Source organism: Herbaspirillum rubrisubalbicans, assembly GCF_003719195.1.
Lineage (GTDB): Bacteria > Pseudomonadota > Gammaproteobacteria > Burkholderiales > Burkholderiaceae_D > Herbaspirillum > Herbaspirillum rubrisubalbicans.
Genome location: NZ_CP024996.1, coordinates 4,658,882 through 4,774,224, shown reverse-complemented (window position 1 = coordinate 4,774,224; position 115,343 = coordinate 4,658,882). Strand labels below are relative to the sequence as shown.

Here is a 115,343-nt window from a genome sequence, read left to right as displayed (position 1 = left end):
GGCCTTATAGATCTCTCCATCCTGGAAGATGGCCGACAGCTCCAGGATACGCAGCGTATTGTTGTTCAGTGCATCGCGATCGACCTGCAGCGAAGACACGCCCCAGCAATAGGGATTGAGGGCCAGAGCGGTCTGGTGCAGGCGTGTTTCGTGATAGTGATCCTGGCGTTGGAAGTGCTGCGGCCGGAGGAAGAGGCCTTCGCCCCAGAGGACTTTATTGGAATGATTCACTTGATTGCCCCGTTAGATGTTGCTGCTCATGTCGCGATACGTTGCGAGTTGTTGTTTGATTTTCAATTACACTGAACCGGTGCCAGCATGAGGTTCTTTTCCTGTGGCTTGCCCTGGCTGTCGATGGCCAGAGCTCCGGCGCCCACGGTCAGGGAGCAGGATTGCAAGCCTACGGTGATCCCGTTCTTCTCCGATTCATCGGCCTTGAACGCCACCCGCCAGCGCTGTGGCGCGGGGTTGACGAACAAGGCGACTACGCCGATGTAGCCGGCTTCATAACTGACCTTTTCGGAAATCTCATAGCGTTGGCCTGGTACCAGCGTCACTTCCTTGACCTCCAACAGGTCGGCCCCCAAGGCTTCCTTTTCTTTTTGCGCACTCAGGAACGTGTCATATGACGCTTGCTGGAAACTAATGTTCTGCTTGAGCTTATAAATTTTTACGACCAGTGCCAGCGGTCGTTGCTGGGAGTCCAGGTTGAGCGCCTTGGAGGCGTGCAGCTTGACGGCGACCGTGCGCGGCTGCTTCATCGCGTCGGGGACTTCAGGGGTATCCGGTTTCTTCAGGCCAAGAGCCTCCAGCGTGGATTTTGCGGCCTGGGCGACGGAGGTGGCCGCACCTACAGCGGCACAGCCGGATATGGAGAAAATGACAACAGCCATTGCCAGGAGATCGATCAGTCGGTTCTTCAACTCTGCCCCGTGCGGTTTGTTTGATTTCTGATGCGCGAGATTCTCGCGTGCCGAAAATTTTTTAGGAAGTGCTTACGGATTACGGAACTGCGTTTTCTCGTCAAGGTCTATGCGATACATTTGGACGAGCTTAAGTTCAAATTACTTAAAACTATTAAGTCGGGCAACAACCTGATAGTCGTAATTAGAACGTGGGGTAGTTAAAAAGTGCGGTATTCAAAAGCATCAATTTCGCCAGAAAACTGCCGTCGCATCTCATTCGAAGCTTAAAAATCAGGAATTCCGGAGTTTTTTCCGGTCTCGGCTGATTTGCTTGCGCGAGGACCGTGCAAGATTTTTTTCAATGTTAAAAATATAAGGAGTGGTTTCCAATGCGTGCGAGCAAATTCAAAGTGGGTCTGATTGTTCCAGCCTTGCTGGTACTGATGTTGGCGGGGTGTGCCAATACCCAATCCAAGCCCAGCCCGGAGGAAGAGGCCAAGAACACGCTGGAAAACGGTGTGGCCCAGGCCAATACCGCACAGGCTGAAGGCAAGACCGACGAAGCAGTCTCGGTGTTGAAGGTGGTAGCAAGCCGCTTCCCTGCAGACAAGACGCCGTGGCTGCGTATCGCACAGATCCGCTTTGATGCTGGTGACTACAGCGATGCCATCGTCAATGCCCAGGAGGCCCTCAAGCGCGATCCCTCCGACAAGGTGGCCAACAGCATCGTCACGGTGTCCGGGCTGCGCCTGGCGACCAAGTCGCTGGGTGACTTGCGGGCGCAGAATGCGCTCAATGGCTCGGTCAAGACCGAGGCGCAAGACCTGACCAAGATTCTGCGCGAGAGCCTCGGCGAAAACACCCTGGTGCCAGCTCCGGCCAAGCCCGCCGCGACCACCCGTGCGCGTGGCAAGGTGGCCCGCAAGGCCGCTCCTGCTGCGGCGGATACTACCGACAGCGGCAACAGCGGTGGCGGCAGCGGTCCGAATCCGTTCGGCAATCTGAAGTAAGGCAGGCCAGGCGGGAGCTGGCAACGGCTCCTCCAGTTCAAGCAGCCTCAGGCGATGGGGCAATCACCCAAATATAGCAGCGGAGCAAACATGGCCAAAAGAGAAAGCATCCAGAAGAAACTGCAGAAAGTGCGTCCCCCGCGCGTGCAGATGACTTATGACGTCGAGATCGGCGACGCCATCGAGAAGAAGGAGCTGGCATTCGTCACCGGGGTGGTCGGCGATTTCGGTGGCAACTCCGAAGTGCCGCAGCTGCGGCTGAAGGAACGCAAGTTCATCAACATCGACCCCGACAATTTCGACGAAGTGATGAAAGGTATCGAGCCACGTGCTGTCTATCGCGTGCCCAACGAGCTCTCCGACAAGGGCGGCGAATTTGCAGTCGAACTGAAATTCCGTTCGATGGAGGATTTTCGCCCCGAGTCCGTGGTGCAGCAGGTCGAGCCGCTGCGCAAGCTGCTGGAGGCGCGCACCAAGCTGGCTGATCTGCGCAACAAGATCGCCGGCAACGACAAGCTGGAAGATATCCTCACCGACGTGCTCAACAGCACCGAGAAGCTGGCCGAACTCAGCAAGCAAACCACCAAATAAAACGAGATCACCATGTCCGCTCAAGCCAATACCGAAGTCGCCGCCAGCGCAGCTCCCGCTGCGGCCGGCAGCTCGCTCCTGGATGACATCGTCGAACAGAGCAAGGTCGCCAAATCTTCTTCCGAGCACGATCGCGCCAAGGATCTGATCGCCGAACTGGTCAACCAAGTGATGGAAGGCACGGTTGTCGTGTCCGAGAATCTGTCCGCGACCCTCGATGCCCGCATCGCGGAACTGGACAGTCTGATTTCCAGTCAGGTCAGCGCCATCATGCACGCTCCCGAATTCCAGAAGTTGGAGGGCAGCTGGACCGGGTTGAACTACCTGGTTCGCAATACCACCGTGGGCGAGAACCAGAAGATCAAGATCCTCAACGCGACCAAGAAGGAACTGGTCAAGGACTTCAATTCCGCGCTGGAATTCGACCAGAGCGCCATGTTCAAGAAGGTCTATGAAGAGGAGTTCGGTACCTTCGGTGGTGCGCCTTTTGGTGCCCTGCTGGGAGATTTCGAGATCACTCGCCAGCCGGAAGACATGTACTTCATCGAACAGATGTCGCGCATCGCCGCAGCATCCCATGCGCCCTTCATTACCGCTGCCTCGCCTGAACTGTTCGGCCTGGAGACCTATGCCGATCTGGGTAAGCCGCGTGACTTGTCCAAGGTCTTCGACACCGTCGAATACGCGAAGTGGAAATCCTTCCGCGAGTCCGAAGACTCGCGCTATGTCGGCCTGACGCTGCCGCGCTTCCTCGGTCGTCTGCCCTTCAATCCCAAGGATGGCACCACGGTCGAAGGCTTTAACTTCGTGGAGGATGTTGATGGCACCGATCACGCCAAGTACCTGTGGTGTAACGCTGCCTACGCGTTCGGCAGCAAGTTGACCAAGGCCTTCGAGGACTTCGGCTGGTGCGCGGCGATTCGTGGCGTGGAGGGTGGCGGCTTGGTGGAGGATCTGCCCACGCACACCTTCAAGACCGATGAGGGCGAAGTGGCCTTGAAGTGCCCCACCGAAATCGCCATTACCGACCGCCGCGAAAAAGAGCTTTCCGATCTCGGCTTCATCTCTCTGGTTCACTGCAAGAACACCGATTACGCCGCCTTCTTCGGTGCCCAGTCGGCGCAAAAGCCCAAGAAATACAACACGGACGCCGCCAATGCGAATGCGGTCTTGTCCTCGCAGTTGCAATACATCTTTGCTGTCTCGCGCATCGCTCACTACATGAAGTCGATGATGCGGGACAAGATAGGCAGCTTTGCTGCCGCTTCGAACGTCGAAGACTTCCTCAATCGCTGGATCGCGCAATACGTGCTGTTGGATGACAACGCCACGCAAGAAGCCAAAGCGCAATTCCCGCTACGTGAAGCTTCGGTACAGGTGTCGGAAGTGCCGGGACGGCCAGGCGTTTATCGCGCCGTGTCGTTCTTGCGTCCGCATTTTCAGTTGGATGAACTGTCTGTGTCGCTTCGGCTGGTTGCGGAGTTGCCGCAGGCAGGGAAATCTTAACTATTTTTCCTCCCTCTTGTTTACAGGATAAGTTATGGCAATTGACGTCTATCTGCAAATCGACGGCATCAAGGGTGAATCCACTGATGACCTGCACAAGGACTGGATCGAGTGCAAGACCGTGGACTGGCAAGTCTTGCAGCCGAAGTCTGCGACCGCATCGACCGGTGGTGGCCACACCGCCGAACGTTGCGAGCACAAGGACATCGTCTTCACCAAGGTGGCCGATCTGGCATCTCCTCTGCTGCTGCAAAACTCTTCATCGGGCAAGACCATCCCGAAGGCCAAGTTCGAATTCATGCGTGCCGATGGCAAGGGCGAGCGCGTGCGCTACTTCGAAATCGAACTGACCAACGTGATGATCAGCAGCGTCGCCCCCACCATCGAGTCGGGCGAGATTCTGAATGAAGTTGTTGGTCTGAAGTACTCCACCGTCAAGTGGAAGTACACCCAACAGAAGAAGGATGGTGGTACCGCCGGCAATACCTCCGGTGGCTGGGATCTTTCGACCAACAAGGTCATCTGAGTCTGAGTTGCCGTAACGGATGAACTGTCGCTAGAAGACTAGAAGAACAGTCCTCCAAAAGGGAAAAGGGATAAGACGTCCGCCGGTTCTCCGGCGGACTTCCGTTTTGATGATGCGTTCTAGTCGTTCCAAGATTCAATAAACCAGTCCGGGGGAAAACAAATGAAAGGTTTTGCGCCCAGCCTGTTTGACAAGCTGATGAACGAGGGGGCGAAATCTTCTTTCAGCCCTATCGTCAGTCGTCTGTCGATAGAAGAACTCAAGGATGCGGTGGCACGTGATCTCGAGGCCATGCTCAATACGCGCTCCGTCATTTCCGACGAGTTGCTGCAGCAATATCCCGAGTGCAGCGAGTCCATCATTGCCTATGGCCTCAACGATTTCGCCGGCATGAGCCTGGCCAGCCTGGATGACCGCATGGCCATCTGTAGCGCGCTGGAACAAGCCATTACCCGCCACGAGCCACGCCTGCGCAATGTGAAGGCGACGCTGGAGATCCAGGAAGGCTCGATCAATCGCCTCAATTTTGCCATCACAGCCTTGCTGGTGGTCAATGCCGCCCGGGAGACGGTCAATTTCGATGCCGTGCTGCAGCCATCAACCTTGCAATACTCGATCAGCAAGTCGAGAACGACCCGCATAGGAGTTTAAGTGCAAGAGCTGCTACCTTATTACGAACGGGAACTGAGCTTCCTGCGGCGTTACTCCCGCGAGTTCTCCGAGCGCTATCCCAAGATTGCGGGCAGCCTGCTGATGGCAGGCGAGATATGTGAAGATCCGCATATCGAACGCATGATCCAGTCCTATGCACTGCTCAATGCACGTGTGTCCAAGCGACTGGACGATGATTATCCTGAATTCACCGAGGCCTTGTTCGAGGTCCTCTACCCGCATTACCTGCGACCCTTTCCCTCGTGCTCGATTGCACGCATGGATTCGGCTGCGTCGGCTGCACAACTGACCGGTGCCACCAGAATTTCCCGCGGCACGGCGCTGTCGACCCGCCCGGTCAAGGGCGTGGTCTGCCGCTTTCAGACGGTCTATGACGTCCCGGTTGCACCGATCCGGCTCTCGCAGGCCATCTTTGCTCCCATCATCGAAGCGCCCGAGGCGGTGGTGCTGGCTCCCACGATCACATCGTCGCTGTCCATCACCATTGAAACCACGTCCGATCAGATCAACCTGGCCAAGCTGGGACTCGCCTCGTTGCGCGTCTTCATCGATGGCGAGGCATCCTTCTGCGCGGCGTTGCGCGACACGCTCTTCATGCGCAGTGTGTCGGCCTGGGCCGAGCTCCCTCACAGCGGACGTTGGGTCGCGCTGCGCAAGCTCCCCCTGGCAGAGGTCGGATTCGCCGAGGAAGATGCGCTGATCGACTTCCCCGCCCAATCACATCCAGCCTACCGATTGCTCACCGAGTACTTCGCCTTCCCGGAGAAATTCAATTTCTTTGATATCGACCTGGCCTCCATCCTGTCGGCACTGCCTGTCGGTACCAAGAGCTTCACCTTGCACCTGGGACTGGCCGGGCTGCGTGCCGATTCACACATCGCCCGCCAACTGGGCGGCCTGGGTGCCGCCAACCTGCTCCTGGGATGCACTCCGGTCATCAACCTGTTCCAGCAGCGGGGCGATCCGATCAGGCTGACCCACGCCGGCGCCTATTATCCGGTCTTACCCGATGCCCGGCGTGCATACGGCTACGAGGTCTATTCGATCGATTCGGTACAACTGGTGCGGCAGACGCCGTCAGGTGAGTCGATCACGCGTTTTCGCCCCTTCTATTCCCTGCATCACGGTCAGTCACCCGAGCAGGATGGTCATTACTGGGCCATGCGTCGCGACGAATTGGTGGCCTTGAAGAGTCCTGGTTATGAAACCGAGATATGTATCGTTGACATCGACTTCGATCCGGCCAAGGTCGAGACCGATACGCTGAGCATCGAACTCACCTGCACCAATCGCGACCTGCCGGCCTTGCTGACCTACGGCTTGCCCGGTGGCGACCTGAGCATGGAAGGTGGCGGTGTCGTGCGTACCGCCGCCTTGCTGCGCAAGCCGACCCTGCCATCGCGCTTCGAGCGCGGCCGCGGGACGCAATGGCGACTGATTTCTCATCTCTCGCTCAATCACCTGTCGTTGATGCGCGGCGGACTGGAGGCTTTCCAGGAGATGCTGACGCTCTACGACCAGTCCAATTCGCCCATTTCACAACGTCAGATCAGCGCCATCGCAGCCGTTGATCACAAGGCCACGACCGCGTGGCTGCCCGGCAACCCCTTCGCCAGTCTGGTGCGGGGTATCGAGGTCAAGCTGACGGTGGATGAAGAGGGTTTCGTCGGTAGTGGATTACACGCCTTCGCGGGCGTGATCGATCGCTTCATCAGCTTGTACGTCCATGCCAACAGCTTCTCGCAGTTGAGCGTGATATCCAAAAGAACAGGGGAGGAACTGTTGAAATGCAGGCCACGCAGCGGAGATTTGAGCCTAGCGTGATCGAGCGGATCTTTGCCGCTCCCCATCGCTTCCAGTTTTTCCAGGCCGTGCGCATGATCGAACTCTGGTTCAAGCGCAATGGCGTACCGCATGAACGCGCGGTGTGCGACTTCCTGCGCTTTGCCAACCGTACCGTGCTCGGTTTCCCCGCCAGCGAGATCGAGCGTATCGAAACCTATCCGCCACGCAGCGAAGAGGCGCTCTCGGTGAGCGACATGGAACAGGCGCTGCGTAGCGGGCAGATGAAGTACGTGCGCCTGACGCCGACCTTCATGGGCTTTCTGGGCGGCAGTGGCACCTTGCCCGCACACTATACCGAGCGCATCGCCCGTCACCAGATCGAGCAGCGTGATGATGGCCCGCGCGCTTTCCTGGACGCGTTCTCGACCCGTTCCCTGGCCTTGTTCTACCAGGCCTGGAGCAAATACCGACTGGCCTTCCAGTACGAAGCCGGACGCCGCGACAAATTCCTGCCCTTGCTGCTTTCGCTGTCAGGTCTGGGCTTCCGTTCACTACGCGAGCGCCTGCGCACCGTCGACGGCAGCGGGGTGCGTGATGAGTCGTTGGCGCACTTTGCCGGGGCTTTCCGCCATCGCCCGGCTTCTGCGCCGTATATGCAGAAGGTGTTGGGTGAATATTTCTCGGTGCCCTTGCAGATCGAACAGTTCGTCGGCCATTGGTATGACGTGCCGCGCGAGCACCAGACCATGCTGGGCTCGACCAATTCGGCGCTGGGCACGGCCATGGCCGGTGAGCGCGTCTGGCAGCGTGACTTGCGGATGCGTCTGCGCATCGGACCGCTGGCCATGCACGACTTCGAGCAGTTCCTGCCGGGTGCACGGGCCTCGTTGGCACTGGCCCGCATGTTAGGAATGTTCACTGGATCGAGCTTGGAATATGAAGTGCAGTTGGTATTGCGCGCCCCGGATGTGCATGGCATGGCCCTGGACGCCAAGCGCCAAGGCGGTCGCCTGGGATGGGATACCTTCATCTCGACGGAGCCGGAAACCCGGGACCGCGCCGATATCCGCTATGAAATTGCCGTGCAGTGACACACAACGGACCGTATCCATCACTAAACGCGATCGAACACGGTCGCGATCACCAGAGCAGGAAGGAAGAGCAGAATGGGCATCAACCTGAAGTCACTGATCAGCAAACTCAACGACACCGCCCGGATAGCCACTGAACGCGCCGCGACGCTGTGCATGTCCCGTGGCCAATATGAGGTGGACCTGGAACACCTGTTCCTGGCCCTGCTCGACCAGCCACAATCGGATTTCAGTCTCATCGCGCGCCGCAGTGGCATCAGCATCGACAGTCTGCAAGCCGACCTCGAACGTGAAATCGCCACCTTCAAGAATGGCAATACCCGCACTCCGGTCCTGTCGCCCCATCTGCAGACCTTGTTCGAACACGCCTGGTTGATCGCCTCGCTGGACGGTGGCAATCCGGTCATCCGTAGCAGTCACCTGCTGCTGGCACTGCTGACCCAGAGCGAGTTGTCGCAATTGGCCTATCGGGGTTCCAAGCTGTTTGCCAAGTTCAAGGTCGCTGAGCTCAAGCATGATCTGTACAAACTGACCGAAGGTTCCGTCGAAGCCCTTGCAGAAAGCGTTTCCGGGCAAGGCCCCGCGGGCGATATGAACGAAAGCGCTGATCCGGTCGGGGAGATGAATGCGCGCCCTTCCGGCAAGACCCCGGCGCTCGACCAGTACACCACCCAGCTCACGCAACGCGCCCGCGACGGCAAGATCGACCCGGTGATCGGGCGCGATGGTGAGATCCGTCAGGCGGTTGACATCCTGCTGCGCCGTCGCCAGAACAATCCCATCCTCACTGGCGAAGCCGGCGTGGGCAAGACCGCCGTGGTCGAAGGCCTGGCCCTGCGCATTGCCGCCGGTGACGTACCGCAGGCCTTGCAGGGGGTGGAAATTCATACGCTGGACATGGGACTGCTGCAGGCGGGGGCGAGCGTGAAGGGCGAGTTCGAGAACCGCCTGAAAAACGTGATCGATGAGGTCAAGAAGAGCCCGCATCCGATCATCCTGTTCATCGACGAGGCCCACACCATGATCGGTGCCGGTGGCCAAGCCGGACAGAATGACGCGGCCAACCTGCTCAAGCCAGCGCTGGCACGCGGGGAGTTGCGCACCATTGCCGCTACTACCTGGAGTGAATACAAGAAGTATTTCGAAAAGGATGCCGCACTGGCCCGGCGCTTCCAGGTCATCAAGGTGGAAGAACCGACCGAAGAGGTGGCCTGCGCCATGTTGCGGGCGATGGCGCCCTTGATGGAAAAGCATTTCGGCGTGCGCGTCTATGACGAAGCGATCAGCGAAGCGGTCCGTCTGTCGCATCGCTACATCAGTGGTCGGCAGTTACCGGACAAGGCCATCAGCGTGCTCGATACCGCCTGCGCCAAGGTCGCGCTCGGGCAGAATGCCACGCCGGCACTGTTGGAAGGGGTAAGCCGCCGGCTGGAGCGCATCGCTGCCGAGATGGCGGCCCTGGAGCGTGAAGCGGCCAGCGGATCGCTGCATGAAGCGCGCTTGACTGAGCTGCGTTCCCAGCATGAAGCAGCGTTGGCGGAACAAACGGATCTCAAGGCGCGGTGGGTGCAGGAACGCGGACTCAACGAGCGTATCCAGCAAGCCCGCGCCGCATTGGAAGACGCCAACCGCAACGGTCAAACCGGCCAGGATGCCGATGCAGCGCGGGCCGAAATCAAGCAACTGCTGGACGAATTGAAGCAGCATCAGGGCGAGACGCCGATGGTGCCGGTCCAGGTCGATGGTCATGTCGTGGCCGAGATCGTCGCCGGCTGGACGGGTATCCCGTTGGGCAAGATGGTCAAGGATGAGATCAAGACCGTGCTCGGCCTGGATGCCTTGCTGCGCGAGCGTGTATTGGGCCAACCCCAGGCCACCTCGGCGGTGGCCCAGCGCGTGCGCACCTCGCGCGCCAACCTGGACGACCCGGGCAAGCCCAAGGGCGTGTTCCTCTTCGTTGGACCGTCCGGCGTGGGCAAGACCGAGACGGCCCTGGCCCTGGCCGATGTGCTCTATGGCGGCGAGCGCAAGCTCATCACCATCAACATGAGTGAATACCAGGAGGCCCATACGGTGTCCGGCTTGAAGGGTTCACCGCCTGGTTATGTCGGTTATGGCGAGGGTGGCGTGCTCACCGAAGCGGTGCGGCGTAACCCGTATAGCGTCGTGCTGCTCGATGAAGTGGAAAAGGCCCACCCGGATGTCCTGGAACTGTTCTTCCAGGTCTTCGACAAGGGCGTGATGGATGATGGCGAAGGTCGCGAGATCGACTTCAAGAACACCATCATCATCCTCACCAGCAATGTGGCGTCGGCCCAGATGATGCAAGCCTGTCTGAACAAGACGGCGCAGGAGCTGCCCACCCCGGATGAGCTGGACGCCCTGATTCGCCCGCAACTGGTGAAGGCGTTCAAGCCCGCCTTCCTCGGGCGACTGAAGGTGATCCCTTACTACCCGATTGCCGACGAAGTGCTGGTGGAAATCATCAAGCTCAAGCTCGGACGCATCGCCAAGCGCATTGCCGAGAACCACAAGGCCGAGTTCAGCTACGACAAGGCGCTGGTCGAGGCTGTGTTGGCGCGTTGTACCGAGGTTGATTCGGGCGCGCGCAATGTGGACAACATTCTCAATGGCAGCCTGTTGCCGGAAATCGCCGAGAGCGTACTGGCGCGCATGGCTGAAGGGCAGAGCATCAGCCGTATCAAGGTGTCGGCCAGCAAGAAGGGCGATTTCAAGTACACCATCCAATAAATTCAGATCAGCAACGTGTCGACCATGAAACTACCTACCTTGAAATCCCTGCTGGGGAGCAAGCCTCTCGCCTCCGCCATCGATCCGCTGCTCAAGCCCATCAATGACAACCACCCAGGTGGCGAGGACCTGTCCTTCACGGCCGACCTGGATGCCATCGCCGAGGCACGCCGTTTCGATGATCCGACCCTGGACCAGGGGGAATGGGTCACCGACATCAAGGAAGCTGACTGGACCTTCGTCGAACAGCGCTGCGCCCAATTGATCGAAACCCGCAGCAAGGACTTGCGTCTGGCGGTCTGGTATAGCGAAGCGGCTTGCAAGACACGCGGCCTGCGCGGCCTGGGCGACGGCTTCCTGCTGGTGGCAGGCTTGTTCGATCATTTCTGGGATCACCTTTATCCGCCTTCCGAAGATGGCGACCACGATCGCCGCGTGGGCAACCTGACCTGGCTGTTGTCGCGGGCGGCGCAGATGTCGCGTGAAATTGCCTTGACCGAAGGGCGGGGCACGGCCTTTTCGCTGCTCGATTTTGATGCCGCCCGCACCCGGGCCGCCAATGCCGAACGTATCGCCAATGAGGGTGGTCAGCCGGAAGAAGGCGTGAAACTGGCCGTCATGGAATCGGCCCGCAAGCGCAGCTCGCACGCCTTCTACGAAACCATGCTGGCCGATACCCAGTATGGCCTGCAATGCCTGCAACAACTTGAAAAGTCGGTGGATGCGCGCCTGGGCGTCGATGGTCCGGGATTTTCCGCCGCCCGCGAGGCCCTTACGCTGGTGCATGACACCGTGGTACGTTTCGCCGCCGATACCGGGCTGCGTTCGGCCTCGCCTGTAGAAGTCGAGACCGTCCAGGAGGATACGCCGGCAGCAGCAGAGCAAACGGTCGATGGCGGGGCGGCGCCCAACAGGTCGGCGCAGCACAACGGCCCCATCCGCACACGGGCAGAAGCCATTGCGCAACTGCGGGCGGTCGCCGAATTCTTCCGCCGCACCGAGCCGCACAGTCCGGTTGCGCACCTGGCGGACAAGGCCGCGCAGTGGGGCGAGATGCCCTTACATGCCTGGCTCAAGACCGTCATCAAGGACAATGCTGCGCTGTCCCATGTGGAAGAATTGCTGGGTCTGCAGCCGCCGCCACAGGACTGATCCAGCTACGAATGCGGCGCAATGAAAAACGGAACCCGTGCCACTAGTGCGCCGGTTCCATTTTTTTGTCAGCCCGCCATTGCGCACTACTTGGCGATGCGGAACTCGATGCGTCGATTCTTGGCGCGGCCTTCGGCGGTGGCGTTGGAGGCGATCGGACGGTCCGGCCCCTGGCCCGAGGTCGTCAACAGGCTTTCATCGACCCCCTTGGCGCTCAGGTAGGCCTTGACCGCATCGGCACGGGCCAGCGACAGCGAGATGTTGCTGGCGCGCAGACCCTCGTTGTCGGTATTGCCGATGATTTCCACATGCCGCCCCTTGAGCTTGAGCATGGTGGCTGCGATTTCATCGAGGATACGCTTGCCTTCCGGGGTCAGCGTGGCCTGTCCACTCTCGAAGGAGACCACGCGATTGGCCAGGGCATTATCCAGCAGTCCCTGTTCCGAGGTTGATACACGCAGACCATTGTTGACCGTATAGGAAGAGTTGAGGCTGGCGGCCATGTCGCTGGCGATCTGCTGGCGCTGTGCTTCATTGGCGACCTCGCCGGTGATGCTCACGCTGGTGCCATCAATCTTCAACTGGCCTCGGCTGACCGCTTTCAGGTTGGGAGAGATCAGCTTTTGCACATGGTTGTTCCAGTTGGCCGGCAAGACGACCTGACCGACGGCGATCTGGTCCACCACGCGGTCGGTACCGTAGATTTCGCGCAGACGCGCCAAGGCTGCCGCTTTGCTGGCCTCATCGGGGACCGTGCCAGTGACCAGTACCTGGCCGGGGGCCGGCGTGGCGACGGGGGGCGCGACGTTTTGTGCCTGGCTGACGGTGCAGGCCAGCAAGGCCGCTGCCAGCAGGGTCAGGCGGCTGGGGGAGGAAAGAATATTCATATTCAAGATTCAGGCTCCGATGAAAGCTTCGCGGAACGAGCCCATGGCTGATTGCAGCGACAGGTCGGGATGGGCCAGGTAGCTGGAGAGTTTCTGGATGCCGTAGTCGCTGCCGACGTGTTCTTCGACCCAGTCGGCCTCGTCGAAGGCGATGTTGTGCTCGGCACCGGCCTGGGTATCCATGATCGAATGCAGGGTGCGCGGCGAGGCACCGGAAAATCCGAGGAACATGCAGGGTTGCTCCTCCAGTCGGGTCAGGAACAGTGCCAGTTCGAAATCGGCCCGCGACAGGAAGGGGGTGATCAAGTGCATCCAGAAGCTGGCCACCAGGCCACGGTACATCGGATCACGTGGCAGCGGCAGGATCAGGTTCTTGTCCAGACGGCTGGAGGTGCTGGCCATCACTGGCTGCAACAGCAGACCCAGCGCCAGCAACAGTTGACGCAGATTGCCGCTGAAGCCGGCCTGTTCCAGCATCTGCTGCAGCGATCCAGTGGTCTGCAGTTCTAGGAAATCGGTAAAGGCGGCGCTGTAGCCGGCGCTGTTGATGTCCAGTTCCAGCGTGGTCGAGGCCAGCGTCTGCAGGGCCTGGCCGGGATCGGGGGCGTTCAGTACAGCGTTGGTCAAGGATTCCAGGCGCGACCACAGGCGCGACAGGATCAGCGCACTGTTGCTCACGAAGGCCACCGGGTCTTCGACGTCGAAAGCGCTCATCGAGATGAAGGGGAAGCGGCGTTGTGACTGGTCGCCGCTGGCCCGCAAGTGGCCGGCCACGGCGCGTCGGCTGCGTGGGCCCATGACCACGAAGTGTAAGGGCTTGACGCTGTCATAGATGATTTTCCAGCGCGCATCACGCGCGATCATTTCCATGGTCTGCGCCAGCCAGTTGTCCAGCAGCGTGATCAGGGCGGCGTTGTCGGTCGCCTTGATGAAGTCGCCGCGGGCTGGAATCTTGCCGAAATAGCCGATCTTGATGGGGGTGCCGGTTGCACTCATTGCGTAGCCCCTGTGGTGATTTGTTGTTGAGTTTGCGTCTGGGCTGTCGGTGCCACTGCGGCCGGGGTGTTGGGCGGGCTTGCCGCTGGTTCGCCGCCGGCGATGGTTTCCGGCAGCTTCAGACCACGCAGGCCGGCGGTGCCACGGGCGGTGCCATTGGCGTTGCCCGAGACTTCGGCACTGCTGATGATCTTCAGGTTCACCACCACCGTCACGCCGTCATTGGTCCAGGACAATTCAAACACGCCATTGTCCTTGCGCTTGCGCTGGGCCGTGTTGATCAGGCGCTCCAGGCCGAAGCGGCCCGGCTGGTTGGCCACCTCCACGGTACGGCCGTCATAGGTGACCGCCGTCACGCGCGCACCCGGCGCACCCTGCGGATTGGGCCAGACGAAGTTGGTCCACTGGGCCTGGGTATTGCGATAGCGCAGTTGCTGGCCATCAATCTCGACGGTGTACTCCAGCGCACCGGGTGCCGGCTGCGGCTGGATCTGGAACACCGTCTGGGCGTCGGCTGCCGCGCTACCACCATTGCCACCGGCACCGGCCGGGGTACTGATCCACTCGGCGAAGTTGGTAGTGATGGCCGGCGACAAGGTGATGCCCATGTCGGCCCACTTGCGCGGCGACAGCGTATCTCCACGCCGCACCACCAGCGGCCCCATGGCCGTGGTCACGAACTTGGAGATGGCGCCATTCTCGCCGAAGACAGTGCCGATTTCACCGCTGTTGGCCTCGATCTTGGAATTGGGCGAGAACGGATACTTGGCCGCCAGGTTGTTCTGGAACGGTTCGTACACCTGGGCGCGCCAGATCTTGTTGACTTCGCCTTCGGTCGGGCGCACCAGGGCATTGAAGCCCTGTACCAGCGGACGTACCAGCAACGGGCGCAGTGTGGTCTTCTGCTGGTCGTTCAGGCCAGGCAGCATTTCTTCATCGACGAATTTGAGCGAATCCGACAGTTCCGAGCCACTGCCTTCCAGCGTCTGCTGCATCAGTTGCTTGGCGCCCGGCCCGGTATCGCCCTGGTTCTTGATGGTGTTCAAGCGGGTGCGCAGCTTGGACAGGTTCTCCATGTAGCCGCGCATGAGCGAGGCTCCCTTGTCCTTGCTGACCACCAGCCTGGCCACGCCGGCAAACTCGCGGCCCACCGGGCCCATCGGAATAGCGGTGCTGCCATCGGTATTGAGCTGGGTCGGGACCGGTGCCGGCGAGCGGCGCAGGATGGTTTCCTTGAACCAGCCCATGAAGCCCTTGCTGGCATTGGCCAGTCCGGCATCGACCAGCGAGGGATTATCCCAGGAGGTTTCGTCGTAGACCGTATTGATCACCTTGTTCAAGGGCGAAGTGATCGGATCTCCCAGACGGTTCATGGCATTGGTGGCGTCATCCAGGTTGTGCAATTCGACGATGCTCACGCCCTGCAGGAATTTCTGCCATTCGCGCGCATATTCAGTCTTGTATTGTGACACCAGAGCTTTCTGGATCTGCTCGGGGCTACCTTCCAGCGTCAGGTCATCCTTGGTGGAGGTCTTTAGCACCCAGTCGGCGCTTTGCAGTTCCTTGTTGGCAGCTTCCTTGAAGGCATCCTGGACGAATTTTTCCCAGGCGTCGCGGGTGAAGGTGCCGGGGATGGCGTAGCTGCCCATCACCAATTCCTTGTCCTTGTCACCCACGATGCGCGCCACCGTCATGGAGGCGAAGCGGGTCGCCGCACGCGCCTTGACGTCGGCATACACGCGCTCGCGCGCCGGCATTCCGCGCACCACGCGACGCAGATTCTCACGGGTCTGGTCAACCAGGGTCAGCTTGTTTTCGATGGTGGGCCAGGAAGGATCGTTGATCTGCTCCAGCGAGAAACTGATCAGGCGCTCGGCGCTGCGAATCATCTGTTCGCGCGGCATGGTGCCGCGATTGGTTTCCAGCCAGCCGCGCCAGAAGCGGGTGATCTGGTCGCTCAGGTGGCTCGATTCGGCACGCGACTTGTCGGCCAGCATCAGGTAGGTCTTCAGCGCGTTATAGGCATCTTCCACGCTGGTGGCCGAGCTGTCCTTGTAGGTACGCAGGGTATTGCCCGGCTGCACGCCATTGTCGGCCACCGGTGTAATGCCACCGGCTTGGGGCGGACGCGACATCGGCTCCAGCTTGCCGGAATTGGCGTTGACTTCCATGAGGTAGCTCTCGATGTTGGAGGCCACCGGTTTCAACATGATTTCCTTGATGCCGGCGAAGTATTCTTCCCGCAGCTTGCGCTCCAGCAGATCACCCTGGTACAGCCCGAGGCCGACCGAGAGCGGGCGGCTGGCGCGATAGCGGTCCAGTTGCTCGATGCGGTCCTGCAGGATTTCCAGGGCCTCGAAGCGCGATTGCAGGTCCAGGCGTTTTTCCTGCAGCTTGACGGCCTTGTCCATGTCGGCCTGCACGTTGGCGACCAACTGGCGATTGCCCATATAGGACCAGCTCCAGCCGCCCAGCAAGCCACCCAGCACGGTCACGGCCGCGAAGAAGGTGATGTAGCGCATCCGGATCTTGTTGCGGCTGGTGTACTGCGCCACCAGTTGCTTGTCTGCGAAGATCACCTGCTTGAACAGGTTGTGCAGGAAGAAGCCGTGCTTGGAAGAGATTTCGCGCTGGGGCTTGTGTTCCAGCGTCAGTCCGAAACGGTCGGCAATGCGTTGCGAGGAAGCGCTCACGGTGGCGCCTTCCTGCAAGGCGCTGGTGAAGTAGAAACCACGGAAGACCGGCTTGAACTGGAACGGGTTTTCTTCGAACAACGTGGTCACGAAGGAACGCAACGCGCCCTTGATGGCGGAAAACTCCAGCGGGAAGGTCAGCACGCCCGGTGCCAGGTTCTCGCCGCGCTTGACCGACATGTTGGCCAGGCTCATTTCCTTGAGGCCAGCATACAGCTCGTCGAAACGTTCATCGAAGAACAGGCTCACTTCCTGGCCACTGCGCTTGCGGTCATAGGCCAGCGTGGCGCCCCACACCCGGTCGCGTTCGCTGCGTTCGGTATCGAGGAAGAACTCGTTGAAACCGGTGATCAGGTCGGCCTTGGTGAAGACCACGTAGACCGGGGCGAACACTTCCAGCTTCTCGGTCAGCTCCTGCACGCGCTGGCGCAGGTTCTTGGCCAGGTTGATGGCGAATTCGGGACGGTTGCCGGTCAGCTCGGCCACGCTTACCGCAATGATGATGCCGTTGATCGGCGCCTGCTTGCGATAGCGCTTGAGCAGACCGAGGAAGCTGAACCATTCATTTCGGTCTTCTTCGTACACCGAATAGCGCCCGGCGGTATCGAGCAGGATGCCGTCGGTGGTGAAGAACCAGTCACAATTGCGTGTACCCCCCACGCCATGGACGATCTTGCCGCTCTCATCGGCAAACGGGAATTGCAGACCCGAGTTGGCGATGGCGGTACTCTTGCCGGCGGCCGGGTTGCCGATCACCATGTACCACGGCAATTCATAGAGCGCTGCCGCGCCCGACTTCTGGCCCAGCTTGGAGGTCTTGATGGTGTTGATGGCTTCCAGCATCCGCGTGCGCAGCGCGGCCACGTCGTCGCGCTGGACGCCCTCGCTGCTGGCCGGTGCCGGCTGGCTGGCCTGTTTTTCCAGCACATCGCCCAGCTGGTTGGCGGCACGGCGGGCCTTCCAGCGCTTGTAGAGCCAGACGGCCAGCCAGGCCAGTAGCAGCAGGCCGAGGATGACGGCGGCCCAGGTCAGGGCCACCTCCAACTGGTCGGCGCCGATGAAGAGGAAGGCGGCCAGTGCCACGAAGCCGATGATGATGAGGGTGCGCGTGTCGCTGAGGATGTGCCAGAGTCGTTGCATGATATAGGCGCTTTGGAGTGGGAGTTATTGTTATGCGGTGGCGCTGCCGAGGGCGGCTGTTGTCCCCGGCGCAGTGGTGGATGCAGCAGGAGCGCTGATGACGGGCGCACGGCTGAGGGCGATGACGGCCCGCTCATGCGCATCTTCGTTGCTCACGCACAGGCTGGGTTCGCCGCTCTGCTCGGTGGCGGCATGGGCCAGCACCAGGGCCGACAGCACCGTGCCGAGACCAGCCGAGCCGCAAGTGGCGCCGACCTTGATGCAGTGTTTGCCCAGGTCGATGTCCGGTAGCACGGCCTCGCCCAGCTTCATGATTTCATCGGTACGGCTGGCACGCTGGTCGCCATCGGTGACTAGCAGCGAGATGGCTTCGGCCGTTATCTCTGCATCGCGCAGTACCGCCTGTGCCAGCTGTGTCAGCAATTGACCATCGATACGGCGCGCCTGGTCGATTGACTGTTCATGACGGCCCAGGCTGCTCCGGTGCAGCAGCACCGGATCGGCGGTGCCCATGGCCAGCGCTTGCGTGGTGTCGGCCAGGATCAGGCCTGCAGCGGCTTCGCCAGGGGCTTTTCCGTTGCTGGCGGGGCCGTGCAGCAATTGCTTGTCTTGCAGCCATGCCTGCACGGTGTCCTGACCCAGATTGGATTGCGCCGCAATGACCACGGCCAGGTAGGACGATGCCAGATAAGGGGAGGGCTGCTGGCTGCGTGCATCGCGGCTGGTGGCGACCAGGCGATCCAGGTGCAGCAGTGGGTGGGCGGTGTCAGCGGCTGCTGCCGGCAGCACCGTCATCTTCTCGCTCGGCCAGCCTTGCTGCGCTACCAGCTCGCCCAGCCATTGGGCGGCTTGCAGCCGTTGCGCGCTCGGCCAACTGGGCGGCAGCAGGGCCAGCAGGTGCAATTGCGGCAAGCCCACGCTCTCCTGCTGGTGACGGGGCGCCTGGCGGTACTCTTCCAGCAGCGGATGCCATTGCAACCGGTCGCCCAGTTCGCGGGCGATATCGGCCGCCAGCGCCAGGCTGCGCCAAGCTTCATCGGCGTCTTCGGTGAGGGTAGGCTGGTTGGGGATGCGCTGGTGTTGCCAGGCCAGGAAGGTTTCGCGCGTGGCTTCCGCATCGAGCTCGGCGATGCGCCCGGCGAGGATGGGGAAGTCCTCCGCATCGGTCAGTTCGCCATCCAGTGGCAAGCGCAGTGCCTGTGCCTGCATCTGTGCCACAACGCTGGCCGCATCGGTACCGAAAGGAGTGCGCAGAGCGGTGGCGACAATGGCCAGGGTCCAGCGGCGTTCGGGATGCTGCGTCGGTTCAGCCGAAGCAGTGTCGGCTTGCGGCGCGGCTGGAGCTTCGGCTGCCTTGGTCGCTGCAGTGGCTGCCAAGCCCGTCCTGGCCTTGCTCACGCCCCATATCAGCAAGAGGAAGCCGGCCGGCAGCACCAGCAGGGAAAGGATCACGTCACCGCCATCGGGCATGTGGTTGGCACCGGACCAATAGGTGATGAACATCACCCAGGTGACCAAGAAAATTGCGCAGACCAGCAGGCCACGCTTCATCCATGTGCTCATCAGCATTCGCCTTCTTGTTTTTTCTTGTTGTGGTGAACCCTGCCCCTGTTCTTGTCGGTGGGTGGCTCAGAGAGTGGTACTTGCCTGGCTCGCAATCAATACGGCGCCACAGGCTGTCTTGTCACCATCGCGCGCCACCGGGGAGCCATCGACCACCATCGTCGCATCGCCGCTGACGATACGGGTGGTGCCGTGGCGCGGGCAACTGACCTGGTCACCGATACGCGCCACCAGCTTGTTGCCCACCAGGGTCTGGTCGGAACCTTCGATGACGCTGCCACCGTGTGAAGTCTTGTCGCCAATGACGATGATCGGTCTGCTCATGGTGTATCCCCTTTTATTCTTACAGTCTGTCTTTCATCCGGTCGCAATGGCCGCTGCGAGGCCATGCCTTACCTCTTCGCCTTACCTCTTCATGACGCCCGGCATACGGTATTCGGTATGGCCGAAGTCCATCAGCTTCCAGCGGCCACCCCAGGTCAGTCCTACCGACTCGGCGACCTCGCCATAGAGGCGATAGCCTTCCATGGCCCATGGATCCTTTTCGCTGATCACCAGCTTGCCATTCCTGACAAAGGCGCAGTCGCCGGCCAGTCCGTACTGGTGATAACTCTGGAAGGCGGCTGCGTTGGTGACATTGCCGCCCATGCCAGCCAGCATGTTCTGGCGTTCTGGACTGCGATAACCCTCGATGAGCGCCATGTCGTAGCCATGCTTTTCCTTCATGATCTTGAAGACCAGGAGCAGGCGTTGGGCGTATTCAGGATTGAGCAGTTGCCAGTTGCGGCTGGCATTGACCAGCATCGGACGGACCTGGACCACTTCTGCGGTGGTAAACATTTCCGGCGGCAAGGGCGGCGGTGGTACGAGTTGCTCGCCCTTTAAAAGTTCCGCGATTTGAGAATTGGTTACGTGATCGGTATCCTCGAATCCATGCAACATGGATTTCCCGCTCAATAGATAGGCAATGATTGCCGGGCCGACCAACAAGACAACGATAGTGGATGTGATTACGTAATTGTTGCGCACGTAGTTCACTCCCGCTGTCAGGGAACTCCTGAGATTGGATGTTGTCCCTGCAATCACCTCATCGCTTGTTCTGTTCCATCGCTCCCAGCGGTTGCGCAGGCCGGAAAGACGGGCATTGAGGAACCGTAGGGTCCGTACCCTCCCAGATGGAAAAAGCAACAACCACATCGCGAAGCCGGTGGCCAGCAGGTAGGCAGCAATGAGAAGGAACAGCACGACGAATCCCCTTTTTATTCTGGCCGGCGCATCGTGAACCTGGGAGGACGAACGCCGCACGTTTCTGGAGTTGGGCCGGCCGGTTGTGCCGGACGGGCAGGAAACGGTAAATCAATAAAAATCAAACAACTTTTTGCAAGTTGAATAACACAGGAGTACGGCCTTGCAGCCTCCGAACCAAGAAAAACCTGCGTCCAGAAGACCGAGCTTGATGCCTGCATCCGACACTTCTTCTACGGATGAAGTTCGCATCCTCAATTCGATTTCGGATGGAAAGAACGCGACCCGCAGCACCACTGGCAGCAAGGCCGGCAAGCCACGCCGTCTGTTGGTCATCGTGCTGGTATTGCTGCTGGTGGCAGGGCTGGCCACGCTGGCCGCATTGCGCATGAACCGTCCCGACAGCGCGCCTGTGCAAGCAACTGGGGCCAATGCACCAGTGCCGCCAGTGGCCTCGGTCACGTCGGCCTCAACACCAGCGGCCGAGGCCATCACAACACCCGCAGCACCCGTAGCACAGGAGTCGTCCGGTGTCGGCGATACTGCGGTGATCAATGACACTGCCTCCCATGCGACCGATGATGCAGCATCAACCGCATCGCGCGGCCCGGACCAGTTGACCAGTGCCCTGGAAGAGGGCGTCAAGCCACCTCCTGCAACCTTGAAGAATGCGCTCGAAGCCAAGCCGGAAAAGCCGGCCAAGCAGGCCGCACCGCATGAAGACAAAAAGAAGAAGGCGGCCAAGACCGACAAGCGCGATGACAGCGACGTCGATCTGATCAAGGCCCTGGTCGAGCGCTCGGGCGAAGTCGAGAGAAAGCGCGCCGCGCGCGACACCGCCAGCAATGGCAATGGCCAGAAGTCGGCCCAGAACCAAGCCACTTCACCCCGGCAGAACGAAGCCCGCAATGTCGACGTGGTCGAGCGCAAGAACGGCGAAAGCACCGCGTCCCTGCTCAAGCGTTGTCATGCGCTCGGTTTCGTGGAAGGTGAGTTCTGTCGCTGGCGCATCTGTTCGGGCCGATGGGATAGCGACCCGGCCTGCAAGGTCAATGATGCCAATTGAGTCAAGCCCCGTTCGCACGCCGCTAACAGCGTGCAGCGGTATCTGATACGTAGATCCTGCCGAACCTGTGACCGATGTCTGAGCTCCTCAACCAGCTGGTGCAATTCACCAGCACCACCCGCCTCTACAGCCTCTCGCTGGGAGGGGAGGCTGCTTCTGCAGACCTGTTGGTGGAAGCTTTTGCCGCCACCGAAGGTTTGCATGGCGTGGGCCTGCGCGAGGTCATCGCGCTGAGTCTGGATGCCGGCCTGCCGCTGACATCCTTGATCGGGCGTCAAGCCAGCCTGCAGGTCCGATTGTCCGATGGCAGCACCAGCCGCTTTTCAGGATTGATCAACGAAGCCGCCAAGCTGGGCAGCGAAGGCGGCTTCGCCCGTTACCGCTTGCGCCTGGTGCCTTGGATCTGGCTGCTTGGTCAATCCCGCAACAGCCGCGTGTGGCAGGACAAGACGGTCATCGAGATCGTCGAGGACGTCTTCGCTGAGTATGCCCCGCACGCCGCCTGGACCTGGTCCGACGAAGTGGCCTCCTTCATGCAGGACGTGCCGCCGCGCAGCTATGTCATCCAGTACCGCGAGAGCAACCTGGAATTCGTCAGCCGCCTGCTGGCGGCAGAAGGCCTGTCCTGGCGTGTCGAAGAATCTGCCGATGCGGCCGCAGGTCATCGTCTGGCGCTGTTTGCCGATTCTTCCGTCAAGGGCGCCTTCCCCGAGGATGCCAGCAGTGCTGCTGCGCTGGGTGGCACGGGTATCCGCTTCCACGGCGCCAGCGCTCGTGAGCAACAGGACAGCATCCAGGCCCTGGCTGCGCGCCGCACGCTGCAATCGGCCACCTTCACCTTGCTCTCCTACGATGACAGGAACAAGCAAGCCATCGCCACCAGCCTGCCCACCAATCACGAGTTCGGTCACAAGGATGCACCGCGCCTGGAAAGTTACGACAGCCCCGGCCTGTCTGCCTACCGCGATACGGCCCAGGCCGACCGTTATGCGCAGTTGCACCTGCAAGCCAGTGAGGCCCGCAACAAGCTGTGGCAGGGCCGCAGCACGGTGCGCACCCTGCGCCCCGGCACCCGCTTCAGCCTCGCCCAGGGACCGCTGGGCCTGACTGCCGCAGCCGCCGGCCAGCCGGTCGAGTACGCGCTCCTTTCGGTGTTCAGCATAGGGGTGAACAATCTGCCCAAGGATGCCGAGGAAGGCTTGGCCGAATTGTTCGGCCCCTTGCCGCCGCTGCTGGAAGAGTGCGTGGCCGCCTGCCAGGCCCAACAGCAGAGCTTGTACGGCGCGCTGTCGCCGGACTCCCCGCCGTTGGCCAGCCAGCTCGAGCTGGATGGTGTCATCGCCCAGGCCCGCAAGCTGGGTTACGCCAATGCCTTCGAAGCCATCCGCGCCGATGTGGTGTGGCGCCCGGTACTGGCCGATGGCACCGGCTTACGTCTGCATCCGCGCGCCACCGCCAGGGGCAGCCAGAGCGCCATCGTGGTCGGTCCCGATGGCAACACCAGGGCCAACGGCGCCGATGAAATCTATTGCGACCGCCTGGGCCGGGTACGTATCCGTTTCCACTGGCAAGGCCGCAACAACGATGCCGGCGCCACCTGCTGGGTACGCGTAGCCCAGCGCGCCGCGGCAGGCGGTCACGGGATGCAGTTCCTGCCGCGTATCGGCCAGGAAGTGCTGGTGCAGTTCCTGGAGGATGACATCGACCGCCCGATCATCCTCGGCGCGCTCTACAACGGCCAGGGCGAAGGTGCCCAGGCCCCCACTCCGGGTGGCGAGGCGCGCAGCGACGCCCAGGATGGCAGCAAGGTCTTTGCCAGTGCCAGTGACGTCGCGCCCAGTGGCCAGGGCAACGTGGCTGGTGGCAATGCGCCCACCTGGCACGGTGGCAGCCAGGATGGCGACGGTCACCGCAACGCCGCCGCCCAGTGGGGCATCCGTTCCAAGGAGTTCGGCGGCGCTGGCTACAACCAGTTGCTCTTCGACGATACCGACGCCCAGGGTCGCGTCCAGCTCAAGACTTCACAGGCCGCTACCGAACTCAATCTCGGCCATCTCATTCATGCCGCCGACAATTATCGCGGCAGTTTCCGCGGCACTGGCGCCGAGCTGCGCACCGATGCCTATGGCGCCATTCGTGCCGCCAGCGGCATTTTGTTCTCCAGCTATCGGATCGTGCAGAACGCTGGCAGTCGCGACCCGGCAGGTGACAACGCAGGCGGCATGGCCTTGCTGAAACAGGCGGCGCTACTGGGCAAGACGTTCAATGAAGCGACGGTCACCCACAAGACGGTCGCCCTGGCCAGCCATGTCGGCCCCACGCAAACCAATGCCAGCATCATCAACGACAACGCTGCACCGCTGGAGGCCATCCGCACCGCTGCTGCCGGCATGGTCGACGGTGCCCCCGATAAAAGCGGCGAGGATGTCGCTGCGGCCAATACCCAGCCGTCCGATGGCAAGCTGCCGCAGAGTACCTCGGCCCTGATTGGCATCGCTGCACGGGAGGGCCTGGGCGCAGTCGCTGGCCAGCATCTGCAACTGGCCAATGGCGAGACCGTCAGTTTCCTCTCTGGTCAGGATAGCCAGCACGTGAGCGGCAACCAGTTGCGCCTGCGCAGCGGCCAGGCTTTAGGCGTGCTGGCCGGAGCCATCGCGGCAGGCGAGGGCGGGCAGGGTTTGCAGATGATCGCCGCGCAACAGAATATCGACGTTCAGGCGCAAGCCGAGACTTTGGCAGTGCAGTCCAGGGCGCAACTGAGCGTGGTCAGTGCCAATGCCAGCGTGGATTGGTCCGCTGCCAAGAAGATCACACTATCGACCGCGGGCGGGGCCAACATCACCATCGAGGGCGGCAATATCACGGTGCAGTGTCCGGGCAAGTTGACCATTCATGCGGCGCAGAAGGTGTTTGAGGGGCCGGTACGCAATGACGCCCAACTGCCGCTTCTGCCAGGGAGCATTTGCGTCGAGTGCTTGCTAAAGGCCAGAGCGGCAGGTTCACCGTTTGCGATGAAATGATATGAACGTCCAGGGACCCTCCGCGCGCGACATCGATATTTCCAGCATCTTCCATCGTGTTGAGGATAGCGAACCGGCAGCATTTCACTATGTGCTGCTCGACCCTTCAGGCTTGCCTGAGTTGCCCGCTCGCTTGAGGCGTCATCCGCGCCCTGCCAGCAATCTGTTCAGACTGGAGGGCCAGTTGTCGGCCCAGGCAGTGTCGCCTTTGCTCCTGCCTTGGCAACCCTCGGCTGAATCCGGGACATGGCGCGACTTGGAACATTGGATCGTCGATGTTGCAAGCACCAGTGCCAGCGTGCTCTGGATATCCTCCCCCCTGTCCCGGGAAGTCTTGGCAAAACGGCTGGCGCAACGTGTCAATGCCTTGCTGCCCGATAGTCTGGAGGTGGTGCTACGGTTTTTTGATACACGGGTCTTTGAAGCGCTGGTGCAGCTGTTGGCACCGCCTATCCGTGCTCATTTCCTCAGTCCCGCGACGCAATGGGCCTTTGTTGGACGCCGGGGGGAGATGATCCGGATTGCCTCAGAATTTGCCATCAATGAACCCTTGGAGCAGCCCTTGCTTCTTGATGCGGCAACGGAGTCGGCGTTGATCGATGCCAGCGAACCAGACCAGATCGCTGACATGTTAGGCAAGACCGTGCCGGACGCTTATCTTGGCTTGCCGTTCGAAGAACGCTACGATTTCATCCTTCGTCACCGACAGCACGCGCGGACACTGGGTATCGAGTCGAGTTTCGATCTGAGTCTCTATTGCGCCCTGGCCTTGCAACATGGCGAAGATTTTGCCCGACGTGAGCCATGGAAAGGCCGATTGGCGCAGTGTGTCAGCGGACAATCCAGCCTGTCGGAGGTGATCGTTTCTGTAGAAGACGCTGTATCAGCCGATGTCTCAAGCAATCCATGAGGGAAGAAAAAGAATGAAAGTCCTATCGATGTTGCACGCTCTCCTGGTGCTTGTGACCAGCCTTCTGCTGGCTTCCTCGTCGGCCAGAGCGGGCGAGCCCGTGATGCTGGGTATTGTCGGCTATAACTACACCAACCATTACATTGATCAGTTCTACGTCGACGGTACTGGTGGCGGCAATATTTACGTCAGTACGCCAACCTCTGGCGGGGGCGGCACGACCTGTTGCGTTCGCTATTATCCAGGATCGTCATTGCCATTGAAGATTCATGTCAAATGGACAGATAGCGCTTGTATGTTCCCGGAGCTCCAACCCGGCGTTGGAAGTTACATCAAGCCCAAGACGATTGAGCGTATCAAGCACTTCTTCAAAGAAGCGGACGTACTGATCAATGGTCCGATCCCAGCCGTCCCGCAGAACATGGAAATCCATTTCTATCCTGACGGTCGGGTCGAGGCGGCGATCACCGCCGAGTATTCCCCACCACGCTTGCGGCTGGAGGCGAGTCGCGAGGTAGAAGGCTATCCGGCCTGTACAGCAGAACAGATGGCAACCCAAGGCCAGCCCTGAGCGTGGTGCGATATGAAGCATTCGTCCGAGGCAGTGGCAAGGACGGCCGGTATTGGTTTGGATGAGAGGCAACATGAATTCTTCTTCGAATAGCGCGAAAAAGGGCGACCGGGTCGCCCCTCCATTGCTCCAGTCTTCCCAGATGCTGTGCAAGGCGGCCGAACTTGCCGACCGCAACACGGCAGCTTTGGACACACCGAGTAAGTCGGTCGCCGGGCCGGGCGCCAACCTGGTCAATAGCATGAAGGCTGTAGCTGGTGGCAGCGCGCCTGCCAGTTGTCGTCAAAAGCTGTGGGTATCCATCTTCTTTGACGGGACGGGCAACAATATGGATGCCGATGTCCCGACCAACGAACATAGCAATGTCGTGCGGCTCTATCGTGCTGCATGGGAAGATGACCCCGCCGTGGGGCGCTATCGCATCTACGTTCCCGGTATCGGAACCTACTTCAAGGAAATCGGTGACAACGGCGGTAGCATGACCGGCTTGGGGATGGGAGCGATGGGGCAAGCACGTCTGGACTGGGCTGCTAAAACCCTGGAGGACAGAATTGCGCCGCATCTTGCGCGGGCTGCCAATCCAAGCAATGCCATCGATGAGATCAACGTTGCGGTGTTTGGCTTCAGTCGGGGAGCCACGGAGGCGCGTGCGTTCATCCGCGATTTCATCAAGCAAAAGTGCAGTCAGAGCGGCAACTCGCTCAAGCTCAAGAACGGTGGCTGGCCAGTGCGTATCCGTTTCATGGGGCTGTTCGATACCGTGGCTTCGGTGGGCTTGCCGATGAGTGCCAACAATGCGGCTTTCGTGCGTAACGACCGTCTTACGGTGGGTAATGTCTTGCGGCGTTCCATGCAAGCGATACCAGCGACTCTGCGTGCGGTGGATCTGGCCTTTGGCGAACCCGGGGCAGACCCATCACCGGGCACGGCAGATGGTCACTCTGCCTGGGCCGACGATCTGCGCATTCCGGCGGCCGTCGAATTGTGCGTACACTTCATCGCCGCACACGAGATCCGCAATTCCTTCCCAGTCGACAGTGTTTTCTACAAGGGGCAACGTCCGGCGAATTGCCGAGAAATGATCTACCCCGGTGTCCATTCGGATGTCGGAGGAGGATATCGGCCGGGAGAAGAAGGTAAAAGCGGTCTGGCCAAGTCGCGCAAGAGTGGGCCGAGCCAGAGTTCACTCATGATCAGTCAGTTTCCCTTGCGAGGCATGTACGACCAGGCGCTGGCAGCGGGTGTTCCGCTGCGCCCGCAGTCGGCCTGGAAGCCTGAAACGAAAGAGGATTTCGACCTGGATCCCGATTTGATGCAGTTGCTCAAGCATTATCTGGATACGGCAGGCTGGGGCGGGATACCGATGGGCTTGCTGATCAACAAGCACATGAGCCTGTATTTTGCCTGGCGCTTCGCAAAGATCCGCCGCCAGCGTGGGGGCGACAAGAGCGAGCTGCAGCGTATTTCCGGTAACGAGTCCGTGTTTGAGCAAGAGTCGCAGGGACTCTCCTCGGAAGTGGAGCGATTGCGCGATCAGTACTACGAAGCCAACGGCAACGTATCCCGGGCGCAGCAGAACTACCAGAATTCCTTGATGAGCGGATATGGCAGCCGAACCCCTGACCCGCAAAGTAAACAGTATCTGGATCAACTCAATGCTGCCCAGAAGGTGCGCGACGCAGCCAAGGATGCCTATCTGTCAAAGAAGGCTCAGCTCGACACCATGCCTTCGATCGGAAAGCTATCCAAAAATATGGCGGAACTGGATGCGCAGTTGGTCTCCGATGCCGAAGATATCCGCAAGGCCTGCGTCGATGATCCTGCCAAACGTGCGAAGCTTCGTCCCCATTACAAGGTGCTGCTGGAAGCTTATGAAAATGAATTCATTCGAAAGCAGGGACTGCGCGATGAGCTCATCTTTGATTTCTTCGAGCATCATGTCCACGAATCTTTGGCTGACTTCTACCAGGATATGACTTTGCCTTCCGATCCACGCGTCATTTATTTCGGTGGCGACGAGAAATATAAGTACGCCGTCAATCTGCCTCGGCCTGATGAGAATGCCGCCCAGGCGGCTTGAGCCGCGCAGGGCATAACGGGAAAAGAAGAAATTGGTGAGCATGTTCGCAGTGACCCTGATGCTTCGGACGGGGCACTCGATCTCATACTCTTCCTGCTATCGACGGCGCTTCACGCCATCCTGCCCACCCCCAACCGAAACACACTCACCGACTCCGCCAACCTGCGCGCCTGCTCCTTGAGCGCCTCGGTAGCCGCCGCCGCTTCTTCCACCAGCGCCGCATTCTGCTGGGTCACCGTATCCATCTGCACAATGGCCTGGTTGACCTGTTCGATTCCGGCTTCCTGTTCGCCACTGGCGGCCGAGATCTCGCTCATGATCTGGGTCACGTTGCGCACGTTCATCACCAATTCCTCGATGGTCGCACCAGCATCCTTGACCAGCTTGCTGCCGGTCTCTACCTTTTCTACCGAGTTGCCGATCAAGTCCTTGATTTCCTTGGCGGCGGTGGCCGAGCGTTGGGCCAGGTTGCGTACTTCCGAGGCCACCACTGCGAAGCCGCGTCCCTGCTCGCCGGCACGCGCTGCTTCCACGGCAGCATTCAAGGCCAGGATGTTGGTCTGGAAGGCGATACCATCAATCACCGAAATGATCTCGGCAATCTCCCGTGCCGAGGCCTGGATCTCATCCATCGTGCTGACCACGTCAGAGACCACCAGTCCGCTGCGCGAGGCCACTTCCGAGACCGACCCCGCCATAGCGTTGGCCTGGCGTGCGTGATCGGCATTGCGCCGCACGGTGGAGGTGATCTGCTCCATCGCAGCGGCCGTCTCTTCCAGTGAACTGGCCTGCTGTTCGGTACGGGCCGAGAGATCGAGGTTGCCGCCGGCGATCTGGGTGGAGGCGGTGACGATGGTATCGCTGCCGGTACGCACGCCGCCCACCACGCGTTGCAGGCTGCTGTTCATGTCCTTGAGCGCCTGCAGCAGTTCGCCGGTCTCATCCTTGCGCGTGACCTCGATGCGGCTGCCGAGGTCGCCAGCGGCGACCGTCTTGGCGATCTGCACCGCTTCGCGCACGGGGCGGGTGATGGAGCGCGTGGCCAGGGTCGCCAGTGCCGCCGCCAGCACCACCACCAGCACGCCGACGCCCAGCTCTATCGACTTGCCCGCGCTGATGGCGGCCGATATTTTCTGGCCTGTGCCGTTGGTGTTCTCGTGGGCGATGGCCAGCAGGCCGGCAAAGCCTGCACCCAGAATCTTGTCGGCGCCGCTGATGGAGGCATCGATGTCGGTGATCGAGGTACCTGCGGCCTTCAGCGATTGCACCTTGGCCAGCGCCTGGCGATAGTTGCGTTCGCCGCTGCTGATCTTTTGCAGCAGGGCTTCTTCCTTGGGATCGTCCACGCCCAGCTTGCGGTATTGCGCCACCAGGTTGGCAATGGCATCCATGTCGGCCAGGAACTGCTGGTCATAGTCCTTGCCGCGCAGGATATAGTTCTTGAAGTTGTGCACGCTCTCGCCCAGCTTGATATAGCCCTGGGTGGCGTAATCCTGCTTGTTCAGTACCGTGCCGGAAAAATTGTCCCAATGTTGCCCTATTCGCGTCAGGGTCAGGATGGAGGCGATGATGAGTACACATGCGAGCAACGTGAGCAGCATGAAAGAACCGCCCAGCCGGATACCGATTTTCATACTTTTCCCTGAATATTATTTATAAGATTTATAGATTCTGACTCGGACTGACCAGGCGGTATGGGAAAGGAAGGCGGCAAAAAACAGTTCACCTCATCATTTGTCATACCAGAAGTTGCAATGAAGAACGATTTGGCCGAATCAAGCAACATTGAGGCGCGGATTCTTTCGGATGCTGCAATACAGCATTGTCGGATCCCTGGTTTTTCCCACGGCCCTGGATCGATAAAATTTATGCATGGGAATGAAGCATTGATAAGGGATACGCATAGGGCTGGATCCGCTTGCATTCACCAGGGAGCCGATCATGAAGACCCAATTTGCACGCCAACTCGCCGTCACCGCCGCCTTGTCGCTGGCGACACTCACCGCACAGTTTGCCTACGCCGCCGATACAGCGCCGACCTCGGCCCCGGCCAAGAGCGAAGCCGTCACTACCGTTGCCACCACCGCCACCGGCAAGACCGGCCTGACCCGTGCCCAGGTGCTGGAAGACCTCAAGCAATACCAGCGCGAACACGCCAACCCCAGCTATGCCGAGCTGGTGTTTCTGCGCTGATCGCTTCTAAGGTAGGGAACGTGTTCACGCCGCTCATTGCGGCATGAACATCTTCTGCAGCAAGCCGATCAACTGCGCCCGTTCGCTATCGGAGAGCATCTCGGTGGCCTTCAGTTCCAGTTCGATGGCGGTCTGTTCGGCCTTGGTACACATGCGCATTCCAGCCGTGGTCAGGGCCAGTACCTGCGAGCGGCGATCTTGCGGATTGCGCTGGCGCAGCAGCAGGCCGCGTTGTTCCAGCTTGTCCAGCAGCGTCGCCAGGTTGGGCGGGGACACATTGATCGCCTTGGACAGGCGTTTCTGGTTGATGTTGGGGTTGGCCTTCAAGAGGCTCAATACCGTGAAATCCACCGGCCGCAACTCGAACTTGGCCATGCGCTTTTCGAACAGCGGCATGATGGTGATGTAGGCACGGCGGCAGTTGTAGCCGACCAGGCTCAACAGCAGTTGCTGGTCCAGCGCCGCGCTTGTGGCGGCAGCATCATCGTCGGAATCGAAATCAGCCGGCTTCTTGGGCAGCATGGTGGTCCAGGTCGGTAGGAAGGGGGGGCAGCCCGGTCGCCAGGCAGCCTTCGATCACGCTGGACAACTGGTGGACTTCCGCAAATATAAAGGCGAAATGATAGCACGCGGTATCCCGCTTGCTGCCGTAGTAGCGCGGGTCGGCAGCCAGTGCTGATAGCGCCCGGCGCCCCGCGCGCAGCCACATCCAGCCCAGCGCCACATGCCCGGTCAGGCGCAGCATTTCATCGGCCAGGAAGTAGGGCAGGGTCGGTTCCTGTGCCGCTTGCTGGGCGATGCGTTGCGCGTAGTCTTTTAATTTATCCACAGCGTTTTTCAGCAAGCGGGCCTGATCTCCCAGCACCGATACATCTTCTGCGTCGGCGCTCACCAGCGCCAGGAAGTCATGCAGGCGTCGCCGGTCGTCGGCCAGCGCCTTGCGCAGCAGGAAGTCGATGGCCTGGATCTCGTTGCTGCCTTCATAGATCATCGTAATGCGGGCATCGCGCATGAATTGTTCGATGCCGGTCTCGACCACGTAACCGTGTCCGCCAAAGACCTGCAATGCGCGGCTGGCGCACTGGAATCCCTGGTCGGTGAGGAAGGCCTTGATGACAGGTGTGATCAATTCCAACCGTTCATGATGCACCCGGCGCATGGCCGCATCCGTATCGTGTTCGGCCAGGTCCAGCAGCAGACCGGCCCAGCAGGTCAACATGCGCGCTCCCTCGATGCGGCAGCGCTGCTCCATCAAGAGCTTTTGCACGGCCGGATGACGCACGATCAGGTCGGTTCCGGTACCGCCCGGCGCCCGCGATTGCCGGCGCTCGCGGGCGTAGGCCGAGGCGCGTTGCCAGGCCGCTTCTGCCAGTCCCAATCCCTGCGCACCCACGTGCAGGCGCGCCGCATTCATCATCACGAACATGGCCGCCAGGCCGCGCCCCGGTTCGCCCACCAGCCAAGCCTGCGCCTGCTCGAAATGCAGACTGCAGGTGGCGCTGCCGTGAATGCCCATCTTGTGTTCGATGCCGGTGCAATGTATGCCGTTACGGCTGCCGTCGGGCAGTACGCGCGGTGCCAGCAACAGCGACAGGCCCTTACTGCCCGGCAGCGCATCGGGCAGGCGCGCCAGTACCAGGTGCACGATGTTGTCGGTCAGGTCGTGCTCGCCCCCGGAGATGAAGATCTTGTCGCCAGTGATGCGATAGCTGCCATCCTCCTGCGGCACGGCACGCGTGCGCAATTGGCCCAGATCGCTGCCGGCCTGGGCTTCGGTCAGGCACATGGTGGCCAGCCATTGGCCACTGGCGATCTGCTCCAGGTAGCGCGCCTGCAGTTGCGGCGAGCCATGCGTGGCCAAGCAGGCATAGGCGCCATGCAAGAGGCCCGGATACATGGTCCAGCCGTGGTTGGCGGCACTGAGCATTTCATAGAGCGCGCAATCGAGCACGTGCGGCAAGCCTTGTCCGCCATGCTCGGGCGCGCAGGCCAGGGCCGGCCAGCCGCCTTCGCAAAATTGCGCATAGGCGCGGACGAAGCCGGGCGGGGTGCTTACTGCGCCATGCTCCAGACGGCAGCCTTCGCGGTCGCCAATGGCGTTCAACGGCGCCACTACGTTGGCGGCGAAGCGGCCGGCTTCTTCCAGTACCTGCATCATCAGCTCGCCATCGAGCTCGGCGTGCGCCGGCAGGGCGCGCAAGACTTGCGGTGCCTGCAGCACTTCATCGAGCACGAAGGCAAATTCGCGCAGGGGAGGGGTATAGCTCATCGTCATTCCTTTCGCTGCACTTTCTTATGTTGTTTTTGCATATCGTGGTGCAGAAAGCGTCACCGTTCAGGAAGCGACCGCCGCCTCCACTTCGGCCTTCTTGCCAAAGCCCAGGTAGGCCTGGATCACTTGCGCATCACCGGCCAGTCTGGTCGACTCGCCCTGCATGGTGACCTTTCCCAGTTCCAGCACGTAACCATAGTCGGCGGTCTGCAAGGCCGCACGCGCATTCTGTTCCACCAGCAACACCGAGATGCCGGCCGTGCGCAGTTCGGAAACGATTTGCAGGATTTCCTTGACGATGCGCGGCGCCAGGCCCAGGCTGGGTTCGTCCAGCATCAGCAGTTCCGGCTTGGCCATCATGGCGCGGCCGATGGCCAGCATCTGGCGCTCGCCGCCGGAGAGTGTGCCGGCCTGCTGGCTACGCCGTTCCTTCAGGCGCGGGAAAAGTTCGAAGACGGTCGCTAGCTGGTCCAGCGGTTGTGCCTGGCGCAGCCGCAGGCGACGGAATCCCCCCAGCAGGAGGTTGTCTTCCACGCTCATGCTGGAAAACAGTTCGCGCCGTTCCGGCACCAGTGCGATGCCGGCCATCACGCGCTGTTCCAGGCTCCAGCGTTCCACAGCCTGCCCTTGGTAACGCACCGAACCCTGCGCCGGCAGCACCCCCATGATGGCGTTGAGCAGAGTCGATTTGCCGGCACCGTTGGGCCCGATCACGGTAGCGATACTGCCGCGTTCGAGCTTGAGGTCGATGTCGTGCAGCGCCTGCACCTTTCCATAGCTGGCGCGCAGTTGCGCCACTTCCAGTACCAGTTCGCTCATTCGATTCCACCCAGGTAGGCTTCGATCACGGCAGGATGCCGCTGGATCTCTTGCGGTGTGCCTTCGGCGATCTTGGCGCCGAATTCCATCACCACGATGTGGTCGGTCAGTTCCATGACGAATTCCATGTCATGCTCCACCAGCAGGATGCTCATGCCATCGGCGCGCAGCTCCTGCAATACATTGGAGAGCGCCTGCTTCTCCAGATGCCGCAGGCCCGCCGCCGGTTCGTCCAGCAGCAGCAACAGCGGATCGCAGCACAGGGCGCGCGCGATTTCCAGAATACGTTGCTGGCCCAGCGCCAGGTTGCCGGCCTGTTCGTGCATCAGGTGTTGCAGTCCGACCCGATGCAGGGCACGTGCGGCTTCGTCCAGCAGCGCCTGCTCTTCGGCCCGTTCCAGGTGCAGCATGGCGTTGACCGTATTGCGCAGGAAACCCTGCTCGCTGCGCATGTGTGCGCCCAGCGCCACGTTTTCCAGCACCGACATGCCCGGCAGCAGTCGTACGTGCTGGAAGGTGCGGGCAATGCCCAGCCTGGCGATGGCGCGAGCCGGCAGTCCGGCGATGTCGCGCCCATTGAAGCCAACCCGTCCGCCGCTGGCGTGCAGCAGCCCGGTGACCAGGTTGAAGGTGGTGGATTTGCCGGCGCCATTGGGCCCGATCAACCCGACGATCTCACCGGCCTTGACGTTGAAGGACACATCATTGACCGCCACCAGCCCGCCAAAGCGTTTGTTGATCTGGTCTACCTGCAGCAGCGGCGCACCGCGTGCCGGCCCCTGGCGCTTGCTCATGGCCGCTCCCGTGGCCACCCGCAGCGGCGGCGCTGCCGGTGGGAACACGCGCAGCCACAACGCGAGCACCCAGGGCCACAGGCCACCGCGGGCATACTTGAGCAGCACGATCAGGATCAGGCCGAAGACGATGCTCTCGTAGCTGCCGCCATCGCCCAGCAGGGCCGGCAACAGCACCTGCAACTGGTCCGACAGCAGCTTGAGGGCAGCGGCCCCCAGCAGTGCACCCCAGATGTGGGCGATACCGCCGACTACCACGATGAACAGATACTCGATGCCCATGGCCAGGCTGAAGGGCGAAGGATTGACGGTGCGCTGCATGTGCGCAAACAGCCAACCCGACACCGCGGCCAGCAGTGCGGCCAGCACGAAGATCAGGATCTTGTAGCGCCCGGTATCGACCCCCATGGCTTCGGCCATCGAACGTCCGCCCTTGAGGGCGCGGATGGCCCGTCCGGCGCGCGAATCCAGCAGGTTCAGCGAAATCCAGGCGGCCGCCAGCACGATGGCCCAGATCAGGTAGTACAGGTGGCGCTCCTGGGCCAGGTCCACGCCCAGCACGTGCAGCGCGGGGATGCCGGAGATGCCGTCATACTTGCCCAGCCAGTCCACCTTGCCGAACAGGAAGTACAGGCTGATGCCCCAGGCGATGGTGGCCAGCGGCAGGTAGTGACCCGACATGCGCAGCGTGATGCGGCCCAGTACGTAGGCTGACACCCCGGTGATCAACAAGCCCAGCGGCAGCGTCAGCCAGGGCGAGACGCCATGCACGGTCGTCAGGTAGGAGGTGGTATAGGCGCCCATGCCGACGAAGGCTGCCTGGCCGAAGGAGGTCATGCCGCCGATGCCGGTCAGCAGCACCAGGCCGATGGCCACCAGCGCATACAGGCCGATGTAGTTGGCCTGGATCACCCAGAACTGCGGCGTAGGCAACAGCGGGAAGGCGGCCAGGACCACCAGCAGTGCATACAGAGGAAGTCGCTTGTTCATCATGTTCACTCCTCATCCTCGTCATGCGCCGGTGTGACCAGCGAGCGCCACAGCAGGATCGGCAGTAGGGCCATGAAGACGATCACTTCCTTGTAGTCGCTGGCCCAGAAGGAACTGAAGGATTCCAGTAGTCCCACCAGCAGTGCGCCCCCTGCGGCCGCCGGGAAGCTGGCCAGCGCACCGATGGTGGCGGCGACGAAACCCTTCAAGCCGATCAGGAAACCCGAGTCATAAAAAATGGTGCTCATCGGGCCGATCAAGACACCCGACAGAGCACCGATAAACGCCGCTACGGCAAAGGACAATTTGCCCGCCAGCGTCGTGGAGATTCCCATCAGGCGTGCGCCCAGGCGGTTGACCGCCGTGGCGCGCAGCGCCTTGCCATACAGCGTGCGGCCGGAGAACAGCCACAGCGCCACCAGCAGCGCGGCGGCGGCTACCACCACCACCACGGTCTGGGCACTCAAGGTGAGCGCGGCCAGGTTCCAGCGCTCATCCCAGAAGGCCGGGGTGCGGAAGCCCTCGGCACCGAAGAACACCAGCCCCAGCCCGGTCATGGCCAGGTGGATGCCGACCGAGACGATCAGCAATTGCAGCACGCTGGCGTCAGCCAGCGATTCAAACACCACCTGGTACATCAGCGGCCCCAAGGCGGTGATCAGCAGCAGGGTCAGCAGCACCTGCACCGGCAGCGGGAACTGCTGGGGCGCGGCCCACCACACCAGAGCGGCGATGGCCAGTGGCAGGGCCAGCGTTTCCAGTAGCGCGCGTGGCAGCAGGGCCGCCTGGCCGGCGCGCAGCAGGGCGCTGGTCTGCATCCCGGCCGCGCACACGGCCAGTACCAGCAGCAGCCAGAGCGGACCGGGGCGCTGGCCTTGTTGCAGCATGGCCAGGGTGAGCGCGCCATAGGCGACGAATTCGCCTTGGGGAATGAAGAGAATGCGGGTGACCGTGAAGACCAGCACCAGGGCAATGGCGATCAAGCCATAGACGATGCCGTTGGTCAGGCCATCCAGGGTGAGGATGGCAGCAATGGAAGAGTCCATGTGTGGGAAGCGAAGCAAGCAAATATCACGGAACCACGGTGGCGCAACCCGCTTTACGGGTACGCCACCGCAACGGATCACACCATGCAGCGATTACGGATTGACGGCTTTCCAGTTGCCGTTCTGGATGGTCAGCATGATGCGGGCATCGTCACCCAGGCCAAAGTGATCCTTGGCCGAATAGCGCAGCGTGCCTTGCGAGATCTGGATCGGCCCTGCAGTTTCCAGCGCTTCCTTCAAGGCGGTGCGGAAGGCCGGAGTGCCGGGTTTGGCTTTCTTCAGCGCTTCCGGCACCACCTTTTGCAGGACCAGTTGGGCGTCATAGGTATGGGCCGCGAACAGGTTGCGGCTGCCGGCGCCGAACTGCTTCTCGTAGCGCGTGACGAAGTCCAGGGCCAGCTTCTTGGACGGGTTGCTGTCGGGCAGTGCTTCCGGCACCACTGCCGGGCCGGAGATGACGTAGGAACCTTCCACGTCCTTGCCGCCCAGGCGGATCAGGTCGCGCGAGGCCGCGCTGTGGGTCTGGAAGATCTTACCCTTGTAGCCGCGTTCGATGAGCGCCTTGTGCGGCATGGCGGCGCCGCTGCCGGAGGCCACCACCAGCACCGCGTCGGGGTTGGAACTGACCACCCGCAGGGCCTGCGCAGTCACGCTGGTGTCGGCGCGCGAGAAGCGCTCCACCGTACCCATCTTCATGCCGGCAGCGGTGGCCAGGCGCTGGGTTTCCTTGAGCCAGTTTTCACCATAGGAATCGGAGTAACCGAGGAAGCCGATGGTCTTGACACCCATTTTCTTCATCTGCTCCACCACGCCACCGGCCATGACAGCAGTAGATTGCGGCAGACGGAAGGTCCAGGCGTCTTTTCCTTCAGCGGTCTCGATAGGGGAGATCGCCAGCTGCACCGTCTGCGTTTCCAGCGCCACGTCGGCGATGGCCAGAGTGGGCGGTACCGCAGCCGAGCCGATGATGAGATCGACCTTGTCTTCGGCCACCAGGCGGCGCGCATTCTTGCTGGCCTGGGTGGGATCGGTGGCGTCATCCAGGATGATGAGCTTGACCTTCTCGCCGCCGATGGTGTCGGGCCACAGCGAGAAGCCATTCTTGGCCGGAATACCCAGGCCCGAACCAGGACCGGTCAGCGACATCACCACGCCGATGGTCAGCTCGGCATGGGCCATGCCAGCGCAGGCCAGCATCGATGCAAGTACGCCTGCCTTGATTGCCAGTTTCATCTTTATCTTCATCTCCGTCTCCTTTGTATTTATGTATCGAATGCTCGATTTATGCGGGCAGGGCATGTTCACCCTGCCTCGTTGACTGCTATCTCTGCGCCGGGTGGCCTTAGCTGCACATTTCCCGGATATCCTCTGGAATGGCGATGGCCTTCATGCGGGTCGGATCGTCGGGATGGCGGATGGCGAACACCCGCACGTCGCGTCCTTCGCACAGCAGTTCGCCGTCGCGCTTGATTTCATGTTTCATCACGAAGGTCTTGTCATTCCATTCGATGATGCTGGAATGTACTTCGATCGCATCGCCATAGGTGGCCGGACGCACGAAGCGCGAACTGATGTCCACCACCGGCGTGCCGATGATGCCGCGTGTCTTTTCGGTATCGCGCCAGGGCGGCACCCCGCACTGGTGGAAGAAGTTGCGCGAGGCCGCGTCATACCAGCGGAAGAAATTGGGGAAGTAGACGATGCCGGCCGGATCGCAATCGCCGAATTCCACGCGCACCGGATAGATCATGGTTTTGCTCATTGCATTCTCCTTAGCGCGGCGCCAGGCGCAGCGCGCCATCCAGGCGGATCACCTCGCCGTTGAGCGAAAGATTGGTGGCGATGTGCAGCGCCAGTTGCGCATATTCCTCGGCCTTGCCCAGGCGCTTGGGGAAGGGGATCGAAGCCGCCAGCGATTGCTGTACTTCGTCGGGCAGCTTGTAGAGCAGGGGCGTGAGGAACAGGCCCGGTGCGATGGTCACCACGCGGATGCCATGCTGTGCCAGGTCGCGTGCCAGCGGCAGGGTCATGGCGGTGATGCCGCCCTTGGAGGCGGCATAGCCGGCCTGGCCGACCTGGCCATCGAAGGCCGCTACCGAGGCGGTAGCGACGATGACGCCTCGCTCGCCCTCGGCCAGCGGTTCGGCGGCCGCCATGCGGGCGGCCACCAGGCGGATCACGTTGAAGGTACCGATCAGGTTGACGTTGACGATGCGGCTGAAATCTTCCAGCGGCATGGCGCTGCCATCCTTGCCCACCATGCGCTTGGCGCCGCCGATGCCGGCGCAGTTGATGAGGATGCGGGGCGCGCCATTGGCCTCCTGTGCGGCATCCAGTGCGGCTTGCACCGATGCGCTATCGGTGATGTCGCAGCGCACGGCGTGGCAGCGCAATTCGTCGGCCAGGGCCTGGGCCGCTTCCATGTTCACATCCAGGATGGAAACGCGGGCGCCGGCCTGCACCAGTTGGCGCACGGTCTCGGCACCGAGGCCGGAGGCGCCGCCCGTCACCAGGGCGGCTTGTCCTTGCAGTTGCATGAAGAATGTCCTTCGCGAATAAACGGTTCAGTGGGAAGCCGAGGGATTTTCCAGTAGCAGGGCAATGCCCTGGCCACCGCCGATGCAGGCCGAAGCCACGCTATAGCGCGCTCCCCGACGGTTCATCTCGCGTGCTGCCGTGATCGACAGGCGCACCCCGGTCGCCGCCAGCGGATGGCCCAGCGCGATGGCGCCGCCGTTGACGTTGAGGCGTTCGCGGTCGAGGCCCAGCTCGCGCTCCACCGCCACGATCTGCGCGCCTTGCGCTTCATTGATCTCGAAGCAGCCGATGTCGTTGACGCTCAGGCCATTGCGTTCCAGCAGGGTGCGGATGGCCGGTACCGGACCGATACCCATGATTTCCGGTGGCACGCCGGCTACTGCGGCGGCGACCACGCGTGCCAGCGGTTGCCTGTCATTGCGGCGCAGGTAGTCGCCGGAAGCGACGATGGTGGCGGCAGCCGCATCGACCAGCGCCGAGCTGTTGCCACCGGTCTGCACGCCATCCGGGTAGAGCGTGCGCAACTTGGCCAGCACGTCCACCGGCGAAGGGCGCGGATGGGTATCGGTGGAGGCTTCGCTGATCTTGCCTTGCAGCTTGATGTGGCGATCGTGGTAGCCATCGAGCTTGAAGGTTTCGTTGACCACACTCACGATCTCGCCCGCATGGAAACCGGCCGCCTGCGCCTTCAATGCGCGCTCGAATGAATAGGCGGCATAGGCATCCACTTCGGCGCGGGTGATGCCGTATTTCCTGGCCAGGTTTTCCGCTGTCTGTGGCATGGTGATGCCGGGAGCCGGATCGACCAGGGCTTCCCACATGTAGTCCTGGAATTGCACCGGTGCGCCCAGCTTGAAGCCGGTGCGATGGTCGAAGGCGGCAATGGGATTGCGCGTCATCGATTCACTGCCCACGATCAGGGCGGTCTCGGTATAGCCGCGCTCGATCTGGTCGCCGGCCTGGCGGATCAGTTCGAAACCGGTGCCGCAGATGCGCTGGACCATGATGGCCGGGGTGGTGATGGGTACCCCGGCATACAGGCCGATGTGACGCGGCAGCATGTACTGGTAGGCGTCGCCCGGCGCCATGTTGCCGGCGATGACCGATCCGATGTCGGTGGCGGCGATGCCGGTGCGCGCCAGCACTTCGCGCGCCACCTTGATGCCCATGTCGGTGGGCGAGAGCTGGCTGAAGCTGGTGCAGTAATCCACCATGGGCGTGCGCACGCCGCCGATGAGCCAGATGTCCTTGAAGCTGGAGTAGAACGCTGCTTGTGCCATGTCTGTTGCTTCCTCAGTGAGCGGGGGTGAGCGCGGCCTGGGCCGTGAGCACGGCCGGGTCGGTGCCGGCGTAGAGCGCCTCCACCAGGGCGGCGCGATGGGTCAGTACCGAGCGCTGGTTGATGGAACCCTTGTCGGTGATTTCGCCACGGTCAAACGAGGGCGGATCGATCAGCACCAGGGCCCGGGTCACTCGGTTGGAGCTACCGGTGGCGTGGGCCTGCAGGCGATCCAACATACCCTGGAAGAAGTCCCGCACCGGCGCCGCATTGAGCACCTCGACGCGCGAGGCATCGGCCGGCAGACCTGCCAATTGGCGGCAGCGCTCGATATTGGGCACGATCAACATGCCGATCTCCTTGCGGTCCTGACCGGTGATGACGGCATCCTGCAGGTAGGGTGCGCCTTCATGCGCGATCAGCGCACGCAGCGGACCGACGCTGACCCAGGTACCGGTGTAGAGCTTGAAGTCTTCGGCCACGCGGCCATCGAACATGAAGCCGCGATCCGGGTGCTGCGGGTCCAGCCAGCGCACCGCATCGCCCGAGCGGAAGTAGCCTTCTTCATCGAAGGCTTCGGCGGTCTGCTCCGGGGCGCGCCAGTAACCGGGTGTGACATTGGGGCCGCGATAGCGGATCTCGATCTTGTCCCCATTGGGGACCAGCTTGATTTCCATGCCCGGCGTAGGGATGCCGATCTGGCCGGCCTGCACCTCGAGATCAGCCACGAACAGTGCCGAGGGCGAGGTCTCGGTCATGCCCAGTCCACAGCACATGACGATACGCTCGCCGCAGGTCGCTTCCGCAGTGGCGTGCAGCTTGTCCCACACGGGTTGCGCCAGGGCAGCGCCAGCATAGAACTGCATACGCAGGCGGCTGTAGAATTTTTCGCGCAGCGCCTGGTCTTTCTCCAGCGCGTGGGCGATGCCTTCCCAGCCCACCGGCACGTTGAAATACACGGTCGGAGAGATCTCATGCAGGTTGGCCAGGGTGGTGGCCAGCCCTTGCGGCGTGGGCTTGCCCTCGTCGATGTACATGGTGCCACCGTTGTAGATCACGATGCCCACGTTGTGGTTGGCGCCGAAGGTGTGGTTCCAGGGCAGCCAGTCGATCAGGATGGGCGGCTCTTCGCCCAGGAAGGGGAAGGTCTGCACGATCATCTGCAGATTGCTGCACATCATGCGCTGGGTGTTGATGACCGCCTTGGGCATCTTGGTCGAGCCCGAGGTGAAGAGGAACTTGACGATGGTGTCCGGGCCTGTGGCGGCATAGGCGCGCTCGACTTCATCGCCGGCGCGGGTGGCTTCCAGGTCGGCGTAGAGCGTGCATTCGCGTCCGGCCGGTGGCGCTTCGGTGACCACGAATTCGATGTCTGGCGCGACCGCATTGACGGCAGCGGCGAACTTCTCGCCATGGGCGGCGAAGATCAGCCCGGGGGTGAGCAACTGCACCGCATGGCGCAGTTTGGCGTAGTCCTTGGACAGCAGCGAATAGGCCGAAGACACCGGCGCATACGGCACGCCCGCATAGTGGCAACCCAGCACCAGCATGGCGTGCTCAAGGTCGTTCTCGGAGAGGATCAGCAACGGACGCTCGGCCGACAGCCCCCGCTGCAACAGCGCCTGGCCGATGCGGCGCGCACTTTGCAGCGCCTGGCCATAGCTGATGCGACGCCATTGTCCCTCCTTGTCACGGCGGGCCATGTAGGTGCGGTCGGGATCAACCTTGGCCCAGTGGATCAGCTTGTCGGTCAGGCGCGCCGGATAGGCGTCCAGCGGCTGGCGGGTCTTGACGAGGGAGATACCGTCGCGGCCCGGTACGACGTCAACGCCGCCGATGCCGAACCTGAAGCTGCGATAGCGAGGTGGAGTGTTCATACATGTCTCTGTTGTGTGGCCCGCCGGGTCGTGGCCGGGCGGTTGTATTGTTGTGGTGTGCGCTGTATTGCTGGCTTGCTGCGTTGTATTGCCGGGTGTAGTCGGGCTGGTCTCAGGACGGCTTCACCTTGTTCTGCTTGTGATCGAGGAAGGCTGCCAGGCGGCCCTTGGTATCGGGATCGCTACCGGCCACGGCGGCCATCAGCGACTCGGTCATCAGGCCATCCTGGATCGACTGGTCGTGGATGCGCGGCAGCACGTGCATGACGCCGTAGTTGGTCATCGGTGCATTGCGGGCGATGCGCTCGGCCAGTTCGCGCGCCTTGTCCAGTCCGGCGCCCTCGGCCACGCTGTATTGCGAGATGCCGACCTGGTGGCCTTCTTCGGCGCTCAGGACGCGACCGGTCAACATCATGTCGGCCATGCGCGCCACCCCGATCAGACGCGAGATGCGCACCGAGCCACCGCCGCCGACGAACAGGCCACGCTGGCCTTCGGGCAAGCCATAGAAGGCGCTCGGTTCGGCCACGCGGATGTGGGCTGCCGAAGCCAGTTCCAGGCCACCGCCGATCACCGCGCCATGCAGCACCGCGATGACAGGCACGCGACCGAAGGAAATCTGCTCGAAGGCGGCGTGCCACATGCGCGAGTGATGCACCGATTCGGTGGTATCGCGCTCGCGCAGTTCGGACAGGTCCAGGCCGGCGCAGAAGTGTTCGCCACGGCCGTGGATGATGGCTACCTTCACCTCCGGCGGCAGGTCTTCGAAGCAATCGCGGATGGCGCGCACCATCGGATCGTTGAGGGCATTGCGCTTGGCGCTGCGGTTGAGCGCAATCTCGGCGATGGCGCCGTGAACTTGGATGTCGAGGAGGTCGCTGTGCTGGTTCATGCTGTCTCTGTCTGGCCTGGGTCGGCGTTTAAATTGGTTATAAGTTATAACGTTTATTCAGTATAAGTAAAGTGAAGGTAAACGCAAGCCTCATCGGCATTCTTGTGTGTTCGATATTCGTAAAAGCGGGCGATAAACGAACGGAAGTGAAGGATCTTTGATGCCTGTTTAATGCTGCGCTGCGATCATCCTGATGACGATAATGTGACAGGTGCGATGCCAGTCAGCACCGGCATTGAGGGGGCAAAGAAAAACGCCGGTGTGCACTGCATCACCGGCGTTTCTCGAAGGCATGAAGATGAATTTACTTGCCCGTGTCCTTCATGTTCTCGAACTTGTCGAATTCCACGTTGTAGGCTTCTTTGCCGATCTTCTCCACCTTGCGCACATACACCGTCTGTACGATGTCGCGCGTGGCCGGGTCGATGGCAATCGGGCCGCGCGGGCTGACGAACTTCATGGTCTTGAGGATAGCCATGGTGCGCTCGCCATCGATCTTGCCATTGAGCTTCTTGCTCACTTCGTAGATGGCGTTCATGCCGTCATAGGCCGCCACTGCCATGAAGTTGGGACGACCGGCATCGGGATTGGCGGCGGCGAAGCTTTTCAGGAAAGCCTTGTTTTCCGGCGAATCGTGCGCGGCCGAATAGTGGAAGGTGGTGATCACGCCCAGGGTGGAGTCGCCCATGGCCGGCATGACGTGGTCGTCGGTCAGGTCGCCCGTGGCGATGACCTTGATACCGGCCTCGGCCAGGCCGCGCTCACGATAGCCTTTCATGAAGGCAATGCTCTGCTCGCCGGCCGGCACGAAGATGAACACGGCCTGCGGCTTGGCATCCTTGATGCGTTGGATGTAGGGCGCGAATTCAGGATTGCGCAGCGGTACCCGGATCGATTCGACCACCTCGCCGCCACCGCCCAGCAGGTTGGTCTTGAAGGCGGTCTCGGCATCGATGCCCGGCCCGTAATCGGCCACCAGCGTGACCACACGCTTGATGCCATTCTTCAGTGCCCAGGTCGCCATGGGGCCGGAGACCTGTGGCAGCGTCATCGAAAAGCGCGCGATGTAGTTGGACTTGGTGGTGATGATGGAAGAGGCCGCGTTCATGATGATCATGGGCTTCTTGGCCTGTTCGGCGATGGGCGCTACCGCCAGCGCCTCGGGCGTCAGGCCGAAACCGGCCAGGAAATCCACCTTATCGCGCACCACCAGTTCCTGCGCCAGGCGCTTGGCGATCTCGGGTGAAGGACCGGTGGTGTCCTTGATGATGACTTGCACTTTCTTGCCGGCCACCTGGTCGCCATGTTGCGCCATGTAGGCCTTGATGCCGCCTTCCATCTGCTTGCCATAGTCGGCGAAGGGGCCGGAGAAGGCGGCGATCAGGCCGACCTTGATAGTGTCCTCGGCCTGGGCCAGCGGTGCGGCCAGCGCGTTGGTCGCACTGATCAGGGCCAGTAGCGCAATCTTCTTGAAGCTCATTGTCAGTCTCCTTTGTGATAGTGATGGGGGGCAATGAGCGTGCGGTTCTGTAGCCGCCTCGATAGGCTCATTGCTGCGTCGACTGTTGCAGCCGGACGACGCATGGTTTTCCCTTCCTTGGCTCGCCTTGTTGACAAAGCTTCGGTGCCGACAATAGTATCGCACCATCTGTTCGGTAAACAAACTGATGTGCGGTAATCGAACAGCCAATAAAAATTTATAAATAATAAGTAACGAATAAGTAACGAGACGCTTCTTTCTGCGGTGGCCGTCTGGTGGCGCCGCCCAACTCGTATTTTGAACGCGGCGCTGGATGCGTCGCTGCAGCAATCATGCCGATGGTGCTGACCATGGGGCAGGGGCTCTTTTCGCCTGCGCTTCATGTCGGTGTCGCAGGGCAACGCAGAATTCGCAACAGGCAGTAGCAGCAATACCAGAGGCAACGACCCGGCCGGACTGCGGCGAATCGTCGGCGCCCGCCTTGAGGAGGGCGTGCGCCGGCAGCAGACCGGTTCAATCACATTCAATGATTTCAGGAGGAGACGTAATGAAAAGAAAATCGACCTTGCGCGCTGTGGCCCTGGCGGCGGCCGCCTGCGCCACCTATGCCGGCGGTGCCGGCGCGGCCCTGGCCCAGAGTTCGGTGACCATCTACGGCATCATCGACACCGGCGTGGTCTATACCACCAATGCCAACGCCAATGGCGATTCGGTGTTCAAGATGCCCTCGCTGACCGGTACCTTCCCGTCGCGCATCGGTTTCAAGGGAACCGAAGACCTGGGCGGCGGCTTGCAGGCATTGTTCGTGCTGGAAAACGGGTTTGCTCCCGATACCGGCGCCATGGGACAGGGCAACCGCCTCTTCGGCCGTCAATCCTATGTGGGCTTGAAGGGTAACTGGGGCCAGATCTCGCTGGGCCGCCAGGTCAACATGACCTACCTGTCGCAGTTGAAGACCGACGTGCTGGGCCCCAACATTTTCGCCATCGGCAGCATCGATAACTATCTGCCCAACGCCCGTAGCGACAACGCCATCGGCTACCTCGGCAGCTTCAGCGGCTTCACGCTCGGGGCCACCTACAGCTTCGGTCGCGATGCCGCTGGTCCGGCCGGCCCCGCCGCCACCAACTGCCCTGGAGAAGTGGCCGGCAACAGCAAGGCCTGCCGTCAGGTCACGGCCTTGCTCGGTTATGACGGCAAGGGCTGGGGCGTGACCAGTTCCTATGACATCCTCTACGGCAACACCGGGGCCTCCAACGGTTTGACCAGTAGCGACAACAAGGACCAGCGCGTGACCTTGAATGGCTACTTCATGATCGGCGACGTCAAGATCGGCGGCGGTGTGGTGGATCGGCGTACCCGTGCGGCAGCCAACACCAATACCGACTCCGACCTCTACTACCTGGGCGTAAGCTATCCGTTGAGCACCGCCCTGGTGCTGGACGCACAGGTCTCGCGCCTGGATGTGAAGAACAGCCCCAACGATGTCACCCTGTCGGTGGCGCGCCTGACCTATAGCCTGTCCAAGCGCACTGCACTCTACACCTCGCTGGGTTACATCAAGAACAGCGGCACCTCGGCCATCGCCATCGATGCCGGTGGCTCCGTGGGCGCGGGCAAGAACCAACTGGGTGTGATGACGGGGATCCGGCACACCTTCTGAGGCAAGGTCTTGAGGAGGATGGCGCACTCAGATGTCAGAGGAGTGCGCCGACATCCGCAGCATGACAAAGGCAGAGTCTGTTTTTGTCTTCGGTCCGCGTTGCTTCAGCGAGCAGGGCGGACCTGTTTTTTCAGGGCAGCAGTACTGACAATTCCTGCGCACCGCGCAGCAGCACCGGCAGGATATCTTCTTCCATCTGTGCCACCGACACGCGCGCGGCCTGGGCGCCCACGTTCAGTGCTGCCAGCACATTGCCCGAGGCCCCGCGTACCGGCACGGCAATCGAGCGCAGTCCGACTTCCAGTTCTTCATCGATGACCGCATAACCGTTCTCGCGCACGCCGGCCAGGATGTCACGCAGGCGTTTCTGCGACACCACCGTCTTGTCGGTCAGGGCGCGCAGCTTGACCTTGTCGAAGTAGGCCTTCAACTGGTCGTCCGGCAGATGGGCCAGCATGGCACGGCCCAGCGAGGTGCAATAGGCCGGTAGGCGGCTGCCGGTATTGAGCGCTACCGACATCACGCGCGAGGTGGCCGAACGCGCCACGTAGAGCACTTCGTTGTCGTCCAGCACCGCCAGCGAGCAGGACTCGCCCAGGGTGCGACTGATGTTGTTCAGATAGGGCTGTGCAGAAACGGTCAGCGGGGTGGATGACAGATAGGAGTAGCCCAGGGTGAGAATCTTGGGCCGCAGCGAGAAATTGTTGACGTCCGAATCGGCATAGCCCAGCTGCTTCAAGGTATGCAGGCAGCGTCGCACGGCCGCGCGCGGAATGCCGGTCTTCTGGCTGATCTGGGCAATGGTCAGGCTGCGGCGCGAATCGCTGAAGGCACGGATCACCGCCAGTCCGCGCGCCAGCGAGGTCATGAAGCTGGGATCGGTCAGGGCATCGATTTCTTCGGCGATGCTCAACTCGCGTTCCGGCTCGGCCGGGGCGCTGGCCGCATCCTTGGTCTTGGCCTTGCTGGGGCGGCCAGTCTTGGTCACCTTGGTGGGGGCCGCAGTAGCGGTCTTGCGGGTCTTGGCAGCGGGTGCGGTGGACATGGGCTCTGTTGGCTCTCTGGGCTGGTGTGTCAGGACAGGACGGCTCGGGTCCGAGGCGGTCATGATGCGTCAGGATTTTAACGTTTTGTGCGGCAAGCGAACACATCCTGCGGGTTTTTCTTGACGGCCGTCAAGCCGGATCGCTAAACTCTTTTTGTGCGAAAATCAAACATTAGTTCGGTGATCGAACATCGGGGTGCAAAAAACGTCAGCCCCTGGATGCGCGAAAATACCGACCGAGACAAGTCTTGAGCAAGCCCGAAACCGCCTGGCCGCACGGCAACCGCAAGAACCGCAAGTGTGGCGAGGCATCCAGCAGGCGCTGCAGGCGCCGCATCTAAAGTGAGAGCAACGTGATCAATAAAATTTCTGACTCCCTGGAGCAGGCCGTGGCCGACATCCATGATGGCGCCACCATCATGATCGGTGGCTTCGGCAATGCCGGGATGCCCTCGGCCCTGATCGATGCCCTGATCGCCCAGGGCGCGCGCGACCTGACTATCGTCAACAACAATGCCGGCAACGGTGAAACGGGGCTGGCAGCCTTGCTCAAGACCAAACGCGTCAGGAAGATCATCTGCTCCTTCCCGCGCCAGGCCGACTCCCAGGTCTTCGACGCCCTTTATCGCAGCGGCGAGATCGAACTGGAACTGACCCCGCAGGGCAACCTGGCCGAGCGCATCCGCGCCGCCGGCGCCGGCATCGGCGGCTTCTTCAGCCCCACCGGCTACGGCACCATGCTGGCCGAAGGTCGTGAAACCCGTGAGATCAACGGCCGTCATTACGTGCTGGAGTCGCCCATTCACGCCGACTTCGCGCTCATCAAGGCGCTGCGCGGCGACCGCTGGGGCAACCTGGTCTATCGCAAGACCGCCCGCAACTTCGGTCCCATCATGGCCATGGCGGCCAAATGCACCATCGCCCAGGTGAACGACGTGGTAGAGCTGGGCCAGCTCGATCCAGAAAACATCATCACGCCCGGCATCTTCGTGCAGCGGATCGTGCAAACCAAGGAGGCACAGCAATGAATCGCTTTACCCGTGAACAGATCGCCGCACGCGTGGCTCAGGACATTCCCGAAGGCGCCTACGTGAACCTGGGCATTGGCCTGCCCACCAAGGTGGCCAACTACCTGCCGGCCGACAAGGAAATCTTCCTGCACAGCGAAAATGGCGTGCTCGGCATGGGCCCGGCCCCGGCCCCCGGCGAGGAAGACGAAGACCTCATCAACGCTGGCAAGCAGCCGGTCACGCTGCTGACGGGCGGCTCCTATTTCCACCATGCCGATTCCTTCGCCATGATGCGTGGCGGCCACCTGGACATCTGCGTGCTGGGTGCTTTCCAGGTCTCGGCCAAGGGCGACCTGGCCAACTGGCATACCGGCGCACCGGACGCCATTCCCGCCGTGGGCGGCGCGATGGACCTGGCCATCGGCGCCAAGCAGGTGTTCGTGATGATGGATCACCAGACCAAGACCGGCGAGAGCAAGCTGGTGGAGGCCTGCAGCTATCCGCTCACCGGCATCGCTTGCGTCAACCGCATCTATACCGACCTGGCCGTTATTGACGTGACCCCGCAAGGCCTGCAGGTGCGCGAGATCGTCGAAGGCCTGTCCTTCGAGGAATTGCAGAAGCTGACCGGCGCACCGCTGCGCCCGGCTGCCTGAACCGTCACTCTTATCGCTGAGAGGAATGCATGAAAGACGTATTTATCTGTGACGCCATCCGTACCCCCATCGGCCGCTATGGCGGCGCGCTCAAGGACGTGCGGGCCGATGACCTGGGCGCCGTGCCGCTGCGCGCGCTCATGGAGCGCAACCCGCAGGTGGACTGGAAGGCGGTCGATGATGTGATCTTCGGCTGCGCCAACCAGGCCGGTGAAGATAACCGCAACGTGGCGCGCATGTCGCTCTTGCTGGCAGGCCTGCCGCAGGAAGTGCCGGGCAGCACCATCAACCGCCTGTGCGGTTCCGGCATGGATGCGCTGGGCACCGCCGCGCGCGCCATCAAGTCCGGCGAAACCCAGTTGATGATCGCCGGTGGCGTGGAATCGATGACCCGCGCCCCCTTCGTCATGGGCAAGGCCGACAGCGCCTTTTCGCGCCAGGCCGCGATCCAGGACACCACCATCGGCTGGCGCTTCGTCAATGCGCTGATGAAGCAGAAGTACGGGGTGGATGCTATGCCCGAGACCGCCGAAAACGTCGCCGTCGATTTCAAGGTCAGTCGCCAAGACCAGGACCAGTTCGCCGTGCGCAGCCAGGCCAAGGCCGCAGCGGCGCAAGCCAATGGCACTCTGGCCCAGGAAATCGTGCCGGTGGTGATCCCGCAGAAGAAGGGCGACCCCATCACCGTGACCCAGGATGAACATCCGCGAGCCACCAGCATGGAAGCCCTGGCCCGCCTGAAGGGCGTGGTCAAGCCGGATGGTAGCGTCACGGCAGGCAATGCCTCGGGCGTCAACGATGGCGCCTGTGCGCTGCTGCTGGCCAGTGTCGAAGCGGTGGAAAAATACCAGCTCAAGCCGCGCGCCCGCATCCTGGGCATGGCCACCGCTGGTGTGGCGCCCCGCATCATGGGCATGGGGCCGGCCCCGGCCAGCAAGAAGGTGCTGGCGCAACTGGGCATGAGCATTGATCAGATGGACGTGATCGAACTCAATGAAGCCTTCGCTTCGCAAGGCCTGGCCGTACTGCGTGAGCTGGGCGTGGCCGATGACGATGCGCGGGTGAACCCCAATGGCGGCGCCATCGCCCTGGGCCATCCGCTGGGCATGAGCGGCGCGCGTCTGGTCACTACCGCCACCTATCAGCTGGAGCGCACCGGTGGCCGCTACGCGCTGTGCACCATGTGCATCGGCGTGGGGCAGGGTATCGCGATGGTGATCGAACGCGTCTAAGCGTGTAAGCGCGTACAGGAAGGCGTAGCGGGGCATCACTGCTGCGCCTTCCATGAAAATGACAAACGCACGCATGAAAATGCATCAAGCAAGGACGGCAAGCAAAGCAAGACAATAAGGGAAAACAACCTGATACCAAGCGGCCACCAAAAAACAGAGCCGCAGGCCAGAAGAGGAGACACTTCGCATCATGCATCAGCATCATGACTGCGCGCCGCGTGCGGCCGCGCCCAGTAACCGTCATCGGGGAGGTGCGCCATGCTAGGCAACTTCATCGGTGTGCTCTTCGATGGCATCGCCTACGGCAGCCTCTTGTTCCTCATCAGCGTGGGCCTGTCGGTGACCATGGGTATGATGAACTTCATCAACCTGGCGCATGGTGCCTTCGCCATGCTGGGCGGCTATGTTTGCGTGACGCTGCTCAATCGCATGGGCGTTCCCTTCCTGGTCACGCTGCCGCTGGCCTTCCTGGCGGCGGCCATCGTCGGCCTGGTGCTGGAACGCTCGTTGTATCGCCGTCTCTACAAGGCCAGCCACCTGGACCAGGTGCTGTTTTCCATCGGCCTGACCTTCATGGCCGTGGCCGGCGCCACCTGGCAATGGGGCCCGACCCAGCAACCGGTGGTGCTGCCGGATTGGCTGCGCGGGCAGGTATCGCTGCTTGGTCTGGACGTGGGGGCCTATCGAGTGTTCCTGATCGGGGTGGTGGTGATCGTCACCGTGGCGTTGGGATTGCTGATCGAACGTACCCGTTTCGGCGCGCAGATTCGTGCTTCGGTGGATAACCAGGTGGCGGCAGCCGGCCTGGGCATCAACGTCAGCCGTGTATTCAGCCTGACCTTCGCGCTGGGTTCCGGGTTGGCCGGCCTGGGCGGCGGCTTGGGCATCGACGTGCTGGGGCTGGACCCGAGCTTCCCGGTCAAGTACATGGTCTACTTCCTGCTGGTGGTGGCCGTGGGCGGTGCCGGTACCATCAAGGGTCCGCTGCTGGCGGCCATCCTGCTGGGCGTGTTCGATGTGGCCGGCAAGTACTACGTGCCGGAAATCGGCGCCTTCGTCATCTATGGCCTGATGGTGGTGCTGCTGATCCTGTTCCCGGCCGGCCTGATGCGGAGGCGTGGATGAGCATCGTCAACTCGACTCCCACCCCGTTACCCGCCGCCGTGCACACCGGAAAGCCCGCCATGAAGCCTGCCCTGCATCTGCCCAACGACCGCTGGAAGCCGCTGGAAATCGTGTTCTGGCTGCTGCCGGTGGCCGCCTATTTCCTCTTCCCGGATTACCTCGTGCTGATCAGCCAGGTCATGATCATGGGCCTCTTTGCGCTCTCGCTGGACCTGATCCTGGGCTATGCCGGCATCGTCTCGCTGGGTCATGCCGCCTTCTTCGGCTTGGGGGCCTACACTGCCGGCCTGCTGGCCGCGCATGGCTGGGGCGAACCCCTCAGCGGTCTGTTGCTGGCGGCGCTGGTGGCGGCTATCGGCGGTTTTCTGGTCAGCTTCCTGGTGGTGCGCGGGGCCGACCTGACGCGCCTGATGGTCACGCTAGGCATCGGCCTGATGCTGTTCGAGGCGGCCAACAAGGCGGCCTTCATCACTGGCGGTGTCGATGGTCTGTCCGGCATGGTGATGGAAAAGATCTTCGGTGTGTTCGAATTCGACCTGACCGGGCGGGTCGCCTATGTCTACAGCCTTGCGGTGCTGTTCCTGCTGTTCGTGGTGTTGCGGCGCCTGGTCAATTCACCCTTCGGTCTGGGCCTGCGCGGCATTCGCGAAGGCGCGCGCCGGATGCCGGCCATCGGCGCCGACGTCAATCGGCGCCTGGTGGTGATCTTCACGGTGGCCGCCGCCGTGGCCGGTGTGGCCGGCGCCTTGCTGGCGCAGACCACGCAGTTCGTGGGGCTGGATGTGCTGGGCTTTCCGCGCTCGGCCGAGCTGCTCATCATCCTGGTGCTGGGTGGCACCGGTCGCCTCTATGGCGGCCTGGTGGGTGCACTGGTCTACATGCTGGCGCAGGATTATCTGTCCGGTCTTGATCCGGCCTACTGGCAATTCTGGATCGGCCTGCTGCTGATCGTCATCGTGCTGTTCGCCCGCGGCGGTCTGCTCGGTGGCCTGGTGCTGCTGCGTGACAAGTTCTTCAAGGGAGGCCGCGCATGAACCCCACTTCAAGCACCGCAGACACCACACTGCGCACCGAAAACCTCTCCAAGCGCTGGGGCAGTTTCGTGGCCAACAGCGAGGTTTCGCTCACCTTCACGCCGGGCGCGCGTCATGCGCTGATCGGTCCCAACGGGGCGGGCAAGACCACCTTCATCAACCTCTTGACCGGCGGCTTTGCCCCCAGCAGTGGCAAGGTCTGGTTCGGCGGTGAAGACATCACGGCGCTGGCGCAGCACGAACGCGTCAAGCGCGGCATGACGCGTACCTTCCAGATCAATACCTTGTTCGCCGGTCTCACTGTGTTGGAGTCGGTGGTGCTGGCCATCCAGGAGCGACGCGGGCTGCAATACAAGTGGTACCAGACCGTGGCCAGCCAGACCGAGGTGGTGGACGAAGCCATGGCCTTGCTGGCCTCGCTCAGGCTGGAGCAGGAAGCCAACAGCATCACCCGCAGCCTGGCCTATGGCAAGCAGCGTCTGGTGGAGATCGCGCTGGCCTTGGCCACCCGGCCCAAGGTCTTGCTGCTGGACGAACCGGCCGCCGGTATCCCTGCGGCCGAGAGTCGCGAACTCTTCGAGGTGATTGCGCAATTGCCGCGCGATGTCACCATCGTCTTCATCGAGCACGACATGGGGTTGGTCTTCCGTTTCGCCGAACGCATCACCGTGCTGGTGGGCGGCAAGGTGCTGGTGGAGGGCACGCCGGCCGAGATTGCGGCCGACCAGCGGGTCAAGGAAGTCTATCTCGGGGAGGCCGAACATGCCTGAGTTGCTGGCACTGGACAAGGTGACCGCCGGTTATGGCGAGTCCATCGTACTGGAAGATGTGTCCTTCGTGATGCACGAAGGCGAGAGCCTGGCCCTGCTGGGCCGCAATGGCGTGGGCAAGACCAGCCTGCTCATTACGCTCATGGGCTTGACCCGGATGCATGGCGGCAGCATCCGCTGGCGCGGCGGCGACATCGTGCGTGTGCCCACCCACAAGCGCGCCCATGCCGGCCTGGGCTGGGTGCCGCAGGAGCGTTTCATGTTTCCCTCGCTGTCGGTGGAAGAGCACCTGACGGTGGTGGAACGCGGCGGCAAGTGGGATCTGAAAAAGATCTACGAGATATTCCCGCGCCTGCACGAGCGCCGCCACAACATGGGCAACCAGCTCTCCGGTGGTGAGCAGCAGATGCTGGCCATTGCGCGCGCGCTGATGGTCAGCCCCAGCATCCTGTTGCTGGATGAACCGATGGAGGGCTTGGCGCCGATCATCGTGCAGGAATTGCTCAAGGTGATCCGCCGCCTGGTCAGTGACGAAGGTATGTCGGTGATCGTGGTGGAACAACATGCGCGCATGGCATTGTCCCTGACCCAGCGTGCCATCGTGCTCGATCGTGGACGCATCGTCCATGCTTCCGATAGCCAGAGCCTGCTGGCCGATGGCGAGAAGCTGGATCGGCTGGTGGCGGTGGCCTGAGCGAAGACAAGACGAAGACAAGACATGCGCCGGACTGGCGCATGTCGTTCCCGGCCAGGTAGCCCTGGCTCCAGGCCCTAGATATCCAGCACCAGCACGTCAGAGGTGCTGCGGGATACGCAGGGCATGAACCATTTTCCGCAAGCCTTTTCCTCAGCACTCAATACGCTATCTCTATGATCGGGCTGGCCTTGCCGGACCGCGACCTTGCAAGTCCCGCAAACACCGACCTCGCATGAACAGGCAAGGTCGATGCCTGCCTCCTGCAGACTAGCCAGCGCGCTCTGGCCAGCAGGTACCGTAATTTCCCTGCCATCGTTGATGCGGATCATGAATGGCGTATCGGTGCCTGCTGCGCTTGCGGCGGCGGGCTGGAAGGATTCCTGATGGAAGTGGTCCGCTCCATAACGCGCCGAGGCTAGTTCGCCTACCGCCACCATGAAGGCCGGCGGACCGCAGGTATAGACCTGTGCCTGGGCATGTGCTGCCATCACTTCCGCGATGCCGGTACGGGTAGCTACCTCATCCAGACCACAGAAAATCCTGGTATGGATTGCCAGCGGTCCCTCGTGAAGCTCCTTGCGCAGGGGGAGCATGGATTCGTCTCGGGAAAAACAGGTCAGCGTGAATGCACGGCCATCGGCCAGCAAGGCATAGGCCATTGCCAGCAGTGGCGTGATTCCGATGCCGCCAGCTAGCAACAGGTGAGGGCCCGGCGCATCCGTCAATCCGAAAGCACTGCGCGGAATGCCTGCCTGCAGAGGTGTGCCCGGATGCGCATGTTCATGCAGCCAGGAGGAACCGCCACGCGAATTGGTCTCGCGCTTGACGGCAATGCGATAGTTCTCGCCCGAGGGATTGCGACAACACAGCGAATACTGGCGCACCAGCCCGTTGCCGAGCGTGAGGTCGATGTGGGCTCCAGCTTTGTAGGTCGGTAGAGGACTGCCGTCGGCACTCTTGAGGAGGAAGACGCGGATGTCCGCCGTGTCCTGGGTAATGGAGTCGATGATGACGTTCATGGGAGAGGAGCGGCCGCCGTGGAGATGGGCCGCGAGGATGCGTTGGGAAGGTGGGCAGCATGGCACCTGCCCCGGCGCAATGCTGCATGTGGCACCGGACGTTCAGGCCGCTTGCCGTGGCGTGGAGATCAGTTGGTCGATGATGCGCCGCGCACGATTGGCCCCGGCATCGACGTGGATGTCCACCATGTCGCGGCCGGCAAACTGCTGCATGTTGCGGTATTGCGCTTCGATGATGATGCGGTCTTCCTCGAAGGTGGCTGCTGTTTGTTGGTAGACGTCCTCCAGGTTGTCGGGCATGTCCGGGTGGCTGGAGCAGGCCATGGTCCAGAAATAGTGGGAGCTGTGCTCGGTTTCCGGGGTGATGCCGTGGAAGCCCCGCATATGGAAGCCACCGCGCGCCGGATTGTCCACCGACTCGCTGCCGGCATCTACGGCGCCGGTGAAGATGTTGAGGTGGCTGACATGGAAGTCGATTTCCTGCCAGCGGTCAATACGTTCCCGGAAGGGCCAGGCGGCGGTATAGGTCGCTGGCGGCAGCGAATTGAGCATGTGCCGCACGACCCGCACGTGCTGGCCTTCACTGCTTACGCGCGTAGGGGCTTCCATGTGCGTCTTGGCGTTGCCGCCGATGGTCTTGCTATGCACATAGCCGACGTGGCTGAGGTCCAGCAGATTATCGTGGATTAACTGATAGGGCGCCTCATAATGGAAGACACCCCCCTTGAAGCGATAGCGCGGATCGTCATGCGCCGCAATCTCGGGCGGGGTGGCAGGCGTGGGCAGATCCTGCTGCTCGCCCATCCAGATCCAGATCACCTGATTGCGCACTGCCACCGGGAAGGATTTGACGCAGGCCTTGGCCGGCACCCTGGCTTGACCGGGGATTTCCAGGCACTGACCACCAGGGGCGAACAGCAGACCGTGGTAGCCGCAGCGCAATCCCTGCTCTTCGACGGTGCCGCACGAGAGCGGCAGACTACGGTGACAGCAGCGGTCTTCCAGCGCCGCTACCTCACCCGTGCCGGTGCGAAACAGCACCACTGGCTGGCTGAGTAGCGTGCGGGCCAGCGGGCGCTCCTGCAACTCCCAGGAAAAACCAGCCACATACCATTGATTCAATACAAACATGATGGACTCCTGTTCAGGGGAAATGGACTGCAATTCATGGCTTGCCGGCCGCGACGGTGAGCTTGGCCGGATCCTTCACGGCTTCGTAGCGATCGATTTCGGTGGCGACGTACTTGCCCTCCTTCTTGTCGATGCGGCGGATGTAGATGTTCTGCACGATGTCACGCGTAGCCGGGTCGATGCTGATGGTGCCGCGCGGGCTGGCGGCGCTGTAGGAGCTGGCCGCGCTGATGAAACGGCCTGCGTCTGCGCTGCCGCCGGTCTTGCCGAGCGAGGCCGCAATCAGGTTCATCGCGTCATAGGCTGACACCGCCAGGAAATTGGGTTGGAAGCGTCCGCCCACGGTCTGCGAGAAAGCCTGCAGGAAGCGTGCATTGTCGGCACCGGGGCGCGAATAGTCGTAGAAGCCGGCGGTGTAGATGCCCAGCATGGCGTCGCCCCCCATTGCCAGCACATCTTCATCGGCCCACCCCTCGCCGCCGAGGAAGCGGATGCCTGCCTTGTCCAGCCCCTTCTCCTTGAAACCCTTGATGAAGGCCACCATCGGCTGGCCGTTGGGCAGGAAAACATGAATGGCGTCCGGCTTCTCATCCTTGATGCGTTGCAGGTAGGCGCTATAGTCCACCGTATTGAGCGGCACACGCACGCTGGCCACCACATTGCCCCCCAGGGTTGTGAAGCTCTTGTTGAACCAGGCTTCGGCATCCAGTCCCGGTGCATAGTCGGAGACGATAGAAAACACCCGGCGCGAGCCGGTCTTGTAGGCCCACTCGGCCAGTGGCTTGACCGACTGTGCGATGGTGTAGGAGGTACGCGTGATGTAACGTGATTTCTCGGTCACGCCCGAGGCGGCCGCATTCATCACGACCATCGGTTTGCTGGCCTTGTCGGCAACAGCGGCCGCAGCGATGGCGTTGGGCGTGAAGATGAAGCCGGCCAGGATGTCCACATTCTCGCGCACCAGCAGTTCGGTGGCCAGGCGTTTTGCCACCTCGGCCTGCGGGCCGGTATCGTCCTTGTAGATCACTTCCAGTTTCTTGCCGGCCACCGTGCCGCCGTTCTGGCGCAGCCAGGTCTCGATGCCTGCTTTCATCTGCTCTCCGCTCTGGGCGGCTGGCCCGGTGAGGGAGGTGATCACGCCGATACGGATGCGATCATTCGGGCCACTGGCGCCGCTGGGCGCGACGATACACGCCAGGCCCAGCGCGAGCGCGGCCCCGGCAAGCTTCTTGAGTTGCATGTTGTCTCCTCTGTTGGATAGGCCGAACCCAGTCCGGCACTGCTGCCTTGTGGTTGATATGGGATGGCAGTCAGTTGGAGGAAATCATACCGAGGACAAATTATTTGAAAATAGAATTTTCTGCATAATGTTTATGCGATTTTCGAATTATGTCGATGCCGCGGCAGTGCGTGCCTGTGTCATGCTGGTCATCCAACTTCACGGAGCAACCATGAGTTCGTTCGACTTGAATCTTTTGCCCATTGCCCTGACGGTCTTTGATGAGCGTAGTGTCAGTGGCGCAGCGCGCCGGTTGGGGATGAGTCAGCCGGCGGTCAGCGTGGCACTCAACAAGCTGCGGTACGCCCTGGGCGATCCCTTGTTCGTGCGCACGGCACGCGGTATGGAGCCCACGCCGCGCGCTCTGGCGCTGATCTCGCCCACGCGTGACATCCTGCAGCGTGTCCATACGGATGTACTTGCCAGCGAGAGCTTCAATCCCGGCACGACCGAACGCCGTTTCACGCTGGCTCTGTCCGATATCGGCGAGATGACCTTCCTACCCAAGCTGCTCGACCATCTGCGGCAGGCCGCACCGCGCGCTTCGCTACTCTCGGTGACCATGCCGCCGCCGGAACTGGCGGCGGCACTCGAAAGCGGGGAGGTGGACTTGGCGGTCGGCTTCTTCCCGGATCTGAAGAACCGCAACTTCTTCCAGCAGCGCTTGTTCTCGCATGATTTCATCTGCCTGCTCAGCGCCAGCCATCCGCATCGTTCCAGACGCATCAGCATCGATAAATTCCTGAGCATGGGCCACGCAGTGATCAAGGCCGAGGGACGCAGCCAGGAAGTATTTGAGCAGTTCTTGCTACGCCGCAAGATCGAGCGGCGCATCGTCATCTCGACACCGCACTTCATGTCGATTCCCTTTCTCATTGCCTCTTCCGACCTCATTGCTACGGTACCGCGTGCGGTGGGCGAATCATTTGCCCAGTTTGCCGACATCAAGCTGGTGGAGCCGCCATTCGAGATTCCTTCCTTTGACCTTAAGCAGCACTGGCATCGCAAATATCATAAAGATGGCGGCAACGTCTGGTTGCGATCAGTACTGGCGCGGATGTTTTCCGGCTGAGGCAGGTGTTCCGATTCAGCCGATGGCGTCGGTATCGGGAGTCGGCCGGGTCAAGGGCGCGCGGCTGTGTGGGTTGTTTTCATGCACCAGCTTGTCCAGCAGCAGCATGAACTGTTGCTGCTCGGCTTCCTCCAGCGGCGCCAGGATGCGCTTGCGCAGGCGTTGCAGGCCGGGGATCAGTTCCTGCAGCAAGCGCTCGCCCTCCGGCGTGATGCGTAGCGCCCGTTGGCGACGGTTGTGCGGGATCACTTCGCGCACCAGCAAGCCCTTTTCCTCCAGTCGCGCGCAGACCGTGGCGCCGGTGGAGGTATCGATGGCCACCAGGCCGGCCAGCCGCACCTGGTCGATGCCCGGGTGATTGGAGAGCATCCGCAAGATGGCGTATTGCACCGGGGTAATGACACCACCGATTTCGTCATGGAAGATCGACACTGAAATCTGCTGGGCCCGTCGCAACAGGTGGCCGGGGTGTTCGTAGAGGTCGATCAACTGGCTTTCGTCGGTGCTGTGCGGGGTGGTGGACATGGTCGATACGGTTGGGCGGCAAACCGGCAGTGTAAGGTCCGTCAGGTTTTGCCTCAATGAATTGATGCAACGCGCAATGAAAAAACTCCGCCAGCGCGTTTACTTGCGCGGCAGATTGACGGATACTTTTCCATACATTCAGTGTACTGAATATTAAAACAAAAAAATGTGAGACCCGGCAGGATCTGGATCAACAGAACTGCGGAAACCAACAAGCTGGAGCAAGCCCATCAATTGGATGGCACAGACCGCGCAGGGCCTGTGCCGATTGAGGAATTCACCCAAGAGGAGACCGTCATGTTCCCCAAGAATGCCTGGTACGTCGCCTGCACTCCCGACGAAATCGAAAGCAAGCCCCTCGGTCGCCAGATCTGCGGCGAGAAGATCGTGTTCTATCGTGGTGCCGAAGGCAAAGTGGCCGCCGTCGAGGATTTCTGCCCGCATCGCGGCGCGCCCCTGTCGCTGGGCTTCGTGCGTGAAGGCCAGTTGGTATGTGGCTACCACGGCCTGGAGATGGGGTGCGACGGCCACACCCGCAACATGCCCGGCCAACGCGTGCGCGGTTTTCCCTGCATCCGCAGCTTCCCGGTGGTGGAGCGCTACGGCTTCATCTGGGTCTGGCCGGGTGAGAAGGAACAGGCCGACCCGGCCCGGATCCATCACCTGGAATGGGCCGACAACCCGGAGTGGGCCTATGGTGGCGGCCTCTATCACATCAATTGCGATTACCGCCTGATGATCGACAACCTGATGGACCTGACCCACGAAACCTACGTCCATGCCTCCAGCATCGGCCAGAAGGAAATCGACGAAGCCCCAGTCAACACCCGCGTGGAGGGTGAGCAGGTCATCACCAGCCGCTTCATGGAGAACATCATGCCGCCGCCGTTCTGGCGCATGGCCTTGCGCGGCAATGGCCTGGCCGATGAGGTGCCGGTGGACCGCTGGCAGATCTGCCGCTTCTCGCCGCCCAGCCATGTGATGATCGAGGTCGGTGTCGCCCATGCCGGCAAGGGCGGCTACGAGGCGCCCCCCGAATACAAGGCCTCCAGCATCGTGGTCGATTTCATCACCCCCGAAACCGAGACTTCGCACTGGTACTTCTGGGGCATGGCGCGTCATTTCCGTCCCGACGACAAGGAGCTCACCGCCACCATCCGCGAAGGCCAGGGCAAGATCTTCGGCGAAGACCGCGAGATGCTGGAGTTGCAGCAGGCCAATCTGCTGAAGTATCCCGAGCGTCGCCTGTTGGCCCTGAACATCGATGCCGGTGGCGTGCAGTCGCGCAAGGTGCTGGACAAGTGGCTGGCCCGCGAAGCCGAGGCCGGCAAGGCTGCGGCAGCCTGAGGAGCGAGCATGACGACATTGCAGGTCAAGGTCGCGGCACGCCGCGAAGAAGCGCAAGACATCGTTGCACTGGAACTGGTCGCGGCCGATGGCCAGCCCTTGCCGCCCTTCACCGCCGGTGCCCATATCGACGTGCATCTGCCGGGCGGCCTGGTGCGCCAGTATTCGCTGTGCAATGCCCCGCATGAACAGCATCGCTACCAGATCGGCGTGCTGCGCGATGCCAATTCGCGCGGCGGTTCGGTGGCCGTGCATGAGGCACTGCAGGTGGGCGAGCTCATCACCATCAGCGCCCCGCGCAACCAGTTCGCCTTGCACAGCGCCCGTCACAGCCTGTTGCTGGCCGGCGGCATCGGCATCACGCCCATCCTGTGCATGGCCGAGGCACTGGCCGCAGAAGGTGCTTCCTTCGAGATGCATTACTGCGCCCGTTCGCCGGCGCGCCAAGCTTTCCGCGAGCGCATCGCCGCCTCCGGTTTTGCCGATCACGTGGTGCATCACTATGACGATGGCGCGGCGGCGCAGAAGCTCGACCTGGCTGCACTGCTGGCCAGGGTCGATCCCGCCACCCATCTCTACGTCTGCGGCCCCACCGGCTTCATTGCCCATGTGGTGGACACCGCGCGTGCGCGTGGCTGGCCGGATTCACAGGTGCATTACGAGTACTTCGGCGCGGCTCCGGTCAATGTCGATGGCAATGGCGCCTTCGAGGTCAAGCTGGCCAGCAGTGGCCAGGTCTACACCATCCCGCCCGAGCGCACCGTGATCCAGGTGCTGGTCGAGCATGGGGTGGATGTGCCGGTGTCCTGCGAGCAGGGCATCTGCGGCACTTGTCTCACGCGGGTGCTGGAGGGCGAGCCCGATCATCGCGATCAATACCTGACCGATGAGGAAAGAGCCGCCAATGACCAGTTCACGCCCTGCTGTTCGCGCGCCAGGAGTCCCATGCTGGTGCTGGACCTGTAATGCTGTTTGTCGTTCGCGGTAAATCATTTACATAAAACAGAACGAGAGGAGACATGATGAGCGAGATGATCAATACGCACCGCCGCCACCTGATGCTGGCCGGCAGCGCCCTGGCCGCGGGCGCGCTGCCGCTACTGGCCCGCGCTGCCGATGCCGTGAAGGTGGGGCTGATCGTGCCGATGTCGGGGCCGTTTGCCTCCACCGGCCGGCAGATCGAAGCGGCGGTGAAGCTGTACCAGCAAAAGTATGGTGAGAGCGTGGCCGGGCGCAAGGTGGAAATCCTTCTGAAGGATGATGGCGGCGTCTCCCCGGACGTGACCAAGCGTCTGGCGCAGGAACTGGTGGCGCGCGACAAGGCGCAGGTGTTGATGGGCTTTGGCCTGACGCCCCTGGCGCTGGCCGCAGCGCCCATTGCCACGCAAGCCAAGGTGCCGATGATCGTCACGGCGGCGGCGACCTCGATCATCCCGCAGCGTTCACCCTTCATCGTGCGGACCGGTTTTACGCTGGCGCAGGTGACGGCGCCGCTGGCATCCTGGGCCGCCAAGAACGGAATCAAGAGTGTAGTGACGTTTGTTTCCGATTATGGGCCTGGGCTGGATGCTGAGAAGGTGTTCGTGAAGAATTTTTCCGAGGCCGGCGGCAAGGTGATGGAGAGTGTGCGGGTGCCTTTGCGCAATCCCGACTATGCGCCGTTCCTGCAGCGGGTCAAGGATGCCAAGCCGGAGGCGCTGTTCGTCTTCGTGCCATCGGGCGAGGGGGCGGCGGTGTTGAAGCAGTTCACCGAGCGTGGCCTGGGGGCGGCGGGGATTCGCCTGATCTGTACCGGGGATGTGTTGGATGATGATCTGATGGCCGGCATTGGTGCGGCGGCCAAGGATGTGGTGAGCAGTCATCATTATTCGGCGGCGCATCCTTCTGCAGCCAACAAGGAGTATGTGGAGAGCATTGCCAAGGCCAATAAGGGGATGCGGGCCAATTTCCATTCGGTCGGGGCGTATGACGGGATGCATCTGCTGTATGAGTCGTTGAAGAAGACCGGCGGGGATGCGGATGGGGGCAAGCTGCTGGCGGTGATGAAGGGGATGAGCTGGGAGAGTGTGCGGGGGCCGGTGACTATCGACGCGGCCACGCGCGATATCGTGCAGACGGTCTATATGCGCAAGGCGGAGTTGCGGGGCACTGAGTTCTATAACGTGGAGTTTGATCAGGTGGTCAATGTGCGGGATCCTGGGGTTTGATGTTTTTGGTTTGGGTAGTTTGCACGGAATTTTTTTCTGCGCTCTAGCTTAATGGTGTCCTCTCTTCGGTCGGGAGGACCCGCTGGGGGTGCAGTAGCGGACAGCCTTGGCGGCTCGCCTTCGGCCTAGCGCTGTCTCCTACTCGCCTTCGGCGTCGGTGCCAATGCTCATACAGAACTGGCGATGTGCTCCCGCAGCCACTGATGCGCCGGGTCGCGATGAACCCGTTCATGCCAGAGCATGAACATCTCGAAGCCGGGGACTTCGATAGGTGCTTCCACTACTTTCAGTACGGCATTACCGCGCACCAGCCGCGACGGCAGCATCGCCACCAGGTCGGTGTTGGCTAGCACTGCGGTGAGAAACAGGAAGTGCGGCACCGATAGGGCGACCTTGCGCGTCATGCCCATTTCCGCCAGCACGGTATCGGTCACGCCGTGAAATCCTCCGCCATCCGTGGAGACGATGACATGCTCCAGCTTGCAGAACTGCGCCAGCGTCGGGCGTCGCTTCAACTGCGGATGCCCGGCACGTCCGGCAAGTACGTAGCGTTCCGTGAACAGTGGCAGGCGGCGTAGTTCCGGTGGCGCTTCGGTGGCGGTGAGAAAGGCCAAGTCGATTTCTCCCTGTTCCGCCTTTCTCGCCACCAGAGAGGGCGTAGTCTGGATCACGGCGAGGCGGGTCGCGGGCGCGGCCTTGCGCAGCGTGTCCAGGGCCGGCATCAGGATCGTGTACTCGCTGTAGTCGAATGCCGCAGCGCGCCAGGTCTGTTGAGATTGGGCGGGGTCGAAGGCAGTCGAGGGTGTCACGGCTTGTGCCAGAGCGGCCAAGGCTTGTTGCAGCGGTTCGCGCAGTTCTTCGGCGCGGGCCGTGGTGCGCATACCGCGTGGACCGGGCAGCAACAAGGGGTCACCGAAGAAGTCCCGCAACCGGGCCAGTTGCAGGCTGACGGTCGGTTGCGCCAGGTGCAGGCGCTCGGCGGCGCGGGTCACGTTGTGTTCGATCAGCAAGGCATCGAGTGTCACCAGAAGATTGAGGTCAAGTCGCCGCAGTGGATTGTCCATGGAAATACCTGGAATTGTGGAAATCAATTTCCAATATATCTCAGACAGGCCTATCGTGTGCTCACTGATTGACTGACTTACTGATGGAGCACCAGTTCATGAACGTTCTTCTTGTCTATGCCCACCCCGAACCGCGCTCGCTCAATGGTTCGCTCAAGGATTTCACTGTCCAGCGCTTGCAGCGGGCAGGCCATGTCGTCCAGGTATCCGATCTTTATGCCATGCAGTGGAAGGCTGCGCTGGATGCGGGAGATAACACCGCATCGCAGCCGGGCGCACGCCTGGATGTCTCCCGCAACTCCAGGCAGGCGTTCGAGAACGGCACTCAAAGCGCCGACATTGCACGCGAGCAGGAAAAGCTGCGCTGGGCCGACACGGTCATCCTGCAATTTCCACTGTGGTGGTTCTCGTTGCCGGCCATCCTCAAGGGATGGGTTGAGCGGGTGTATGCCTATGGTCTCGCCTACGGCGTTGGCGAGCATTCCGATACGCACTGGGGGGATCGTTATGGAGAAGGCAGGTTTGCCGGAAAGCGGGCGATGCTGGTGGTCACCACCGGCGGCTGGGAATCGCATTACGCGCCGCGCGGTATCAATGGCCCGATCGATGACATCCTGTTCCCGATCCAGCATGGCATCCTGTTCTATCCAGGATTTGAGGTACTGCCGCCGCATGTGATCTACCGCACCAGCAAGATCGATGAGGCCGGATTCGTAAAGGTCTGCGAGGCGCTGGGGCAGCGGCTGGACGCGCTCGCCACGACCGCGCCGATCCCTTTCCGCAAGCAGAACGCAGGCGACTATGAAATACCCGCGCTGACCTTGCGCCCGGAGATCGAACCAGGCCGAGAGGGCTTGGGTATTCATCTCCTGCGCGGCTAGGGCCCAAAGGATGTCAGCGCATGGCAAGTCGGCTCGGCACTGGAGAAATCACTCTCCTTGCAAGGCCTGTTCGATATTCTCGCGCGCCGCTTGTTCGTAACGTTGAAAGAACCTGTCCGTATTGAAAATCCTTGGGCGATGCAGGAAAGCTTGCAGTATCTTTTTACGTTCCTGCTTAAAGAGCGGCAGCGGGACGTATTGATATTCGGCGCGAATCTGCCGCTCGTATTCCTGAAAGCGCGCCGCCGGCGCTGCGAGGATGGAAAGATCTACATCCACCAGGATGGTGGCATCCACGTCCGCCTTTGCATCGTGCTGCCGCGTGGCCATGATCAGCGCATGTACGCGTCGCGCCGTTTCTTCCGTTGCGCCCGCTTCTTGCAGGCAGGTGGTTGCCTGCGCTGCACTGCGTTCTTCATTGTCATGGCGCCGGACATCGTAGATGAGGTCATGAAACCACAGCGCTAATTCAACTTCTCCGGGATGGTGTGATTCCGCACGCAGCTCTTCCCATTTCCCGAAGCATTCTTCGAGATGCTGAAGTGTGTGGTAGTGGCGATGGGGTTGGCTGTAATGCTCGATGATCGCATCAAACCATTGCGCATCCGGGCAGGGAAGGCCCAGCGTGCGCCAGGTCGATTGCCATTGTTCGTGTGTCAGGGGCATGGTGGCTTACTCATCCGGTCGAATAAAAGGTCAGCCTTGCGCAAACCGACCGATTGCGATACATTGTATCTCAATCAGTCTCAAAGGGAGTTCGTCATGGCTGCTAACACCACTATGATTCACGTTCGTGTGGACGAGAACGTCAAGGCACAGGCTGCGGAAACGCTGGCCGCTATGGGCCTGACCGTCTCCGATGCGATCCGGGTGTTTCTGACCCGTGTCGTCGCTGACAAGGAACTGCCGTTCGCGCTTAAAGCACCGAACGCCAGTAGCCGCGTCGCCATCGCCGAGGCCAACGAGATGATCAAGAATCGTCGCGCCCGCTTCGCAACCACTGACGCTCTGCTCGATGACCTCGAAGAAGCCAGCCGCAAGTAAGCGGGCGAACCTACCCCGCGCGTCGGATTACACCAAGGTTTTCCTCAAAGACTGGCAGCGCCTGTCTCACTCCGGTCGCTACGACATGAACCGGCTGAAAGAGGCCATGACGTTGCTGATCGCCAACGACGGGCCGCTGCCGCCTGAATGGCTCGATCACTCGCTTACGGGTGATTGGGCAGGGCATCGTGAGTGCCACATCGGCGGCGATTTTCTGCTGATCTACACGCTGGAAGACTCGGGCAAGAGTGGCCTGGTCGTTTTCGTGCGCAGTGGGACTCACTCCGAGCTATTCTCGTGAGTCCGCATCCGCGCTTCGGCCTTCAACTGAACGGCAACGCCGGTATGTCTTCAAAGCCCCTCAATAAACCCGCAAACCAACTCAGCAAACGCCCCCGGCTGCTCCACCGCACTGATATGCGAAGCTCCGGCAATCACCTCCAGCCGTGCCCCGGCGATCCCCTCTACCAACACCTGCGCCATGGAAACCGGCGTGCCCTGATCCAGCTCCCCCGCAATCACCAGCGCCGGCAGCTTGATCTCCCCCAGTCGTGCAGCCGTATCCACGGTGCCCACCGCATGACAGCAACCCACATACCCCACCGCATCGGTAGCGACCAGACGATGACGATAACGCGCCACCGTCGCCGCTTGCGCCGCTCGGAAGTCCTCATGGAAATAGCGCCCCATCACCGCATCGGCAATCGCCTCGATACCTTCGGCGCGCACCGTCGCGATGCGCTGCTGCCAGGCTTCACGCGCTGCCTGTGGATAGCCTGAAGTGGTATTGGCCAACACCAGCGCGCGCACCAGCGCCGGATGCCGCAACGCCAGCTCCTGCCCCACCATGCCGCCCATCGACAAGCCCACCCACACCACCGGCCCGCTATCGAGCTCACGCAACAGGCGCGCTGCATCGTCGGCCAGATCGGCCATGCTGTAGAGACCATCGACTTTCTCAGAACTGCCATGCCCGCGATGGTCATAGGTGATCACCCGGCAATCGGCCGCCAGCAGGTTGGCCAGGCCATCCCACATCATCAGGTCCGTGCCCAGGGCGTGCGACAGCACCACCGTATGACGCGGCGCCTTGCCATTGCGCGGCTCGCGCAGCGTGTAATGCAGCGCCGGTGAAGACGCGGTACGCCCTTCCCGCCCCACGCCGGGATGCACGCTGTCGGTGGGTGCCTGGGGCGCCACCACGTAACCGATCTGCTCGCCTACTTCGCGCAGGATCTTCTGGGCATGGGTGAAGGCCGTATTGCCGGCCGGTACGCCGGCATAGACGGCGGCCTGGATCATCACTTCCTTCAGTTCATCCGGCGTCAACCGGGTGGCGGCGTCCCCGGTCAAGGCGGCGCGCACATGCAGTTCGAATTCTTCCCAGCGCCCCAGGGCGATGGTGATGGCCAGCACGATGATGCGGCGGGTCTTGTGTTCCAGGCCGGGGCGACCCCAGATCTCGTGCCAGGCGAAACGGGTGATCAGGTTCTGGAAGTCGGCGTTGAAGTTGGTGGCATTGGCCACCGACCGGTCCACCCATTGGTCGCCCAGCACACTGCGGCGGTTGCGCATTCCACGTTCGAAATCATGGTCCAGCGGATCGTAGCTCATGGGGTTCTCTCTCTGTTCGTTGATGTAGTTGTGGTTTATCCAGGGCAATCTACTGTGCCAGCACCGAACGCCAGGTGTCGAGCTGGCGTTCGGCAATGCGCCGCGCCGGCAGGGTTGCCTCGACCGGATCGAACAAGGCGCGCAGCATGTCGAGGTCAAGTTCGCGGCCGAGCTGCGCATCGGCCTGCACCGCTTGCACCAGCATATCAACTAGTTGCGTGCCTGCGGCCACGGTCTTGCGGGTCAGTTGTTCCAGCAGGGCATGGGCGCGCGGGCGGCCGATCACGCCGGCCAGGGCAATGGAGGCGGATTCGGCAAACACCAATCCCTGCAGGGCATCGATGTTGCGCAACATGCGCGCCGCATCGATGACCAGCCCGGCAAAGGCATCGTTGAGCGCCCGCAGCGCGCCATGCACGCCCAGGAACAGGGCCGGCCATTCGGCCAGTTCGGCTTGCCAGTTGCCCAGGCCACGTTCGTGCTGCTGCGACATCGTCGCCAGCAGGGTGGCGGCCTGTTGCGGGGCGCGCGCGGCGGCAGCCAGGGCGATCATGGAAGAGACCGGGTTGCGCTTGTGCGGCATGGCTGAGGAACCTCCTCGGCCATTGCCGGAAGGCTCGGCCAGTTCAGCGATCTCGCCTTGCGCCATCAGCGAAAGGTCGGTGGCGATCTTGCCCAGGCTGCCGGCCAACACTGCCATCTCGGTTCCCAAGCGGATCCATTCATCGCGCTGGGTGTGCCAGGCCGCTTCCGGGGTCTTCAATTCCAGTGCGGCGGCCATGCGCGCGGCCACGGCCGGGCCTTTCTCGCCCAGCACGGACAGGGTGCCCACCGCACCCCCGAGCTGCAATTGCAGGGCGCGTTCGGCCAGCGCCTGCAATTGCGCCCGTGCGCGCAGCAGCGGCGCGGCCCAGTTGCAGAACTTCAGGCCCAGGCTGGTGACCTGCGCCGGCTGCATCAGGGTGCGCGCCAGTACCGGGGTGGCGAGATGGGATTGCGCCAGTTCCAGCAGTCGGCCCGACAGTTGCGCCAGTTCATCATCCACCAGTCGCAAGGCGTCGCGCGTAACCAGCACCATGGCCGTGTCCAGCACATCCTGGCTGGTGCTGCCCCAATGCACGTGGGTGGCGGCCTGTTCGCTGTAGAGGGCCACGGTGCGCTGCAATTCCTTGACCAGCGGGATGGCCAGGGCACCGGCGCGGCGCCCGGCCACGATCAGCGCATTGATGTCGTAGAGCGGGGCGCGGCAGACGCTGGCAATAGCGCGTGCCGCAGCTTCGGGGATGATGCCTTCGGCCGCTTCGGCTTCGGCCAGGACCTGTTCGAAGCGCAGCATTGCCTGCACCACCGCCTGGTCGTCGAAGACCGCGATCATCTCGGAGGTGGTGAGGAAGCTGTCGAAGATCGAAACGCTCATGAAGTCTCCAGTGCTTGCCCAGCCGGCGTGATCCAATGCAAGCGGGATCCGACAGGCCAAAGCCTGTGGATCCCCAGGATCATTACGCCGTAACAGGCGTTCAGATGTAGTCGAAGAATACCGTCTCGCGCGCACCTTGCATGTGGATGTTCCACAGGTAGCTGCCGTCAGGTTGCTTGCGGGCGATCAGGGTGTCGCGGCGGTCGGCCGGGACTTGTTCCAGCAGGGCCGATTGCGCCAGGGCCGGATCGTCTTCCAGGAACACGGCGCTGAACTGGTGCTTGACCAGGCCGCGGGCAAACACCGTCACGTAGGCCACCGGCTTGCCGGCGGGCGGCTGAGGCTGGGAAATCGAAAATGTGAATTTTCCTTCCTCATCGGTGGGTACGCGGCGATATCCAGGGATGGCATGTGAAGTTTCTGCACCAGCACTGCCAGGCAGCCAGGCTTCGGCCCAGGCATCGTTGATGGGTACGCCGTCGCCGTCGAGGATGGCGCCGCTGATCTTGACCTGCGGTGCGCTGCTGTCCACGCGGGCAGTCAGTTCTACCGCCCAGGCCCAGGCTTCGTGCGGGAAGGGGCCGATGGTTTGCGAAGTGGTGATGTTGCTCATGTGCTCTCCTGCCTTGTTCAGATGCCCATGGGCGTGGCGTTGCGGCCGCGCAGGACGATATCGAATTCATAGCCCAGCATCTTGTCGTCCACCGTTTCTTCCAGCGAGAAACGCGAGATCAGGCGCTGGCGGGCGGCTTCGTCGGGGATGCTCTGGAAGATCGGGTCGTAGGCGAACAGCGGGTCGTTGGGGAAGTACATCTGGGTCACCAGGCGCTGTGCATAGACGTTGCCGAACAGCGAGAAGTGGATGTGCGCCGGACGCCAGGCCTTGTGGTGGTTGCCCCAGGGATACGGGCCGGGCTTGATGGAGACGAAGCGGTAGCGGCCGTCGTCATCGGTGAGCATCTTGCCAAAGCCGGTGAAGTTGGGGTCCAGCGGGGCGTCGTGCTGGTCCTTCTTGTGGAAGTAGCGACCGGCGGCATTGCATTGCCAGACTTCCAGCAGGGAATTGCGCACCGGCTTGCCATCTTCGTCCAGCACGCGACCGGTGACCACGATCTTTTCGCCCAGCGGCTCGCCCTTGCCCTGCTTGGTCAGGTCCATGTCGTGCGGCAGGATCAGCTTGGGCGAGGCGAACAGGTTGCTGCCGGTGGCGGTCTCATCGCGCACGCGCAGCGGCGCCTGGGTGGGGCCACGCTTGACGGTGGACTTGTAAGGGGGATAGATCAGTTCCGGATAGACACCGGGTTCGATGGCATCGAATTGCATGAGGTCTCCTCAGATCGACGGTGGTGGTTGCGGCGTCGTGCTCGGATTCCTGGCCTGCCGGAATGTGCGATTTGCGCGCCGTGCTTGGGTGTGGAGAGATAGTAGGCAAGCCTTCCCTGGTCCTCAAGATCAACGCAGCGCAGCATATTCGCCATTCGCCCGCTTTGTGCGAAAATCGCACAAATGGCCGATTTTCTGTACCTGCTATCCATTGGCACGGCATGAACGTTGTTTTATCCACAGGGCGGGGACGCATGAGGCAAGAGCGAATCGAAGCAGAGGCAGAGACAGAGGCGGTCCAGATCGATGACGGCCCGCTCAAGCGCGACCTGGTGGCCGGCCTGGAAAAGGGCTTGCAGGTTATCGAAGCCTTCGATCAGGAGCGCTCGCGCCTGACCATCGCCGAGGTGGCGCAACTGACCGGGCTGACCCGTGCGGCGGCGCGCCGCTACCTGATCACGTTGACCCACCTGGGCTACATGCGGCACGACAACAAGACCTTTTCGCTCACCCCCATGGTGTTGCGGCTGGGGCAGTCCTACCTGCATTCGGCGCGCCTGCCGCGCATCGTCCAGCCCTTGCTGTACCGGTTGGCGTATTCGCTGGGGGAGGCTGCCTCCTGCGGCGTGCTCGATCATGACCAACTGGTGTGCGTGGCCGCAGTGAGCGCCGGACAACTGGTCTCGACCACCTTGCAGCCCGGCACCCGCGTGCCGGCCTACTGCACCGCCAATGGCCGCATCCTGCTGGCCAACCTGGCGCCGGCCGAGCTGGACACCCTCCTGGCCCGGGCCCAGCCGGAGGCCATCACGGCCCATACCATCACCGACGTCGAACGCCTGGCGCTGGAGATCGCGCGCGCCCGGGTGCAAGGCTATGCGCTGGTGGATCAGGAGCTGGAGCTGGGCTTGCGCACCATGGCCGTGCCGGTGCGCAATTTCCGTGGCGAGGTGGTGGCGGCCATGAATATCAGCGTCCATGCCGCCCGTATGAAGCTGGAAGACATGGTGGAGCGCTGCCTGCCGGCCATGCTGAAGATCCAGGTGGAGCTGGGGGCCTTGTTGTAGGAAGGTGAATTATTCTTCCACATGGGTGCGGCGGTACTCCTTGGGCGTCAAGCCCATGTGGCGCTTGAAGAGCCGGCTGAAGTAGGCCGGATCCTGGAAGCCCAGCTCATAGGCGATGGTCGAAACCCCCGAGGGCACATAGGTCAGCTTGCGGCAGGCCTCCAGGATCAGCCGCTGCTGCGCCAGGTCGAAGGCCGAGTGGCCGGCCAGTTTCAGGCACAGGCGGTTGAGGCGACTGGGGGTGATGTGCAGCTTCTCGGCATAGACCGCGACCTGCCATTGTTGCTTGAAATGCTGTTCCACCAGCGCGCGAAAGCGACTGAACAATTCGAAGTCGCCGCGTCCGCTCAGTTCGGCCGAGCGATGATCGGCTTCCAGCCGCACCAGCAGCAGCATCACGCTGCGCGCCAGCCATTCCAGCATCAGTGTGTGCCCGGTACGGGGTGCAGCGGATTCGGCAATGAGCAGGCGCAGCAGGGTTTCCATGCGTTCGCGCAAGTCCGGTACGCGCGAGAGCTCGATGGCCATCGGGCGCAGGAACAAGGGCGCAAACAATTCGCCACGACCATCGCCGCCGGCCGCGGAAAACACCATGTGCGGATCGATGGTGAGCACGAAGCCCACGGCTTGTTCCGAGAAATCGAAACCATGCACTACCGAGGGATGGATGGTGATGACCACCGGTCCGTCGTATTCCCATACCTCATCTTCCATCAAGGCGCTGACGTGCCCAGACATTAAAAAAAGTACCTGAAACAGTCCAGCGTGTGTGTGCGGTGCAATATGCCAGTCGTGTACGCGGCTGCGCGTCTCGATCAGTTCGATGTGCACCGATTCGGCATCATCCGGCCGGGAAGCCTCGCCGTACAAGGAAAACTGCGGGACGTCGCTGGTCCGGGGTTTGCTGCGGGGCAGGGGCATAGGGTCTCCATCCTGTGCGCGGGGCGGTTGTACTGTTGTTGTGCTCTGTAAAAATAGTACAAGTATTTGGCGGAATCATCCATTTTTTATTCGTCTGCGGCCCACTAAGATGCCAGCCATACGAAGAATAAAAGCAGTTCAAATTTCGCCTTTCCTGCGCTCATGCAGCTCTGCCTGGACATGGGATCGGCGGTTGACCTTTACCACGGAGACCTCCACCATGCGTACCCAAGTCGCCATCATCGGCGCCGGCCCGGCCGGTTTGTTGCTGTCCCACCTGCTGCATCTCAAGGGCATCGAATCGGTCGTGCTGGAAACCCGCAGCTGCGAAGAAATCGAATCCACCATCCGGGCCGGCGTGCTTGAACAAGGCACCATGGATATCCTCACCGAAACCGGTGTGGGCGAACGGATGAAGCGCGAAGGCGCGCTGCACCATGGCATCGAACTGGCCTTCGGTGGCCGCCGTCACCGCATCGACTTGACCGAGCTGACCGGCCAGGCCATCACCGTCTACGCCCAGCATGAAGTGATCAAGGATTTGGTGGCAGCGCGCCTGGCGGCACAGGGCCAGTTGCTCTTTGGCGTCAGCGGCACCACCATCGAAGGCATCGAGACCGACAAGCCGCGCGTGCGCTTTATGCACGAGGGCGAGCAGCATACGCTGGAGGCCGATTTCATCGCCGGTTGCGATGGCTTCCATGGCGTATCGCGCCCGGCTATTCCCGAAAGTCGCCGCCAGGATTACCAGCGCATCTATCCCTTCGGCTGGTTCGGCGTGCTGGTGGAAGCCCCGCCGTCTTCGGACGAACTGATCTATGCCCAGCATGAGCGCGGCTTCGTTCTGGTCAGCACGCGTTCGCCCACGGTGCAGCGCCTGTATTTCCAGTGCGACCCCAAGGACAGCGTGGACAACTGGAGCGATGACCGTATCTGGAATGAATTCCATACCCGCCTGGAAAACGGCGATGGCTGGCGCTTGAAGGAAGGCAAGATTTTCCAGAAGGGCATCATCGGGATGCGCAGCTTTGTCTCCACCCCCATGCAGCATGGCCGCCTGTTCCTGGCCGGCGACGCCGCCCACATCGTGCCGCCGACCGGCGCCAAGGGCTTGAACCTGGCGGTGGGTGACGTCAAGCGCCTGGCCCAGGGCATCGAGGATTTCTATCGTACTTCCAACGAGCAAGGCCTGGCGTCCTACACCGAGCAAGCCTTGAAGCGTATCTGGCGCGCAGAGTATTTCTCCTGGTGGATGACCAGCATGTTGCACACCTTCGAGGATGCCTCGCCCTTCCAGCAGCAGATCCAGCGTGCCGAACTGGAAAACGTGGTCAATTCGCGCGCGCTGTCCACGGCGCTGGCCGAAAACTACGTGGGAGCATTCTGATCCGGCCAGGACTGTTCGATACATACCGGTTGGAGCAACACGCCCGCGTCAGCGGGCGTTGTCATTGGTAGGCCCCTCTCGCCGCGCTTCAGGCCAGCGCGGGATAGGTGAAGCCGATGAAATGCACGGCATTGAGCGTGAAGTGCAGGGCGATGGCGGACTCGATGCGAGCGCTACGACGAAAGACCCAGGCATAGCCGAGCCCGGCCACGGTAGCCAGCGCGGCATAGCCGAGGCCGCCACCCAGATGGGCAGCACCGAACAGCAGGGCCGACACCAGCACGGCCAGCAGGTCTCCCGCGCGCAGATGCTGTAACGCGGCCTGCATCCGATATTGGATCAGACCACGGAAGAAGGCTTCTTCCGCCACCACCGTCAACAGCAGGTTGATTGCCAGGAAGATGCCGGCGAACGGTGGCCATTTCCATTCAGGCCGCACCATACCGATGAGCCAGCCCAGCAGCATCACCGTGGCAATGGTGACGAAGCCCGGCAGCAGCGTGAGCCGCAGCGTCGTTGACCATTCCCGTAGCCGCTGGCAGCGCGGCGCCAGCAAGGCCAGCAGCAACAGCCCGGCCGCACCTTTGTCGAAGTTGGCATAGAGCAGGAAAGGCAAGGCATCGGGCGTGATGGCCTGGCGTGGCAGCACTTGCACATTGATGAAGCCGGGCCAGCGATGCAGAGCCAGCAGCAGGCTCATCAGTAGCGCCAGGATCAACAGGCAGCGCCTTTGCCAGCTCACGCTCGCTCGCGCGGCGCCCCATGCCGCCACCCCCAATCCCAGCAAACCGATGACGCCCATGGCCTGGATGCGGCCATCGACCACGCCGGTCACCACTGCCAGCACCAGCAGCGGCAACCAGAGGGCAAGGTGCAGCCTGCGCGACAGCGCCAGGGGTGGCAGCCAGACGGCGCAGATGGCCAGCATCAGCAGATAGGTGGAAGACATGGCGTGGCGGAAAAAAGAGGAAAGAGCGGCAAAGCCGGTGTTTTAACATGACGGGCATGGCGGTGACCAGCGTGACGATGATGCGCAATTTCGGTCAGGATTTGCGCCGCCATTTCTTGCACAGTACGTCCCGTGAACCGAGGACAAGATGAGTGACATCCGTAAAAAAGCCTATATCGCCCGTTTCGAGAGAGTGCTCGACCATATCGAGACCCATCTCCATACACCGCTCGATGTCGAGCAACTGGCGGCGGTGGCGCATTTTTCGCGGTTCCATTTCCAGCGGCAATTCGCCGATTTCGTCGGCGTCGGGGTGGCGCGCTACATCCTGCTGATGCGTTTGAAACAGGCCAGTCTGCAACTGGCCTTCCAGGCACAGCGGCGGATCATCGACATCGCCCTCGACGCCGGTTTTGAAAATCCGGAATCCTTTACGCGCGCCTTCGGGAGCGCCTTCGGTCAGTCGCCTTCGCAGTTCCGGCGTGCTCCCGACTGGCCGTCTTGGAACGAGCGTTACGTATTCCGCATCCCTGAAAGGAAAGTGGACGTGCAAGTCGAGATCATCAACGTAGAACCCATCCGCATCGCCCTGCTGGCCCATCGCGGTCCGGTCAACCAGCTCAATGCCACGGTGGCGCAGTTCATCGCCTGGCGCAAGTCATCGGGCCTGTCGCCCATGGAGCGTTGCCGCACCTTCGGTTTGGCCTGGGACAATCCAGATACCACGCCGCCGGAACAATTCCGCTTCGATATCTGCGGCGAGCTGGAGGGTGCGCTCCCGGACAATCCGCAAGGTGTGATGGAGCAGTCGATACCGGGCGGGCGCTGCGCACGCGTGCGCCATGCCGGCGCGCATGAACGACTGGGCGATAGCATCTATCCGTTGTATCGCCAATGGTTGCCGCAGAGCGGGGAGGAATTGCGTGATTTCCCGCTGTACTTCCATTACCTCAACCTGCTGCCCGATACGCCACCTGGGGAGTTGCTTACCGATATCTATCTGCCGTTGAAGTAATGTGCGCCAGTCTTGGAGGCGGCTGGCAGGGCCAGTCAGGAATTTCCCGATGTGATCCAGACTGGCCCTGCTGTACAACGTGTACTGCAAGTATGTCGTTGATTAAGCCGTGTCCAAGGATTTCCCCCAAGCATGAATTTCCCCAGCATCGTCATGATCGACCCCAGCCAGGAAGCTGCCGAGCTGGCCCGGTTCGCCTTGTGGCGGGCGGGTCTGCATTGCGTCTTTCGCGCTTGCCCGGACATGGCCACGGCGCGCCGCTGCCTGTTGCAGGGCCGGCGCAGCGGCGATGTTGAGCCACCCAGCCTGATCCTGCTGGAGTCCGAGATGGACTGTGGCGATGGCCTCGAGCTATTGCGGGAGTTGCGCGCCAGCAAGCATCTGGCCGATGCGCCGGTGGTGGTCTTTCCTTCCCACGATCTGGAGGGCGAACGCGAAGCCCTGGCCGCCGGCGCCAGCCAATATCTGCCCAAGCCGATCGATGGTGAACACTATGCGCGCTGCGTGGTAGAGATCGTGGAGCGCTGGTGTGACGTGGCGCAGGCCGCAGCACCCTTGCCGGAAGGCGTGGTGCGCGAGGCCGCCCGTTAGCCCGTTGCTTCGTTAGCGCCGGGTCTTGATCTTGGGTGTGGGCAGGGCGGTCTTGTACTTGATCTGCTTTAACGCAAAGCTGGAGCGGATGTTCTTGATGCCGGGGATCTTGGTCAGGTGATCGACGATGAAGTGTTCCAGCGTCAGCAGGTCCGGCACCACGATGCGCAGCAGGTAATCTTCATCGCCGGTCATCAGGTACACTTCCATGACTTCATCGAAGGCGCTCACAGCAGTTTCGAACTGGGCCAATGCTTCGGCGCCCTGGCGCTCCAGGATCACCTTGACGAAAACGTTCACCTTCAGGCCCAGCAGGTGCGGATCGGCCAGCGCCACATAGCGCGAGATGATGCCTTCCGATTCCAGACGCTTCACCCGCGCCAAGGTCGGCGAGGGGGACAGGTTGATGCGGCTGGCCAGCTCCAGATTGCTGATCGAACTGTTCTCCTGAAGGATGTTCAGGATGCGCAAATCGGTGGTATCTAGTTCCATTATCGAAATTAAATTCTGTCGGTTTCAGTTTTGCAGCACTGGATGCTGAATATTGTACGGCAACTTCTTATCTTAAGTGACTCATGCCGGCCCTTCCGGCGTATCGTAGTCGGGTAGTTCCATCCGCCAGCAAGCCCTCAATCAACACCAGACCGAAAAGGCGTCGGGCGCGGGGAGACCGATGGTGCGGCCTGTGTTTTACCGGCTTTTTGTCTCTTTGCATAGCAGCGATTGCTGCACCAGCAGATTTCATGCCGTGCCGCAGGGCGCCGGCCCCGACGTGCGCATAGGCGTATCAACAGGAGATCAGGAAGTGGACATGTCCCGCCCCAGTCAAAGCGATATTCCCCGCGACATCGATATCGACGCCCAGGAAACCCAGGAATGGCTGCAAGCGCTGCAAAGTGTGCTGGCCGAGGCCGGCCCGGAACGTGCGCGCTTCCTGCTCTCGCGCCTGTCGGCGGCGGCCCAGCAGTGGGGCGTGAACTGGCGCGATGCGCGCAATACGCCTTACCTGAACACCATCCGTCCGGCCCAGGAGCCACCCTTTCCGGGCGGCTCGGATGCCCAGGCCATCGAAGAGCGCATCGCCAGCATCATGCGTTGGAATGCCTTGGCCATGGTGGTGCGCGCCAACCGCGCCTATGGCGAGCTGGGTGGGCACATCGCCAGCTATGCCTCGGCGGCGGACCTGTTCGAGGTCGGCTTCAACCATTTCTTCCGCGCCCGCGATGACAAGTTCGCTGGCGACGTCGTCTACTTCCAGCCGCATTCGGCGCCCGGTATCTATGCCCGCGCCTTCCTGGAAGGTGCATTGAGCGAAGACGACCTGGCCTATTACCGCCGCGAGATCGAGGCCAAGCGCGTCGGGCGACAAGGGCTGTCGTCCTATCCTCATCCGTGGCTGATGCCGCATTTCTGGCAATTCCCGACCGGCTCCATGGGCATCGGTCCCATCAATGCCATCTACCAGGCCCGTTTCCTGCGCTACATGGAACATCGCGGCCTGTTGCAGGATCAGGGACGCAAGGTGTGGGGCGTGTTCGGCGATGGCGAGATGGATGAGCCTGAATCGCTGGCAGCGCTCTCGCTGGCTTCGCGCGAGAAGCTGGACAACCTGATCTTCGTGGTCAACTGTAACTTGCAGCGCCTGGACGGTCCGGTGCGCGGCAATGGTCACATTGTCGATGAGCTGGAAACGCTCTTTGCCGGGGCCGGCTGGAACGTCATCAAGTTGTTGTGGGGTTCGGACTGGGATGGCCTGTTCGCGCGCGACCAGGATGGCGAGCTGGTCGATGCCCTCAACCGCACGGTGGATGGACAATTGCAGACTTTCGCGGCCAACGATGGCGCCTTCAACCGCCAGCATTTCTTCGGCCAGACACCGGGCACGCGCGCCATCGGCGCCACCTTGACCGACGAAGAAATCAACCGCCTGCGTCGCGGCGGCCACGACATGAAGAAGATCTTCTCGGCCTACCAGGCCGCCGCCCAGCATCGTGGCCAGCCCACGGTGATCCTGGCGCAGACCAAGAAGGGTTATGGCATGGGCGCGGCCGGTGAAGGCAAGATGACCACGCACCAGCAAAAGAAGCTCGATGAAGAAAGCCTGCTGCAATTCCGCGATCGCTTCAAGCTGCCGCTGTCGGATGAACAATGCCGCGCGCTGGCCTTCTATAAGCCGGCCGCCGACAGCGCCGAGATGAAGCACCTGCACGCGCGCCGTGCGGCACTGGGCGGTTATATGCCGCGCCGGCAGGGTGGCGATGCCAGGCGTGCGGTGCCGCCGCTGGAAGCGCACAGCCAGTTTGCGTTGCAGGCTGATGGTAAGGAAATGTCCTCCACCATGGCGTTGGTACGCCAGCTCGGCAACCTGTTGAAGGACCCGGAGTTCGGCCGCTACGTGGTGCCCATCGTGGCCGATGAGGCGCGTACCTTCGGCATGGCCAACCTGTTCCGCCAGGTCGGCATCTATTCGTCGCAGGGGCAGTTGTACGAGCCGGAGGATATCGGCTCCATCCTCTACTACCGCGAAGCCAAGGATGGCCAGATCCTGGAAGAGGGCATCACCGAGGCCGGTGCGATTTCCTCCTGGACCGCTGCGGCCACGGCCTACTCGGTGCATGGCACGCCGATGCTGCCGTTCTACATCTACTACTCGATGTTCGGCTTCCAGCGCATCGGCGACCTGATCTGGGCCGCCGCCGACCAGCGTGCGCGGGGTTTTTTGATCGGCGCGACTTCGGGCCGCACCACCCTGGGCGGCGAGGGTTTGCAGCACCAGGATGGCAACAGCCTGGTGACGGCGGCCTCGATTCCCAATTGCGTCTCATATGATCCGGCCTATGCGTATGAACTAGCGGTGATCCTCGATGAAGGGATGCGCCGCATGATGGAGCGTGGTGATGACGTCTTCTACTACATCACCGTCACCAACGAGAACGAGGCCCAGCCCAGTCTGCCGCCTGGCGTGCAGCAGGGCATTCTGCGCGGCCTGTATTGCCTGGACTCCAAGCCCGGTACCGCCGTGCGCCTGCTGGGCTCAGGCCCCATCCTCAAGGAAGCGGCGGCGGCGGCGGCTCTGTTGCAGCAGCATTGGCAGATCCCGGCCGAGGTCTGGAGCGTGACCAGCTATACCGAACTGGCGCGCGATGGCGTGGCGGCGCAACGTGCGCAGCGCCTGACGGGCAGCGCGACGCTGCCGTATGTGACGCAGCAGTTGCAGGGCAGTGCAGCGCCGGTCATTGCGGTCTCCGACTATATCCGCAGCTTGCCGGAGAGCATTCGCGCCTTCGTGCCGGCCGATTACGTGACGCTGGGAACCGATGGGTTCGGGCGCAGCGATACACGCGTGAACCTGCGTGACTTCTTCGAGATCGATGCACGCTGGATTGCCTACACGGCCTTGTGCCAGGTCTGGGGCAATGATCGTGCGCGCCTGGAGGAGGCGGCGCGTGTGCTCGATATCGATACGGGCAAGCCGCTGTCCAGTACGGTGTAGTGCTCTGCACGCAAGTCATGCATGAATGCCGGATGGTCCGATTGAAAATCTCTCATCTGGCATTGTTCCGTGTTTGTTATAGTGAAAACCGCCCGTGCGTCACAGGCGGTTTTTTCTTGCCGCTGATGCACGTCTGACCATGAGAATCATTGAGGAGCACACCCGATGGCAGCACCCAAACGTATCGCGCTGGTGACCGGCGCAGGTTCCGGCATCGGCCGGCAGATCACCCTGGCCCTGCTGCGTGAAGGCTATGGCGTGGCCCTGGCCGGGCGTCGCCTGGAGGCGCTGGAAGAGACCGTCAAGCTGGCCGGCGAGCATGGCAACAACGCGCTGGTGGTATCGGCCGATGTGACCGATCCGGTCTCGGTGAAGCAATTGTTTGGCAAGACCCGCGAACGTTTCGGGCGCCTGGACCTGCTGTTCAACAATGCAGGTATTTTTGCGCCGCCGGTGTCGCTGGAAGAGTTGAGCGTGGAGCAGTGGAAGGCGGCGGTGGACATCAACCTCACGGGCGTGTTCCTGTGCACGCAGGAAGCCTTCCGCATCATGAAGGAACAATCGCCGCGCGGTGGCCGCATCATCAACAACGGCTCCATTTCGGCCCATGCACCGCGGCCATTTTCGGCCTCCTACACCGCGACCAAACATGCCATCACGGGCCTGACCAAGGCCACTTCGCTCGATGGCCGCGCCTATGACATCGCCTGCGGCCAGATCGACATCGGCAATGCCTCCACCGACATGACCACGCTCATGAAGAAGGGCACTTTGCAGGCCGATGGCTCGACCAAGGTCGAGCCGACCATGGATGCCGAACACGTGGCCCGTGCGATTCTCTACATGGATAGCTTGCCGCTGGAGGCCAATGTACAGTTCATGACGGTGATGGCGACCAAAATGCCGTATATCGGGCGTGGTTGAGTCATCAGCTCATCCATGAAAAACGCGCCGTCAGGAAAACCTGCGGCGCGTTTCTTATGGCGACCAGATCGTGGACGATCAGTCCGATCCAGCCTTCATGCCCTGCCACTCCGGCGTCAACTGCAAGGAAATCCCGAACATGTCCAGCACGCGCCCCAGCGTGTGATCGACCATCTCTTCCATCGAGGCCGGCCGTTGATAGAAGCCGGGCAACGGAGGAAAGATCACGCCACCCATTTCGGTGACGGCGGTCATGTTGCGCAGGTGGGCCAGGTTGAAGGGGGTTTCGCGCACCATCAGGACCAGGCGGCGGCGTTCCTTCAAGACCACGTCGGCAGCGCGGGTAATGAGGTTGTCCGACAGGCCGTGCGCCACGGCGGCCAGGGTCTTCATGGAGCAGGGCGCCACCACCATGCCGGTGGAGGCAAACGAGCCGCTGGCGATGCAGGCGCCGACGTCCCGCACGTTGTGTACCACGTCGGCCAGCGCGTCGACATCCTTGCGCCGCATGTCCAGCTCCTGGTGCAGGTTGAGCACGCCGGCTTCGGAGATCATCAGATGGGTCTGCACCTGGCCATGTTTGCGCAAGTGCTCCAGCAGCCGCACGCCATAGATGGCACCGGTGGCGCCGGTGATGGCGACAATCAGGCGTTGGCGGGGCTGGCTGGAAACAGGACTCACGAGATGAACACCCGGTCAGGGAGCAATCAGCCCTTGATCAGGGTCTGCAGTTCGCCCGAGGCGTACATCTCGCTCATGATGTCGGAGCCGCCGATGAATTCGCCCTTCACGTAGAGCTGGGGAATGGTCGGCCAGTTGGAGTATTCCTTGATGCCCTGGCGCACGTCCGGGCTTTCCAGCACGTTGACGGTGACGATGTTCTCGGCGCCGCTGGCCTTGAGCAACTGGATGGCCTTGCCGGAAAAGCCGCATTGCGGGAATTGCGCGGTGCCCTTCATGAACAGCACCACAGGGTTTTGGGTCACGGTTTCTTTGATCCAGGATTGGACGTCGCTCATGGCTATGCCTTTAAAAATGGGATTGCCGACATTATAGGGAAAAGCCAGCGTATGCGTTGGAAACGGCGGCTCATCGGGCCGTCCGCGCAGGGTCTTTTATTGCATAATGGAAATTATTTATATGATATGCAAGTCCGGCCCGGCAATGAAAAAGGGCGCTTGCGCGCCCCTTCCTCATGAGATTCCGATCTGCCGTCTCAGCGTCACTTCATGATGCGAGTCAGCCGATCGAAGTGGTCCGTTGCTTATGCCGCTCCGGCCACCGCATCAGCCGGCGTTTCGTCCGGCAGCCGCTTGGCCATGGAGTGGTGTTCCTGCAGCCGGTCCTTGTGCTTGATGACCTGGCGATCGAGCTTGTCGATCAGCGCATCGATGGCTGCGTAGAGGTCGTGTGCAATGCTTTCTGCATGTAGATCCTTCCCCTTGATGTGGACGTTGATTTCCGCTTTTTGGCGCTTTTCCTTTTCTGTGAGTTTATCTACGCTCAGGATCACGCTGACGTCGATCACGTTGTCGAAATGGCGCTTGATACGCGAGAGCTTGCTTTGCACGTATTCCCGGATGGCGGGGGTCAGTTCGAGGTGGTGTCCACTGATGGTCAGATTCATACAAGACTCCTATCGTGAAGTCACTGGAGGTTCGTGCAATCGATCCTTGCTGTAGCTGTACCACGGGCACGGTCTTCGTGTCGGATGGCATGGGCACCAGCGGAGATGCTTGCCTGAACACAGCAACGGTACTGCAGAAAAACTGAGGAAAAACTCAGAGGGACTTGCGGAGATTGACTGGCGGAATCTTCAACACTTCGCGGTATTTGGCGACTGTGCGTCGCGCGACCACCATGCCTTGTTCTGCCAGCATATCCGCAATCTTGCTATCGGATAATGGGGTCTGCGGGTTCTCGGCTCCTATCAACTGTTTGATCAGCGCCCGTATCGCGGTGGAGGAAGCTTCACCTCCGGTTTCAGTTGCGACGTGGCTACCGAAGAAGTACTTCAACTCGAACATGCCGTGCGGCGTAAGCATGTATTTCTGAGTTGTCACGCGAGAGATGGTGCTCTCGTGTAGACCCAGTGTATCAGCAATTTCACGCAGCACAAGGGGTCGCATCGCCACTGCCCCATGTGAAAAGAAGTTTCTTTGACGCTCCACAATAGCCTGCGCGACCCGCAAAATGGTATCGAAACGTTGCCGCATGTTCTTGATGAGCCACTTGGCTTCCTGCAACTGCGAAGAAAGCGAGCCCTCGCCCTTGGCCTGCTTGAGCGCGCTGGCATACATGGCGTTGACGCGCAGCTTGGGCATGACCTCATGGTTGAGCATGACCTGCCAACCGTTCTTTGTTTGTTTGACAATCACGTCCGGCACCACGTAGTCCGAGACATCACGCGCAAATTCCGCGCCCGGATGCGGACGACATTGACGGATGACGGCCTGCGCTTCGCGCAGGTCTTCGTCGTCGCAATCGAGGGCCTTCTTGATCTTGTTGAAGTCGCGTTGGGCAAACAGCGGCAGGTAGTCTTCCACGATGCGCAGCGCCAGCTTGCGCGTGACGAAGGCAATCTTGGGCAGGCGCCGGATTTGCAGCGCCAGGCATTCGCCGGCGTTACGCGCACCGACACCGGCCGGGTCAAGGCTCTGCAGCAGCTTCAGCGAGATCGACAGTTCTTCCAGGTCGATGCCCAGTTCTTCCGGCAGGCGCGCCAGGATCTCTTCCAGCGGCTCTTCCAGATAGCCGCTTTCGTCAAGCGCATCAGTAAGCAGCTCCAGCAGGGCACGGTCGCGCTGGGTGCGCGCGGTCACGCGAATCTGTTCCAGCAGGTGTTCGCGCAGGGTCAGTTCATGCGCTTCCAGTTGCGGCCGGGCATCCTCGTCCTCGGGCGACTTGCCGCTGCGTGCCACGTCGTCGAAGCTCCAGTCGGATTCACCGGTCACGCCGGTATCGGGACTGTTGTCCTGGTACTCGAAGCTGGATTCGCCATCGGCCGCGGCGGGGGCCGTGTCGCCACTGTTGTCGCCACCGGTGTCGGCCACGCCGCTGGACGGCGAGGCCGAGACGGCGCCGTCGGCCAAGAGGCGCACCGAATTGTCCAGCGCGTCATCGAGGCGTTCCAGCAGGGGATTGTCGGAGAGGATCTGTTCCAGTTCCTGGTGCAGTTCCAGCGTCGACAGTTGCAGCAGTCTGATCGACTGCTGCAGTTGCGGCGTCAATGCGAGGTGCTGCGAGGTACGTAACTGGAGCGACTGTTTCATCTTTCTTTCTGGAAGCGGCGTAGCCCGCTGGTTGCAATACCGTTGTGCTTGTCCGTGCTGTTTACATGCGGAAGTGTTCGCCCAGGTAGACCCGGCGCACCGACTCGTTGGCGATGATCTCTTCCGGATTGCCGCTGGCCAGCACCGTGCCCTGGTTGATGATGTAGGCGCGATCACAGATGCCCAGCGTTTCGCGCACGTTGTGGTCGGTGATGAGCACGCCGATGCCGCGTTCCTTGAGGAAACGCACGATGCGCTGGATCTCGATCACGGCAATCGGGTCGATACCGGCAAAGGGTTCGTCCAGCAGCACGAAGCGCGGATCGGTGGCCAGTGCGCGGGCGATTTCCACACGGCGGCGTTCGCCCCCGGACAGGGACAGTGCCTGGCTCTCGCGCAGTTTTTCGATTTGCAGTTCGTGCAGCAGGTTGTTGAGACGGCCTTCGATTTCGTCGCGCGAGAGCGCTTTGCCTTCCTCCTTGCGCAGTTCCAGCACGGCACGGATATTGTCTTCCACGCTCAGCTTGCGGAACACCGAAGCCTCCTGCGGCAGGTAGGACAGTCCCAGCGTGGCGCGCTTGTGGATCGGCAGGCGCGAGATAGGCGCACCGTCCAGGTCGATCTGGCCACCATCGGACGGTACCAGACCCACGATCATGTAGAACGAGGTGGTCTTGCCGGCGCCATTGGGGCCGAGCAGACCGACCACCTCGCCGCTGCGCACTTCCATGGAGACATCGCGCACCACCTGGCGCGCGCCATAGCTTTTCTTCAGGCCGCGAACGACCAGCGAGCTGGTTGCCATCGTCATTGGCCCTTTCCGTTCTGGCGGCGCGAGGCCGGCTGCGGGGGCGTCGCACCGGATGGTTGGGCCGGGGCGGCAGCGGGAGCCGGAGCCGGGGGCGGATTCTTGGGCTGGATCACGGCCGTGATGCGGCCCGCGCCCGGCTTGCTTTCGCCACTGGCGGTGTTGTTGACCGAATAGAACTCGGCCCGGCTGTCGTAGGAGATGAACTCGCCATTGACCTCATCGGTGATGCGGTCGCCATCCATGCGCTGGATATGGGCGCGCTGGAACAGCTTGGACACTTCGGTCTGTTCCGAATACTCGATGCGTTCGGCCTGGCCCTCGATCCACAGGTTAGGACCACCATCGCGCTTCTGGCGGAAGGTTGCCAGCGCACCCGGAGCGGCATACAGCACCGCGTTTTCATAACCGTACTGATCGGTTGTAAGGACCACGCGCCCGGCCTTGATGATCAGGGTGCCGCGGGTCATCACCACGTTGCCGGTGAAGGTCTTCACCTGACGCACGTCGTCATAGACCATCTGGTCTGCCTCAATGTTGGTGGGCTTGGTGGAGTCCGCCTTCTCGGCATGGGCCACGCCGCACACGGCAGCCAGCATCAGCATCGGCAGTAAGAATGAGCGTTTCATTGATTTCCTGTCTGGTCGGTTCTTGGCGTTCTTGTAGAGTGTCTGCCGGCTTAGCGTTTGGGCGTCCTGGTCTTGGGCGTGGGCTCGTAATAGCCTCGCACATTGCCGAACAACTGCACCACCTGGGTGGCGTTATTGGCCACCATGCCCACGCCGCTCAAGCGGGTCGTACCCATGGTCATGGTCACCGGCTTGTCGGTCTTGACGATTTCATCGTCCGGCAGCAACAGCAGGTATTGCGAGACCAGGTGCATTTGTTCGTGGCCCTTGTAAGGGGCGCGGATCGCATTGGCGTTGCCGTACATATGGATCTGGGTCTGGTCATCGGTCACGCGTGCAGTGTCCGAATACAACTGCATGGGCGCCTGGTCCTGGTCCAGGTTATGCACCACCGGCTTGGTGATTTCGAAGGAGTCATCGCTGGGGAAGTGGACCATCTTGACGCCGGAGACATCATAGCGCGGCAGGCCCGTCGGTCCCATCTTCACGTAGCTGAAGTTTTCCAGGTAGTAATCCGGCTTGCCGCGTGGGCGCTGGGCCGGCTGCTGGTCGCCGGTGGCGCGCAGGGCTTGCAGCACCCAGAAGCTGCCCAGCGCTGCGCCAATCAGGATCACCAGGATCACTGCCAGGCGGATGCGTTCGGCAGCGCGTTCGCCGCTGCGGCCGTTCATGCCAGGTACGGCGCCAGCGCCGCCTCGTAGTTACCCTGGGCGGCCAGCACCAGGTCGCAGATTTCGCGCACGGCGCCATGGCCGCCGCTGGCCTGAGTCACATAGTCGCAGCGCGACTTCACCTCGCGGTGACCATTGGCTACGCACGCCTTGAAGCCCACGCGCGTGAGCACCGGCAGGTCGATGATGTCGTCACCCAGATAGCCGCAAGCAGCGGGTGCCAGTTGCAGTTGCTGCAGCAATTGCTCGAAGGCCTGGCGCTTGTCGTGCACGCCCTGGAACACGTGGGCAATGCCCAGGTCGCGCGCGCGGCGCAGCACGTAGGGCGACTGGCGCGCAGTGATGATGGCCGCAGCCGTACCGTATTGCTGCATCAGCTTGATGCCGTGGCCGTCGAGGGCATTGAAGCGCTTGAAGGCTTCACCCTCTTCGCCATAGAACAGGCCGCCATCGGTCAACACGCCATCGACATCGAAGATCATCAGGCGGATGGTCGCAGCCTTGGCCAGCGCGAGCGCGGGCAGGGTGCTGGCGAAGGTGGGCGTAGTCATCAGATCACCTTGGCGCGGGTCAGGTCATGGATGTGCAGGGCGCCCGTGAGCACGCCGGCAGCATCGGTGACCAGTAACTGGTTGATGCGGAATTGTTCCATCAGCGCCACCGCATCCACGGCCAACTGGTCCTGGTTGACCGTCTGCGGATGGGCGTGCATGACCTCGGCGATGCTGAAGCCGGCGAAGTCCTGGCCACGTTCCAGCAGGCGGCGCAGATCGCCATCGGTAAACACACCGAGGGGGCGGAATTGCTCATCCACCACGGCCGTCATGGCCATGCCCTTGCGCGTGATTTCCATCAGCGCTGCCGACAGCGACACATCCGGTCGCACCGCCGGAATCGCTTCGCCGCTACGCATGACATCGCGCACATGGGTCAGCAGGCGGCGGCCCAGCGCACCACCAGGGTGGGAGCGAGCGAAATCTTCTTCCATGAAGCCGCGCGCATCCAGCAGCGACACCGCCAGCGCATCGCCCATGGCCAGCGTGGCCGTGGTGCTGGCCGTGGGTGCCAGGTTGAGGGTACAGGCTTCCTGCGCGACGCCGACGTTGAGGTGTACAGCGGCCATGCCGGCCAGGCTGGAGTCGTCATTGCCGGTCATGGCGATGATCACTGCCCCCATGCGTTTGATGATGGGGACGATGGCCAATAGTTCGGCGGTTTCGCCGGAGTTGGAGATGGCGATGAACACATCCTTGGGCGTGACCATGCCCAGGTCGCCATGGGCCGCCTCGGCCGGATGCATGAACAACGCGGGAGTGCCGGTGGAGGCCAGGGTGGCGGCGATCTTGCGGCCGATGTGGCCGGACTTGCCAATGCCCGAGACGACCGCGCGTCCCTGGCATTGCAGCAGAGCTTGTACGGCCAGGGCCAGCGGCTCGGCGTGGTCGTCGCGCAGGCGATTCTTCAGGGCCAGGATGGCATCGGCTTCGATCTGCAGGGTCTGGCGCGCCAGTTCGATGGCGCGACGGGCAGCCCCGGCCGAAAAAGATGCAGGCGTGGTTTTGTCATCGGTTACACTCATAACCGAAGTATAAACGAATTAGCAAAGCAAAAAACTTGCCAGATGTAAGGGAGTGCTGCTGGACTGGATGCGACATGAAGGCTTGCGTCGCGCCGCAGCATGGCTGCAAGGGGGGAAGCACGTGGCTCATTGCTGGATATCGTCGGGCATCGCCATGATCGCAGGATATCGCTGCAGATCGAACAACTCTTCTGTTGTATCACAGCATGTATGAATACTTCTGGCTAGTTTAATGCTTGCCCGGTGCTGCTGTACTGCGCCTTTGTGCGGGTGGCTGGCGCGTTGTTATATTGTTAATTGCATTGATAAGAAACCCAACAAGCGATGTTTTCCGGACTGGAACTGACCCTCTTCCTCCTGGCTGCGGCCGTGCTCGGCGTGGTCGCATTTCGCATGATGCAGTTGCCGCCCATGCTGGGCTACCTGGTGGTGGGTATCATCATCGGCCCGCACGGCCTGGCCTTTGCCGAGGACAATGAAACCACCCACGCCCTGGCCGAGTTCGGGGTGGTGTTTTTGATGTTTTCCATCGGGCTGGAATTTTCGCTCTCCAAGCTCTCGGCCATGCGGCACATCGTCTTTGGCCTGGGCGTGGCGCAGGTGGCCACCACCATTGCCGCCACCATGCTGCTAGCCTGGGCTGCGGCGATGTTCCTGCCACAGTTCCTCAACGTGAGCTGGCAGGCCGCCTTCGCCCTGGGGGGCGCGCTGACCATGTCTTCCACTGCCATCGTCTCCAAGCTGCTCACCGAACGGCTGGAGCTGGAAACCGAACACGGCCGCCGCATCCTGGGCGTGCTCTTGTTCCAGGATCTGGCCCTGGTGCCGCTGTTGATCGTGGTGCCGGCACTGGCCAACAATTCCGGCAGCATCATGGTCACGCTGGGCTGGGCGGTGGGCAAGGCGCTGGTGGTGCTGGCGCTGCTGCTGTTCTTCGGCAGCAAGCTCATGCGCGGCTGGTTCCGCATCGTGGTCAAGCGGCGCTCGCAGGAATTGTTCATGTTGAACCTGCTCTTGATCACGTTGGGAGCGGCCTGGATCACCGAGAAGGCCGGCCTGTCGCTGGCCCTGGGCGCCTTCATCGCCGGGATGCTCATCTCCGAGACCGAGTTCAAACATCAGGTGGAAGAAGACATCAAGTCCTTCCGCGACGTGCTCCTGGGGCTGTTCTTCATCACCATCGGCATGTTGCTCAACGTGCGCACGCTCTACGATCACTGGTTCCTGGCCTTGCTGCTGCTGACTGGCCCGGTGTTGCTCAAGTTCGCCCTCATCGCCGGCCTGGCGCGTTTGTTTGGTTCCACCACCGGCGTGGCGCTGCGCGTGGGCCTGGGTCTGGCGCAGGCTGGTGAATTCGGTTTCGTGCTGTTAAGCCAGGCCGGTGGCCTCAAGCTGGTGGACCCGCTGCTCATCCAGGTGATCCTGGCAGCCATGGTGCTCTCGATGCTGGCCACGCCCTTCATCCTGGCCAAGTCCGACGCCATCGTCATGAAATTCTCGGCCAATGAATGGATGCTGCAATCGCTGGCCCTCACCCAATTGGCCACCCGCACCATGGGAGTGCAAAAGCACGTGATCATTGCCGGCTTCGGCCGCAGCGGTCAGAGTCTGGCGCGGCTGCTGGAAGAAGAGGGCATTCCCTACCACGCGCTGGAGATGGACCCGGAACTGGTGCAGGACGCCCGCAATGGGGGCGCCAGCGTCTCCTACGGCGACGCCGCCCGGCGCGAGAGCCTGGTGGCGGCCGGCATCCATCGTGCTGCCGCCCTGGTGGTGACCTATGCCAGCACACCGTCGGCGCTGAAGGTCTTGCATCACGCCCATGAACTGGAGCCGGAGTTGCCGGTGATCGTGCGCAGCCATGATGATGCCGACCTGGAAAAACTGCTCGCCGCTGGCGCCACCGAGGTCGTGCCGGAAGCGCTGGAAGGCAGCCTGATGCTGGCCTCGCACGCACTGGTGATGCTGGGCGTGCCGCTGCGGCGTGTGGTGCATCGCGTGCAGGATGCGCGCGATGAGCGTTATGCCTCGCTGCGTGGCTACTTCCACGGCATGTCCGACGCCGAAGCCGATGGCGTGGGCATGAATGTGCGACTGCAATCGGTGACCCTGATCGGCGGCGCCAGCGCAGTCGGGCACACCCTGGCCGAGATCGACCTGGCGGGGCAATGCGGGGCCGAGGTCGCCATGCTGCGACGGGGCAAGCAACGGGTCGAGGCCCCCGAGCAGACCGTGCTCATGGCCGGCGACATCGTGGTTCTGCGCGGCAGCTCGGAGAGTATTCTGCGCGCCGAAAAGCGCTTGTTGAGCAAGTAGTTAGTTGGCAAAAAATTCATATCGTCAGTGTGTTTCGGCTCTGTATTGCCCGGCCGAGCACAAATCTCTTCATATCCTGAGCTAAAACCTATTCTCCTGGTACGGGAAATGCTAGTGTTTCCGTGCGGCAGCAAAGCGCCCCATCGGCACCCTGCACGCATGAGGACTACGGGTTCACACAATGAACTCGTTGTAGAGAAAACAAGAGAGAAGTCCAGGAGAAACATGTTCAGTAAATTAAGCATCAGGTCGCGCCTGATTTTCGTCATCGCTTTTCTCGCCTTGCTGCTGGTGGCCTCGGGAGTATTGGGGGTGATCAGCCTGCGTTCTACCAACGCCCAGATGGGTTCGCTCTATGAAGACCGCCTGGTGGCCTTGTCCCAACTGGAGCGCATGTCGGCCGCGCTGGATGCGGCGCGTAACGGTATTTCCACCTCCATCGTCGGCGACTCCGGTGACATCGACGCCAATATGGACAAGATCGAAAAAGCCCTCAAGGCCAATGACGCCGTCGTCATGAAATACCAGCAGACGCCGCTCTCCAGCGAGGAACGGGCACTGCTGGAAAAGATGATTGCGCAGCGCCAGAAGTTCGTGGTCGAGGGCATCAAGCCGGCCACCGAGGCCTTGCGCAACCGCGACTTCCAGGGGGCCATCGAGCTCTATGGCGGCGTCATGCTCAAGCTCTATGCCGAGGCCCATGCCACGCTGGCGCAATTGATGGACTTGCAGCGCAGCGTCGGGCGCGAGATGCATGAACAAGCCCAGCAGCGCTATCAGACCCTGCTGGTGATCATGGGCGTGGCCATGCTGGCCGGCCTGGTGGTGGCGTTGTTGATGGGGGGCTTGCTGGTCCGTGCCATCTCGCGCCCATTGCAGCGCGCCGTCAAGGTGGCACAGGGGGTGGCTGCCGGCGATCTGACCCAGCGCATCGAAGTGCATAGCCAGGATGAAACCGGCCAACTGATGCAGGCCCTGCAGCAGATGAACGACAACCTGCAAGGCATCGTGGGCCAGGTGCGCCTGAGCACGGACACCATTGCCACCGCCTCCAGCGAGATCGCGCACGGCAACCTCGACCTGTCTTCGCGCACCGAGCAACAGGCCGGCGCTCTGGAAGAGACCGCCTCGGCCATGGAACAACTGACCTCCACCGTGCGCGCCAATGCCGAAAACGCCCAGCAAGCCAAGCAACTGGCGCACTCGGCTTCGGAAGTGGCAGTGCGCGGTGGTCAGGTGGTGCGCCAGGTGGTCGACACCATGAGTTCGATCAACCAGTCCTCCAACAAGATCGTGGACATCATCAGCGTGATCGATGGCATCGCCTTCCAGACCAATATCCTGGCCTTGAATGCCGCCGTGGAAGCCGCGCGTGCCGGCGAGCAGGGGCGGGGGTTTGCGGTGGTGGCTTCCGAAGTGCGTTCGCTGGCCCAGCGCTCAGCCGCCGCGGCCAAGGAAATCAAGGTGCTCATCGATGATTCGGTCACCCGTGTCGGTAGTGGCAGTGCCCTGGTGGCACAGGCTGGCGCGACCATCGATGAAGTGGTCCACAGTGTGCAGCAGGTCAGCGCCGTGGTCACCGAGATCAGTGCGGCGGGTCAGGAGCAGAGCCAGGGCATCGAGGAAGTCAACCGCGCCATCACCCAGATGGATGAAAGCACCCAGCAGAACGCGGCGCTGGTGGAGCAGGCGGCCGCTGCCGCGCAAGCCATGCAGGAACAGGCTGCGCGCCTGTCGGCAGCGGTCAGCGTGTTTCGCCTGAATGGCCCGGCGCTGCCCGGCCCGGCAGCAGGCGTGAGCGCTCAGGCGGCCATGGCCTTGCCGGGCAAGGAAGAACTGCTGCTGCACTGAGTTCGCAGCGTTTCAATAGCGCAGGCCCGGCGCGGTGTGGCCGGGCGTTGCACGCGGTCAGGACCGGTCGGCAAATGTCAGCCTATGCGCCAGGACTTGCGCAACACTTCTCCTATTGGTGTTCACGAAACAAGATAGGAGAACGTGTTGGACAAGCCGATCACAATGCCTTCCGCGGGCCAGTCTGGACTGGCAAAGATCCTCGCCAAGTTGAGCATCCGCGTGCGCCTGATGCTGGCCATGGGTTTCCTGGCGGTCCTGCTGGTCAGTTCGGGGACGGTGGGCCTGGTGGCCATACGCGCGAGCAATCATCAGATGCGTTCGCTCTATGAGGACCGGCTGGTGGCCTATGCCTACCTGGAAGAGATCGAGTCGCTGCTGGAGGGGAGTAACAACGGTATCTACGGCATCATCACGCTGGACTCCAGCGAAGGCTGGAACCCCGATGAAATCGACCAGCGCCTGGATAAGATCGAAAAGAGGCTGGGCACGGTGGCCCCGGTCATCAAGTCCTACCAGGCCACTTACCTCACTGCCGAAGAGGCGCTGCTGCTGGATAAATTCCTCGGCTTGCGGCAGCGCTTCGTGCAAGAGGGGGTACAGCCCGCCATCGCCGCCCTGCGCAAGCGCAGTTTCCAGACGGCCGACGATATTCATGGCGGTGCCATGCGCAAGATATGGGAGGAGACCCGCGCCACCCTGGATCAATTGAAGGAACTGCAGATCCGCGTTGGGCGTGAGCTCTACGAAAAGGAGCAGGACGATTACGCCCGCCTCATGTTCATCGTCAGCTCGGCGATGGTAGCGGGCATCGTGCTGGCGGTGTTGGAGGCGATGCTGTTGATCCGGGCCATCTCGCGGCCGCTCGGCCAGGCGGTCGAGGTGGCGCAAGCGGTGGCCGCAGGCGACCTGAGCCGAGAAGTGATGGTGCGCAGTCAGGATGAAACCGGCCAGGTGATGCAGGCCCTCAAGGAAATGACGGCGCGCCTGCATCACATCGTCAGCACCGTGCGCGCCAGCACCGATACCATCACCAAGGCTGCGCACGACATCGCCAGTGGCAACCAGGACCTGGCGGCGCGCACCGAACAGCAGGCCGCTTCGCTGGAAGAGACGGCTTCAGCCATGGCCCAGCTCACCTCTACCGTCAAGCAGAACGCCGATAACGCCAGCCAGGCCAACCAACTGGCGGCCTCAGCCTCGGAAGTGGCCACGCGCGGCGGAGACGTGGTGCGTGAGGTGGTCGATACGATGACCTCGATCAATCAGTCCTCCAACCGCATCGTCGACATCATCGGCGTGATCGATGGCATCGCCTTCCAGACCAATATCCTGGCCTTGAATGCCGCCGTGGAAGCGGCGCGTGCCGGCGAGCAGGGGCGCGGCTTTGCGGTGGTGGCCGCCGAGGTGCGCTCGCTGGCCCAGCGGGCCGCAGCCGCCGCGCGCGAGATCAAGGACTTGATCGATGATTCGGTGGACAAGGTCGGCAAGGGTTCGGCCCTGGTGAACCAGGCCGGGCAGACCATGGAAGAGGTGGTGCACAGCGTGCGCAAGGTGACCGACATGGTGGCCGAGATCAGCGCTGCCAGTCAGGAGCAGAGCAATGGCATCCAGGAAGTGGATCGTGCCATCGTGCTCATGGATAGTTCTACCCAGCAGAATGCGGCGCTGGTCCAGCAGGCTACGGCAGCGGCCACGGCCCTGCAGCAGCAGGCACAGAAGCTGGAACAGGCCTTGTGCGTGTTCCGGCTCGATGACCTAGGGCCTGTTCACACTTAATCTGCGAGATGCGTTGCCACCACGCCTTCTGGGGGCAACCCTCCGGGAGAGGCCGCCAAGCGTCGCCTGCCGTTGTTGCAGCTCCTTGCCGTAGCACCACTACGGCGCGTCGCCGCGCCTAGGCAGACAACGCTTGGCGACCTCTCGCACTCGCAGATTAAGTGTGAACAGGCCCTAAACCGTACCGGTACGGTGACCTCAGTGCCGCCAGTACAGTCGCATCAGGTGTCCAGGGCCACATCCTCCGACGCTGCCGAACGGGTACCCGGCAAGGGTGGGTTGCTTTTGCCGTGATAGGCAAACACTGCCGAACACTTGACCTGGTCACTGTCATTACGGCCAGCGGCATGGAACAGCCCACTATGGAACAGCACCACGTCGCCCGGGTCCAGTGACAGGGCGATACCCTGCTCGAACAGGGCCTGGTTGGCCGGCACATCCGGGCGCAGGAAGTCCAGTTCATCCATCTGTTCGGGCTGCAGCTTGAGCTTGTGCGAGCCGGGGATGAACTTGAGCGCGCCGTTTTCGGGTGTTTCTGCGCCCAGCGCCAGCCACACCGAAATCAATTCATTGCGCGGGAAGGACCAGTAACGGATGTCACGATGCCAGCCGGTGGCTGTGCCAAAGGCTGGATGCTTGGTCATCACGCAATTGTGGTGCGCCAGGGTGATGCAGACCGGTTCTTCCAGCAGCTGGTGCAGCATCGCCACTAATTGCGGGGCGCCGGCCCATTGGCGATACACCGGATCGCGCTGCCAGGCCGCACGCAGGCGCCGCGCAGTACGGCCGCCTTCGGCTTCCAGCGAGGCGGGGGCACCGGCGTAGCCGACCTCGGCTTCGTATTCCAGCGGGGCGACGGCGCGTTGCAGGTGGTCCTGGGTGACGGCGAGCATCTGCTCGCGCAGATCGGCCGGGACCATGTCCGGCAACAGCAGATAACCCTGTTCGCGGAAGAAGGCGACCTGGGCGGGGGACAGCGGGTTCGACATGATGGACTTTCGGGGTTGCACGGCGAGCCGTCCATGGTGGACGGACCCGCCTCGATAGTGCGCCGGATGGCGGCCAGGAGCATGACTGTATGCCTTGGCCAGCGCCGCGCAAGATACAGATGGCCTGCTTTTCTGTATCGTTTGCGCGGGCGCAAGTCCGGACTTATTTTTTTACTTCGTTTTCTTCTTCAACAGGGGCGCCAGGTATTTGCCGGTGACGCTGGCCGGGTTCCTGGCCACCTCTTCCGGGGTGCCGGCCGCCACAATGCGGCCACCGCCGGCACCGCCCTCGGGACCCAGGTCGATGATCCAGTCGGCAGTCTTGATGACGTCCAGGTTGTGCTCGATGATGGTCACCGTATTGCCCTGGTCGCGCAGGCGATGGATCACCTTGAGCAGCAGGTCGATATCGTGGAAGTGCAGGCCGGTGGTCGGTTCATCCAGGATGTAGAGCGTGCGGCCGGTATCGCGCTTGGACAGTTCCAGCGACAGCTTCACGCGCTGCGCTTCGCCGCCCGAGAGCGTGGTGGCGCTTTGGCCCAGCTTGATGTAGCCCAGGCCCACGTCCAAGAGCGTCTGCAGCTTGCGGGCGATCAGCGGCACGGGTTTGAAGAACTCGTGCGCGTCTTCCACCGTCATGTCGAGGATCTCGGTGATGTTCTTGCCCTTGTACTGTACTTCCAGCGTTTCGCGGTTGTAGCGCTTGCCATGGCAGACGTCGCAGGGCACGTACACGTCCGGCAGGAAGTGCATCTCCACCTTGATGACGCCATCCCCCTGACAGGCTTCGCAGCGACCACCCTTGACGTTGAAGGAGAAGCGCCCGGCGCTGTAACCGCGTTCCTTGGCCATGGGCACGGTGGCAAACAGATCGCGGATCGGGGTGAACAGTCCGGTATAGGTGGCCGGGTTGGAGCGCGGAGTACGGCCGATGGGGGCCTGGTCCACTGCAATCACCTTGTCGAAGTGTTCCAGTCCACCGATGGCTTCGTGCGCAGCCGGTTCGGTTTGCGAACCGTACAGGTGGCGTGCCGCCGACAGGTACAGTGTGTCGTTGACCAGGGTCGACTTGCCCGAGCCGGACACGCCGGTCACGCAGGTCAGCAGGCCCACCGGCAATTCCAGGTCGACATTCTTCAGGTTGTTGCCAGTGGCGCCGGTGATGGTCAACATGCGCGACTCATCGCACGGCGTGCGCTTCTTGGGGACCGCAATTTCCAGCGAGCCGTTCAAATACTTGGCAGTCAGCGACTTCTTGTTCTTGAGGATGTCCGGCAGCGGGCCATGGGCGATCACGTCGCCGCCATGCACGCCGGCACCGATGCCCATGTCGACTACATAGTCGGCGGTGCGGATGGCGTCTTCATCGTGTTCCACCACCAGCACGGTGTTGCCGATGTCGCGCAGGTGTTTCAAGGTTTCGATGAGGCGGTCGTTGTCGCGCTGGTGCAGGCCGATGGAAGGCTCGTCCAGTACATACATCACCCCGGTCAGGCCCGAGCCGATCTGCGAGGCCAGGCGGATGCGCTGGGCTTCGCCGCCGGAGAGCGTGTCGGCACTGCGTTCCAGCGAGAGATAGTCCAGGCCCACGTTGTTGAGGAAGGTCAGGCGCGAGACGATTTCCTTGATGATGCGGTCGGCGATTTCCTTCTTGGCGCCGGTCAGCTTCAGGGTCTCGAAGAAGGACAGTGTCTCGCGCAGCGGCGTGGCGGCGACCTCATAGATGGCGCGCTGCTGCTTGCCGGTACCGACCTTCACATAGCGCGCTTCCACCCGCAGGCGGGCACCGTGGCAGGACGGGCATTGCTTCTCGTTGATGAACTTGGCCAGTTCTTCCTTGACCGCCATCGAATCGGTTTCGCGATAGCGGCGCTGCAGGTTGTTGACCACGCCTTCGAAGGTGTGCTCCTTGACCACGGTGCGACCACGCTCGTTGACGTAGGCAAACGGAATGGCCTGGCGGCCCGAACCATACAGCACTACCTGTTGCGCCTTGTCATCCAACTGCTCGAAGGGCACATCGAGGTCGAAGTCGTAGAAGGCGGCGATGCTGGTCAACATCTGGAAGTAGAACTGGTTGCGGCGATCCCAGCCCTTGATGGCGCCCGAGGCCAGCGACAGGTTGGGGAAGGCGACGATGCGCTTGGGATCGAAGAATTCGATATGGCCCAGGCCATCGCATTCCGGGCAGGCACCCATCGGGTTGTTGAAGGAGAACAGGCGCGGCTCCAGCTCCTGCAGCGAATAGCCGCAGATGGGGCAGGCGAACTTGTTGGAATACAGGTGCTCCTTGCCGCTATCCATTTCGAGTGCGATGGCGCGGCCATCGGCCAGGCGCAGCGCGGTCTCGAAGCTCTCGGCCAGGCGCTGCTTGATCTCTGCCTTGACCTTCACGCGGTCGATCACGACGTCGATGGTGTGCTTCTCGGTCTTCTTCAGCTTGGGCAGTTCATCGACTTCATACACCTTGGCCGTACCGGTGCCGCTCTGGATGCGGAAACGCACGAAGCCCTGGGCCTGCATCTCCTCGAACAGGTCGGCGTGTTCACCCTTGCGATTGGCCACCACGGGGGCCATGATCATCAGCTTGGTGTCTTCCGGCAGTGCCAGCACGGCATCGACCATCTGCGAGACCGATTGCGCCTCCAGCGGATGTTCGGGGTGGTCGGGGCAATAGGGCGTACCGACGCGAGCGTACAGTAGGCGCAGATAGTCGTGGATCTCGGTGACCGTGCCCACGGTGGAGCGTGGGTTGTGCGAGGTCGCCTTCTGCTCGATGGAAATGGCCGGGGACAGGCCCTCGATCATGTCGACATCGGGCTTTTCCATCAGCTGCAGGAACTGGCGTGCGTAGGCCGACAGCGACTCCACGTAGCGGCGCTGGCCCTCGGCATAGAGGGTGTCGAAGGCCAGCGACGACTTGCCCGAACCAGACAGGCCGGTGATGACGATGAGCTTGTTGCGAGGGAGGTCTAGGTTGATATTCTTGAGATTGTGCGTGCGCGCGCCGCGAATGCGAATTTCTTCCATGGATGCCTTCAGCTAGGGGTTGCCTGCCCCCGCGTGCGATGACGCCGTGTGCGGAGCAGCGATGGGACAACATATAACTATAACAGGACTGCGAATGGCCGGCAGGCGGGCTGCAGTGGCAGGATACCCAGCTGGGAACACCTCGGCCAATTGAAAGCGGGGCAATGGAAAAAACCTCGGGTTTGACGCCCGGATGCCGCAGTAAATCGTTGAGGGCAGGCATGGAAAAGCCGGCGCATGGCCGGCTTGCTTTATCTAGCCCGCGCGCTGGTAGATCTTGAATAATTGTCCATCATCGCCGTCGCGACGGCCTTCCCAGAACAGGATCCAGTGTCCGTGGGGGCGTTTGTGCGCGCCGGGCATTTCCTGGATCACCCAGCGGCATTGGGTTTTGCGGTGGCCATCGATGGGCTGGTGGAGGATGCCGATGTAGTAATACAGCATCGGCGCTTCGGACTCACCCAGGCCCTGGCTGGCCATGCAGTCACCCTCGCGCCAGACTGGGCCGATCTTCGCCTTGAGATCGGCGTAGACATATTCATAGCTCTTGCCGTAATCGGCCCAGGGCAGCAGCAGTGTGAAGGCCAGGCCCCACATCAGCGTGATGCCGCCAAACCAGGAAAACGCGCCGCGCCACTTGCCGGCCAGGCGCAGCAGACCCAGCGAGCCTATCCACAGGATGCTCATGCTGCCGGCGGCCAGCAGGGCCAGCGGCTGGATGGGGGTGACGAAGTCCAGCGGCAGCCACTTGCCCATGAAGGCGATGGCCTGGTGTTGCTCGGCCGGCAGGGTGGAAATGAAGTAGGTGGCCCAGATGCCGATGGCCAGCAAGCCGAAGCCCAGCCGCGAGAGCCAGTCCCAGGCCAGGTGGAAGCCATCGGGCAGGCGCGGCAAGGCACGCGCACCCAGCATCGCCAGCGGTAGCAGGACCGGCAGCAGATACAACTGGCGTGCCGTGGCCGAGCTTTGCAGCACGGCCAGGCTGATGGCGGCGAAGGCCAGCGGCAGCGCCACCCGCGCGCTGCGGACCTGGCGCCAGTCGCCAGTGGCTAGCGCCAGCAAGGCCAGCAGCGAGCCGGGCAGGGCGAAACCGGCCAGCGCGCGCAGCACCACGGTGTGGTCATTGTCCGAGCCCAGCTTGTTGACCGAGAAGCCGAAGAAGCGGCCGACGTTGTTGTCCCAGAACCATTCCATGAACAGCGGCATCGAGTGCTGGGCCAGCAAGGTCGGCCAGATCACGAAGAAGGGCAGCGACACCAGCACTGCCGCTCCTATCATCTTCCAGTAGGAGCGCGTGCGGCAGGCCGGCACCATGGCACTCACCGCCATGGCGGTGGCAGCAAAGGTCAGCGGCACGAACAGCCCTTTGGCCATCATAGTGATGCCCACGCCCAGGCCGAACCAGACGGCGGCCGCCCAGGCCGGCGTGCGCCGTTCTTCATTCAGGGCCAGCGCCAGCAGGCCATAGGTGGCCATGGTGCCGCCGGTCACCAGCGCCACGTCGGTAAACATGTCATGGGCGTGCTTGACCATACCGGGCGAGCCGGCGAACAGGGCCAACGTAGCCAGGACCGGCAGGCTCATCAGGGTGCGCTGGTGCCACATCAGCTTGGCGATCCTGGCCACGAAGACCAGGCTCACCAGGTTGTAGAACACGCTGGCCAGGCGCGCCCCATCGTGGTACGGCAGCAGCGGATGCAACAGCTTGGCAAACAGCACCGCCGTCCAGTAATACAGCGGCGGCTTTTCCATGAAGGGCTGGCCGGCATTGGTGGGTACCAGATACTGGCCGGAGACCAGCATGTGATGGATCATGCCGAAGGAATAGGTTTCATCCTGTTTCCATGGCCCATGGCCGACGATGCCTGGCAGCAGCCAGGCCGCACCGGCCAGGACCAGCAGCAGCCAGGCGGCGCGCTCGGGCAGGGCGCGCCTGGTCGCGGCCGAGGCCGGTGCCGGTGCGGCAGTAAGCGTCGTGCCCGCCTTGTCTTCAGTGAGCGAATCGAATAGGAACATGCTGGATCTACGGATGCGAGCCGGCAGTGCCGCTCGCGCAATCATCAAAAACCGAAAACCCGAGCGCAGCAGGGGGGAGCACGCAGCCATCAGCGGCCCACTCACCCCAGGAGCGGTACCGTTAGCCATATCGCCAACCTCTGCGCATGGGTTTTCTCCCCTCTACGCGTGATTGCTTTATTTTTCTTGGTGAGGATTGCTGCCTATTGGAAATCTTCCTGATTCGGAAGTTGGCGGCTGTTATGATGCACTGCAGAAAAACGAGCAATACCGTATTTTGGCACAGCGCCTGCATTAAATGACAGGTTTGTAAGGAAACTTGTGAAGATTCGAGTCATTCCCGCCACGTTGCGGCCGCCCAGGATAGCAAGCAAGATTGATACAGCACATGGAAGCAGGGGATCCCGGAGGCTGCCGCCCCGGTCATCACGATGGGGCGGACTATCCTGTTACCATAACGCCTTTGCCCCCCAGCCCGGTTTCCATGACAGGCCGGGCAGCCGCCAACGCAACGCCAGCCACGATACGTATGTCTCACCACATCAGTTCTTCCGCACTGCCCGAAAAAACCGGCATGTCGCGCGCCGAGGTGCGCGCCAGTGCTTCCCTGGCCTCCATTTTTTCCCTGCGGATGCTGGGCCTGTTCCTGGTCCTGCCGGTGTTCGCGGTGCACGCGCACAGCCTGCCCGGCGGCGACAGCGACACGCTGGTCGGCGTCGCCCTGGGCATCTACGGCCTGGCCCAGGCGTGCGGCCAGATCCCTTACGGCATCGCCTCCGACCGTTATGGCCGCAAGCGCATCATCGTCATCGGCCTGTTGCTGTTTGCACTGGGTTCCTTCGTGGCGGCCGGCGCCCACAATGTGCTCTGGCTGCTGATTGGCCGTGCGCTGCAAGGCTCGGGGGCGATTTCGGCGGCCATCACCGCCTTCATCGCCGATTCCACCCGGGAAGAACACCGCACCAAGGCCATGGCCATGGTGGGCGCCTCCATCGGTGTCACCTTCGCCGTCTCGATGGTGGCCTCGCCCTTGCTCTACAAGTCCATCGGCATGGGCGGCATCTTTGGCCTGACCGGCGTGCTCTCGCTCATCGCCATCGCGGTGGTGCTGTGGGTCGTGCCGACTGCACCCATGGTGCAGGCCAAGCGCGTGCCGCTGCGCGAGGTGCTGCGCCATGCCGAATTGCTGCGTCTTAATTTCGGTGTATTTACCCTGCACCTGACCCAGGTCGCCATGTTCATGGTGGTGCCGGCGGCGCTGGTGCAGATGGCCGGCCTGCCCTTGGGGGAACACTGGAAGATCTACCTGCCGGTGGTGCTGGCCTCCTTTGTCCTGATGCTGCCGCCCATCATCGTGGCTGAGAAATATGGCCGCATGAAGTCGGTCTTCGTCGCTGCCATCAGCCTGATGCTGTTGGTACAACTGGGCTTCTGGGCGGTGCTGTCGCATCCGCTGGCGCATCTGTGGATGTTGGTGGGACTGCTGTTCCTGTTCTTTGTTGCCTTCAACATCTTGGAGGCGGCGCAACCTTCGCTGGTCTCGCGCATCGCTCCGCCTGCAGCCAAAGGTGCAGCATTGGGCGTCTACAACACCTTGCAGGCGCTGGGACTGTCCTGTGGCGGCGCGCTCGGCGGCTGGCTCAAACAGCATGTGAACAATTCCGCGGTCTTCCTCTTGTGTGCCGTGCTCACGGCGACCTGGCTTATAATCGCGGCTAACATGAAAAACCTGCCGCGCCGCGCTGCGCCGGTGGCGGGTGCAACAGCCTAAACGTATTGGAGAAACAATGGCATCGGTCAACAAAGTCATCATCGTCGGCAACCTGGGGCGCGATCCCGAAACGCGCTACATGCCCAACGGCGAAGCCGTCACCAACATCGCCGTCGCCACGACCGAAAGCTGGAAGGACAAGAACACCGGCGAAAAGAAGGAACTCACCGAATGGCACCGTATCACCTTCTACCGCAAGCTGGCTGAAATCGCCGGCCAGTACCTGAAGAAGGGCTCGCAGATCTACGTCGAAGGCCGCCTGCAGACCCGCAAGTGGCAGGACAAGGAAGGCGTGGAGCGCTACACCACCGAAATCATCGCCGACACCATGCAGATGCTGGGTGGCCGTCAAGGCGCCGGCGGTGGTGGCGGCATGGACGAAGGTAGCTACGGTGGTGGCGGTGGCGGCGGCTACGGCGGCGGTGCGCCGCGCCAGAGCGCCGGTGGTGGTGCAGCCGGTGGCGGCGCCCCGCGCCAGCAGCCGGCCCAACGCCCGGCGCCGAACTTCTCGGACATGGACGACGATATTCCTTTCTGATCGTACAAGATTAATTTTGTAAAGAAGTAGGCAGTCGATTCAATCGAACCTACTGTTTTATAAGATTTAATCCGGTTTTTACCGACCCCTCACTTCGTAAAGGAGTGAGGGGTTTTTGTTGAATTGCATTGAAATCTGACCCACTTTTGGAGTGAACCCCTCGGGCTGGACCAAGGCCAGGAGATGAAGTGATACGCTTGTCGAGCCTTCTCAGGAGGAGCGACATCATGGCATCACGAGGTCCATATCGGCGGCACAGCCCGCAATTCAAGATACAGATATGCAGCGATATCCGCAGCGGCAAAATTGGTCGACGCGAGGCACTCAAGACTCATAACTTGTCGGCCAATCTCATGCAGATGTGGCTAGGGCAGTTTGATCGCGGTGAGCTGGATGCAGAAGATGCTGCTGCGTCGACGGTTGCAGAGTACGAGGCACATATTGCCGCGTTGGAACGGAAGGTAGGCCAGCTGACGATGGAGTTAGATCTCCTTAAAAAAACGCCACGGTTACGACTCGTCAGCAACAACGAGAACTCATCGATCGTCAGCGGCCCCAAGCCTGCTCCATCCGACGAGGATGCCAAATGATCGATCTGCCGCGTAGCAGCTACTATTATCAGCCCAAGCCGGCTACTGCCGCACTCGGTGATGCTGAGTTGGCCCATCTGATAGAAGACATCCACGATGTATTCCCTGGCTATGGCTATCGTCGAATCACATTGGAATTGAGGGCACGCGGGCATGTGGTCAATCACAAGCGCGTAGCCAGGATCATGCGTGAGCACGAGGTATACGGCCATCATCGGCGCAGGTTCAAGCCAGTGGCCGGCTCTGAAACTGACGTCGCCGTCTTTCCTAATCACTATCAGAACATCATTCCAACGGAGCCAGATCGTGTCTGGGTTGCCGATATCACCTACATCCGAATAGCATCCGGCTTTATCTACCTGGCCGTTGTTTTGGATGCTTGCAGCCGCAAGGTAATCGGCTACGCTTTATCTAAGCGGATCGACACGCCTTTGGCCCTGGCCGCGCTGACGGCCGCCTACAGAATTCGCAAGCCGGCGCCAGGCACCTGCATTCACCATACGGATCGTGGGTGTCAATATGCCAGTGCCTTATACCGGGATTCTTTGGAGGAATTTGGTCTGATAGGATCGATGAGTGCTCCAGCCAATCCATATCACAACGCCCAGGCGGAGAGCTTCATGAAGACGCTTAAGGTCGAAGAGGTTTATCTGGCCGGATATGAGAAATTCGACGACGTGGCAGCGAGACTGCCATACTTCATCGAAGAGATTTACAACGAACGGCGTATGCACTCGGCGCTGGGCTATCAATCACCTAACCAGTTCGAAGCACAACTTGCTCGGCAAGCGGCTTAGTTTCTCGACCAACCTTGGTCCAGCCCGAGGGGTTCACTCCATTTCTCAGGAATTTTGCATCCTGAGTTGACCCATGTTTAGACCACAATCCCGCTCATGACAGCGAGCGGGAGAACGGGGTGATAAACGTGGCCCTACTTGGAATTATTCGACGCTGGTACATCAGAGACCATATCTCAATCCGGGAAATCGCCAGTCGCCTGGACATCTCCCGCAACACGGTTCGCCGTTATATTCGCTTAGACGCGATCGAACCAGCATCCCCAGCAAGGCATTCGCCTAGCTCTCTTGATGAGTTTGCTCCCAGGCTCTCCGCTTGGCTGAGCGCTGAATCCATTAAATCTCGCAAGCAACGAAGAACCCTGAAACAGATGTTCCTGGATCTGAAAGAACTGGGATATGAGGGGGCATAGCCAATTTTTCGGCGCACGATTGCAGCGCAAATGCGGCGATTGTGCAATGAAGTCAGGAGATGTCAGCCTTCCGCCTAATTGACAACGTTTAGTTGTCTTTCGGCAACAGTTTATTGTGTGCAGCAAATAATCCTCATGAATGATCACGTTCTTGTTTTGCGGGAAGATGCCCAGCAGTAAAATTCCGTAAAGAAATAAATCAAGAAATTACGTGGTTTTCAGGGGTGTATTTTGCGTATCAAAGGCAAGAAATATAAGTTTGCCAATATTTTGGCAGTTCTCTTATGGTCTATTTCAACGATCAGCAGTGCTCAGACGATCCAAAGCGGTGATAGCGAAGAGCAGCGAAGACGTGCACGCGCGGAGGCATCTGAGCGCGAAAGGCAGTTAGAGGCACCCAAGGTCAACTTGCAGGAAAAGGTTGACGCGCCTGATTCTCTGGCTTTGCCGACTGAATCGCCCTGCTTCAAAGTCGATAACCTCGTGCTGCACGTGCCGGAGCAACTGCCAGCATTGGCACAAGCCGCCGGCGCCAGCGCATTACCGCAAGATCCTTTTCGCTTCGCGCAGCAATATCTTGATCAATATGCCGGTCAGTGCGTTGGCAAGGATGGGTTGAATCTGATAGTCAAGCGGCTCACTGCCTTGATTTTGTCGAAGGGGTATAGCACGACCCGCCTCGGCATCGCTGCGCAGGACCTCTCCTCTCACAGACTCGAACTGACCTTGGTGCCGGGCATGATCCGTGCGATCAAGTTTTCTTCCGATGCTGCGGGTACCACTTGGAAAAGTGCTTTTCCCACTGGCCCAGGTCAGTTGCTCAATCTGCGAGATCTGGAGCAAGGTCTTGAGCAGATGAAGCGGGTACCCACCCAGGATGTCACGATGGAAATCGTTCCTGGGGAGCTCCCCGGCGAGAGCGACGTGGTCATCACCGTGAAGCGCAAAACACCGTGGAAGCTCACGGCCGCGCTGGATGACAGCGGCGCGAAGGGAACGGGCAAGTTGCAAAGCAGTGTCAACCTGGCCTGGGACAATCTCTTCGGCCTCAATGATCTGTTCAACATCGGTCTGAACACCGACGCGGACCGGCGGGGACAGCAACGCGGCACCCACGGTAGCAACATCTATTACTCGATTCCGTATGGCTATTGGACGTTCTCTGCTGCAGCGAGCACCTATGCCTATCATCAACAGATAGCCGGCCTGTTTCAGACCTTTGTCTCCAGCGGCAAGAGCCAGAATCTGGAATTCACCGTTCAACGGCTGCTCTATCGTGACCAGGTTGAAAAGCACAGCGTGCAATTCAAGGTCGCCACGCGCTGATTCAAAGTCTGGGCAACATGAGCATTGGCGGTGTACTCGACGCGAATAATCTTGCGACAGGTGCGGCAAATAGCATTACCAATGAGTCGGCCACCATTGACGCCGGTGGCAACTTAAACTTGCAGACGGCCACGCTCATCAATCGCAACAATCATTTTAGTACGACAGTACAAGAAGATCCGACGCTCACCCAACATGTGACGGAGTATGCGGACTGGACCCAGCCGAATATCTGGTACAGGGCAGATCAGGTGACGTGGAGCGATAGCGGTGGTGGCGGCATCGTGCTGGTGCGTCCCGATGGAAATCGCTTTGAGAAGTTCTACAAGCGCGATTACACCGAAGTGGTCCAGAAGACGGTGGTCTTGAGCAGTGACCCTGGAAAGATCAGTGCCGGCGGCAACATGATCCTGTCCGGCAATGTGACCAATGACAAGAGCGTCATGGTTGCGGGCGGCACGCTTGGCGGGACGGCGGGGACCATCAACAACGTCGGGGCCACAGGAACAGACACGACGGTCTGGCACATGACCGCAGGTCAGAACTACTATCACTGGGTGAGTGGTCATCCGCATACCAACTATTACACCTACAACAATGGTGGCGCGGCTTACGATAACGTGCAGGCCTCGACCACCAGCGATCTGCCGGTCTGGAGCGTGCAGCAGAACACCAATCCGGGCAGTAGCGCCAATCCTGCAGCTTCTCAACCCGCTAACGGCAGTACCGTCCCAACAGCCGCTGGTCTTTCCGGCAGCGCGGCGACTGGTAACCGCAACATCCAGACCATTGGTGGGGCGAGCAATGCCCTGCCTAGCCTGAGGCTGCCGAATAACCGGCTATTTACTTTGCATCCGCAGCCCGGACAGAATTACCTGGTCGAGACGGATCCTAAATTCACCGACTACAAGACGTTTATTTCAAGCGATTACATGCTGGGAAGGCTGGCGCTTGATCCGCAGAATATCCAAAAGCGTCTTGGCGATGGTTTCTATGAGCAAAAGGTCATCGGTGACCAGATCACGGAACTGACTGGCACCCGCGCCACCACTTCGGCCGGATTGAATGGCTTGACCACGTAATCGTCGGCGCCGATGCGCAGGCCCGTCAGTTTGTCCACGTCCTGGTCCAGGGCGGTGAGCATGATGACCGGCGTATTGTCGCGCTGGCGGATCTGCGACAGCACCTGCCAGCCATTGACCTGAGGCATCTGGATGTCCAGCAGCACCAGGTCGGGCTTCAGTGAGAGATGCAATTCCAGCGCCTTGGCACCATCGGCCGCATGGACGCTGCGCATCCCGCTGCGGGCCAGGTAGGCTGCCAGGATCTCGGCGATCTCGGGTGCATCCTCGGCGATGAGGATCAGTGCACCGCTGGCCGGGGCCGGCTCGCCCGATGAGGGGTGTGATGCCGACATTCTTTCCTTCTCCATCGAAACTCCATCGTTGTATCGCGCAATCCTCACGCTTTTCGCCCAGACTCCGCCTTCGCTCGCGATTGTACTGTCGGCTTGCCTGGTTTGCTAAAGCCTTGGCGTGCTCACCTCCGCGGCGACTCATCGATGGAGTTCCTGTATGCCCCGTTTTTTCATTGACCGTCCCATTTTCGCCTGGGTGCTGGCCCTGTTCATCGTGCTGCTGGGCGTGATCGCCATGAGCCAGTTGCCCATTGCGCGCTATCCCTCGGTGGCCCCGCCCAGCGTGAGCATCAATGCCACCTATCCCGGCGCCACGCCGCAAACCATGAACGATGGCGTCATCAGTCTGATCGAGCGCGAACTGTCGGGCGTGAAGAACCTGCTCTATTTCGAATCCTCGGCCGACACCTCCGGCAGCGCCCAGATCAGCGTCACCTTCAAGCCCGGCACCGATCCCGAACTGGCCCAGGTGGATGTGCAGAACAAGCTCAAGGCCATCGAGGCAAGACTGCCGCAGACGGTGCGCCAGAATGGCGTGACGGTGGAATCGGCTGCCTCGGGCTTCCTGCTCATGGTCAGTCTCACCTCCACCGATGGTCGCTATGACGAAGTACGCCTGAGCGACTATTTGGCGCGCAATATCGTCGAGGAATTGCGGCGCGTGGATGGCGTGGGGCGGGTGCAATTGTTCGGTGCCGAGCAGGCCATGCGCATCTGGATCGATCCCTTCAAGCTCAATGCCTTTGGCTTGACGGTGGGCGACATCAGCGCCGCCATCAGCCAGCAGAACGCCCAGATCGCTCCAGGCCGGCTGGGGGATTCGCCCACTGTACCGGGCCAGCAGATCTCCGTGCCGCTGACGGTGCAGGGGCAATTGCAGTCGCCCGCGCAATTCGCTGCCATTGTGCTCAAGGCCAAGCCGGACGGCTCGCGCGTGCTGCTGGGCGACGTCGCCCGGGTGGAACTGGGGGCGCAATCCTATGCCTTCTCCAACCGCGAAGATGGCAAGCCCGCGGGCGTGGCGGCGGTGCAGCTCTCCCCCGGCGCCAATGCGGTGCGCACCGCCGCCGCCATCCAGGCACGCATGGACGAATTGCGACCCAGTCTGCCGCCGGGGATGCATTTCTCGCTGCCCTACAACACCGCGCCCTTCGTCAAGATCTCCATCCAGAAGGTGGTGCAGACCCTGATCGAGGCCATGGTGCTGGTGTTTCTGGTGATGTACCTGTTCCTGCAGAACGTGCGCTATACCATCATCCCCGCCATCGTCGCCCCGATCGCCTTGCTGGGCACACTGGCGGTGATGCTGGCGGTCGGCTATTCGGTCAATGTGCTGACCATGTTCGGCATGGTGCTGGCCATCGGCATCATCGTCGACGATGCCATCGTGGTAGTGGAAAACGTCGAGCGCATCATGGCGCAGGAAGGCCTGGGCCCGCGTGAGGCCACCATCAAGGCCATGCGCGAGATTACTGGCGCCATCGTCGGCATTACGCTGGTGCTTACCGCCGTGTTCATCCCCATGGCGCTGGCCGGTGGTTCGGTGGGCGTGATCTATCGCCAGTTTGCGCTGGCCATGGCGGTATCGATCCTGTTCTCGGCCTTCCTGGCCTTGAGCCTGACGCCAGCCCTGTGCGCCACCTTGTTGCAGCCGGTGGCCCCCGGTCATCACGACAAGCGCGGCTTCTTCGGCGCCTTCAATCGCGGCTTCATGCGACTGACCGCCCGCTACGAATCGGTGCTGGGCCGGCTGGTGGCGCGCGGGCTGCGCATGATGCTGGTGTATGCAGCGCTGTCGGCGCTGCTGGTGCTGGGTTTGCAGGCCTTGCCCTCGGCCTTCCTGCCGGAAGAAGACCAAGGTTATTTCATGACTTCCTTCCAGTTGCCGGCCGACGCCACCGCCGAGCGCACCGCACGCGCGGTGGACCAGTTCGAGCAATACCTGAAGACGCGCCAAGACATCGGCGCCAACCTCTCGGTGCTGGGTTTCGGTTTCTCCGGTTCCGGCCCCAATGCCGCCATGGCCTTCACCGAATTGAAGGACTGGAAGCTGCGCCATGGCGCCACTGCCGCCGACGAAGCGCACCAGGCCCAGCTCGCCATGGAAGCCGCTGGCGATGGCATGGTCATGAGCCTGCTGCCGCCGGCCATCGAAGAGTTGGGTAACTCCTCTGGCTTTGCCATGCGTCTGCAGGATCGCGCCAACCAGGGCTATGACGCCCTCAAGGCAGCCGAGGCGCAGTTGCTGGCGCTGGCCGCCAAGAGCAGCAAGCTCAGCGGCGTCTATTCGGATGGCTTGCCTGCCGGCGCCAGCATCCAGCTCGACGTCGATCGCCACAAGGCAGCGGCACTCGGCGTCTCCTTTGCCAACATCAGCGATACGCTCTCGGCGGCCATGGGTTCCTTCTACGTCAATGATTTCCCCAACCAGGGACGGATGCAGCAGGTGATCCTGCAAGCCCGCGCCGATGCCCGGATGCAGATCGAGGATGTGATGAAACTGTACGTGCGCAACCAGTCGGGCGGCATGGTGCCGCTGGCCGAGCTGGTCAAGGCCTCCTGGCGTGTGGTGCCGACCCAGTTGCAGCGCTACCAGGGCTTCCCGGCGGTGCGCATCTCCGGCAGCGCCGCGCCGGGCGTGGCCAGTGGCGAGGCCATGGCCGAGATGGAGAGATTGGCGCAGCAACTGCCGCCCGGCTTTGCCGTGGCCTGGACCGGCCAGTCGCTGCAGGAGCGCCTGTCGGCGGCGCAGGCGCCATTGCTGATGGCCTTGTCGATGCTGGTGGTGTTTCTGGTGCTGGCGGCCTTGTATGAGAGTTGGAGCATTCCGCTGTCGGTCATGCTGGTGGTGCCGCTGGGCTTGATCGGTGCGGTGCTGGCGGTGATCCTGCGTGACCTGCCCAATGATGTTTTCTTCAAGGTCGGCATGATTACCGTCATCGGCCTGTCGGCCAAGAACGCCATCCTGATCGTGGAGTTCGCCAAGCAGTTGCACACCGAAGGCATGGGTCTGGTGCCGGCCGCCATCCGTGCCGCGGTGCTGCGCCTGCGACCGATCCTGATGACCTCGCTGGCCTTCGCCCTGGGCGTGGTGCCGCTCATGCTGGCGTCCGGCGCCAGTGCCGAAACGCAGCGTGCCATCGGTACCGGCGTGTTCGGCGGCATGGTCAGCGCCACGCTATTGGCGGTGCTGTTCGTGCCGGTGTTCTTCGTGGTGGTACTGGGCCTGACGCAAGGCCGTAACGCCGTAACACCCTAATGCAAAGGCATCGACGAGGGGAACCCACGCTGGAAAATACCGCTGAGCGTTTCGATTCGGTTGCCAAACAGTTTCACTGGACCATGGCTGCGGCCTTCATCCTGGCCTACATCGTGGTCTATTACGGGATCTGTTTCATCGACCCGGAGACCAGCATCAAGCCGGCCCTGTTCGGCAGCCAGGCCGAGGACAAGCAGAAGTGATGGCTTGAGCGCGGCGCTTCGGCGCCGTAACTTATGCGGCCAAAACAAAAAAGGGCCCATCTTGCGATGGACCCTTTTTTTACTGCATATGGTGCGGCTGGCAGGAATCGAACCCACGACCCCTTGGTTCGTAGCCAAGTACTCTATCCAGCTGAGCTACAGCCGCGAAAGAACGAGATTATAAGGAGGTTTTGAAAAAAGTACAAACATTTTTTCGAGACCCCGTAAAAAATTCCTTCAATACACCTCGCGTGCCACAAAAGGATGGTACTGGAACAGCCAGGTCTCGCTCAGCGCCTGGCCCTGGTGGCGCAGGAACAGGCGCAGCTCGACCGGTTCCTGACCGTCGGCGGTGAGATCGAACTGGGCGCGCCAGTGACCGGCGACGCCATTGGGCAGAGCTTCCGTGTAGACGTAGGAAATGCTGCCGCGCGAGGCGGTGATGACGGCTTCCGGCTTCACGCCAAAGGGTAAGTTCTCCAGCGGCGCTCCCTTGAACTCGACCATGAACTTGCGCACCTGCTGCGGGCGCGCCTGTCCCGGTTGGCCGCCGCGGCCCAGGCGCGTGGCCACGCAACGTGCCAGCGGGGTGGGGAAGGGTTCATCCTTCTGCCAGCAGAGCCGGTAGCGCAGACGATAGCTGTTGCCAGCGCGTGCTGGCGCCTTGGGTACCCACATGGCCACGATGTTGTCGTGGATCTCATCATCGGTGCGCAATTCGATCAATTGCACCGCACCTTCGCCCCAGTCGCCCAGCGGTTCCACCCACAGGCTGGGGCGGCGTTCATAGTGCACGCCATCGAGATAATGGTCGAAGTCGCGGTCGCGCTGTAGCAGGCCGAAGCCACGCAGATGCTGGTCGCCGAAGGCCGAGGCCATGGTGCGGGGCGGATTGTTGAGCGGGCGCCATAGATGTTCCCCTGCGCCGCTCCAGATCGCCAGGCCATCGGAGTCATGTACCTCGGGCCGCCAGTCCACGCCGGTGCCTTTCACCGTTTCCGAGAACCAATACATCGAGGTGGTCGGGGCCAGCCCCAGGCGCGCCACGTCACGCCGCAGGAACAGCGCCTTGTCGATCTCCATGCCTACCCCCGCGCCGCGTTGCATGGCGAAGCGATAGGCTCCGGTGATGCTGGGACCATCGAGCAAGGCATAGACCACGACCGTCTCGCTGCCCGGCGCTTGCGGTTCGAAGAAGAATTGCGTGAAGTCGGGGAATTCCTCGGGACGGTCGGCCTGTGCCACGTCGATGGCGATGCCGCGTGCCGACAAACCGTACTGGTACAGATCGCCAATGGCACGGAAATAGGAGGCTCCCAGGAAGGCCACCCAATCGTTCTTGCGCCAGTCCTTGCGCGACTGGTCGGCCAGGCGGCTTTCCTGGAAGCGGAAACCGGCGAAGCCACTGCCGGGTGGCAGCCGGTGCGCCGGGCTGTCAGCCGGCATGTCGAAGTAGTCATCGCGATATGACAGTTCGCGTGCGGCCACCGGTACAGTGGCGTCGCCCTGACCATCAAGGATGAACATGCGTACCGGTACACGGAAGAACTTGCCGAGGTGGAAGAAGGTCAGCGGGAAGGCCCCCGGGCCTTGGGCGAAGACGGCCAGGTCGGTCTTGAAGTGGATCTTGCCGTGGGCGTCGTAATCGATCTGGTCGAGGATGGCGGCGGGCACTGCGGGCGGCGCCTGGTAGGGCGTGCGCGCCATGTCGCGGGCGCGGGCGATGAGCTGCTCGAAGGAAAAGGGCTGGGCGCGCCCCATCTGCATCCCCTGCGCCGCCAGGGCCTGTGGTGACACGCCCAGCGCCGCCAGGGCAGAAGCGGCACCGGCGGCGGTGAGGAAGTGACGGCGGCTGGTCATGGGCATTCTCCTGTTCTGGACTGGGCAAGAACTCTACAGAGTCAGGGTGGCCGAGCTTGGTTCCGGCCAGCAAAAAAGCCCGCTGGGGCTCGCTCTCTGTAGCGGGCCTGCAGCGGGCTTGGAAGTGAATGCTTCTTGCCGGGATGGCGGGGATCAGTACTCCCAGAACATCTTCTGGATTTCCTTGGTGTCGGTGGTCTTGGTCAGGGCCAGCATCAGCAGGATGCGGGCTTTCTGCGGGTTCAGAGTGTCGGAGACCACGAAGTCCAGCTTGTCGTCGTCGGCTTCGCCATTGCGCGCCACGATGCCTTGACCGACGCGGCTGGAACGCACGATGACCACGCCCTTCTTGCGAGCTTCGGTGAGCGCCGGGACCACGGTGTTGTTGAGGCTGCCGTCACCCACGCCAGCGTGGATGATGCCCTGTGCGCCAGCGGCCACGAAGGCGTTGAGTGCGATCGGGTTCATGTTGGCGTAGCCGTAGACGATGTCCACTTGCGGCAGCTTGTCCAGGTTCATGATGTCGAACGGCGTGTCAACCGTGTTCTTGCGGGTGGACTGGCGATAGAAGTAAGGCTTGTTGCCCTGGATGTAGCCCAGGAAACCCAGTTCCGGCGTCTTGAAGGTGTCCATGGTGGAGGTGTTGGTCTTGGTCACTTCGCGGCCAGCATTGATCTGGTCGTTCAGTGCCACCAGCACGCCCTTGCCGACGGCTTCCTTGGAGCCGGCCAGCAGCACGGCGTTGTACAGGTTGATCGGACCATCGGCGCTGATGGCGGTGGACGGACGCATCGCACCCACGATCACCACCGGCTTCTTGCTCTTGACCACCAGGTCCAGGAAGTAGGCGGTTTCTTCAATGGTGTCGGTGCCGTGGGTGATGACGATGCCATCCACGTCGCTCTGCGCCAGCAAGGTGTTGACGCGCTTGGCCAGCTTGAGCCAGGCGTCGTTGTTCATGTTTTCGCTGGCGATCTGCATGACCTGCTCGCCGCGCACGTTGGCGACCTTCTTCAGTTCGGGAACGGCGGCGATCAAGGCATCCACACCGACCTTGGCAGCGGTGTAGCCTACCGTGGTGGTGCTGGTGGCACCGGTGCCGGCGATGGTGCCGCCGGTGGCCAGGATGACCACATTGGGCAGGGTTTGCGCGTGCGCGGCCGCGGCTGCAGCCAGGCAGAGCAGGACCAGCATTTGCTGGAAGAATTTTTTGATGTACATGTGTGCCTCTGAACGTGTGATTGAACGGATTTTCTTGGTTTTATCTTGGTTGTTCTTAGTTTTTTTAATTTTTTTAGTTTGCCCGGTGAGGATGGACTGCGCCGGATGGCGTGAGGTCATCCTTGCCAAAGCGCCGACAAGATAGCATCGGCTCGCGTGGCAATCAAAGCTTTTTTTAACGAATGGGAAAGCTGCAAGACAGGCCGATCTGAAGCGCAGTTCATGCACGTTTCGTGCGTAATGCTGCGGTTCGAAGGCCTGCAATGAGAAGAATGACTCGCAACTTCCACCGGCATGAGGCGTGCTGCGCGCTGGCCTGGAAGGCGCCCCGGGGCCGGCGGAGACGGACGATGAAAAAATAAGTAAACCGCCATGAAGAGCTTGGAAGATATCACCGAAGCGGCCAGTCGCAAAGCCGGACCAGCGCGCTCTTGTCATGCTTGATCGGCGGTTCGTGCAATGGCCCGCTCTCGGGTAAGATGGTGCTGCGCACAAGTCCTTTCGATGAATGACCGGCCCGACCGGCCGCGCCGCTCCAGCGCATCCTGACCCCACACCGGCGCGGCGCGCGGCAATGATGGAGAACCACGATGTTTGCCACAGAAAAATTCACCAACCCCGACGCCGCCTATGCACGCGTGCTGGAAATCTACGAGCACAATACCGCCATCCTGCGTGATGCCTTCCGCCAGTTTTCCCGTGGCCAGGGTATGGAGCAGCGGGTGCGCGCCTGCTATCCCTTCGTGCGCATCACCACCGAAAAATCCACCCATGCCGATACCCGTCAATCCTTCGGTTTCGTGGCCGGCCCCGGTTGCTACCAGACCACGCTGACCCGGCCCAAGCTGTTCCATCAATATCTGCTGGCGCAATTCAAGCTGGTGCTGCAGAACCATGAAGTGCCGCTGGAGGTGGGTGTGAGCGACATGCCCATCCCGGTCCACTTCGCCTTCCCCGAGGGCATCCACGTGGAGGGCAGTCTGGACCCGGAACACCTGCGCACGCTGCCCGATTATTTCGACCTGCCAGACCTGGCGGCTATGGATGATCGCATTGCCAATGGCAGCTATGAAGTCGATAACGGCGCCTGGCGCGAGGGCCCGCATCCGCTGGCCTTGTTCACCGGCCCGCGCATCGATTATTCGCTGCACCGCCTGCGCCACTACACGGCCACTTCGCCGGATCAGTTCCAGCGCTACGTGCTCTTTACCAACTATGCCTTCTACGTCGATGAATTCGTGCGTCTGGGCCGACGTCTGATGGAGCCCACCGACGACCCGGATGAGTTGGCCTATCGACGCCAGTACACTGCCTTCGTCGAGCCCGGTAATGTCACCACCTGGAGTGCCAACCAGACCGGTACAGATGTCCGTACAGCTTCCGGCGTGGCACCAGCACGGCAGCCGCAGATGCCGGCCTATCACTTGCAGCGCGCCGATGGCAGCGGCATCACCCTGGTCAATATCGGCGTGGGCCCGTCCAATGCCAAGACCGTGACCGATCACGTGGCGGTGCTGCGTCCGCATGGCTGGCTGATGCTGGGGCATTGCGCGGGGCTGTCGGCCTCGCAGCGCATGGGCGACTACGTGCTGGCCCACGCTTACGTGCGCGACGATCATGTGCTCGATGACGACCTGCCGCTGTGGGTGCCGATCCCGGCCTTGGCCGAAGTGCAATTGGCGTTGCAGGATGCGGTGGCCAGCATCACCCAGCTGGACGGTTATGAATTGAAGCGCATCATGCGTACCGGCACCGTGGCCTCGGTCGATGACCGCAACTGGGAGTTGCGCGATCACCGGATGCCGCTGTTGCGCTTCTCGCAGAGCCGCGCCATCGCGCTGGACATGGAGAGCGCCACCGTGGCCGCCAATGGCTTCCGCTTCCGCGTACCCTACGGCACCTTGCTGTGCGTGTCGGACAAGCCGCTGCATGGCGAGATCAAGCTGCCCGGCATGGCCAATACCTTCTACGAGCAGCGCGTGGCGCAGCACTTGCAGATCGGTATCCGGGCGCTGGAGCTGTTGCGCAACAATGGGGTGGAGCAACTGCACAGCCGCAAGCTGCGCAGCTTTGCGGAGCCGGCCTTCCGCTGATTGCTGTGGTTACTCGACTGCCAGATGAAAAGCCCGCGACGCTGCATGTCGCGGGCTTTTTTTGTTCATGCCGAACGCGGCGGCAAACGATGGCTGAATGTGAGGTGGTAGTACAGGGCCGCACCGATGAGCAGCGCGACGGCGGCCACGCACAGCGAAGGTGTGAAGGAACCACTGCCATGCACCAGCGCAGTGGCCAGCGGCGGTCCGGCGATCTGGCCGATGCCGTAGGCGGCGGTCATCAGGGCCATCAGGCTACTGGCCTGTTCGCCGCGCAGGCGGCGCGCTTCGCGCATCCCGAACAGCGTGATGGCCGTGAAGGGCAGGCCCAGCAGCAGGCAACTGAGGGCAAAGCCCAGCGCATTGGGCCAGAAGATCGATAGCAGCACCCCCAGGGCCTGCATCAGGTAGGCCCCGATCAGTAACAACCGCTGGTCCCCCTGCACCGACAGCCGGGTGGCGCTGAAGGCGCCCACGGCCACCGACAATCCGAAGATGGGCCAGAAGTAATCCGGCCAGGCCGAGCCCGGCAGGGCCCGGCGCGCGATCACCGGCAGGAAGGTGGCGGTGATGATGTAGCCGAAGCCGGCGATGCCATAGGCGATCACCTGGATCAGCACTTCGCGCTTGTGCTGTGGCGTTTCGGGCTGTTGCATCTGGCTGGTGTGGTCCTGGTGCTCATGCACCTTGAGCTGGGCGCCGGCATCGAAGCTGAAGGCGGGCCAGACCACGGCGCTCAGTGCCAGGGCGATCACGCCGAAGGCGATCCAGCCCCCGGCGGCCAGCCAGCCGGCTGCGATCATCGGGCCCGACAGCAAGCCGGTCAGCGCGATCCCCAGGCCGGGGCCGCAGAAGATTACGCCGCCCAGTTCCGGGCGTCCCAATTGCGTGAGCTGTTGCAGACACCAGCCCGCGGTATAGACAAAGACATAGGCGCTGGCCACCCCCGAGAGCAGGCGCATCCACAGCCAGGCCCAGTCCTGATGCAGCACGCCCATGCCCAGCGTAAGCAGGATGGTGGCCACCAGGCCGGCGCGCAGCAGGGCCACGCCGCGTCGGCTGCGATACAGGGC

At 61.8% G+C, this 115,343-nt stretch carries 99 protein-coding genes, 1 tRNA gene and 1 pseudogene (2 of these 101 running past the window's edge); 48 read left to right on the top strand and 53 right to left on the bottom strand.

What is annotated here, in order from left to right; all coding sequences use genetic code 11:
* Both tssK and tssJ read right to left on the bottom strand, forming a co-directional pair.
* Window positions 1-231 carry the start of a type VI secretion system baseplate subunit TssK gene (gene tssK / locus RC54_RS21205; RefSeq protein ID WP_061789962.1) on the bottom strand. Its footprint begins 1,116 nt before the window's first position, so the window shows 231 of its 1,347 coding nt (coding positions 1-231); it begins with the start codon at window positions 229-231; its stop codon lies beyond the left edge, outside the window.
* Window positions 232-293: 62 nt separating this feature from the next.
* Complete coding sequence (tssJ, locus tag RC54_RS21200) at window positions 294-923, bottom strand: type VI secretion system lipoprotein TssJ (RefSeq protein ID WP_061789963.1); 630 nt, start codon at window positions 921-923, stop codon at window positions 294-296.
* Window positions 924-1,294: 371 nt separating this feature from the next.
* On the opposite strand from tssJ, the gene RC54_RS21195 reads away from it, so the two are divergent.
* From RC54_RS21195 to tssA, 9 genes are all read left to right on the top strand, one after another.
* Window positions 1,295-1,915 (top strand): tetratricopeptide repeat protein, encoded by a 621-nt coding sequence (locus tag RC54_RS21195; protein ID WP_058896811.1) that lies wholly within the window; start codon window positions 1,295-1,297, stop codon window positions 1,913-1,915.
* A 90-nt stretch (window positions 1,916-2,005) separates the two neighbouring features.
* The gene (gene tssB, locus RC54_RS21190; protein ID WP_061789964.1) at window positions 2,006-2,506 is read left to right on the top strand and encodes a type VI secretion system contractile sheath small subunit; all 501 of its coding nucleotides are present in this window, start codon (window positions 2,006-2,008) and stop codon (window positions 2,504-2,506) included.
* A 12-nt stretch (window positions 2,507-2,518) separates the two neighbouring features.
* A complete protein-coding gene (gene tssC / locus RC54_RS21185) occupies window positions 2,519-4,012 on the top strand; it encodes a type VI secretion system contractile sheath large subunit (protein WP_058896809.1) in 1,494 nt (497 codons plus the stop codon).
* A gap of 34 nt (window positions 4,013-4,046) precedes the next feature.
* Window positions 4,047-4,538, top strand: coding sequence for an Hcp family type VI secretion system effector (locus RC54_RS21180; RefSeq protein WP_017452624.1), 492 nt, complete (start codon window positions 4,047-4,049; stop codon window positions 4,536-4,538).
* Window positions 4,539-4,700: 162 nt separating this feature from the next.
* On the top strand, window positions 4,701-5,189 hold the full coding sequence (gene tssE / locus RC54_RS21175; RefSeq protein WP_017452623.1) for a type VI secretion system baseplate subunit TssE: 489 nt from the start codon (window positions 4,701-4,703) through the stop codon (window positions 5,187-5,189).
* Window positions 5,190-7,034: a type VI secretion system baseplate subunit TssF gene (gene tssF / locus RC54_RS21170; RefSeq protein ID WP_058896807.1), complete on the top strand. Its 1,845-nt coding sequence runs from the start codon at window positions 5,190-5,192 to the stop codon at window positions 7,032-7,034. It begins immediately after the preceding gene.
* Window positions 6,998-8,086 (top strand): type VI secretion system baseplate subunit TssG, encoded by a 1,089-nt coding sequence (gene tssG, locus RC54_RS21165; RefSeq protein WP_058896806.1) that lies wholly within the window; start codon window positions 6,998-7,000, stop codon window positions 8,084-8,086. The genes tssF and tssG overlap by 37 nt, the downstream gene beginning before the upstream one ends.
* A 75-nt stretch (window positions 8,087-8,161) precedes the next feature.
* Entirely contained in the window at window positions 8,162-10,837 is a 2,676-nt protein-coding gene (gene tssH, locus RC54_RS21160; RefSeq protein ID WP_061789965.1) for a type VI secretion system ATPase TssH, read from the top strand.
* 24 nt (window positions 10,838-10,861) lie between these two features.
* Window positions 10,862-11,989, top strand: a complete 1,128-nt coding sequence (gene tssA / locus RC54_RS21155; RefSeq protein ID WP_061789966.1) for a type VI secretion system protein TssA — start codon at window positions 10,862-10,864, stop codon at window positions 11,987-11,989.
* Between the two features lie 86 nt (window positions 11,990-12,075).
* Here the strand turns inward: tssA and RC54_RS21150 are convergent, their stop codons facing one another.
* From RC54_RS21150 to RC54_RS21125, 6 genes are all read right to left on the bottom strand, one after another.
* Complete coding sequence (locus RC54_RS21150) at window positions 12,076-12,876, bottom strand: OmpA family protein (protein WP_061789967.1); 801 nt, start codon at window positions 12,874-12,876, stop codon at window positions 12,076-12,078.
* A 9-nt stretch (window positions 12,877-12,885) separates the two neighbouring features.
* On the bottom strand, window positions 12,886-13,872 hold the full coding sequence (tagF, locus tag RC54_RS21145) for a type VI secretion system-associated protein TagF (RefSeq protein ID WP_017452617.1): 987 nt from the start codon (window positions 13,870-13,872) through the stop codon (window positions 12,886-12,888).
* Window positions 13,869-17,705: a type VI secretion system membrane subunit TssM gene (gene tssM, locus RC54_RS21140; RefSeq protein WP_061789968.1), complete on the bottom strand. Its 3,837-nt coding sequence runs from the start codon at window positions 17,703-17,705 to the stop codon at window positions 13,869-13,871. Before tssM ends, tagF begins: the two co-directional genes overlap by 4 nt.
* Window positions 17,706-17,735: 30 nt before the next feature.
* The gene (locus RC54_RS21135) at window positions 17,736-19,268 is read right to left on the bottom strand and encodes a hypothetical protein (RefSeq protein ID WP_244216393.1); all 1,533 of its coding nucleotides are present in this window, start codon (window positions 19,266-19,268) and stop codon (window positions 17,736-17,738) included.
* Window positions 19,269-19,334: 66 nt separating this feature from the next.
* Window positions 19,335-19,592, bottom strand: coding sequence for a PAAR domain-containing protein (locus tag RC54_RS21130; protein WP_061789970.1), 258 nt, complete (start codon window positions 19,590-19,592; stop codon window positions 19,335-19,337).
* An 81-nt stretch (window positions 19,593-19,673) separates the two neighbouring features.
* Window positions 19,674-20,513 carry a M15 family metallopeptidase gene (locus RC54_RS21125; RefSeq protein WP_058896799.1) on the bottom strand — a complete coding sequence of 280 codons (840 nt, stop codon included), beginning with the start codon at window positions 20,511-20,513 and terminating at the stop codon, window positions 19,674-19,676.
* A 211-nt stretch (window positions 20,514-20,724) separates the two neighbouring features.
* On the opposite strand from RC54_RS21125, the gene RC54_RS21120 reads away from it, so the two are divergent.
* From RC54_RS21120 to RC54_RS21100, 5 genes are all read left to right on the top strand, one after another.
* Window positions 20,725-21,579 carry a hypothetical protein gene (locus tag RC54_RS21120; RefSeq protein ID WP_061789971.1) on the top strand — a complete coding sequence of 285 codons (855 nt, stop codon included), beginning with the start codon at window positions 20,725-20,727 and terminating at the stop codon, window positions 21,577-21,579.
* Window positions 21,580-21,653: 74 nt separating this feature from the next.
* The gene (locus RC54_RS21115) at window positions 21,654-24,599 is read left to right on the top strand and encodes a type VI secretion system Vgr family protein (RefSeq protein ID WP_061789972.1); all 2,946 of its coding nucleotides are present in this window, start codon (window positions 21,654-21,656) and stop codon (window positions 24,597-24,599) included.
* 1 nt (window position 24,600) lies between these two features.
* A complete protein-coding gene (locus RC54_RS21110; protein ID WP_058896796.1) occupies window positions 24,601-25,509 on the top strand; it encodes a DUF4123 domain-containing protein in 909 nt (302 codons plus the stop codon).
* 13 nt (window positions 25,510-25,522) lie between these two features.
* A complete protein-coding gene (locus RC54_RS21105) occupies window positions 25,523-26,080 on the top strand; it encodes a DUF3304 domain-containing protein (protein ID WP_061789973.1) in 558 nt (185 codons plus the stop codon).
* Between the two features lie 73 nt (window positions 26,081-26,153).
* A complete protein-coding gene (locus RC54_RS21100) occupies window positions 26,154-28,160 on the top strand; it encodes a T6SS phospholipase effector Tle1-like catalytic domain-containing protein (RefSeq protein ID WP_164471232.1) in 2,007 nt (668 codons plus the stop codon).
* A 110-nt stretch (window positions 28,161-28,270) separates the two neighbouring features.
* On the opposite strand, the gene RC54_RS25925 is transcribed toward RC54_RS21100, so the two are convergent.
* Window positions 28,271-29,794 (bottom strand): methyl-accepting chemotaxis protein, encoded by a 1,524-nt coding sequence (locus tag RC54_RS25925; RefSeq protein ID WP_058896793.1) that lies wholly within the window; start codon window positions 29,792-29,794, stop codon window positions 28,271-28,273.
* Between the two features lie 307 nt (window positions 29,795-30,101).
* Between RC54_RS25925 and RC54_RS21090 the strand changes: the two genes are divergently transcribed.
* Window positions 30,102-30,353 (top strand): hypothetical protein, encoded by a 252-nt coding sequence (locus tag RC54_RS21090; protein WP_058896792.1) that lies wholly within the window; start codon window positions 30,102-30,104, stop codon window positions 30,351-30,353.
* Window positions 30,354-30,386: 33 nt separating this feature from the next.
* Here RC54_RS21090 and RC54_RS21085 read toward each other — a convergent pair whose 3' ends face one another.
* The 13 genes from RC54_RS21085 to RC54_RS25920 form a co-directional block, all read right to left on the bottom strand.
* Window positions 30,387-30,875: a MarR family winged helix-turn-helix transcriptional regulator gene (locus tag RC54_RS21085; RefSeq protein WP_058896791.1), complete on the bottom strand. Its 489-nt coding sequence runs from the start codon at window positions 30,873-30,875 to the stop codon at window positions 30,387-30,389.
* Window positions 30,853-32,628 carry an acyl-CoA dehydrogenase gene (locus RC54_RS21080; protein WP_058896790.1) on the bottom strand — a complete coding sequence of 592 codons (1,776 nt, stop codon included), beginning with the start codon at window positions 32,626-32,628 and terminating at the stop codon, window positions 30,853-30,855. The genes RC54_RS21085 and RC54_RS21080 overlap by 23 nt, the downstream gene beginning before the upstream one ends.
* A gap of 60 nt (window positions 32,629-32,688) precedes the next feature.
* A complete protein-coding gene (locus RC54_RS21075; RefSeq protein WP_061789975.1) occupies window positions 32,689-33,444 on the bottom strand; it encodes an ABC transporter ATP-binding protein in 756 nt (251 codons plus the stop codon).
* Window positions 33,441-35,231 (bottom strand): branched-chain amino acid ABC transporter ATP-binding protein/permease, encoded by a 1,791-nt coding sequence (locus tag RC54_RS21070; protein WP_061789976.1) that lies wholly within the window; start codon window positions 35,229-35,231, stop codon window positions 33,441-33,443. The genes RC54_RS21075 and RC54_RS21070 overlap by 4 nt, the downstream gene beginning before the upstream one ends.
* A gap of 2 nt (window positions 35,232-35,233) precedes the next feature.
* On the bottom strand, window positions 35,234-36,274 hold the full coding sequence (locus tag RC54_RS21065) for a branched-chain amino acid ABC transporter permease (RefSeq protein WP_061789977.1): 1,041 nt from the start codon (window positions 36,272-36,274) through the stop codon (window positions 35,234-35,236).
* A 93-nt stretch (window positions 36,275-36,367) separates the two neighbouring features.
* Window positions 36,368-37,519 (bottom strand): ABC transporter substrate-binding protein, encoded by a 1,152-nt coding sequence (locus RC54_RS21060; protein ID WP_061789978.1) that lies wholly within the window; start codon window positions 37,517-37,519, stop codon window positions 36,368-36,370.
* A gap of 97 nt (window positions 37,520-37,616) precedes the next feature.
* Entirely contained in the window at window positions 37,617-38,036 is a 420-nt protein-coding gene (locus tag RC54_RS21055; protein ID WP_017452599.1) for an acyl-CoA thioesterase, read from the bottom strand.
* Between the two features lie 10 nt (window positions 38,037-38,046).
* A complete protein-coding gene (locus RC54_RS21050) occupies window positions 38,047-38,811 on the bottom strand; it encodes an SDR family NAD(P)-dependent oxidoreductase (RefSeq protein ID WP_058896785.1) in 765 nt (254 codons plus the stop codon).
* Between the two features lie 27 nt (window positions 38,812-38,838).
* Window positions 38,839-40,092, bottom strand: a complete 1,254-nt coding sequence (locus RC54_RS21045) for a thiolase family protein (protein WP_058896784.1) — start codon at window positions 40,090-40,092, stop codon at window positions 38,839-38,841.
* Between the two features lie 13 nt (window positions 40,093-40,105).
* Window positions 40,106-41,968: a feruloyl-CoA synthase gene (locus RC54_RS21040; protein ID WP_061789979.1), complete on the bottom strand. Its 1,863-nt coding sequence runs from the start codon at window positions 41,966-41,968 to the stop codon at window positions 40,106-40,108.
* A 112-nt stretch (window positions 41,969-42,080) separates the two neighbouring features.
* The gene (locus tag RC54_RS21035; RefSeq protein ID WP_058896782.1) at window positions 42,081-42,860 is read right to left on the bottom strand and encodes a crotonase/enoyl-CoA hydratase family protein; all 780 of its coding nucleotides are present in this window, start codon (window positions 42,858-42,860) and stop codon (window positions 42,081-42,083) included.
* 304 nt (window positions 42,861-43,164) lie between these two features.
* Complete coding sequence (locus tag RC54_RS21030; protein WP_061789980.1) at window positions 43,165-44,340, bottom strand: ABC transporter substrate-binding protein; 1,176 nt, start codon at window positions 44,338-44,340, stop codon at window positions 43,165-43,167.
* Between the two features lie 217 nt (window positions 44,341-44,557).
* A complete protein-coding gene (locus tag RC54_RS25920; RefSeq protein WP_255221001.1) occupies window positions 44,558-44,692 on the bottom strand; it encodes a hypothetical protein in 135 nt (44 codons plus the stop codon).
* 195 nt (window positions 44,693-44,887) lie between these two features.
* On the opposite strand from RC54_RS25920, the gene RC54_RS21025 reads away from it, so the two are divergent.
* Window positions 44,888-46,003, top strand: coding sequence for a porin (locus tag RC54_RS21025; protein ID WP_061789981.1), 1,116 nt, complete (start codon window positions 44,888-44,890; stop codon window positions 46,001-46,003).
* A gap of 130 nt (window positions 46,004-46,133) precedes the next feature.
* Here RC54_RS21025 and RC54_RS21020 read toward each other — a convergent pair whose 3' ends face one another.
* The gene (locus RC54_RS21020) at window positions 46,134-47,048 is read right to left on the bottom strand and encodes an IclR family transcriptional regulator domain-containing protein (RefSeq protein ID WP_058896779.1); all 915 of its coding nucleotides are present in this window, start codon (window positions 47,046-47,048) and stop codon (window positions 46,134-46,136) included.
* A gap of 353 nt (window positions 47,049-47,401) precedes the next feature.
* Here RC54_RS21020 and RC54_RS21015 point away from each other — a divergent pair, with 353 nt between their 5' ends.
* The 7 genes from RC54_RS21015 to RC54_RS20985 all read left to right on the top strand — a co-directional run bounded on the left by RC54_RS21015 (window position 47,402) and on the right by RC54_RS20985 (window position 53,569).
* A complete protein-coding gene (locus tag RC54_RS21015) occupies window positions 47,402-48,076 on the top strand; it encodes a 3-oxoacid CoA-transferase subunit A (protein ID WP_058896778.1) in 675 nt (224 codons plus the stop codon).
* Window positions 48,073-48,714 carry a CoA transferase subunit B gene (locus RC54_RS21010; protein ID WP_044531115.1) on the top strand — a complete coding sequence of 214 codons (642 nt, stop codon included), beginning with the start codon at window positions 48,073-48,075 and terminating at the stop codon, window positions 48,712-48,714. Before RC54_RS21015 ends, RC54_RS21010 begins: the two co-directional genes overlap by 4 nt.
* A 29-nt stretch (window positions 48,715-48,743) precedes the next feature.
* On the top strand, window positions 48,744-49,946 hold the full coding sequence (pcaF, locus tag RC54_RS21005) for a 3-oxoadipyl-CoA thiolase (protein WP_061789982.1): 1,203 nt from the start codon (window positions 48,744-48,746) through the stop codon (window positions 49,944-49,946).
* 258 nt (window positions 49,947-50,204) lie between these two features.
* Window positions 50,205-51,071: a branched-chain amino acid ABC transporter permease gene (locus RC54_RS21000; RefSeq protein WP_058896776.1), complete on the top strand. Its 867-nt coding sequence runs from the start codon at window positions 50,205-50,207 to the stop codon at window positions 51,069-51,071.
* A complete protein-coding gene (locus RC54_RS20995) occupies window positions 51,068-52,105 on the top strand; it encodes a branched-chain amino acid ABC transporter permease (RefSeq protein WP_061789983.1) in 1,038 nt (345 codons plus the stop codon). The genes RC54_RS21000 and RC54_RS20995 overlap by 4 nt, the downstream gene beginning before the upstream one ends.
* Window positions 52,102-52,875 (top strand): ABC transporter ATP-binding protein, encoded by a 774-nt coding sequence (locus RC54_RS20990; RefSeq protein WP_061789984.1) that lies wholly within the window; start codon window positions 52,102-52,104, stop codon window positions 52,873-52,875. Before RC54_RS20995 ends, RC54_RS20990 begins: the two co-directional genes overlap by 4 nt.
* Complete coding sequence (locus tag RC54_RS20985; protein ID WP_017452585.1) at window positions 52,868-53,569, top strand: ABC transporter ATP-binding protein; 702 nt, start codon at window positions 52,868-52,870, stop codon at window positions 53,567-53,569. The genes RC54_RS20990 and RC54_RS20985 overlap by 8 nt, the downstream gene beginning before the upstream one ends.
* A 77-nt stretch (window positions 53,570-53,646) precedes the next feature.
* Here RC54_RS20985 and RC54_RS20980 read toward each other — a convergent pair whose 3' ends face one another.
* From RC54_RS20980 to RC54_RS20970, 3 genes are all read right to left on the bottom strand, one after another.
* Window positions 53,647-54,591, bottom strand: coding sequence for a PDR/VanB family oxidoreductase (locus RC54_RS20980; protein WP_061789985.1), 945 nt, complete (start codon window positions 54,589-54,591; stop codon window positions 53,647-53,649).
* Between the two features lie 102 nt (window positions 54,592-54,693).
* On the bottom strand, window positions 54,694-55,722 hold the full coding sequence (locus RC54_RS20975; RefSeq protein ID WP_061789986.1) for an aromatic ring-hydroxylating oxygenase subunit alpha: 1,029 nt from the start codon (window positions 55,720-55,722) through the stop codon (window positions 54,694-54,696).
* A 34-nt stretch (window positions 55,723-55,756) separates the two neighbouring features.
* Window positions 55,757-56,962 carry an ABC transporter substrate-binding protein gene (locus RC54_RS20970; RefSeq protein WP_058896771.1) on the bottom strand — a complete coding sequence of 402 codons (1,206 nt, stop codon included), beginning with the start codon at window positions 56,960-56,962 and terminating at the stop codon, window positions 55,757-55,759.
* 211 nt (window positions 56,963-57,173) lie between these two features.
* Here RC54_RS20970 and RC54_RS20965 point away from each other — a divergent pair, with 211 nt between their 5' ends.
* Complete coding sequence (locus RC54_RS20965) at window positions 57,174-58,073, top strand: LysR family transcriptional regulator (RefSeq protein ID WP_061790006.1); 900 nt, start codon at window positions 57,174-57,176, stop codon at window positions 58,071-58,073.
* A 15-nt stretch (window positions 58,074-58,088) separates the two neighbouring features.
* On the opposite strand, the gene RC54_RS20960 is transcribed toward RC54_RS20965, so the two are convergent.
* On the bottom strand, window positions 58,089-58,598 hold the full coding sequence (locus RC54_RS20960; protein ID WP_058896770.1) for a MarR family winged helix-turn-helix transcriptional regulator: 510 nt from the start codon (window positions 58,596-58,598) through the stop codon (window positions 58,089-58,091).
* 297 nt (window positions 58,599-58,895) lie between these two features.
* Here RC54_RS20960 and RC54_RS20955 point away from each other — a divergent pair, with 297 nt between their 5' ends.
* The 3 genes from RC54_RS20955 to RC54_RS20945 are packed head-to-tail and all read left to right on the top strand — an operon-like array spanning window position 58,896 to window position 62,152.
* Window positions 58,896-59,945: an aromatic ring-hydroxylating oxygenase subunit alpha gene (locus tag RC54_RS20955; RefSeq protein ID WP_061789987.1), complete on the top strand. Its 1,050-nt coding sequence runs from the start codon at window positions 58,896-58,898 to the stop codon at window positions 59,943-59,945.
* A 9-nt stretch (window positions 59,946-59,954) separates the two neighbouring features.
* Window positions 59,955-60,911, top strand: coding sequence for a PDR/VanB family oxidoreductase (locus RC54_RS20950; protein ID WP_061789988.1), 957 nt, complete (start codon window positions 59,955-59,957; stop codon window positions 60,909-60,911).
* A 53-nt stretch (window positions 60,912-60,964) separates the two neighbouring features.
* Complete coding sequence (locus RC54_RS20945; RefSeq protein ID WP_058896767.1) at window positions 60,965-62,152, top strand: ABC transporter substrate-binding protein; 1,188 nt, start codon at window positions 60,965-60,967, stop codon at window positions 62,150-62,152.
* Window positions 62,153-62,319: 167 nt separating this feature from the next.
* On the opposite strand, the gene RC54_RS20940 is transcribed toward RC54_RS20945, so the two are convergent.
* On the bottom strand, window positions 62,320-63,216 hold the full coding sequence (locus tag RC54_RS20940) for a LysR family transcriptional regulator (protein ID WP_061789989.1): 897 nt from the start codon (window positions 63,214-63,216) through the stop codon (window positions 62,320-62,322).
* A gap of 98 nt (window positions 63,217-63,314) precedes the next feature.
* Here RC54_RS20940 and RC54_RS20935 point away from each other — a divergent pair, with 98 nt between their 5' ends.
* Window positions 63,315-64,097: an NAD(P)H-dependent oxidoreductase gene (locus RC54_RS20935; RefSeq protein ID WP_174526115.1), complete on the top strand. Its 783-nt coding sequence runs from the start codon at window positions 63,315-63,317 to the stop codon at window positions 64,095-64,097.
* A 48-nt stretch (window positions 64,098-64,145) separates the two neighbouring features.
* Here the strand turns inward: RC54_RS20935 and RC54_RS20930 are convergent, their stop codons facing one another.
* Window positions 64,146-64,763, bottom strand: a complete 618-nt coding sequence (locus RC54_RS20930) for an HD domain-containing protein (RefSeq protein WP_061789991.1) — start codon at window positions 64,761-64,763, stop codon at window positions 64,146-64,148.
* Window positions 64,764-64,859: 96 nt separating this feature from the next.
* Here RC54_RS20930 and RC54_RS20925 point away from each other — a divergent pair, with 96 nt between their 5' ends.
* Together RC54_RS20925 and RC54_RS20920 are read left to right on the top strand one after the other, a co-directional pair.
* Window positions 64,860-65,141, top strand: a complete 282-nt coding sequence (locus RC54_RS20925) for a type II toxin-antitoxin system RelB/DinJ family antitoxin (RefSeq protein WP_058897655.1) — start codon at window positions 64,860-64,862, stop codon at window positions 65,139-65,141.
* Window positions 65,113-65,442, top strand: coding sequence for a type II toxin-antitoxin system YafQ family toxin (locus RC54_RS20920; protein ID WP_058896763.1), 330 nt, complete (start codon window positions 65,113-65,115; stop codon window positions 65,440-65,442). Before RC54_RS20925 ends, RC54_RS20920 begins: the two co-directional genes overlap by 29 nt.
* 50 nt (window positions 65,443-65,492) lie before the next feature.
* Here the strand turns inward: RC54_RS20920 and pcaCD are convergent, their stop codons facing one another.
* From pcaCD to pcaH, 4 genes are all read right to left on the bottom strand, one after another.
* Window positions 65,493-66,755, bottom strand: coding sequence for a bifunctional 4-carboxymuconolactone decarboxylase/3-oxoadipate enol-lactonase PcaCD (pcaCD, locus tag RC54_RS20915; protein ID WP_061789992.1), 1,263 nt, complete (start codon window positions 66,753-66,755; stop codon window positions 65,493-65,495).
* Between the two features lie 49 nt (window positions 66,756-66,804).
* Window positions 66,805-68,172 (bottom strand): 3-carboxy-cis,cis-muconate cycloisomerase, encoded by a 1,368-nt coding sequence (gene pcaB / locus RC54_RS20910; RefSeq protein WP_061789993.1) that lies wholly within the window; start codon window positions 68,170-68,172, stop codon window positions 66,805-66,807.
* A 100-nt stretch (window positions 68,173-68,272) separates the two neighbouring features.
* Entirely contained in the window at window positions 68,273-68,785 is a 513-nt protein-coding gene (locus RC54_RS20905) for a peptidase associated/transthyretin-like domain-containing protein (RefSeq protein WP_058896760.1), read from the bottom strand.
* 17 nt (window positions 68,786-68,802) lie between these two features.
* Window positions 68,803-69,495: a protocatechuate 3,4-dioxygenase subunit beta gene (gene pcaH / locus RC54_RS20900; RefSeq protein ID WP_058896759.1), complete on the bottom strand. Its 693-nt coding sequence runs from the start codon at window positions 69,493-69,495 to the stop codon at window positions 68,803-68,805.
* 254 nt (window positions 69,496-69,749) lie between these two features.
* On the opposite strand from pcaH, the gene RC54_RS20895 reads away from it, so the two are divergent.
* Window positions 69,750-70,562: an IclR family transcriptional regulator domain-containing protein gene (locus RC54_RS20895; RefSeq protein ID WP_058896758.1), complete on the top strand. Its 813-nt coding sequence runs from the start codon at window positions 69,750-69,752 to the stop codon at window positions 70,560-70,562.
* Between the two features lie 9 nt (window positions 70,563-70,571).
* On the opposite strand, the gene RC54_RS20890 is transcribed toward RC54_RS20895, so the two are convergent.
* Window positions 70,572-71,483 (bottom strand): helix-turn-helix domain-containing protein, encoded by a 912-nt coding sequence (locus RC54_RS20890; RefSeq protein WP_061789994.1) that lies wholly within the window; start codon window positions 71,481-71,483, stop codon window positions 70,572-70,574.
* A 220-nt stretch (window positions 71,484-71,703) separates the two neighbouring features.
* Here RC54_RS20890 and RC54_RS20885 point away from each other — a divergent pair, with 220 nt between their 5' ends.
* Entirely contained in the window at window positions 71,704-72,870 is a 1,167-nt protein-coding gene (locus tag RC54_RS20885; RefSeq protein ID WP_061789995.1) for a 4-hydroxybenzoate 3-monooxygenase, read from the top strand.
* Window positions 72,871-72,958: 88 nt separating this feature from the next.
* On the opposite strand, the gene RC54_RS20880 is transcribed toward RC54_RS20885, so the two are convergent.
* Window positions 72,959-73,819, bottom strand: a complete 861-nt coding sequence (locus RC54_RS20880; RefSeq protein WP_244216392.1) for a CPBP family intramembrane glutamic endopeptidase — start codon at window positions 73,817-73,819, stop codon at window positions 72,959-72,961.
* Between the two features lie 148 nt (window positions 73,820-73,967).
* Here RC54_RS20880 and RC54_RS20875 point away from each other — a divergent pair, with 148 nt between their 5' ends.
* Window positions 73,968-74,834 carry an AraC family transcriptional regulator gene (locus RC54_RS20875; RefSeq protein ID WP_061789996.1) on the top strand — a complete coding sequence of 289 codons (867 nt, stop codon included), beginning with the start codon at window positions 73,968-73,970 and terminating at the stop codon, window positions 74,832-74,834.
* A gap of 132 nt (window positions 74,835-74,966) precedes the next feature.
* Window positions 74,967-75,425, top strand: coding sequence for a response regulator (locus RC54_RS20870; RefSeq protein ID WP_017452560.1), 459 nt, complete (start codon window positions 74,967-74,969; stop codon window positions 75,423-75,425).
* A 12-nt stretch (window positions 75,426-75,437) separates the two neighbouring features.
* Here the strand turns inward: RC54_RS20870 and RC54_RS20865 are convergent, their stop codons facing one another.
* Window positions 75,438-75,917, bottom strand: a complete 480-nt coding sequence (locus tag RC54_RS20865; RefSeq protein ID WP_013235910.1) for an Lrp/AsnC family transcriptional regulator — start codon at window positions 75,915-75,917, stop codon at window positions 75,438-75,440.
* 319 nt (window positions 75,918-76,236) lie between these two features.
* Between RC54_RS20865 and mdeB the strand changes: the two genes are divergently transcribed.
* Window positions 76,237-78,918, top strand: coding sequence for an alpha-ketoglutarate dehydrogenase (mdeB, locus tag RC54_RS20860; protein ID WP_061789997.1), 2,682 nt, complete (start codon window positions 76,237-76,239; stop codon window positions 78,916-78,918).
* A 165-nt stretch (window positions 78,919-79,083) separates the two neighbouring features.
* Window positions 79,084-79,842, top strand: a complete 759-nt coding sequence (locus tag RC54_RS20855) for an SDR family oxidoreductase (RefSeq protein WP_058896753.1) — start codon at window positions 79,084-79,086, stop codon at window positions 79,840-79,842.
* Window positions 79,843-79,920: 78 nt separating this feature from the next.
* On the opposite strand, the gene RC54_RS20850 is transcribed toward RC54_RS20855, so the two are convergent.
* From RC54_RS20850 to RC54_RS20810, 9 genes are all read right to left on the bottom strand, one after another.
* The gene (locus RC54_RS20850; RefSeq protein ID WP_058896752.1) at window positions 79,921-80,523 is read right to left on the bottom strand and encodes a UbiX family flavin prenyltransferase; all 603 of its coding nucleotides are present in this window, start codon (window positions 80,521-80,523) and stop codon (window positions 79,921-79,923) included.
* A 26-nt stretch (window positions 80,524-80,549) separates the two neighbouring features.
* A complete protein-coding gene (grxD, locus tag RC54_RS20845) occupies window positions 80,550-80,861 on the bottom strand; it encodes a Grx4 family monothiol glutaredoxin (RefSeq protein WP_017452551.1) in 312 nt (103 codons plus the stop codon).
* A 245-nt stretch (window positions 80,862-81,106) separates the two neighbouring features.
* Window positions 81,107-81,469 (bottom strand): ribosome hibernation-promoting factor, HPF/YfiA family, encoded by a 363-nt coding sequence (hpf, locus tag RC54_RS20840; RefSeq protein WP_017452550.1) that lies wholly within the window; start codon window positions 81,467-81,469, stop codon window positions 81,107-81,109.
* Between the two features lie 154 nt (window positions 81,470-81,623).
* On the bottom strand, window positions 81,624-83,114 hold the full coding sequence (locus RC54_RS20835; RefSeq protein ID WP_058896751.1) for an RNA polymerase factor sigma-54: 1,491 nt from the start codon (window positions 83,112-83,114) through the stop codon (window positions 81,624-81,626).
* A 61-nt stretch (window positions 83,115-83,175) separates the two neighbouring features.
* The gene (gene lptB / locus RC54_RS20830) at window positions 83,176-83,919 is read right to left on the bottom strand and encodes an LPS export ABC transporter ATP-binding protein (protein ID WP_174526117.1); all 744 of its coding nucleotides are present in this window, start codon (window positions 83,917-83,919) and stop codon (window positions 83,176-83,178) included.
* A gap of 2 nt (window positions 83,920-83,921) precedes the next feature.
* Window positions 83,922-84,551: a lipopolysaccharide transport periplasmic protein LptA gene (gene lptA, locus RC54_RS20825; RefSeq protein ID WP_061789998.1), complete on the bottom strand. Its 630-nt coding sequence runs from the start codon at window positions 84,549-84,551 to the stop codon at window positions 83,922-83,924.
* A gap of 50 nt (window positions 84,552-84,601) precedes the next feature.
* The gene (gene lptC / locus RC54_RS20820; protein WP_061789999.1) at window positions 84,602-85,222 is read right to left on the bottom strand and encodes an LPS export ABC transporter periplasmic protein LptC; all 621 of its coding nucleotides are present in this window, start codon (window positions 85,220-85,222) and stop codon (window positions 84,602-84,604) included.
* Entirely contained in the window at window positions 85,219-85,773 is a 555-nt protein-coding gene (locus RC54_RS20815; RefSeq protein WP_058896747.1) for a KdsC family phosphatase, read from the bottom strand. Before RC54_RS20815 ends, lptC begins: the two co-directional genes overlap by 4 nt.
* Window positions 85,773-86,801 (bottom strand): KpsF/GutQ family sugar-phosphate isomerase, encoded by a 1,029-nt coding sequence (locus RC54_RS20810; protein WP_061790000.1) that lies wholly within the window; start codon window positions 86,799-86,801, stop codon window positions 85,773-85,775. Before RC54_RS20810 ends, RC54_RS20815 begins: the two co-directional genes overlap by 1 nt.
* Window positions 86,802-87,125: 324 nt before the next feature.
* Here RC54_RS20810 and RC54_RS20805 point away from each other — a divergent pair, with 324 nt between their 5' ends.
* The 3 genes from RC54_RS20805 (at window position 87,126) to RC54_RS20795 (ending at window position 92,747) form a co-directional block, all read left to right on the top strand.
* Entirely contained in the window at window positions 87,126-89,117 is a 1,992-nt protein-coding gene (locus RC54_RS20805; RefSeq protein ID WP_061790001.1) for a monovalent cation:proton antiporter family protein, read from the top strand.
* Between the two features lie 225 nt (window positions 89,118-89,342).
* Entirely contained in the window at window positions 89,343-90,968 is a 1,626-nt protein-coding gene (locus RC54_RS20800; protein ID WP_058896744.1) for a methyl-accepting chemotaxis protein, read from the top strand.
* A gap of 165 nt (window positions 90,969-91,133) precedes the next feature.
* A complete protein-coding gene (locus tag RC54_RS20795; protein ID WP_061790002.1) occupies window positions 91,134-92,747 on the top strand; it encodes a methyl-accepting chemotaxis protein in 1,614 nt (537 codons plus the stop codon).
* Between the two features lie 221 nt (window positions 92,748-92,968).
* Here the strand turns inward: RC54_RS20795 and RC54_RS20790 are convergent, their stop codons facing one another.
* From RC54_RS20790 to RC54_RS20780, 3 genes are all read right to left on the bottom strand, one after another.
* Window positions 92,969-93,736 (bottom strand): phytanoyl-CoA dioxygenase family protein, encoded by a 768-nt coding sequence (locus tag RC54_RS20790; RefSeq protein WP_061790003.1) that lies wholly within the window; start codon window positions 93,734-93,736, stop codon window positions 92,969-92,971.
* A 171-nt stretch (window positions 93,737-93,907) separates the two neighbouring features.
* Complete coding sequence (uvrA, locus tag RC54_RS20785; protein ID WP_058896741.1) at window positions 93,908-96,766, bottom strand: excinuclease ABC subunit UvrA; 2,859 nt, start codon at window positions 96,764-96,766, stop codon at window positions 93,908-93,910.
* Window positions 96,767-97,021: 255 nt separating this feature from the next.
* Window positions 97,022-98,782, bottom strand: a complete 1,761-nt coding sequence (locus tag RC54_RS20780) for an ArnT family glycosyltransferase (protein WP_061790004.1) — start codon at window positions 98,780-98,782, stop codon at window positions 97,022-97,024.
* A gap of 529 nt (window positions 98,783-99,311) precedes the next feature.
* Between RC54_RS20780 and RC54_RS20775 the strand changes: the two genes are divergently transcribed.
* The 7 genes from RC54_RS20775 to RC54_RS20745 all read left to right on the top strand — a co-directional run bounded on the left by RC54_RS20775 (window position 99,312) and on the right by RC54_RS20745 (window position 105,299).
* Window positions 99,312-100,553 carry an MFS transporter gene (locus RC54_RS20775; RefSeq protein WP_082686102.1) on the top strand — a complete coding sequence of 414 codons (1,242 nt, stop codon included), beginning with the start codon at window positions 99,312-99,314 and terminating at the stop codon, window positions 100,551-100,553.
* 16 nt (window positions 100,554-100,569) lie between these two features.
* Entirely contained in the window at window positions 100,570-101,091 is a 522-nt protein-coding gene (gene ssb / locus RC54_RS20770) for a single-stranded DNA-binding protein (protein WP_061790005.1), read from the top strand.
* Window positions 101,092-101,318: 227 nt separating this feature from the next.
* Complete coding sequence (locus RC54_RS20765; RefSeq protein ID WP_061790760.1) at window positions 101,319-101,681, top strand: transposase; 363 nt, start codon at window positions 101,319-101,321, stop codon at window positions 101,679-101,681.
* Window positions 101,630-102,478 (top strand): IS3 family transposase, encoded by an 849-nt coding sequence (locus tag RC54_RS20760; protein WP_123020443.1) that lies wholly within the window; start codon window positions 101,630-101,632, stop codon window positions 102,476-102,478. Before RC54_RS20765 ends, RC54_RS20760 begins: the two co-directional genes overlap by 52 nt.
* Before the next feature lie 119 nt (window positions 102,479-102,597).
* On the top strand, window positions 102,598-102,891 hold the full coding sequence (locus RC54_RS26010) for an HTH domain-containing protein (protein WP_082803179.1): 294 nt from the start codon (window positions 102,598-102,600) through the stop codon (window positions 102,889-102,891).
* 231 nt (window positions 102,892-103,122) lie between these two features.
* A complete protein-coding gene (locus RC54_RS20750) occupies window positions 103,123-104,217 on the top strand; it encodes a ShlB/FhaC/HecB family hemolysin secretion/activation protein (RefSeq protein ID WP_244216391.1) in 1,095 nt (364 codons plus the stop codon).
* Between the two features lie 17 nt (window positions 104,218-104,234).
* The gene (locus RC54_RS20745) at window positions 104,235-105,299 is read left to right on the top strand and encodes an S-layer family protein (RefSeq protein ID WP_156481331.1); all 1,065 of its coding nucleotides are present in this window, start codon (window positions 104,235-104,237) and stop codon (window positions 105,297-105,299) included.
* Here the strand turns inward: RC54_RS20745 and RC54_RS20740 are convergent.
* Window positions 105,257-105,634: pseudogene (locus tag RC54_RS20740) on the bottom strand (response regulator transcription factor); the annotation flags it as partial. The gene RC54_RS20745 and the pseudogene RC54_RS20740 overlap by 43 nt on opposite strands.
* A gap of 157 nt (window positions 105,635-105,791) precedes the next feature.
* Here RC54_RS20740 and RC54_RS20735 point away from each other — a divergent pair.
* Window positions 105,792-108,893 (top strand): efflux RND transporter permease subunit, encoded by a 3,102-nt coding sequence (locus RC54_RS20735; RefSeq protein WP_061790307.1) that lies wholly within the window; start codon window positions 105,792-105,794, stop codon window positions 108,891-108,893.
* A 292-nt stretch (window positions 108,894-109,185) separates the two neighbouring features.
* Here the strand turns inward: RC54_RS20735 and RC54_RS20725 are convergent.
* The 3 genes from RC54_RS20725 to RC54_RS20715 all read right to left on the bottom strand — a co-directional run bounded on the left by RC54_RS20725 (window position 109,186) and on the right by RC54_RS20715 (window position 112,177).
* Window positions 109,186-109,262 (bottom strand) — tRNA-Arg (locus RC54_RS20725).
* Window positions 109,263-109,333: 71 nt separating this feature from the next.
* On the bottom strand, window positions 109,334-110,956 hold the full coding sequence (locus RC54_RS20720; RefSeq protein ID WP_061790306.1) for an OpgD/OpgG family glucan biosynthesis protein: 1,623 nt from the start codon (window positions 110,954-110,956) through the stop codon (window positions 109,334-109,336).
* Between the two features lie 153 nt (window positions 110,957-111,109).
* Window positions 111,110-112,177: a type II asparaginase gene (locus RC54_RS20715; protein WP_061790305.1), complete on the bottom strand. Its 1,068-nt coding sequence runs from the start codon at window positions 112,175-112,177 to the stop codon at window positions 111,110-111,112.
* Between the two features lie 590 nt (window positions 112,178-112,767).
* On the opposite strand from RC54_RS20715, the gene RC54_RS20710 reads away from it, so the two are divergent.
* Window positions 112,768-114,270, top strand: coding sequence for an AMP nucleosidase (locus RC54_RS20710; RefSeq protein WP_061790304.1), 1,503 nt, complete (start codon window positions 112,768-112,770; stop codon window positions 114,268-114,270).
* Between the two features lie 65 nt (window positions 114,271-114,335).
* On the opposite strand, the gene RC54_RS20705 is transcribed toward RC54_RS20710, so the two are convergent.
* Window positions 114,336-115,343: the 3' portion of a YbfB/YjiJ family MFS transporter gene (locus tag RC54_RS20705; protein ID WP_061790303.1), read on the bottom strand. Its footprint extends 222 nt past the window's final position; the window shows 1,008 of its 1,230 coding nt (coding positions 223-1,230); the start codon falls outside the window, past its right edge — the gene reads right to left on this strand; its stop codon occupies window positions 114,336-114,338.

Bases quoted from the DNA above. Each gene is read 5' to 3' on its own strand.
- RC54_RS20870 (WP_017452560.1), top strand. From the start codon at position 74,967: ATGAATTTCCCCAGCATCGTCATGATCGACCCCAGCCAGGAAGCTGCC.
- RC54_RS20815 (WP_058896747.1), bottom strand. From the start codon at position 85,773: ATGACTACGCCCACCTTCGCCAGCACCCTGCCCGCGCTCGCGCTGGCC.
- RC54_RS21025 (WP_061789981.1), top strand. From the start codon at position 44,888: ATGAAAAGAAAATCGACCTTGCGCGCTGTGGCCCTGGCGGCGGCCGCC.
- RC54_RS20905 (WP_058896760.1), bottom strand. From the start codon at position 68,785: ATGAGCAACATCACCACTTCGCAAACCATCGGCCCCTTCCCGCACGAA.
- RC54_RS20735 (WP_061790307.1), top strand. From the start codon at position 105,792: ATGCCCCGTTTTTTCATTGACCGTCCCATTTTCGCCTGGGTGCTGGCC.
- RC54_RS20720 (WP_061790306.1), bottom strand. From the start codon at position 110,956: ATGACCAGCCGCCGTCACTTCCTCACCGCCGCCGGTGCCGCTTCTGCC.
- RC54_RS21000 (WP_058896776.1), top strand. From the start codon at position 50,205: ATGCTAGGCAACTTCATCGGTGTGCTCTTCGATGGCATCGCCTACGGC.
- RC54_RS20990 (WP_061789984.1), top strand. From the start codon at position 52,102: ATGAACCCCACTTCAAGCACCGCAGACACCACACTGCGCACCGAAAAC.
- RC54_RS20775 (WP_082686102.1), top strand. From the start codon at position 99,312: ATGTCTCACCACATCAGTTCTTCCGCACTGCCCGAAAAAACCGGCATG.
- RC54_RS20890 (WP_061789994.1), bottom strand. From the start codon at position 71,483: ATGCCCCTGCCCCGCAGCAAACCCCGGACCAGCGACGTCCCGCAGTTT.
- mdeB (WP_061789997.1), top strand. From the start codon at position 76,237: ATGTCCCGCCCCAGTCAAAGCGATATTCCCCGCGACATCGATATCGAC.
- RC54_RS20925 (WP_058897655.1), top strand. From the start codon at position 64,860: ATGGCTGCTAACACCACTATGATTCACGTTCGTGTGGACGAGAACGTC.
- tagF (WP_017452617.1), bottom strand. From the start codon at position 13,872: ATGAGTGCAACCGGCACCCCCATCAAGATCGGCTATTTCGGCAAGATT.
- RC54_RS20805 (WP_061790001.1), top strand. From the start codon at position 87,126: ATGTTTTCCGGACTGGAACTGACCCTCTTCCTCCTGGCTGCGGCCGTG.
- RC54_RS20710 (WP_061790304.1), top strand. From the start codon at position 112,768: ATGTTTGCCACAGAAAAATTCACCAACCCCGACGCCGCCTATGCACGC.
- tssE (WP_017452623.1), top strand. From the start codon at position 4,701: ATGAAAGGTTTTGCGCCCAGCCTGTTTGACAAGCTGATGAACGAGGGG.
- RC54_RS21150 (WP_061789967.1), bottom strand. From the start codon at position 12,876: ATGAATATTCTTTCCTCCCCCAGCCGCCTGACCCTGCTGGCAGCGGCC.
- tssM (WP_061789968.1), bottom strand. From the start codon at position 17,705: ATGCAACGACTCTGGCACATCCTCAGCGACACGCGCACCCTCATCATC.
- RC54_RS21195 (WP_058896811.1), top strand. From the start codon at position 1,295: ATGCGTGCGAGCAAATTCAAAGTGGGTCTGATTGTTCCAGCCTTGCTG.
- tssB (WP_061789964.1), top strand. From the start codon at position 2,006: ATGGCCAAAAGAGAAAGCATCCAGAAGAAACTGCAGAAAGTGCGTCCC.
- RC54_RS21050 (WP_058896785.1), bottom strand. From the start codon at position 38,811: ATGCAACTGCAAGGACAAGCCGCCCTGGTGACGGGCGGCGCCTCCGGC.
- lptA (WP_061789998.1), bottom strand. From the start codon at position 84,551: ATGAAACGCTCATTCTTACTGCCGATGCTGATGCTGGCTGCCGTGTGC.
- RC54_RS20945 (WP_058896767.1), top strand. From the start codon at position 60,965: ATGATGAGCGAGATGATCAATACGCACCGCCGCCACCTGATGCTGGCC.
- RC54_RS21035 (WP_058896782.1), bottom strand. From the start codon at position 42,860: ATGAACCAGCACAGCGACCTCCTCGACATCCAAGTTCACGGCGCCATC.
- grxD (WP_017452551.1), bottom strand. From the start codon at position 80,861: ATGAGCGACGTCCAATCCTGGATCAAAGAAACCGTGACCCAAAACCCT.
- RC54_RS21105 (WP_061789973.1), top strand. From the start codon at position 25,523: ATGAAAGTCCTATCGATGTTGCACGCTCTCCTGGTGCTTGTGACCAGC.
- RC54_RS20940 (WP_061789989.1), bottom strand. From the start codon at position 63,216: ATGGACAATCCACTGCGGCGACTTGACCTCAATCTTCTGGTGACACTC.
- RC54_RS21110 (WP_058896796.1), top strand. From the start codon at position 24,601: ATGAACGTCCAGGGACCCTCCGCGCGCGACATCGATATTTCCAGCATC.
- tssG (WP_058896806.1), top strand. From the start codon at position 6,998: ATGCAGGCCACGCAGCGGAGATTTGAGCCTAGCGTGATCGAGCGGATC.
- RC54_RS20970 (WP_058896771.1), bottom strand. From the start codon at position 56,962: ATGCAACTCAAGAAGCTTGCCGGGGCCGCGCTCGCGCTGGGCCTGGCG.
- RC54_RS20980 (WP_061789985.1), bottom strand. From the start codon at position 54,591: ATGAACGTCATCATCGACTCCATTACCCAGGACACGGCGGACATCCGC.
- ssb (WP_061790005.1), top strand. From the start codon at position 100,570: ATGGCATCGGTCAACAAAGTCATCATCGTCGGCAACCTGGGGCGCGAT.
- RC54_RS21180 (WP_017452624.1), top strand. From the start codon at position 4,047: ATGGCAATTGACGTCTATCTGCAAATCGACGGCATCAAGGGTGAATCC.
- tssC (WP_058896809.1), top strand. From the start codon at position 2,519: ATGTCCGCTCAAGCCAATACCGAAGTCGCCGCCAGCGCAGCTCCCGCT.
- hpf (WP_017452550.1), bottom strand. From the start codon at position 81,469: ATGAATCTGACCATCAGTGGACACCACCTCGAACTGACCCCCGCCATC.
- RC54_RS20745 (WP_156481331.1), top strand. From the start codon at position 104,235: ATGAGCATTGGCGGTGTACTCGACGCGAATAATCTTGCGACAGGTGCG.
- RC54_RS20795 (WP_061790002.1), top strand. From the start codon at position 91,134: ATGCCTTCCGCGGGCCAGTCTGGACTGGCAAAGATCCTCGCCAAGTTG.
- RC54_RS20790 (WP_061790003.1), bottom strand. From the start codon at position 93,736: ATGTCGAACCCGCTGTCCCCCGCCCAGGTCGCCTTCTTCCGCGAACAG.
- RC54_RS20835 (WP_058896751.1), bottom strand. From the start codon at position 83,114: ATGAAACAGTCGCTCCAGTTACGTACCTCGCAGCACCTCGCATTGACG.
- RC54_RS20960 (WP_058896770.1), bottom strand. From the start codon at position 58,598: ATGTCCACCACCCCGCACAGCACCGACGAAAGCCAGTTGATCGACCTC.
- lptB (WP_174526117.1), bottom strand. From the start codon at position 83,919: ATGGCAACCAGCTCGCTGGTCGTTCGCGGCCTGAAGAAAAGCTATGGC.
- RC54_RS25920 (WP_255221001.1), bottom strand. From the start codon at position 44,692: ATGGTCAGCACCATCGGCATGATTGCTGCAGCGACGCATCCAGCGCCG.
- RC54_RS20895 (WP_058896758.1), top strand. From the start codon at position 69,750: ATGAGGCAAGAGCGAATCGAAGCAGAGGCAGAGACAGAGGCGGTCCAG.
- RC54_RS20935 (WP_174526115.1), top strand. From the start codon at position 63,315: ATGAACGTTCTTCTTGTCTATGCCCACCCCGAACCGCGCTCGCTCAAT.
- RC54_RS21085 (WP_058896791.1), bottom strand. From the start codon at position 30,875: ATGCTGCCCAAGAAGCCGGCTGATTTCGATTCCGACGATGATGCTGCC.
- RC54_RS21135 (WP_244216393.1), bottom strand. From the start codon at position 19,268: ATGAGCACATGGATGAAGCGTGGCCTGCTGGTCTGCGCAATTTTCTTG.
- RC54_RS21030 (WP_061789980.1), bottom strand. From the start codon at position 44,340: ATGAGCTTCAAGAAGATTGCGCTACTGGCCCTGATCAGTGCGACCAAC.
- tssA (WP_061789966.1), top strand. From the start codon at position 10,862: ATGAAACTACCTACCTTGAAATCCCTGCTGGGGAGCAAGCCTCTCGCC.
- pcaF (WP_061789982.1), top strand. From the start codon at position 48,744: ATGAAAGACGTATTTATCTGTGACGCCATCCGTACCCCCATCGGCCGC.
- RC54_RS20920 (WP_058896763.1), top strand. From the start codon at position 65,113: ATGACCTCGAAGAAGCCAGCCGCAAGTAAGCGGGCGAACCTACCCCGC.
- pcaCD (WP_061789992.1), bottom strand. From the start codon at position 66,755: ATGAGCTACGATCCGCTGGACCATGATTTCGAACGTGGAATGCGCAAC.
- RC54_RS21070 (WP_061789976.1), bottom strand. From the start codon at position 35,231: ATGATGAACAAGCGACTTCCTCTGTATGCACTGCTGGTGGTCCTGGCC.
- RC54_RS21055 (WP_017452599.1), bottom strand. From the start codon at position 38,036: ATGAGCAAAACCATGATCTATCCGGTGCGCGTGGAATTCGGCGATTGC.
- uvrA (WP_058896741.1), bottom strand. From the start codon at position 96,766: ATGGAAGAAATTCGCATTCGCGGCGCGCGCACGCACAATCTCAAGAAT.
- RC54_RS20885 (WP_061789995.1), top strand. From the start codon at position 71,704: ATGCGTACCCAAGTCGCCATCATCGGCGCCGGCCCGGCCGGTTTGTTG.
- RC54_RS20985 (WP_017452585.1), top strand. From the start codon at position 52,868: ATGCCTGAGTTGCTGGCACTGGACAAGGTGACCGCCGGTTATGGCGAG.
- RC54_RS21115 (WP_061789972.1), top strand. From the start codon at position 21,654: ATGTCTGAGCTCCTCAACCAGCTGGTGCAATTCACCAGCACCACCCGC.
- RC54_RS20995 (WP_061789983.1), top strand. From the start codon at position 51,068: ATGAGCATCGTCAACTCGACTCCCACCCCGTTACCCGCCGCCGTGCAC.
- pcaH (WP_058896759.1), bottom strand. From the start codon at position 69,495: ATGCAATTCGATGCCATCGAACCCGGTGTCTATCCGGAACTGATCTAT.
- lptC (WP_061789999.1), bottom strand. From the start codon at position 85,222: ATGAACGGCCGCAGCGGCGAACGCGCTGCCGAACGCATCCGCCTGGCA.
- RC54_RS20780 (WP_061790004.1), bottom strand. From the start codon at position 98,782: ATGTTCCTATTCGATTCGCTCACTGAAGACAAGGCGGGCACGACGCTT.
- RC54_RS20930 (WP_061789991.1), bottom strand. From the start codon at position 64,763: ATGCCCCTGACACACGAACAATGGCAATCGACCTGGCGCACGCTGGGC.
- RC54_RS20875 (WP_061789996.1), top strand. From the start codon at position 73,968: ATGAGTGACATCCGTAAAAAAGCCTATATCGCCCGTTTCGAGAGAGTG.
- RC54_RS20810 (WP_061790000.1), bottom strand. From the start codon at position 86,801: ATGAGTGTAACCGATGACAAAACCACGCCTGCATCTTTTTCGGCCGGG.
- RC54_RS20975 (WP_061789986.1), bottom strand. From the start codon at position 55,722: ATGTTTGTATTGAATCAATGGTATGTGGCTGGTTTTTCCTGGGAGTTG.
- RC54_RS25925 (WP_058896793.1), bottom strand. From the start codon at position 29,794: ATGAAAATCGGTATCCGGCTGGGCGGTTCTTTCATGCTGCTCACGTTG.
- RC54_RS20880 (WP_244216392.1), bottom strand. From the start codon at position 73,819: ATGTCTTCCACCTATCTGCTGATGCTGGCCATCTGCGCCGTCTGGCTG.
- RC54_RS21010 (WP_044531115.1), top strand. From the start codon at position 48,073: ATGAATCGCTTTACCCGTGAACAGATCGCCGCACGCGTGGCTCAGGAC.
- tssH (WP_061789965.1), top strand. From the start codon at position 8,162: ATGGGCATCAACCTGAAGTCACTGATCAGCAAACTCAACGACACCGCC.
- RC54_RS21065 (WP_061789977.1), bottom strand. From the start codon at position 36,274: ATGGACTCTTCCATTGCTGCCATCCTCACCCTGGATGGCCTGACCAAC.
- RC54_RS21130 (WP_061789970.1), bottom strand. From the start codon at position 19,592: ATGAGCAGACCGATCATCGTCATTGGCGACAAGACTTCACACGGTGGC.
- RC54_RS21075 (WP_061789975.1), bottom strand. From the start codon at position 33,444: ATGAGCGAACTGGTACTGGAAGTGGCGCAACTGCGCGCCAGCTATGGA.
- RC54_RS21080 (WP_058896790.1), bottom strand. From the start codon at position 32,628: ATGACGATGAGCTATACCCCTCCCCTGCGCGAATTTGCCTTCGTGCTC.
- RC54_RS20855 (WP_058896753.1), top strand. From the start codon at position 79,084: ATGGCAGCACCCAAACGTATCGCGCTGGTGACCGGCGCAGGTTCCGGC.
- RC54_RS20865 (WP_013235910.1), bottom strand. From the start codon at position 75,917: ATGGAACTAGATACCACCGATTTGCGCATCCTGAACATCCTTCAGGAG.
- RC54_RS20950 (WP_061789988.1), top strand. From the start codon at position 59,955: ATGACGACATTGCAGGTCAAGGTCGCGGCACGCCGCGAAGAAGCGCAA.
- RC54_RS21045 (WP_058896784.1), bottom strand. From the start codon at position 40,092: ATGGCACAAGCAGCGTTCTACTCCAGCTTCAAGGACATCTGGCTCATC.
- RC54_RS20800 (WP_058896744.1), top strand. From the start codon at position 89,343: ATGTTCAGTAAATTAAGCATCAGGTCGCGCCTGATTTTCGTCATCGCT.
- RC54_RS20715 (WP_061790305.1), bottom strand. From the start codon at position 112,177: ATGTACATCAAAAAATTCTTCCAGCAAATGCTGGTCCTGCTCTGCCTG.
- RC54_RS20965 (WP_061790006.1), top strand. From the start codon at position 57,174: ATGAGTTCGTTCGACTTGAATCTTTTGCCCATTGCCCTGACGGTCTTT.
- RC54_RS21100 (WP_164471232.1), top strand. From the start codon at position 26,154: ATGAATTCTTCTTCGAATAGCGCGAAAAAGGGCGACCGGGTCGCCCCT.
- RC54_RS20955 (WP_061789987.1), top strand. From the start codon at position 58,896: ATGTTCCCCAAGAATGCCTGGTACGTCGCCTGCACTCCCGACGAAATC.
- pcaB (WP_061789993.1), bottom strand. From the start codon at position 68,172: ATGAGCGTTTCGATCTTCGACAGCTTCCTCACCACCTCCGAGATGATC.
- RC54_RS20765 (WP_061790760.1), top strand. From the start codon at position 101,319: ATGGCATCACGAGGTCCATATCGGCGGCACAGCCCGCAATTCAAGATA.
- RC54_RS21090 (WP_058896792.1), top strand. From the start codon at position 30,102: ATGAAGACCCAATTTGCACGCCAACTCGCCGTCACCGCCGCCTTGTCG.
- RC54_RS21060 (WP_061789978.1), bottom strand. From the start codon at position 37,519: ATGAAGATAAAGATGAAACTGGCAATCAAGGCAGGCGTACTTGCATCG.
- RC54_RS21120 (WP_061789971.1), top strand. From the start codon at position 20,725: ATGCCTGCATCCGACACTTCTTCTACGGATGAAGTTCGCATCCTCAAT.
- RC54_RS21020 (WP_058896779.1), bottom strand. From the start codon at position 47,048: ATGTCCACCGCACCCGCTGCCAAGACCCGCAAGACCGCTACTGCGGCC.
- RC54_RS21040 (WP_061789979.1), bottom strand. From the start codon at position 41,968: ATGAACACTCCACCTCGCTATCGCAGCTTCAGGTTCGGCATCGGCGGC.